This is a genomic window from Bacillus cereus (assembly GCF_015071065.1).
GTDB classification, from domain to species: domain Bacteria; phylum Bacillota; class Bacilli; order Bacillales; family Bacillaceae_G; genus Bacillus_A; species Bacillus_A cereus_BA.
The window spans coordinates 1-83053 of the sequence record NZ_VOVA01000017.1; the positions used below are offsets into that span (position 1 = coordinate 1).

Genomic DNA, 83053 nt, shown 5'->3' on the forward strand with positions numbered 1-83053 from the left:
CAGCCGTATTTCAGAAAAATACGTTCCAGCAACAACTTCTATTGGAAAAAGTCAAATACTCATGCGTGATTACACGATAGAGGAATTCCCGATCATCCTACTGGAACATATCGAGGAAGTTTGTTATCGAATGAGAAGACAAAACAAACTAGCTCAAACAATCCATTTTTCAATTGGTTACAGTAAAAATTACGCTGGCGGTTTCAGAAAAACTCACACTATGAACCGACCAACCAATTTAACAATGGATATATATAACGTTTGTACATACTTTTTACACGAATTTTATACTGGTGAACCAATTAGATCCATCAATGTTTCTTTAACCAACTTAATCAATGAAGGTGAAGAACAAATATCTCTTTTTGACAATGTAATTCAACGAGAAAAAGAAATGAAATTAACGAAGGTAATGGATGAAATACGTACTAAGTTTGGTAAGAACAGCATATTAAGAGGGATTTCTTATACGCATAGCGCTACAGCAAGATACAGAAACACATTATTAGGAGGCCATAAAGCATGATGAACTCTCGTATGCCAAAAGGACGGACTATGGTGAAATGGCAAGCGTTTGCTAGTTTACCTGAACAGTTTCATGGGATTAACCAAATCATTCAAGAGCAATCGAAAGTAGCAAAGCCAGTATTGGATGAACAACAAATAGAAGAAATAGGAAGAATTTTAACTAAAGCAATACATACAAAGCAAGAAGTGATTCTATGGTACTACAGAAATGGCTATATCCATCATGAAATCATGGACATCCAAAAAATTGATCTACATCAAAAAAAAATAATTACTACAGATGCATTTCGTTTCCAAAACAAGTTTTACCTGGACGATATAGTCGATTGTAAATTTAATAATTAATTTCAAAAAGGGGACATATAACATGAATGTTATTAACTTTGAGCAAGCAAAAAACAGAAAAATACGGGAACAACAAATGACGACAAAGATACGTATCGTTGAACGAATTTATAAAGTGGATGGAGGAGTAAAGTTTGATGTATCTGGTGAAAAGGAATTTCCTAAAACATTACTAGAAAAAGATATTCCTTTAGAATAGGCGTGTTAAATTTAAGTATTGATAAAATAACTGAACATTAGAGAAACCTTTTCATTTCGCGGTTTCTCTATTTTCTTGAATAGCTAAGATTGTCTTATGATTGAATCTTGTTCTCCAATTCTTGGATTCTCTTTTCTAATTTTTTGTTTTTTTCCATTTCTTGATAAACAAGTAAAAAAGATACACTCCCCATACATAAAGCAAGCCACTCCATATTCACACCCCCTACTTATACATTAATCATCTTCCAACCTTAAAAAAATAATAAATAATCATTTTACTTCATCTAACTTATCCATTTTTCTAAGTAACTTAGTTTTTGTTATATCTCTAGAAATAATAAATAAAACTAAATTAACCAAAATTAAAATTACATCTATACAAATAACCCAAAAATCACTTTTTATAAAGGAGTTAGTCAAAACCAATATTAATAAGCTAATTCCTGAAATTAAACCTACTTTGTTTTGTTCTATTTTTAACATAAAATCATCTCCTTCTAACTATATTATACCATTCTTAATACAATTAATTTAAATATTAAATAATTAAAATGTAATTAACTTTCGAAAATAAACTTTTAAATAGAAGTTTACTTTCAGTTTCGTCAATAAGAAAAACCACAGCAATCGCTGTGGTTTTGACCAAAACTATGTTGTAAATCCTCATCGTATTGTATGTTGGATTTCAATTATAAGTTCCTAAGTAAACTTTTACATATTAGTTTACTTTCAAATATTTATATTATTAATTTTTAATGAGATAATTAAAATACTTTAGGGGGTACAGCCCATACCCATCAAGCTAAGATTTTATAGTACCCCCAGAACGAAAATTTGTACTAACTTGTAACAAAAAAGCTTATTTTTTCGTTTTGGGGTATTTGCTTTTCTTAGCTTGATGGTGATGAGGGCGTATCCCTTTTGGCAAAATTTAATTGCTCTGCATGTATGGTAGCTTGTTTTTCTTCAGACAACGATTTTTGTTTTTTCTTTTGTTTCTTGATATGAACATTTGGTATATCATGCTGCCTCTTAATTCCTTGAATCATGAAATTTAAGACAAAAATTGAAATCGTAAAAAATACCAACGGAGCTAATATAATCCAAGGTGCTGTCATTAATTCAGTTTTATTCAATCCTATTAATCCAGACCATTCATTAGTAAGTGAAAATGTGAATTTTCTATTACTAACTGGATCATACGTTACATACCTACCACCAATCAGTATATTAAAAAAGCCCATATGTATTAGTAATGTAAATAATTGAACAGATTGTTGAAGAAAAAGAATAGAAAGGATTTCCTTTAAAGAAAGCCAGACATGCTTTCGAAATAAGTGAAACTTTTGGGCGCCTAGCACTATTGAACTTGTAATATATTCTTTTTTCATTAAGAGGTTTATTTCTTCAGTAATATAAAGGGTGACGGTTGGTAACATGATGAAGCAAATAATAAGGAATTGCTTCATAACAATAGAGAAAGCAAACCCAGTTGCTTCGCTCTCTAACATTAAGGGCAACATAAACAAGAAAACCCAGATAATTGTTGGTACATAGAAGTAAACCTTAAATACTTTTCGAATGAAATTTTGCAATTTTTCGGGAGTATACGCTAAGAGAGCGCCTAATAATGTTCCAAGTAATAGCTGAATTAAAGAAACCCCAAAAACAAACAAAATTGTAGATTTTGCACCAATGATCAGCTGATAAAATAAATTATACCCATTTCTATCTGATCCAAGCGGAGGCATCAGTAAGGGGTTAAACGGTGCACTATGGGATACAATACCGTCATTATTTTTTAATAACATTATTGAATTAGAGTATAGAGATTTACCATACCGTGTAAATAAGAAGCTAATTAATACAAGTCCACAAAAAAATGAAACTCCTATCCAAAAACGTTTCGAATACCATATACTATTTTTCATTTATAATCACCCCTGTAATACGATTTACTTGATAATGAATGATTGTAAAAAGTAGATAAAAAGGGATAAATAATAAGAATATCCACCATGCCATTGTTAAAGGAGTTAAAACCCCCGGTTGTGGTCTTAAAAGAAATGACATATATCCATGAATATTGAATGCGGCCTCTACCAAGAGGAGGCTTGAAATCATAAAAAGAAAAATAGATTGTAAATGATTAAGTAAATGATAAAGTACATTTCGGAATAAATGAACGAATAAGATGTATCTTCTGCTCAATCCCTTAGCATGAGCAAATTCTACATAAGGCTTATGCTGTTCATTTAGTAAAAATAGAACCATGATACGGAAAAAGTGAAGCGTAGGTATAACACACATAGCAAAAATGGGCAAAAAATATGCTTGTTTAGTGCCAAAAGCATAAATATTAACAATAGTTAATCCTGTTTGTTTATATACCCATACAAAGAAGATTTGTAGCATAAATATTAATAATAAATCAGGGGTGGACTCGATAAGGATTAAGCATTTCTCAATTATATTTTTTATTTTAGAGGACGAGAGTAAGTAACAAAATGAAAGGCAAGTGGCAAATAAAACAGTTAAACAAATAGATGCTAATAGAATAGTAATTGAATAGATATAGGGATCCCAAATCACTTTCCAAAAGGGTACCTGGTGTAGTAAAGCTAGAACTTCTGGATCTGGAGAGAATAAATTTTTAAAATATACAGAAAAACCCATAGTATATCTATTTAAAAAAGAGAACGGTAAATAACTAATAATAATAATTACAACAACGCAAATTGAAAATTCTGATATTTTATTTTTAAAAAATACATTCATTTTCAATCTCCTTTCATGAATAGTAAAAGATTTAGATAAAATTAAAGAAGATATAATTGTATAACTGGAAAAAACTCATTTAATTTAATTTTTTTCCATATTTAACTAAAGGTTTATTAGTATTAAAATGTAAGGTTAATGAAAGAGAAAGCTATTAAATGAAATATTTCCAATATTCTATTATTACAAGTAGCAAGGATGTTAATATATAGATGATTGAACCGATAAAAATAGGATTCATTTTAAATTCAAACTTTTCTTCCTCCTGCTTAATACCAGTTTGAGCTTGAATTTGAAGCCGTGCGCTATTACTAGAAAATCCTCCTTTACTACTGAAATAACCTATAATTAGAGTAATGCAGATTCCAGCAAAAAAGGTTGTATCAATAAATTTCCAATTGATAAATTTTGCAAATGTATATATAATTCCTCCTTCAATTATTAAAGTACCAAGTACTATTAATAGTTTTTTCATTTTATCAATCTCCCCCATATATATAAATATTAAAAGCTACTATTAATTATATTTCTACATACATTAATAACAATCCTGTACTCCACTTAGATTTAGTTAACATAAATTGTCATTAACGAAAATCACAAATGACTAAATGTCCCCTAATAATTTTCTTTTATTCCCTGTATATTCAATACATAGGGGTCACTATACATCTCCATCAAGCTAAAAAATTGTATCCATAAAACGAAAAAAACGCTATTCTTTTTGTAGAAATATACAGAAAGGATGGCGTTTTTGTATGAATCTATCGATTCAGGATGAGTTTCATTTGTTCGCTGAAGAGTTACAGCGATATCTATCTCCACATATTCTTCAACAACTCGCACAAGAGACAGGTTTTGTAAAACGTAAAAGTAAGTATGGCGCACGAGATTTGGCCGCTTTATGTATTTGGATTAGTCAACACGTAGCAAGTGATTCTCTCACTAAATTATGTAGTCAGCTTTATGCAAATACAGCTACACTCATAAGTCCAGAAGGAATGAATCAACGCTTTAATCCAGCAGCTGTAGCATTTCTTCGAGAAGTTTTTACTTCTCTTATCAAACAAAAACTCTGTTCAAATCACTCGCTTTCTGCACATATAATCTCTACTTTCAATCGTATCCGTATTCTAGATGCAACAGTGTTTCAACTGCCTGATCAATTCGCCACTGACTATCAAGGTTCAGGTGGGAGTAGTAATAAGGCAGGCGTGAAAATCCAATTGGAATATGATTTACTTAATGGTCAATTCCTTAACGTGCAGCTTGGACCAGGAAAAAATAATGATAAAACATATGGTACCATCTGTCTTGAAACCGTAGAAGCAGGCGATTTGTGTTTACGTGATCTTGGTTACTTCGATTTAGGAGACTTACAAACCATTCATGATAAAGAGGCTTACTATATCTCGCGGTTGAAGCTGAATACACGCATTTATATCAAGAACCCTGAACCAGAATACTTCAACAATGGTACGTTAAAAAAGCAAACAGAATACATCCAGCTTGATATGACACAAATGCTGTCTGGTCTAATCCCTGGTGAAACGATGGAAATCCCCGAGGCATACATTGGCCAAAATCAGAAACTTCCAGCACGTGTCATTATCCATCGTTTAACCGATGATCAAACACAAACACGTCTGAAAAACCAAGCGATACGCGAAAAGAAGAAAGGCATTGTCATGAAGGATAAAAGTAAACGTTTAATGGGCATGAATGTATATATCACGAATACGTCGCTAGAAGAAGTACCAACGAACTACGTGCATTCATTATATTCACTTCGTTGGCAGATTGAAATTTTGTTTAAAACGTGGAAGTCATTCTTTGAAATTGATGAATGTCAAAATATAAAAAGAGAACGCCTAGAGTGCCATTTATATGGACAACTGATCGGCATTCTCCTCTGTTCTTCTACGATGTTTCAAATGCGTCAGTTTCTGCTTGAAAAGAAAAAGCAGGAGCTGAGTGAATACAAAGCGATTTACATGATTAAAGATTACTTTCCGTTACTGTTTCAAGCGATAGCTGTTGGCACAGAAGAACTTTTAAAAATTCTGCATCGCCTTTATCAACTGCTCAAAAAGAATGGTCGTAAATGTCATAGACATAAGAAGATGACCGTCTTTGATATTCTAGGGATTGTGTATAAAACGACGGTGAAGCATAGACAAGCTGCCTAGCGAAAAAATCGCGTTTTAATAGGCTTCTTTAGCATGCCTAATTTTTTATCACTTGCTAGATTTGAAACAAGGATCATTTCGTATCTAGTAATTTACTTGGTTAGCTTGATGGGCATGTGACGGTACCCCATCACCATCAAGCTAAGAAAAGCAAATACCCCAAAACGAAATTTTTATCTCTTGACAGTTATTTATGTGAATTCAGATTATTTTTTCGTTTTGGGGATCAACCTATATTTTAAGTGGATGGGCATGTGGTGCTACCCCAAATTACAAAAAAATTGATAATAACTATAAAAAATAACTGCGTGTTTTTTGTGTTAAAATAGGACGATACATTATGATTTAATTTTGAGGTGCAAATGATGATAGTTAATCATATTTATGAAACAACAATCGAATACGGAAAAAGAGTAGGGAAAAATACCCGAAAGAAAATAGGGCAATTTTTCACTCCACCTGCTGTTGCAAGTTACATGGCAGGGTTAATGGAATACAGACAGCCAAGTGTTAGAATTTTAGATACAGGTGCAGGAACAGGGATACTGACGGGAGCATTATGCGAAAGTATTTTGGATAATGACATTATTACGAATGTACATATCGACCTGTATGAAAATGATGAAAATGTTCTACCCATTTTAAGAGAGAATATGGAGTTAATCCAAACAAAACTGGAACAGAATGAAAAAAAAGTTACTTATTCTATAATTGAACATAATTTTATTTTGTCAAATGACGACTTTTGGAATGATAGAGAAGAAAAATTAGAGGATGATTTATATGATGTGATTATCAGTAATCCTCCGTATAAGAAGATTGCAAAAGCTGAACCCGAATCCGTTGTGATGGATTCAGTGGTTCATGGTCAGCCAAATATTTATTTCTTATTTATGGCAATGTCAGTTAAGTTATTAAAGCCAAATGGAGAAATGATTTTTATTACGCCAAGAAGTTTTACAAGTGGTCTTTATTTTAGAAAGTTTAGAGAGTATTTTTTAAATACGGTCCGATTAACTAACGTACATCTTTTTAATTCCAGATTAGATGTATTTGATGGTGAAAAGGTATTACAGGAAGCAATTATATTGAGAGCAATTAAAACAACTCAAGTGACTGATTCTATTCTCATTTCAACAAGTCAAGATATGCACACTGGTGAGAGCTTTATCCATCAAGTCCCTTATCAAACTGTAGTAGATATGGATTCATATAATCTTTTTATTTTGATTCCAACCTCTGTAGAAGAAATTGAATTGCTTACCGTTATAAACTCATGGGATTATAATTTGATAAACTTAGGATTTAAATTAAAAACGGGTCCTGTCGTAGATTTTAGAGCATTGGAATTAATAAAAAAGGAACCAGAAGCAAACACTGTGCCCCTATTATGGGCTAACCATTTCAATAATAATCGAATCTCTTTCCCTGTTTCTGTTTCTAAAAATCCGCAATATATTATCAATACAGTCGAAAGTAAAAAAGTTTTACTTGATAGTAAAAATTACTTACTGGTTAAGCGATTTACGAGTAAGGAAGAACGAAGAAGAGTTCAATGCTCTCTATACTTTGCTGATGAATTTCCTATTAAAAAAGTTGGCATTGAGAATCACTTGAATTATGTCACTAAGCTTAATGGAGACATGACTAAGGAAGACATGTATGGATTATTTGTACTTTTTAATAGTAGCTTTATCGACACATACTATCGAATCTTAAACGGAAGTACACAGGTCAATGCAACGGAAGTAAATGCTATTCCTCTTCCTTCTTTGAATGATATTAAAAGGATGGGAAAACGATTGAAGGAAATGAACTCTATAACAACGGAATCTTGTGATACGATAATAAAAGCATTGTTTCTAAACAACTCAATACAAGAAAAAAATGCAGAATAAAAGGGAGATAACATAACAAATGGGGAAATTGGAAGAAGCAAAAGAAATATTAAAGAAATTAGGTATGCCCAAACAGCAGTACAATGACAGAAGTGGTTATGTATTATTGGCATTGGCAGGAGTAAGAGAAGATGATAGTTGGAATGACGCTTCTATTAATTCTTTGAGAATTGTTGATATGATGAATTTTATGGCCGAACACTATGAAAAGATATATAAACCTAATTCAAGAGAGACAATTAGAAAAGAATCTGTTCACCAATTTGTAGACGGAGCAATTGCGGTTAGTAACGATGATGATGACGAAAGAGCAACGAATAGCCCTAAATATTCTTATAGACTTGCTGATGAAACATTAGAAGTGATTCAAACATACGGTACGAAAGAATGGGAAGAAAAATTGGGGAAATGGCTCAAAAACCATGAAACCCTTGTTGAACAATATAGTCAGGTTCGAGAAATGGCCATGATTCCTGTGGTTGCTAATGGAAAAGAACTACATTTTAGTCCCGGGGTACATAATGAATTACAGAGAGCCATCATAGAAGAATTTGCTCCAAGATTTGCTCAAGGAGCAGAAGTTCTTTATGTTGGAGATACAAAAAAGAAAGACTTGATTAAAAATAAAGAGAAATTGCAAGAAATTGGTGTCCTTATTACAGACCATGATAAGTTACCTGATGTTGTCCTATACGTAGCAGAAAAGAACTGGCTGTACTTTGTGGAAGCTGTCACAAGTGTAGGGCCCATTTCCGTGAAGCGAGTAAACGAAATACAAGCCATGTTGGAAAATTGTGATTGTGGAATTATATACGTTACTGCCTTTTTAGATATGTCCAGTAAAAATGGATTTAAGAAATTTATAGACAAGATTGCGTGGGAAACAGAAGTTTGGATAGCCGATAATCCAGACCATATGCTCCACCTCAACGGAGATAGATTTTTCGGGCCCCGTTAAAATAGCCTTGATAAAGGTGGTGGTCAATTGATTAGTTTAAATCAGGGGTCACCATACGTTGGTTTGAAATAAAGATCGGATATTACATTATCATAATATCCGACCTTTTCTTATTATTGATTAACTGGATTTTTGCAATATTTCTTTGCAATTGCACTTGCTATATCAATTGCTCTTTGTAGAGTAACTTGTTTAGAACTAGAATCAAAATCTTCAAATCCAAATTCTTCATTAATTTCAAAGTCATTGCTTGTTACAAATCTATACTTTGAAGGGATAGATTCTCTATCTATTGTTAAATGAAAAGCATAATACTCATCAAAACACAATAATTCAACTTTAAACGTATTTAATGTACTAGCTTGACGAAATTGATAATACTCAACTGGATATAAATAATCGCCTGGATCATTGTAGTTAAAGTCTTTTGAAAAATTCATAATTAACACTACTTATGGATTTATTTGGAATTACCCTTATCATAACTCCATCTCAAGATAAAAGTACAGAATTTTTAGTTTTCATGGATAACTGTGTCGTTTACGTGTTTAAAAATTGCAATTATCTATAACTATAATTGCATATTGTTTTAATAAGTATGAACTGAATATAAATATATGTTATTAGGTAAGAATCCCCCATTCTTCTCTATTTACCTATAATTACATTTTCACTAATTAATTATATTGTAGATATTAATTTAAAGTTATTTATACAAAATAACTAAATGGATTTTTTAGGAAAAGAAAATGATAAACCATTCAGTTTTCTTAATTCACATAATTTTCAAAATTAAAATCTGTAGATGTTAATATTTGTTATATAATATACTTGTCAAAGCATTACCCCTGTAGTTTCTATGATGAATCTGTAAGATGGTTTTGTTTGTCCCGTATATTCACCTTAAACTAAAAAGAACTTGTAGGAATTCTACAAGTTCTTTTTGTTCTTCGGATTGACGGATAGTAAATGTTATTAGGGGTACCGCTGTAGCATTGAAATAAAGTTTGATTAAATTAACTCTATAAACCTTTATAAAATAGCCAATAGAAATAGCGTGTTTTGAAAAAAGATTGATCAAAACACGCTTTTAATATATTCAATTGAATCATTATTTTATAAAAAAGATTGATCATTTCTGTGATCCTTATTCCATTAAAGCGCCCAATTGTTGAAGAAGATTCATTCTATCCCCTTAAGTCCCCAATATTTTTTAGGGCAAATAATTATTTCGTCTACATAATTAAATAAGCGATTGGACTTTGGGATAATTCAACCTAAAATTCTATTCTATATTTTTTTCAGCTGCGTAATCACCATAAAAGTAAGTGTCACGTATATCATCATAATTAGGAGTAGCAATTACGGTATATTTACCATTTTCATCGACTTCAAACAAAGCCACGTTATTATATTCCCATCCAACAAAATGATCTGGATTTGAATCATCTACAAACATATCTATGTTGTATATCCCCTTTGTTAATACCCCACTTTTTTGGAAGTCCTCAATTAGATCTTTGGCCTTTGGAATAGGATGTTTATTTTTATTCATATCGAATCTAAATAGAAAATTCACCACACCTTCATGCCTGCTATTATATTTCTCACTTTTGGGATCACTTGGTATTAATGTAGGTAATAGTCCAGTAGTATCAATTTTTTGAGTCTTTTTAAAATCATCAAGTAGCTCTTGAGAATTATTTATATTAAACTCAATGTTGTCATAAGGAAATATACGAATAGGACCATTTTCTTCTGGGTCTGCTTTATCAGGATATTTTATTATCCCATATTTTTTTATGACTTGTTTCATCACTTGAACTACTTCTGGATGTTGCTCAATATATGCACCCTTGAATTGTTGGAGATAGATATCATCACTATGATCTTCTAAAATTTTCAAAGTATCTCTTTCAATCGTTAGGTACGGATAAGTACGATATGGCTTTTTCATTTCTACATAAGTATGATGGTCAATTCCATTAAACCAATTATTATCTGTCCGAATAACAGAAAACTCATCTTGTATTCCATAGTTTGTTTTTAAATATTCTTGTATTGGTTGATTCAGATCATCTTTAGAGAAATTAGAGAAACATCCACTAAGAATTAGGATTGGTGTACTTACTAAGATAACTTGAATCAATCTTTTAATACTATTCATTTTTCTCCCTACATTTCTAAAATTTTAATAATATTATAACATTATTAATTCAACTAAACTGCCACGTTGATTTAAGTACACTTCTTCACGATATTAACGAAACAATTAATAAAATCACTCCATAATCTGGCCCTTTTCTGGAATATCATTATGTTATTTTTACCATAAAAAGCCCTTTAGACAAATTACATCCAAAGGAGCAAAGCTTCGTAACTTTTTTATAAACGTCGTGACTTTATTTTAAACATCGCGACTTTGTTTTAAATCCACACTAGTAGTTCACTGTACAAATATTGTAACATATATTGGTATTTCTTTGGGTTTGTATATCTATGATGCTACTATAGATCAAATACGATTTAGTTAGCGAAAACGAGTAATAGCCTAAAATTCGAGGGGTTTCCCTTCCATCTTAGGCTATTCACTAAAAGACTAAGATTTTTCGGATTTCTTCTCTTTATATATAGTGGCAATTGTATCAAATATAACAAACGTAAGTAATGCTTCAGCAGAAACTTCAAGAATCGTTAAATCATCTTTAATCCCACTAAATTTCATACAATTCTTTAAAGAATATAAGCAAAGTAATACAAAATAAGTTAATATTCTACAATTTGATTGCCCCAAATACATTTTATATTTTCTTGCTAAACTTTCCTTATACTCAAGACTAAAATTATTCATTGTCCATTTAATCTGGTAATACAAAACTTTTGGAATGATTTTCGGGATAACATACGAAAATAATATTGAATCAATAACTAAAACTACGTATAGCCCTGGTAGGGAACTAGGCATTACCAGAAACCCTATAAGAGACAACAATGCTACTGTCGAAATAGTTATCGATACCGCCATAGCCTTATTTAGAAGTATCCCTGTCCACTCCATTAACTTTACCAAAAACATAAATGACTTTGGTAAATCTATATAATTCTTATTACGTTTTTCCAAAACATAATAAGACAATAATATAACTAAGAACAATATAATTACGAATAACGACGGTAAAAAAAACCAAATCACAATTCCACATCCTTTAATTCTAAATGACTTTTTAAGATAATGACTGTTTTTTTATTTAAAGTGGTCACACTAGGGATTAAATCCAATCATTACTTTTTTATTTACATCCTGGATATAAACACTAAACGTTTTATTACCCTGGACAAAATCATACTTTTTTCATTCCACCACCCCTTAAATTATCAAAAAAACTTAACTATTTTTCCGGGTATAATACATTCATTGCTTCAACAGTTAAAATCCACTCTCCACGCCTTTTCCACTCAGGTTTGTAATATTTCAATTTCCCCTCTTTTATTAATCCAGGAACTTTGTCACTATGTTTCAATTTCATCCGCAAAGATTCAAGTGTAATATCCCACCGATCACACGCTTCCCTCGGTGACATTACTTCTTCTAACATAAATAGCATTTCATACCACCTTCACACCCATCGTTACTTATAAGTAATAACTCTCTTGATCATGCATTACTTATAAGTAACACAGAAGTAAACTATACCATATTAACTATTTTATGTTAAATCAGTATTTTATAGGCGTTTTGTGCTAATAACATTAAAACTAAAACTCTATGATTCAAAAGGTACAAATAAGTCATAAGAAAAAGTTAAAGATATCACAATTAGGGTAATATTTTGCCTTAATAACCAATACATGTTAGATTAATTTTATAGAAATATAAAAATAGGAGGATAAACAAATATGGCTAAGAAAAAAGTTTTTGTAAGTTTTGACTATACAAATGATAAGCATTATAAATTCTTAATGCAGGCATGGGATGCAAATCCTGATTTTGAATTTGTCTTTAGTGATCATTCTTCTGGTGAAATAGACACTGATAGCGTTTCAGTAGTAAAAGCTGGATTAACTAGAAAAATAAACAATGCAACTCACACATTTGTCATAGTTGGTAAAGAAGCTAATAAACAACACAAAGATCACAAACTTATAGGTTTTAAAAACTGGATTAACTTTGAAGTAAGTAGAAGTAAAGATAATAAAAATAAATTAGTAGCTATAAAACTAGATAAAAGCAATGAATCTCCTGATGAATTATTAGGGGCTGGTGCTTCATGGGCAATGAGTTTTACTCAAAAAGCAATTCTTGATGCACTAAAAAAATTATAAAGATGCCTAATTTTTCGATCATATGAGTACAAATCAAGTTAATTCAGATGTGAAATTAGAAACTCTTTACGATCACTACAAGGATACCTTTGTATATCTCAGAGAATATCTGAAATTTAGAGATAAACTCTTTGTATATGTATTATTAGTTTTAACTGCAATGTTTCTGTTAATTGCAATCCCTAAAGATACAGTTGACGCAATATCTCAAATTATAAAAGAAAAGTTAAAACTAAAACTATCAATAAATAGTAACTTCATTGACAGTATGCTTTGGTTTGTTTTATTAACTTTAGTAGTTAGATATTATCAAACCTCTACTTTAATTGAGAGACAATACAAGTATATTCATAAAGTAGAAGAAAATCTTTGTAGTATCATTGGAGATGAACTGTTTTATCGTGAAGGTAAAGCTTACTTAAATAATTACCCTGCTTTTTCAACATGGACTTGGTTTTTATATACTATTTTTTTCCCAATACTTTTAATGATAGTAACAGTATATAAACTAATAATCGAGTACATATCATCTAAAATAGATCTCCATATTATTTTAGATGCCACTATTTGTTTAATGATTTTAATATCTACTATTCTTTATTTATATTTACTTCATTCAGAGAGTATAAAATCTGTACTAACAAATATAGTGAATTTAATGACAAGAATAAGACAATCATTGCCGTTTTAAACAAATTAACATAACACAACTTGTAAGTAGTAAAGTAAAAAAACACTGTCATTAAGCCAGTGTTTTTTGTTTTCTTCCTTCTTCATAAGATTATCATCTCTTAGCTCTAACCTCTTTTCTATCCTTTCTTCACGTTCCTTCCGATCTTTCATATCTTCTCTTATTAATTTATTTCTTTCTTTAATATCCTCTTCGATTAATTTATTCTTTTGATCTATACGATCACCTAGTCTCTTTTCCATTTCTAAAAGGTTTGCTTGCTGCACCTTATTAATTTCTTCTATCATAGCGCTATATTGTTGTTGGAATTGATACTGCATTTGATAAGGAACTGGATCTGATCCTTGGGATTCCTCTTTCTTATTATGGATTCCAAACTGCTGTGCAATCATTTTCGCAGCTTTTTCTAAAGTCATACCATCTTGCTTACTCAACTCTACTAACTGTTCAATAAGTACAACATCAAACTCTGTATATTCCCTTCTCCTTCGACTATTCTTTCTTACATCATACACTTCACGCTCAAGTACATCCGAATACTTTCTAAGTGTGCTGCCACTTACCCCTAAACGACTATAGACCTCATTGCTGGTATATACTATCTCCGCTTCTGACATAGCGCTACGCCACCTCCTATAAAGAAATTTCCATATCAAAGGGTCTAATACCTCTTAAATTCCATCGACGAAGCTCGCACAGTCTTTGCTATGTTTTGTCGGAATTTACACATCCACATAGCGCTATAACTTAGCATTATCTTTTATATCTGAATTAACTCCTTCGATCTCCTTAAACAAATACAAACACTCTTACTTCACCATATTTCTTCTATTATATAACGCATCAATCTTCTGTTATATTTTTAGGGAATAGGACATTCATTGCTTCAACTGTTAAAATCCAATCTCCCCTTTGTTTCCCTTCAGGTTTATAGTAATTCATTTTCCCCTCTTCAATCAATCTACCCACTAACCCCTCCTTTTTAGCTCTCCCTAATTTCATCTAGCATAAATAACATCCCAATCACCTTGTGACTTTACCCATAAAGTTGCCGCTAAAGGAAGCTTTATGGGTAAAGTCACAAAACAGAATAAAGAACCCTTTCTACATGAAGAGTTCTTTTTTTGATATTAAATTAATGGTTTATAGGACACGCATTACCATCTCCAATACAATTCCGGAACACAAATTAAAAATACTATGCGCTAATAGAGCCGAGAAAAAACCATACCTTAAAAAGAACCAAGCATATACAACCCCTGGTATGAAATAAAACGAGAAATTTAATACACTAGGCTCATGGATCATTGCAAACACAAAACTTGTAGACAATATCCATACCCAAACATACTTAGTGTTTTTTTCTACAAATAAATTTAAATACAATTTATTAAACACGTTAGAATGCTCTTTCGCACTATTAGCCCCCCATAATAGAGCCGCATAAGGTATATATCGGAATGAAAACTCTTCGTTGAAAGGTACGATGACACAAACCAAAATACGTTCTCCCATTTCACTTAAAGTTTCAGACGTAGTAAACTGTCCTGATCCAACTCCTATCATGTCACCACCCATCCACGTTGGAATAAAACGTACAAAATTAAACACTACTTGCATTCCTATCGCTACTAATATTGGCAGTCCAATTATTAAATATTTTTTGTCATTCAAAAAGAAATAATCTGTAAAATCCCTTCTCAATTTAGGTATAGTAATCAACAGAGCAAACAGTAATGTTAGTAGATATAGAGACATGACACCATCATTTAATCTCGAAAGACCAAATCCAAGAAACCTGTCGCCATAAATCAACAACGCAAACATAAATACCCAAACTATAACCAGTGTTGAACCTCTAAGTACCTTATCCATAAAGGACAAATAATCCCCTCCTATACAATAAAACTACACTTCCTTAAACAATATTCTATCGTAAAATCCAATCATTTTATAAAGAACACACGCCTCTTAGAATAAATCAACGAAGCTCGCACGGTCTTTGCTGTATTTTATCGGGATAGAGGTATCTTAAATTATTTTTCAATACAATATTTTTTTTAAAAACGATCCCCTTATAAAAATGATGATAATATTATAGAAAAGGAGGTTTACAATATGCAAAATTCAAAATGTGATAAATGTGGATCTACTAATCTTAAAGAAGGGAAGGTAGGATACGGTTTTCATGCGTATATTTATGAAAATATACATAGTACAATCTTCAAAGGTGGGAAACGTTCTAAACTATTAACTACATTTTGTCTTGATTGCGGAGAAGTAATTTCCTTTAGGGTTGAAGAACCAAGTGTATTTAAAAAATAATATATACTTTATATAATGAAGGCACTCAAACAAACTAATGAGTGCCTTCATTACCTTCATTATATAAAAATTATTCATTTGAATAACATTTTTGCTCCTATAACAAGATTATGCAAAAGAACAAAGAGAGAAAAACCAAAAATCGTATATTTGATTTCTGGTTTAACATCTAGTTTTAGGATTAATATAGATACACATATAATGATAAATGCGCTTAAAAAATACGTAACATAAGATGGTAGAGACATATTAGAGTATTTTAAAATTACATATCCACACAAAGATACTATTAAAAAAAATGCAATCATAAATGTAGTAACCTCCTAAATAAAAGAAAACAATGAATATACATTGTTTTCTTTTAAGATATTATTTTATCTACCTGAAATTTGCACAACATTTACTGGATTCCAGTTACTCAAATATATTTTTGTCCCTTTACTAGTCATTCTATAATCCACTTCGTTTCCTACCCACCAAAGACCCGCTGAAATTAATCCAGCCGCTAAAGCAGCTGCCGCAGCTTGAGGTACACCCATGGCCGCTACATAACCAGTGATAACAGCAACACCCGCTGCACCTGCTGCCCATTTATTACAGTTGTATACAAATGTCTTTGATTCGGAGTTACTTAAATAAAAGTTCCAACCATAAAAATCACTATTCCATGTCCAACTAGGAAGACTTGAATGATTTGAAGGAGCAACCGTTTCTAATGCCAATGAATTCGTATTTGCATTTACATTGACCTTCACGTTACCAGTTGCAACTGCTAGATTAATAGCTTCTACACCTTTTCTATACTGATTTAAATTTCCCTCAGTAGTTCCGAGTTGTTCCGCAGTTGCATTAAGTGCAAGTGTACCATCTACATTCTTCACAAAATATTTCTCTGCTTTTTGTGCAATATCATACATCTCTTGTTCATTGTTAAATTTAATTTCTGCACTTTTTTCGTTTTGAACCTCTTGAACAGAATTTGTTTTTTGTACTTGTTTTTCATTAACAGCCGCTAAAGATGGGGTAGCAGAAAGAACCAATAATGTCGATACAATAGTACCAGTTACAAATTTTTTACTTATCATTCGATTACCTCCTAGAAATATTTTACAAATACAAGAATATATTACCATATTTTTAAATATTTGTATTATTTATTAATTTGATAAATAATACACCGAATATTCTGTTTATCAATTATCTAGATACAAACAATAATATTTACAATTTAAAAACTTTGCGAATCCGCCCCTCAAAAACATTCAATGTTAAATAATATAAAAATACCAAATAGTATATACACCAAAAGGTATACCTTTTGATGTGGTGTAAAAACTATCAAAATAAAAACTTCAAAAGGTTTGAAATCTCTTTTTGAACTAGTTCAAAAACAACATATATCTTTTGATTCACTTTTGGTATAATTATAGATAAATAGATAGAATAGTATTAATGTTCTTGTTATAAGAAAGGTTGTTGTTTTATGAACACAAAAAAATTCGGATATGTTCGTGTTTCAAGTAAAGATCAGAACGAAGGACGACAAATAGTAAATATGAAAAATATCGGAATTGACGAACGAGATATTTTTATCGATAAAAAAACTGGAAGTAATATGGATAGAGAAAACTATCAAACGATGAAACGAATTGCTCGCACAGGAGATACAATTGTTTTTGATTCTTTAACAAGACTCGGAAGAACTATGAACAATATTCTTGAAGAATTCAAATATTATGAAGACCAAAAAATAAATTTACAGTTTTTAAACGAACCCTTTATAAATGTAACTTATACCGGAGATGACACGAATGATGTAATTCAAAGAGCTATCCAAAAAGCAACCACCACTATCCTATCAGCCTTTGCCGAAAAAGAGCGACAGGATATTAAACAACGTCAGGCTGAAGGAATTGCTTTAGCAAAAGCAAAAGGAAAGCACTTAGGTAGACCTCGCATTCCGATCACTCAGGAATTTATCGATGCTTATAATGAATGGAAAGAAGGGAAAATCACAGCTACAGCTGCTATGAAAAAGTGCAAAATTTCTAGTAGTGCTACATTCTATAGAATCGTCAAGCGCTATGAAAATAAAGAATTTGACACTATTTAAATACTGAGGATATAGATTAGAGAGGTGAATGAAAAATGTATGAGATAACAATATTGGATTCCTTACTATTAAAGGCCCTTCAAGATAGTTATGAGGATATAATAGAAGTCAAAAGAAATGATCCTTGTCCTTGTGGTTCTGGATTGAAATTCAAAAATTGTCATATAAAATCAGATGAAAAATGGGGGGGAAGTTTCGAATTTTATGACGGTAACTTCGGGTATGAAAACATAAGTCTAACTATAAAGCTATTGAACACTATCCAAGAAATTTTATTTAAACTAAAACCTCATAATTCTATAGATGAAGAGTTGGGTTTAGAACTCCTCGGAAAATTATATTCAGCATATGATCCAGCAATAGAACAATTACAAAAAAACGCCCCTTGCAAAAAGGGATGTATCGCCTGTTGCTTCCAAGAAGTTAATCTTCAAAAAATAGAGGCTCAAAGAATTAATATAAATATGAATAAAGAAATCAAAAAAGTTATTAAATATAATTTAAAAGAAACTAAAGCAAGAAGAAAAGTTCCTTCTTCCCTTAGGACTAACAGACAGAGTTCTCTTGAACCTTGTCCTTTTCTTGATATTACAAAAGGAGAATGTTCAATATATAATATTCGACCATTTAGCTGTAGATCGTACTTTGTCATAAGTAACCCGCATATGTGTAATGAAATAACAGGAAATGTCACTTGGTTTAATCAAGATATATATATCAAACTTACACGTACAATAATAGCTTTAATTAACCAACTCGTTTACAACGATGACCAACCTAAACTTTTAAAAGAATTTTATGAAGAACTTTCATTTAAAAAACAACTTAATCATTTTTTTAAACACCTGACTTCAAATAGTGACAACGTATGATTTATGAACAAATGATGATGACAGTGAAATTAACAATTTCTCCAAAGATATAATCCTAATATTATTAGAAGAAGTTAAAAAGACGAGAATAGATTCCATTCAAAATTCACTAAAATAGGTGGTTAAGAATATGTCTACTATAATACTAGAAAAAACAACACAACACTTTACTGATTACTTATTACAAAAAGGAAGAAAACCTTCAACAATCAAAAGATATACGTATGATGTAGGACACTTTTTATCCTGGTTAGAAAATACTGATCGGATCATTGATGAAGATATATGGGAATCCCTAAACAAAAGAGACTATAAAGTTTTTTTTCATTACCTAAAAGAAGAACGTCACTATTCAGATAAAACTATACACCGTATTTATATTGCTCTGAATCGACTTTATGAGTCATTAGATTTACCTAGTCCGATAGAAAGTGTAATACAAATAGATCAACCAGACCGTTCATTAAGAGATAAAGATTTTATATCTTCTAAAGAAGAAAAACGTTTAAAAAAAGTCGTTTCTTCTTTAGATGGGCTAACTGAAAAACAAAGAGCTACACGTCCAATGTTATTACAACGCAATATTTCTATCATTATCCTACTCTTAGATTATGGATTATCCTTACATGAAGTCGTATCCTTGCAAATGAAACATGTTCATTTCGAGAGTAACACGCTATCTATTCCTGAAGACTCAAAAATAAATCGTACAATTCATTTAAAAGAAGAAGATAAATTACATTTATATAACTATCTAAAAGTAATTCCTAAACCAATACGTCCACAATATCACACAGAAGAACCATTATTTGTTGCATTTGATTCCACTCGAGGCACATATCATTGGAGCTACGATAACGATGCCCCTAAAAACTTAACCGAAATATCTATACAAAAGATGATACGATTAGAAGTGAAACGTGCCAATCTTCGAAAGGGAATTTCTGCCCAGCATTTTCGGAACACATTTGTTTTAAAGGAAATCAAACAGAAAAACACACCTGAACAAATCATGAAGCAAATCGGATTTAAATCTGACTTATCATTAAAAAGATATTACGATTACTATAAGAAGACCAAAGTAAATACAGATTAGAAATACTTACTTAATGTATAATTTTTATATACCTACGGATTTTTGATTATTTAAAGGAGGAACAAAGGATTCACATGAGAAAAAGCGAGGAATCTTATTATATACACGAATATACCTTACGAGATCGAACAACCACTAAATCTATCAAAATTGAACCCTGGCGTTCTTTAAATGAAGAAATGCATGTCCTGGGAATTAAGTACAGTGACATCTTTCAAATTCAAATGATAAAAGTAGATCCTAACAAAAAATAACATAGCGCTATACTGCTGTTGGTTTGAAACAAAGATTGATAAAAATAAAGTTACAAAAATTTATTTAACAGTAAATACAAAAACTCCATTTTGAAAAAGTATTAATCAAAATGGAGTTACTCATTTTAGCTAAGTATGAGGTTTTCCTAAAAATTTACTTTATATAGGAAAATACGTTAGTAATTTAAAAATCACAAATACCACAATACCTCTTTGTAGGTTTCTTAAACCATCATTGTAGTTTTCAAATTTCTCTTTGGTGATTAATGAATTGATGTAGGCTTGTGACTGAATATCATTAAGTTGCTGCTCTTCCGATTGATTAAAGGTGTTTTTAAACGTAGCATAATCCTTCAATGCTATCGTCCCCCAAAATATAGAAGAATTTGTCTCCAAACCAGATTGTTTATAAAGCTCTGGATCTATTCTTCCTTTTAGAGCTTTCATCAACTGGTAAACAGATTTTGCAATAAAGTAAATTGATATTACAAATAAAATTGTTGCTATTAAAGATAAAATCATTTTAAAGTCACTAAAACTCATTTTACTTATAGTATTGATATAATTTTGAATTGATTTCGTGATTGAATCACTAGCAAATATAAAGCCTAAAAATACTCCAGTGAAGCTAACAATAAATGAAACCTTTGCATCTACGTTTGCAATCCAGAAATTCGCCTTTTCTAAAATTCCGCTTGCCTTTTCTTGTTTCTGTGATGAATTCATAGCAACTTCCCCTTTCGTTATTTTTTAATTGTTAGAAATTTAGTTAGATGATACGCTATTGGTAAATATATCATGAAAAGAGGAAGTAATAAATGCAGACAAATTTGAAGACCTACAAATTTGAAGACAGTCGAAACCGAATCGATGAAATTTTAGACTCTAGCAGTAATTTCGACGAAAAAGATGAAATACCCAAAAGAGATGATTTGACTTATACGAATGGCTTCAATGTAAAGTGTTGTGCCTTATTTGTTGATTTAAGAGATTCTTCCACCCTTCCAGAAGTTCACCAAAAGAAAGTACTTGCCAAAATATATCGGTCTTATATTAGTGAAATTGTTGCTATTCTCAATGGTTATTCAAATTGTAAAGAGATTAACATCGTTGGGGATTGTGTATCGGCTACTTTTGGTGGTCAATACATATCTCAGGTTAATGAGACCTTCGAGGCTGCTGCAAAGATAAACAGCTTGATACAAGTTTTAAACTATAAATTAGAAAAAAAGGGATATACAGCGATTAAAGCTGGTATCGGTCTTTCGTGGGGAAGAGTCTTAATGATTAAGGCAGGGTACAACGGATCAGGAATAAACGATGTTGTGTATATGGGAGATGCAGTTAATAAAGCATCTAAGATGTGTTCTAAAGCAATGAAAGAGGTGCAAAAACCAATTGTCGCTACACAAGATTTTTATAATATTCTAAAAAAAGATTATAAAGAATTATTCAGCGCTTCTTCTATTTATAATCCCTATTATTCAAGCAAAGCAGTAAATGTTCCGATGAACGATTGGTTAGTGGAACAAGAAGAAAAAGATGCTAAGAAAAAAAAGAGTAATTCAATATGGTAATATCTTTTGAAATTAACAGTATTTATTTACTAAGTAAACTGTTATCTTTGAAATAATTCTATTTTCTCCAAGACTTAAGTTGCACATAAAAAAGCGACATATCGCTATGTCGCTTTTTGCATCATCTAACTATCAATCTACACTTGTAACATTTGATTAATTAAAGCCGCTGCCTCTCCACGAGTTGCTGTTCCTTTTGGCAGAAATTGATTATTCCCATTCCCTTTTACAACTCCTAATCCATATAGGCGCTGTACCGCTTGTTTATCATATGCATGATTTAGATCTGAGAATGGCGTATCCACAACTTGCCCTACAATCTGTTTATATCGCAAGGCATTATCTATCATAATTGCTGCTTCATCACGTTTAATAGGGCTATTGGGATCAAACATACCATTCCCTCTACCTTTAACGATACCTGCACTTCCTGTACGCTTAATTCCCTCCCACAAGGTAGGATGTGCCTCATTCAAATCATAGAAACCTGCATTCCCCGGTGGTAATTTCAGGGCATTAGAAATTAAAGTCGCAAATTCTGCTCTTGTTACTAAACGATCTGGCCAGTACGTCCCATTCCCATCTCCAACCATGATTCCCTTCTTATTCAATTCACGAATATGACTTTCATACCATCCACCTGTTATATCATCTTTCTTCATTTCATCTCTTGGGAAGTACTTAGAAATCCCATCTGCCGTTAATGCCATTAACCTTCTTTGGTATGCGGGATCAGAAAGTAAACGGTCTTCTGTAGGATTTGACATGAATCCTATTTCAAGTAATACTACTGGCGTTTTTGACCAGTTGAATCCAGTCATGTCGCTACGCTTAAAGATTCCGTTGCCATGAATATTTATGCCACCATTCCTTACGTTATTTAATATTGTCTGTGAAGCTCTTAAACTATCTTGATAAATCCCTCTTGTGTCCTGTGTGTTTTCAGGCGTTAAAATAGAAAATCCTTTTACACTCGAATTATCATCACTTCCATCAGCATGTACTCGTACCGTAAGGCTCGCATTTGCATTATTAGCCATTTGCGCTCTTTGAATATTACTGATATTCACATCATTTGATGTACGAGTCATCATAACGTGGAAACCTCGTTTTTCTAGTTCCTCTTTTAAAATCAAACTAGTTTCCAAAGTTAATTGATACTCAGGTTTTTTCGTTGCGACACCCGATGCTCCATAAGTCACTTTATATTTCGTTTCATTAGAAGATGGTGATACTCGCTCTTTAGATAAATCCCCTTTTCTTTGATGCCCTGGATCAATAAAAATTGTCCTTTTCCCAACTGGCGCATCTGTATTTGTGTTTGTAGAAGAGCCTGTTTTTTCCACATAAGCCCCACTCACATATCCTGTTTGCCCCTTGAAATTAATCTTGTACCATCCATTTGCTTCCTGACCAATTACCGATAGAGTTTGATCTTTATATACAAATCCTAAGCTTTTTGTACTTGGACTCGCTCCACTTCGAACATTTAACGAAGAAGCTGTCACTCTGTATGTTTCACTATCAGCATACACAACGTTTGAGCTTACCAAAGGAGCTTTAACACTAAAAATCCCTGCACCTAGTACCGCTACTGTCGCCATTGCCATAAAGGGTTTCTTCCATTTATTCTGTTTTTTCACTTGATTAAATTGTTTTTGTTTCATTGCTGTGTCCCCTTCCATATTTACAATCAAAATAAAAAATATGATTCAAATTGCCTTTTGAAATTCTTCTCTAGATGTATAAATCATGTTATCAATATGATACTGAGTACCCATTTCCCCACTCTTTAAAGTTGAACACTATAGCCTTAACTCATTATCACTTGGCTATAGCGTAGGTTGAAAAACAATATATTTCTTTTAATCTAAAAGTCCGTGTTCTACCGCACAATCATCACAAGATTCGTTATTGTATAATCCCTCTTCACTAAATCCAGCACCACAATATTCACATGCATACTCATAATCTTCCATGATAAATCCTCCTTGAAATTACAGTATCCAATTACATCCATAACTTGATTCTAAACCACCCACAACCTATAGTAAAGTATAAAGTTATAAAATTATAAAGTTATAATTTTATACTTTTATAAACATAAAAAAAGCGTCATATCGCTATGTCACTTTAATTACCTTAATATATTTTTCTAGTCTCTTGCTGTAACGCCATACTAATTTACTAGAAAGTTTGTCACCAAAAATACAAATAAGTTATATAGGATATGCGCGAACATCGGTACTTTCAAACTTTCTGTCTTTTCATAACTCCATGCATATAAACACCCATTCACAAAGTAAGGGAAGAAGAACCAATCCAAATGAACAAAGGCAAATAATCCATTGGCAAAGAGAATTGCTTCTATTCTGTTCAATCTCTTGTTGAATAGATTGGTTAATTTCTTACGAAATATCCACTCTTCTACTATAGGAGCAATTAACAAAGGCACTAACACATGTAAAGGATTAACCTCAATCCTTTGATTCGTGGCTGCTACGTTGCCAACTCCAATCGATAACAACTCTTTTATATAAGAAAAAAACAGGCTAGACAAAACTGCAAGTCCAGCCACAAGTACGATCCATTTAACCTTTTGAAAAATACCATTTGTTTTCAATACCGATTTTTTCTCTTTCCCAAACAACCCAAACTGGTTATTTCTTAGCAAATTCAAGTTCAATCCTCCCACTTTGCGAAAGTTTAAGATACGCATCAAACGGCTTCTCTTTCTTCCCTACCATACCTTTGATAAGTCCTGTCTTCTTTCCTTCTAATAATTTTTTAGCGTTCGTCTCACTTATTTTCTTTCCTAAAAACTCACCTGGAAGCGAAAACTTACAACCTTCTTTATATCCGCTGCAACCATAAAACGTTTTACGATTCACAATTTCTTTTCCACATTTCGGGCATTTCCCTACAGAATCTTTTTCTTTCATCTCCTGGATCTTGCTGTCTACTTGAAGCTGATCTAATGATTTTGTAGCATTTTCAATTAATTGTTTCGTAAATTCCCCAATCTTCGCTAAAAATACATCTTTAGAACCTTGTTTCTTCCCTATCTTTCGCAAGTACCCTTCCCATTGTGCCGTCATATCGGGTTTCGCCAACAGAGTTCCTCGCACAGCTTGGCAAAGGATTTCTCCTTTTGGTGTAACAGATACTTTGTTCCGTTTTACTTCTATATACTCCTGTTTTTTCAGCGTTTCTATGATTCCACTACGAGTTGCTTCCGTCCCCAAGCCTTCTACTTCTTTGAGAATATTTTTGCTTTCTGCATCATCTACAGACGATCCGCACGTTTTCATCATCGTAATTAATTGTCCTTCTGTATAAGGCTTTGGCGGTGTCGTCATGCCTTCTTTTGTTTTTAATTGACCCTGGACAAACTCCCCTTGTTTCACCACAGGTAAAAGGGATTCCTGTTCTTCCTTGTCTTCTTCCTCTATCTTATCTGTAACATAAAGTTCTTTCCATCCTAATGCTTTTTCTGCCTTCCCTTTAGTTGTGAAAAGCAATCCATTCATATCTGTTGTGATAATTGTTTCTTCATATTCATAAGGCGCATGGAACATACCTAATACGCTTTTCAATACTTCCATATATAAGTTACGTTGCTTTTCAGGTAATTGCTCTATTTTTTCCTTAGAAGGAACATTCTTCGTCAACACAATCGCATAATGCTCCTGGACTTTCTTATTATCAACATAGCGTTTATTGGGATCTAGGGAACGAGGTTGAAAATTCACTCCTGCAATCGATTGATAACCAACTAAATTGTTCTTTAAGTACTCAAATTCTCCCTCTGTAATATAAGGACAGTCTGTACGTGGATATGTTACCAATTTCGCTTCATACAATTCCTGAATCCCTTTTAAAATATCAGCTGGTGAATACTTATATTTTTTGTTGGCCAGTGCTTGTAAGGAAGAAAGAGAAAATAATTTTGGTGATTCTTGTTCTTTCGGTTTCACTTCTACTGACTTAACAGCCCCTTGCTTACTTCCACTTTCCGAAAGTTGGTGTTGCTTTAATAACATCGTTAATTCGTCTTTTGTTTTGAATCTATCTTTATATCGTCCTTTATACGTACCATTCATCGCCTTGAATTGTGCTTCCAACTCAAAAAACGGTTCTGGTTTGAAGTTCTTAATGTCTTGTTGTCGTTGGTTAATTAGACATAATACTACCGTTTGTACACGTCCCACGCTATAAGTCCCCTGGACACCTTTCTGACGTAATAAAAGTGAATATAACCGACTAGCATTCAAGCCTACAAGCCAATCGGAAATTTGACGTGTCTCTGCCTCTTCATACATAAGCAAATCTTTTTCATTTGATTGTAAATTATTAAATCCATTCTTGATTTCTTCTATTTCAAGAGAATTAATCCATAATCTTTTTATCACTTTGTTTTTCACACCAGTCATATGATAGATGGAATAAAAGATATTAGAACCCTCTCGATCTATATCACAGGCGTTAACCAACATATCTGCTTCTTTAAATAACTTTTTAACTGCATCAAATTGTGCCTTTTTCTCTTTATTCACCTTGAATTCAAATTCACTTGGTATGATTGGTAAATTTTTTAACTCCCAATACTCCCATTCTTTTTTATATTCACCAGGCATTTTCAAAGAGACCAGGTGTCCAATACCCCATGTGACTATCGCCCCTTGAGGAAACGTACTACATGCTTTTAGGTACACATGCGTTTTCTCTCTTTTTTCTACCTCGAAGGCACTTATATAAGCTTTTGCTTGTGACGGTTTCTCTGATAAGATAACTACGGACATATTATTACTTCCTCTCATTTTTAAGTTTTCTATACAAAAAGGAGTAGCATGTCGTTATGCTACTCCCTCAAAAAAACAATATATACATCTATCAATTAAGCCAAATTTCACTTTATTCTTTAACTTCTTGTGTAAAATAAGAACAATTACTTTCTACAGGATAGTTGTCACTTATATCAAACTGATCTATATTATTTTTCATAATGTCCATAAATTCTTCTGTTGATATGCATTGACCATCAATAAACACATCTCCTAATCCCTTTGTATAACCATATATTTCCCACTGCACTATATAACCACTTTTCTCTAATAATGAGACATTAGGCTTGAATCTGAATATATTATTTCTATCAAAATAGCATTGAACAAAATTTGTTAAATAGCATGTTTCTCCATTTTCTAAACAAATGATTTGTTCGTTTAATTGATCTGATTCGAATAATACTTCATCTCCGTTCTTGTCGTAAACTTTAAAAAGTACATCCAAGGACATGCCACCAATCAATTCATTTTTATAGGTAAATGCTTTCTTCACATGAAAATTGTAATCATGGCCTAATCTATATTTCGTTCCCTTGTAATTAAATATGGTACTGATATTTGTTTCTAATAGTTCATCTTTATAATCACTAAAACTATTACATAAAGTATCTTTTAAAGAATTTGCTACTAATGGAACGTATTTTTCGGCAATCTCAATTATTTCTCTTAATAAATAATTCCCACCATTTTGATCAAGTTCAATTAATTTAGAAATCGAAAATACAGATACTTGTTCTCCATTCAGCTCCATCTCTAAAGAGGTTTCCCTTTCATGTACCATGTAGTCAAAAATCCGTTTATACTCCGACTTATACTTTAAAGTAAATTGGCGATATATTTCATTTTTATTTTCATCTTTTAATTTCATCATAAGTTACTCCCTCTTTTCTTTATTTTATATTTCAAGGCTACCTCTCATGCCCCATTTGGCGCATATATGCCATTCTTCTTGCTCGCTCTCTTTGTATATCTTGTTCTTCTTGTTTGTCCTGCACCTTTTGTTTACTTTTCTCTTTTGGTTTCTCCTGCTCTTTTATCACACCAAGCTCTTTATGGTAATTTTGCAAAGTACTAAATTGATACAAAGGATCTCGCCTTTTTTCCGGTCTACGTATACTTTCCTTGTAATCTTTTTTGTACCCTTTTATATATCCCTTTAGCATTTTATCAAGTTCATCAATATTCTCATTGATTTTTGCCTTCTGCACAGTTGGGATTGCAACCCTTTCTTTCTGCAAAACACTTAAATAACTCTCATTATTTATTATTAAAGTTTTAGTTAAGTCTAAACAGGCATTCGGTCTCGTTTCTGAAGGTATGGAAAAAGTACCATGCTCTACTACACGATTATTATTTGGTGCTTTTGTACGAAAAGGAACACAAGCATTTAATTGGTCCGAAATTTTTATTACCACCCCAATATACATTCTGCGCTCTTCTTTATTGTACAATTTCTCTTTTAAATTCGGATTATCGTTAAAATATCGATCACTAATTTTTACATAATCACCTGTTTCCATAGTTGTCTCCCTTACAAATAAAAAAGGCACTTACAAATGTAAGTGCCTTAGGATAAAAAACCTATACCGTATAACCTGCTATATTACAATATTGAATCTCACTATATCGAACTAATTCAAACAAAAAAGCACTTACATCAAAGTAAGTGCTTTTAAAATCCATCATTATCGGTTTTTTATTTAGCCGAGCGCATTCCGAAAAACCGCTCCGTGTCTTGTATCGGTTTATTTATTTAGCCGAGCGTACTCCGAAAAACTGCTCCATGTCTTTCATACTTAGATTATACATAATATCGCTAAATGATTCAACATTAACATCGAATTATTTTTATAAAAGTATAATATTATACTTTTCCACTTTTATAATTTTATAATTTTATAATTTTATAATTTTATAATTTTATCTTTCCATTCCACGTTGTTGCAAATAGGCTTGTCTTCCTTGTTCTCGCTGTTTATCTACACGTTTACATTCATCATTCCAATCCCATTTTTGTTCCTCAGAAGGCGATTTAGGATATTCAGGTTTAAATGCAACAATGCTTCCATCATTCTTTTCATAGCGGAAATGGATTAACCTCTCTACAAAGGCTTTTCCTGCTTTATCATTGTCTACACACAATGACAGGCTATCAGGAACATCACCAATTCTTTCACTACTCTTCATATAGTAATTGAATACAACCTGTGGTTTTAGTCCTTCCATGCTAACTAAGTGTGTGTCTTTTAAAGCGTTCTTATGCAAAGAAGCATAACTCAATAGATCTACAGATGATTCAAAGAATTTCAGGTTTCTTGGTTCACCATTTAAAACATTGAAACCATAGTTAGGAGTGGAATTCTTTTGGGTATTTTTCCACGTTCCACGCTTGTATTTATCTGATTGTACAACACCTTGTTCCGAACAACCCATTACCTCTCCATTTTCACGATCTTTCCAAAGGAATAAGACATTATTATACTTATCTTGCTTAATAATACCTCGTTCATGCAATGCATCTACAATTTGAGGATCAATTTTTCTATCCTGAACTAAATAATCCTTTGCTCTATCAAAACGTGGGACTTCTTTTTCAGGAGAATATTCATATGGCTCAACAACAAATGTGACTTCTGATGCTTTTTCATAATCTTTTTCTCCATCCAATAACCGCTGCATCGCTCCTGGGAACGAAGCACCTTCTACTTCCTGTACAAAATTAATAACATTGCCGTTAACCCCTCTACTGTTCCAGTAGAACTGATTTTTCTTTCTATCAATAATAAGGCTATCATGATCCGCTAGGCGGTAATAACGCTCACTGTCGCACTTTACAGGAATATCGTTTTGCATACAGTAATCAACAATATCTAAAGCCGCTGCCTTCTCTATCTCTTCTTTTGAATAGGTTCTTGTTTTCGGTGTTTTCTCTTCCACAATAAGCCCTCCAATACAAAAAGGACTGTGTATGTATACACAGTCCTCTTCTTATTTTTTTGGATCATTTCAAATTTTGTATAAAACTATTTATTGTGTCTAAAACTACAGATAAGATATTTTCGTTAGGAATTTGTAAATGATTCATACCGAACCATTTCATTTCAAACCCTATAGTAAGCACACTAATAAGAAATACCCCCATCTCAGCCCATCCACCGGTACGATAGGAGATAACATGGAATCCACTTTGGTAACGCTTTTTAGAAAATGGAAGTAACCACTTTACCCCACTCACAGAAAAACTGTCCTCAATTATATGAAGACAGTACCCAAAAACAACACATAATGCTGTTATAAATGAAAGCGGAGTTACACTGGTCACTAAAAGCATCAAAATCGATGTAAATGCTATTCCTACAAGAGAATGTGTCATTCCTCTATGGTCAAATACTGCATGAATCAGGTCCGATACACCCCTAGTTCTTTGGCCAATAAAAGAATTTGGTTCATCTATATCAGGTAGTAAAGCACCTAAACCTACAGCGGCAATGTTAATCAAAGTCAATGTATCTGTAAAAGCCAAGACAGGTAATGCTACCACCATACTTGTTGTTAAATGCGTTCTATATTGCATGTTCTACACTACTTTCCACATGAATTAATAATCTCGCCCAGACATTTGTTGCATCATATATCGTTTCCTAGCTTGTTCCCTTTCTTTCTCTATCCCTTGATCCGCCTGCCTATTTTCTTTCGAATATACTTTGTCAGTCCCTACATATCTTTTATCAACATCTGCTGTATTTTTATCCTCTTTCACCACATTTGTTCCTCCACTTCTTTCAGTTTCTATTGTTCTTGCATCTCCCATTCGATACACGTCTTCCTTATTGCTTCCACTTGATGGAACATGAACAAGTCCTGCATCTTCAAGTTGTTTCTCTATAACTTTAATCGGCTCGTAGCCTTCTTTTTTCATTTCTTTATATATTTCTATCTCTTTCTCTTTGAAGTTAAAGTCTTTTTGCTCTACTTTTTCAACTAACTTGCCATATCGTTCCCCTTCTACAAGATCATTTAAACTCATAACGGCATTCTCTTGATGTATAACAAACGATTGATTCCCTTTTCCCTCAAAAATAGAGTCTTGCACTTTTTCATATAAATCAGGTTTTAAAACAGTATCTAGATAGACAGTATCTCTTTCACCGTCTTTTTCCATCGGGGCAATATATAAATCATCACGATTCGTTTCGTCAACATGCCATACTGCCAAATTATAAAATTCTTTCGTTTTTGCATCTAACATGTGTATTGTAGCTACTTCTTCATTCACTATATCTTTATTTAACACCTCAATTGTCACTAGATGCTTATTTTCCCCTGGTACATTCTCAATGTGATTACTCATACTTTCAACTTCATTCCCCTCTATATTTTTAGATACAAAAAGATCAACCTCATCCTGTTTCTCTTTACTGTTCACAGAAAATTCCGCTGTTACCAGTTTTTCAGGATAAGATTGATCTCTTATTTGTTCACTATTGATATTTATTTCTTGCTGCAATATTACTTCCTTGTGCGATTCCATAATAGAATGATTTATACTCTCAATCGCCTCAAATACTGAATGATTAAAGTCAAAACTATTATGATTATCTTTCACATATTCAGAAACACACTCTACTTTCATATTCTGCTGCTGATCCACTGAAACTTTTGCAATCGGTGTATCATAAAATTCTATTTTATTAAGATCTGCTTCATAATATGGTTCAAGTGTGTTTGCAATGCTTTCTAATTCCTGTCGTTCTTCTTCCGTCCCAAACTTATTAACAACGGTATATAATTCCCCTAGACTCAAGCGCATTTCAGGACGAATATCTTCTATAACTCGAAGGTCTTCAGATAATTGAATTTCATATCCCTCCCAATGTATTTCTAAATCAAGTCCTAATTTCTCATGAATCTCCTGGGCAGTTTTTTGCTGAATGTCTGTTAGTAATTCAAAGTTATCCATTATTTTCTCTTCTCCTTATCGATTATAAATTCTAAATAAATAGAGCATCGGTTAAGGTGTACTTTTTATCTTTCCATTTGTTGCATATATGCCATATGTGCCATTCTTCTTGCTTCCTGCTTATCTACAGTAGTTTCCCCCTCATGCATTTCTGTTTCTTTAGATGAAAAACGGTCAACCTCATCCTGCTGTTTCTCACCAATTACAGTACGATCTACTGCTCTTAGTTTTTCAGGATTAGATTGACCTCTTGTTTGTTCGTTATAACTATTTATTTCTTGCTGCAATGTTTGTTTTACTTCATCCGATAAATGTCTTTTCTCATCTAATATTTGCTCATACGGAGACTTATAACCTCCATCTCCTAAATCTAACCGATCCATCGTAATGACTTCCATTCGATTAAAATCTGTATCCATTTCTTTTGGTAGAATTACATGATAGCGAGTTTTTTCATAAGGGACATATTCACCTTTCTCTTCTGCTTTTTTAGATTCAACATCTATTTCCGCAATTCGTTCACTCATCATTGCATTCGCTTCACCAAAAGGAATTGCTTTATTTGTTTCCAAATCAGCTTCAGACCATTGGATAACAACCATAGGTTTCTTAATTTCATTATGATCTAATGCAATACAATTTACTTGATTGCCTTTATTGAACTCTTCAATATACTCTTTATCATTTAGAGTATTAGCATTTTCTACATCATTATAAGATTTATCTCTACCTGCTCTTTCACGTAATTCACGCACAGTTACAATTTCCTCTTCAGTACTTGTTAAAGCGCCATAGCGCACTAAATACACATCCTCTATTTCTCCTTTGCTTTGCTCCATATTCTTTTGCATCTCCCTTTGTAATTCAGAAATCTTCTGGTCAATATTATTAATAAAGCCGCTTGCTGTTTCATGGACACGCATAATAGATTTATCTTTCTCTTCTATGTTCTGTCCATTTTCCGTCCATAGCGCTATATAAGGAACGGCTGCCTCGCTTGTATCCATACCGTAATGCTTACACACAATATAAGACGTTAACTCCGCTTCAAATTCCTTAGTAGGCTTATGTTCTAAAGGATCTATCTTGTTACCATGTAACTTCGCATGAGCTAATTCATGTATAGCAACAGACAATTCATTCGTCTCAGTGTTCCTTGTATTCATCACGATTTGAGAATAGGATGAATCCAAAACTTGAACATATGCGCCATGTACATTCCCTAATTCTTTCACCAATGCACCTTGTCCCATTGTTTTAATTTTGATATTTTCTTTCTCAGCTAATGCCTGGATACCAACCTTTAATAGTTCTTTATTTTCTTCATTCACTTCAAAGTTGAACTGACGATTCGGGAATATTTTCGGTAAATCCTCAGGTTTGGCATTTGTCTGTGAAATATCAAACGCTGTAGCTTTCAAGTAATAGCTTGTTTGCTTTTCTACTTTCAGCTCACCATTTTTTACTTGTTTCTTTTGTTCTGCCGTTAACTTGCCTAATGGAATTGCTAATTTTGTTTTTGGATCTCTCACGTATTCTTTTACATAAGGATGAAAAACTTTCATTGCTTTTTCACCCTTATTCACATGAAATCCAGCATCTTTAAAAGCTTTAAAATTCGCACATGCATAAGCACTTTCAAATTGAGATCTAACTAACTGCATGTTTTTAGGAGAATAATTACTAAACTTCGCCATAAAATCCGCTAACTCTAACATATCCTCAGGGGACTTATAATACTTAGTGATATCGGTAAGAACCTTGTCCATAATTTCTTGAGTTTCTTCTTTTATTTGTTCTTTTGTCTTAGGTGTGAAGTTTTTCTTGTTGTAAGCCATTATCCAATCACACCTCGTTCTTCATCATATTCAACAAATGGTAAGCTCTCATTTACTGATGTTTCCTCCAATAACCCTTCATACATTGCTGCATCTTCTTCTGAAACGATAACTACAACTTTTTTACTGAATAGAGTTTTTTCTATTAGAACAGTATTTTTTGTACGATCCACCTGTAGAATCATATATAAACTTTTTTGAGACATTTTCTACACTACCTTTCTCTTATTAAAGTGCACGTTGTACATATGTTTTTTCATAAGTTCTCTCACCCTTGATCCAGGACAAGTTCCAATCATCTAATGAACCTGCATAAGATTCTTTACATTTAATGATAGGCTTGTCCGTTGATCCCTCAATAGTGATACCAAAACCAATGTTATAAATGGATTCTTCCTCATGCTTTTTCCATAATTCAAATTCAGTGATTTTATATTTTTTAACGTATTCAATTACTTTTTCCAGTAACCAGTTCTCATCAACTTCTTCAGTTATATCCTTTTCATAATCGACCTCGAAACACTCTCCATAATCATCAGAACGAGTAAGGAAATTAAGTTCGCCTTTCTTTATACAATCTGTAATTACTTTTCTATTTTCTTCATTACGACTAAATCTCACGCTTGAAACGATTGAATAATAAACTTTGTTACTCATTTAAAAACCCCCTATTATAGTTTAGTATTTTATTACTTCATGTATAAATACAGCATAGTTACTGCCCCAACCAATCTGATCAAGGTATTTATTAAACTTTTTCGATTTAAACCATCCCTCATTTGGATTCGGCTTCAACGATTTCATAGAACACCATTCATAATAAAGATTTTTCACTGCATAATAACGTGCTTTTGCTAATCCTTCAAAAAATGATTTATTATTATATCCGCTTTCTTTTTCAACATCATAAAGTAGATAATAAACCTCATATCCAGTCGCTTCACCTAATAATTCCCCTGTTTCTTTATACTTTAAAAGAAACGTTTCTGATATACAAGCCGTCTTTGCATTAGGGAAACATTCATTGATTTCTTGTTTTAGCTTTTCACTAATTTCGCTTTGAAAAACCACCCACTTCTCTCTATTCAAAATCATACTCCACTTCAAAGGAGTGACTAGTAATATATTTTCTGTTTGAATCATATTCTTTTCCATCGCTATCACCTCAACTGTTTTTTGTAAAACTAAAAAAGGCTAGATTACATTTAAGTATCTAAACTCTCTAAAACACTTTACTTATTTAATCTGAAGACATTTAATCTCCCTTCTATCTCTTTATCCTTTTCTCTATAATGTATTTTGCTTTCCTCAATCCATTTCTTTGCATTCGGATCACAAAGTTGATTGACTTTATCAAGTTTATAAATAAGTTTTTCTGTTTCCTTTATTGGCAACATAATCTCTATATCCGAAGAAACAAAATCATGATCGAAAGCGATAGCTAAAACCGTATCATTGTTCCCCCAGCCACCAATAAGCACTAAATATGGAAACCATTCTATAACAGATAACAAAGTCAATAAATAATATTTATCAACAGCGTTTCCATTCCACAACGCAAAACTTGTGCATTCTGATTTTAAAAGGGCATCCATAACGATCCGCTGCCCCTCATTTATATTCATGTCTTTTCTATTTTTAAGGTACTCTAAACGCTCTTCTAAATCCGATACAATTACATTCCGGTTTTTAATATTTTCCTTTTTCACACCTGTTTTTTCAAACATTTCATCAAAATCTATTTTCCCTTCTAAATATAATTCTAGATTTTCAGCTGAGAACACTTCACTATATACACCCTCACAAAAACTCTCCCCTTCAATTATTCTTTCATTAGAATACAAAAGATATCTCGGCTTATCACTTACACTCAAATCCATATTTAATTCTCTAACTACTTTTACAAAATTCATGAGTAATCTCTCCTTCATTTATTTTTCAACAAATAAAAAGCTAGATGAATTCACATCATCTAGCTTTTAAAAGTTAATTAATATCCGAGTTCTTGCTCTCTCGCTATTCGTTCTTGTACACGTTCATAATCTCTTTCTGCACGCCATTTGCGTAAATCATCATCTATTATTTTTTCTATATTTCGGATATCCTTCTTATTTAAAATAGGAGGTTTATATTTTGAATACCTCTGACTTTCATTGTCTCCTTGTCTCTTTTCATTTTCATATTTCTTCTTTATCTGCTCATTTTTCTGTTGGAATCGATACAAAGGGTTTTCTTCATATGGTTTCTTTTTCTTCAATTCTTTCAATAAAGAATTACCCATACGTTTATACATATCTTTTATTTGATTCTTTTCATAGTCTTTATTGTCTCGTGTCGTATCACCATATAGACCTTTTTGAAATTCAGATTCTTTCTGTACTGCTTCTTTATATTCCTTAAAAACAGGATTATCTTTCATTAATAGACTTGTTAATTGATCAATTTTATTTCTTGTTTCTTCAGGTATTCGTTTACTTCCATAAGCCCAATCTTTTTTATTACTCGGCAATCCTGCATAAATTTCACGTAGCAAAACAACATCTTTCGGTTGTTTTTTCTCTCGTGATTCTTTTAATTCTCCTTTTATTTCTTCTACCAAGTCATTTCTTAAAGTAGAAATTCTGCTTAACTCATTCGTACGATCCACTAAAGAATGAGCAAACGTTGACTTCATATTATCTAATGTTTTTTGTTTTCGTTTTCCTTTTGGTTCGTAGTAAACAGCACCATCTATTTCAGTTGTAACCAATTGTCTTCTATTCTCATGTTCGACTGTACCGAAGTGAATATGAATATGTTTTGTATTACGATGAATGGAAGCGAACCAAAACCCATTATTCTCTTCAATGTGTTCATCTTTAAACAATTGTTCCATCATTTTACGACTTGCATTTTGAATTCGATTTTCATCTAAAGTGTCAGTATGCGGATCATACAACTTGTTTTGAATTAAAAAGTCTGTATCAAATGAAACAACATCTTGATAATAAACTGAACCATTTTTTTGTGCTTCTCCTACTATTTCTTTGATACCAGACAAATCTTTTTGTGTAATAATAGATTTGTTTTTTGAGAAAACACCTGCAAGAATTTCATTCTTACCATCCTCTATTTTTTTATCAGGAGCAAGATCTGTCATATGTTTTTCTAACAAATCCAATTCTTCTTTTTCACTTATTGAGATTTTTTGTTTACTTTTTAATGCATAGCTTCTTCCCATATATGAAACGTATTTTTCAAAGTCCTGAGAGGATTGAAACAATTCAGGGGAAGACAAAATCACTTTTGCTTCCCCTTCTTTATCTGATATTTTTTTGTTTTTTACGGAAGAATACACGCCTCCAGCTTCCATATCTAAATGATGCTTAGCTTCTTGTACTCGATGTAATTCTCTTAATTCAGTTGATGTTAATTCTCCTTCTGTTTTTAAAAGTGCTTTTTCTCTTGTACAGTAATCAATATAAGTCGTGAAACTTTTTGCCTTTGGTATCGTATATTGAGAAGTTAAAATTATCCCTGGTGATTTAGCCATTACTCAATCCCTCACATTTTACGACAAGTATTTATGCCAATTCAGACATCCTATGCTCAGGTATTTGATCCCAAGATATTTCATCAAAGTATTCTCTACCATCAATCCATACACTTTTATGTGGAATCCCATTTCGTAATGTAATCTTATCTTCATCTGAAATGAGTGGTATACTTCCCTTCGATTCAGTGGGAATAGAATTAAAAACTTCTTCCTCTTTATTTGCCTTAATCGTTAATTTATCCTCAAAATGATTCTCTACTTGTTCTTGCTTTTTTGTTTTAACATTACGAACTTCTGACTTTTTTGTAACAGCTGAACCAATACGATCTCGAATTTCTTGTTCTGCATCATCCCATGTTAAATTACTTCCTGAACGAGAAACTAATTCTAAAATCAAAAGTATTAACACATCCATTTGCATCCTGGATTTGTTCTCTGCTTTTTCTAATAAAGCCACCTTTTTTATTAAAACAGACAAATCATCTTGTCCATCCTGCTTCCTCATATTTTCATCTAATAGTACAATTGCATGACGAAGAACATCAGCTTCCTTTGAAAACTGAGGAAACTTTTTGTGATATTCCTTCACAATATCAGAGTGTACCTTATTCCCTCTAAACTGAAATAACTCTTCATAACGGTCTCTTGCCAATTCCAGTAACCTCCTTTTATTTTTCTGCTAATACTTGAATTAATTCATTGTTTGAATCTATATACTCTTGCAACATATTTGTTTGTCTTTCCAAACTTATACTTAGATTTTTAACAGCTGTATCGAACTGATCTTGTTTAAATGCAAACAAAGAACGTTCTACTTCATTTTGAATTAAGTTTCTTAAATATTCTTGACGGGAATAATTTCTATTTAACTTGGTACTAATTAATTCACATCTTCTATCAATCTCTTTAATGTAAGATGGATCAATACCTCTCACTAAAACATCCATACTTTTTGACTCCCCCATTCACAATTAAAGAGCTTAATTCGTTAATGAATTAAGCTCTTTAATTGCTCTCCAATATGATTTAATGGCTGCCATTGCATCTTCTTCAGTTGATAAATTTGTTACCCTAATATAATCTTTCTCCTTATATTTTCTTAAATCATGTTTCGTGAATACTTCATCATAAGACCCTTCTTCTTTCATTGACTCAATTTCTTCGTTACTTAACTCTCTCCACAAAAGAAAGTTATTTCCACCAATATGATCTATTAAATAATTAGATGGTTTTACTTTGCATCCTTTAAATTCCTCTTCAGGTGGAATTATAACTTTGTCAAAATACTCATCCTCACAATATTCTATTTCATTCCATCTATCATTAAATATCTGATTAAGTTTCTTCATATCTTCTAACAATCCATCTTTATTAAAATGCGTAAGTTCTTTTATTTGATCCCAATACTTACAAACAACAAGTTCCCAATTCCAAAACAAATGCACATCCGTAAGCTCCTCAAAACTATCATCTGTTTCTATAGGATGTGCATTATATTCAACTGCTGAAAAGTATTTGCATAGCAAGTATGCTATATCACTTTCACTAATTCCCCAACCTTCTTCTATATCAAAAGTAAGCCTTTGAAGATAAGCAATCACTACATTTAACTTAAAAGTATCTAATGGAATTTTCACGAAAGTCGGTTCATTATTTGCATCCTTAGGATCATCATTGAAAGAAATCTTATATAAGCGCATTTCACCATTCGGCAAATATATATTTTGTTTATCTTTAATCATTTTAATTTTACGTCTTACGTTCCACTCGGCGATTCTATATATGTTATTATGTTTTAAACTTACTTCTATACGGTGATTATCTACCTCTTCATTAGGCATTCTTTGAATATCTCCCCACTCGTATTCAAAGAATGAAGTTCCACATAGCCCTACAATATGTAAATGATTATGTTCTTTTAAATAATCCTTGCAAAGAATATACTTCCCTTCATTTTCCCCTTCATGAAAATAGAAATAATCATTTAGATCTACTTCATTAATACTTTCTAATGCATATTGTGCAGTCGAAAGTGCTTCTTTCTCGTCCTTTGCTACTACATACGCAAAGCAACGATGAACATATATTTCATATAATTTATTCACTTGATCATCAACTACCTCTCCTATTTCTAGTTACTCTAGAGAGCTTTTATCTTCTGTCAAACAGATAAAAGCTCTGTCAAAAGCAAAGAATAAAAAAAGAGCATAAGGAAACCCGATATCACATTGTGGTCAATGTGATGAAATAGGCTGTGCCTATTGGGTTTCTTTATAAATTCATGTGATATCTCCGATATTACATTTGTATTCGTTCTGTATGCGTTTAAAGATGATTTGTATGTGTTTTGTATGTGCGTGTATGCGCCCTGTATGCGTTTTGAATGCACCTTTTTACTTTTTATCTACAGTTTTTTTCTTTTCATTTAACAGATTAATCTTCTTTTCTTTCAACTTAATGTCTTCTTTTAACGTTTCAATTTCCTTTTTGTTTGTATTTATTGTCGTTTCATTTGCTTTCATTTCGTTTCCTGTTATTCCTTTTTCAGCATCTGTTTGAAAATCCATTTCAGTTTTTAACTTCTCATTATTCTTACCTACTTGTTTATTGGCTGAGGTTTTTAACTCAACTTTCTTCTCTAATTCTTTAATTTCTTTGTTCAAAATATCTTGTGCTCGTTCAATATATTCCTCTTCATACATAGTAATAGATTGAAGTTTTAAGTTCTCATTCATCATTTTTTGACTTTCTTTAATGTATGTTTTCATACCTTTTTCTTTTAAATCATTTGGATCATTCTCTAATTCTGGGTGTATATATTCAGGCTTAACCGTAGAAGCGATTACACCAAAATCTTCAGGTACATTCGTACTAATGACGACTAAATAATCATCACTTGGCCGAAATACTTTTGTTTTCACATCATTTGTTTCTTGCTTAATGTATCGATTATCTACTTTATAATTTATGTTACTTAACGACTTTGAGTTGTTACTATCTGACTTAAATGCATAATCAATTCGTAGTGTTTTATTTTCTGGATTGTATTCTTTCTTAACAATCGCAGCCTTTACATCGTTCGTTAACAATTGGTAATCATTTATTTTCCGTTCCTCAAATTCATAATTCACACCACGTAACAAAGGAGAAATACAAATAAAAAATAACACTGTGAAGAAACTACACAGTGTTATCCCATACATATTTCGAATCGCATTGGGCGATTTCCGTTTATCTTTTTTCTCTTTATTTTTCAGAAGCATAGACCTTATCCTTTCTTTGTTTCGCCTTTTCCACAATTTTCACTTCTTCTTGTATATTATCTAATTTGTAATTTGTATACTTCGGAACCTCACATTTCGGATTGTATTGGCGTACTAATAACCATTTGAAATTTGTTCCGCTATTGTAATCAAACCAATCACAAATCACTTTTTCATAAATGCCTTTCTTCTTTTGCAACATTAAAATTAAATACACACCGTCTTCCGAATAATCATGTTTGGCTTTTAAATGACTTAATTTCTCTTCATTTACACGCATGATTCATATCTCGTTTCCTTTCTATATAAAGTTTTATTTGATTGGATAAATACTTACATCCACTACTTTTATTGTGTTATCTTTCTTCTCTAACGTCACCTTCATAAAGTTATGAACATCCGTCTTTCCGTTTTCTAATGCTTCAATTGTGTATTTTACATCTACTAATACAGAACATTTTTGATTCATATCATTTGTATTATCAATGAACATTACTGTTTCATTTACTTTCGATTTAAAACCAGGATCACCACCATCTTCCATATTTGGTGCAACACGATCAACTAGCGATTGCTCTGTCATCTTTAATAAATTGTTTCTTCTTTCATCCTTATTTTTCACAGAAAAATCGAGGTATGCATGTATAAATTGATTCGTTATATCTTTATATTGCTTTTCAAGATTTACAGGTGCTTGTTTTTCTTCTTCTGTTTTGGGTTTATTTTCATCAGCCATTTTTCTTTTCGCTTGATCTAATTTAGTTTCTAATGTTTGTATCGTTTTCTCTTTCTCTTCAGCTTGCGTTTTCAATTTCACATTAAAATTATCCATTTCTTTTTTTGTTTCGATACCAAAATACACGTTATAAGCGATGGAAACGACTAGTAATCCAATGACAATTTTCGTAAAGTTATTCATTTTATTCACTCCAATTTTTAATTTTGTTATTGCACTCTTCTAATACCTGCAAAGTGCTGCATCCAATATGCGCTACTCCATGTGTGATAGCCAATCCCACTACTGTTGGAATCATACATCGTATTTGGATCAATATAGATTCCAACATGACTCACATGATCTGGTCCACCATATGTCCCTCTAAAGAAAATTAAATCTCCTGGTCTAGCATCTTTTAATTCTACTGGCTTTGTAAAATCGTATTGTGTCGTTGCAGACATCGGAATGTTAATTCCCATTGTTTTATATGACCAAAATGTTAAACCGCTGCAATCAAATCCTTGCGATGCACTTTTACCACCCCATACATACGGATTACCATTGTATTTTACAGCTTCATTCATAAGCCCTTTAAAGAAATCTGAACCTTCAGGAATACTTCCTCCTGCACTAAAACTTAGGTACTGTTTTACCATTTCAGCATAGTAAAAGTTACCGCCATTGATGTAACGATAACCACCGTTATATGCAAATGCTACAGGTTGATTGTATCCAATTGTTGTGCCATTACTATTACCACCAGCAGGTGCAACAACTGTTAAAGAATAATTATCAGCAGTTTCTAAGGAATGTGTTTTATTGTTTGCAGCTAACCAATGTACATAATTACGTCCAAAGTTATATGTCTGTACAATAGCTAGTAAATCATTAATTCCCAACAATTTCGCATCGTCAAATGCGCCCTTTAAATGCATAACCCCATAATAAATGGAATCTTTCGGGTTAGAAATTGTATTCATCTTCCATCCTTGCGATTCACTTGACTGCATAATATCAGGTAGTTTTTCCGAAATACCATTACTTTCTACCATAATAATTGCTAACACATAAGGAACTAACTCAGGTACACCTTGTGCAGCACATTCTTTTTCAACCATGTCTTTCCACCTCATCACTTCTGGTGGCAAGTTCGTAGTTGATGCAACTCCATCTGTGGAAACTGATCCACCACCAGTTGAACTTTGATTCGTACTAGAAATAACTCCAATTAACATGACCAAAAAAAAGATAGCTCCTAGAACTAAAAGTCCCGAAGAGCTACTTAAAATTGCTAATATTTTTTTCTTACGCCGTGCTTTTTTTAGTTTTTCTTTCCTTTCTTGTATTAATTCCGCAGTAGTGCTCATATTATTGACCACCTCTAAATCGTTCTAATTGTTCTTTATCAGGATCAAACATAACGTTATATGTCTCACTACCACTAATTTGAACGATCCCATTACCTTGCTCTAATGTAGGCATTTTTTCATAATCAGATTCAGTAAATGTCGTTCCAATTGCTTTACGTAATACATTTAACACTGAACTATCCATATTCAAAAAGATTTTATATTGAGTTAACTCGAAAATAGATTTTAATGTAGCCGAAGTTAATTGCACTCCTTCCGGAGGCAACATATCACCTGGTGATTGTGTCGCAAAAAAGATACCTGCTTTAAACTTACGCATCTCTCTTTGGAACTCTAAAACATATTTATTCGCAAACTCATTTTCTGAATTGATTATGTTATGACACTCGTCTAAAATAACCATGAAGTATCGAAGATCTTCAATCGATGCCTTCTTTACTTCATCTAAATACTTCATTCGGCGCCCATTTTTTAATGCATGACTCCAAATAAACGTTAACGTCGTAAACAACTGACAATGAAAAACAGGCTTATCATATTTTGAAATCCCATCAATATCAAAGAATACAATTTGTTCATCTTCAAAATTATTAAATGTCGTATGCCCATTAAACATTTCTCCATAAGCAACCGGATCAATCATTTCCTCCACTTGAATCTTGATTCTCTCAAAATCACGCATACGTTCAGGAGTTGCATCAGCATCTAACTGAACTGTTTGTAAATAACGATAAAATTCTTCCATAATTGGATAGGATTTTGGATCTAACCCAGTAATCTTTCTCCCTTTTGCTGGCGTTAAATTACACTTAGCATAAAATGCCCTTAGATGTTTACGAAACTCTGTAATGGCTGTGTCTGTCAGCTCTTTATTTAAAAAGCGCAACATATTGGATACTTTAGACAAATGGTTTTGAAAAGATTTACTCTCAAGTACTTTCGTACCTTCTTTATTTGTTATCGTTGCAAATATCTCTAGTGGATTAATTAATCCTGTTTCAATCTCTTCACCAAGTCTTACATCACCTTCTTCAAATTCTGCTTCCCCACCACTTAAGTCAATATATCTTCCACCTTGCTCTTTCACGATTTCGTAGTAATCCCCTGCTTTATCAAACCCTCTAATAAAACAATCTTTCGCAACTAGGCCCTCTAATAATTGCTTTAATAGTGTAGATTTTCCGAAACCCATTTTCCCTAATACAAACCCATTAAAAAACTTTCTTGTTGACGTTGAAAAGAACGGATCTAATATAAAGGCTCCCCCCGTTGAAGTTTGTCCAAAATAAATCCCACGTGGATCTTTTAAAGCTTGATGATGAAAAGGAACACCATAACCAATATTTTCAGAAGGAACAGGATTACCAACTGACACATTAAAATATTCCCGTTGTACATCGTAACTCGCAAACAATGAAACCCAATCTTCCTTTTGCTTGAAGACAAAAACTTGAGATTTATAGTTGTTTCCTGCAAGCTCTTTCTTAATATCTTGTATTCTCTTCTCTAATTGTTCTAATACGGAATCATAGAAAAAGATTCTTGTTTTTACTAACTTTACAACCTCACCTTTTTGTGAAATAGAACGAGCGAAATTAACTAAATTATCTAATTCCCAATACGCATCATCGCGGTCTGTCGATTTTCGTTCTGACTCTCCTCGATCTTTCAACTCACCGATAGAACGGTTAATATCTTTTAATACCTCTTCCTTGCTCGCTGTCGCTACATCCATAGAAGAGACTGTATTCTTATGATTTAATAACTGCGTTAACCATAACGGACTAATATCTTCCGCTAAAGAATACACATATAAACAAGCTACATAACAATCACCTGTAGCGATATAGCGCTCATTAAACTTAATTCCCCCTTGCGGCTGCACCCTCGCAATAAAGTTCAAATCATAACCTTCCGCTTTATACTTTTCTTGCTCTTTTTTCGATAACCTAACCATGTTGTCTTTCGCTCCTTTCTTCCGCTTGTAGTTTTATAGATTGTTGTTTAATCATTTTTCTCATCCTTTCTTTATTACATCTCCGATTCCATATTGTGTAACTTGTATATTAATTCTTCTGTTTCTTTGATACTTAATCTCTTCAAATCTAACTCTCTACCACCATAGCGGATCATATCTGCGATATTCTTCAGAATTTCTCTTTCATTTTTCCCATAGACCACAAAGAAGAAAGAGAATTCTTCCAAATTCTTTTCTACCCAAATAACACGCATTAAATTCTCATTAGCCAATTTATAACGGCATCTAAGAATCCGTATTTGTTCTTCTGTTAAATTCCCTGTATTCATTCTCGAACGATAGCGTAACGCCATACGCTTCCAATACGCCTGTTGTTCCGTTGTTTCGGACAAATATGTCATCCCTATAATTTTAAAAGGTTCATGATAGACTCTAGATAAACTTGTTAATCGGCTCATGACTCTTGTTAAATCAGCCTCATGCATGGATAACAAATCTGACGTTTTCACCTTCAAAAATGCTTGATATTGATCTCTAATATCAATAGCTGCACCTGTTTTCCGATCCATCCTTTTATATTGAATGGCATCTAGTACAGAGGTTGTTGCTTTTCTTACTGGTGAAAGAAACGGTAACATCGTAAAAATAAAATTTTCTTTGCTTTCTTTCTTTTCTTTTTTCTTTACCGTACCATTCTGCATATTCATCTTCCCTTTCTATAAAAAAAGAGCAGGAATTTATCCTACTCTTTTTCGACTTCTACTATTTTGTTGGGTAATACTATTGAATTCTTTCATTTCTATTGCATCGAATTTTCTTCTATCCATTTTAAACATATCGATTATAACTTTCCTATTACGATTGGTAGGACTACTAAAAGGCTTTATACATAAAAAGACACCTAAAGCTGCCGCCACAATATACAATGAAAATTTAGCCACAGCACCGAGTAAAAGAATTTTTGACAAATACGATGCAAGCATTACTACGCCTGCGAGCACTCCCAAATCAATTAAGTAGAAAAACGTTAACTTAATTTCTTGTTTCGTATTTTTAGGATTCCGTTTCATTTTCTACATTCACCTCACTTGAATACCTATCTTTGTAACTTTATATCTTTTAATCTCTACAGATAATTTAACATCTTCTCTCTCTTATGCTTTCAACTCACCTACTACCATTAATCGCTTTTTACCATCTGCATTACATGTAATTAAAGTAACCAGGTTCTTTCCCTCTTTATCTTCAATAACATCAACTTCTCTCGCATCAATAATTCTTTTTTCTACAACAACATACTCATACGTTTCTTGACCATTTGATAAATAAAGAGAAGTCCCTTTTTTCACACGATCTAAGGGGCTAAATAATAATTTTGGGTTATTCATATGGTGCGATGCCATCGCATAGTTTCCTTTTCCTATTTGTTGATTCGGCTTTAATGTGCCAGCTCCAACCGACATAGCGCTATTTGATACACCTTCCATGATAGGTAGTTTTATTTTCACACTAGGTATTTTAATCGTTGCTACGACAGACATTTTCTTGTTCGCAGCCTTTACAATATCCTTCATTGTGATTGGCGTTACATCTTCAAAATTATATGTTATTTTATTTTTTCCTTGTTCTTGCTGTAAATCTTTTTCTTTCTTTGCTTCTTCGCTTACAGCTTGACCATCTTTTGATTGGGGAATCTTGCGATTCCCCTGGGATTCCTGATGATCTGCCTGTATTTCTTTTATCTTACTTTCCGCTATATAACTAACAAGGCTATCCTTCATAAAAGGATAGCCCAGACTCATAATACCTGCTCCTACAAGAAGAACCGATAAATACTTATATATTTTTTTCTGTTTCTTCTTTTTACGAATGACTAGCCCACTCATTTTCTAACACCACCTGTCCTTCTTAATCATTTAATTGATCAAAACGGCTCTTTGCTGTTCCTCTCTGCTTAAATGTTGGTACACCAGATCGTTGTGACGTTGTATTTTCATGAACTTGTTCTTTTACTTGAACATCTCTGTGAACCGTTTGTGATGAGCCTCTAATTGGAGCATCTATCGTCCCACCATCATTTACATTATTCTTCACTTCTACGTCTCTGTGAACCGTTTGTGATGTGCCTCTAATTGGAGCATCTATCATCCCACCATCATTTACATTATTCTTCACTTCTACATCTCTATGAACCGTTTGCGATGCACCTCTAACTGGCGAATCTACCGTTTCACCATTTTTTACATTATTCTTCACTTCTACGTCTCTATGAACCGTTTGCGATGTGCCTCTAACTGGCGAATCTACTGTTTCACCATTTTTCACATTATTCTTCACTTCTACGTCTCTATGAACCGTTTGCGATGTGCCTCTAACTGGCGAATCTACTGTTCCTCCGTCTTTCACATTATTTTTCACTTCTACATCTCGATTAATCGTTTGACTTGTACCATTTGCAGCATTTCCATTACTAACCGCAGGTCCTTCATTTTTCACATGATCTCGTACATTCACTTCTTTTTGTACATCTTGTGATTGCACCCTCACATCTGAACCGGAAGGATTCGCAGTTCCATTACTTCTCAACTGTTCTTGCAAAGTTATATCTTTCTGAATTTGCTCTGTTCCGCCTTTATTTTCTGAGCCTGGTATATTTGCTTTTCCACTGTTATTTAACTTCTCTTGTAGCGCTATGTCTTTCTGAACTTGCTCTGTACCAACTCTATTCTCTGTTCCTGGAACATTCGCTTTCCCACTATTATTTAACTTCTCTTGTAGCGCTATATCTTTCTGAACTTGCTCTGTACCAGTTCTATTCTCTGTTCCTGGGACATTCGCTTGTCCGCTGTTATTTAACTTCTCTTGTAGTGCTATGTCTCTTTGCATTTGTTCTGTACCTGGTTTCATTTCTTTTCCTGGCGCTTCAGTAGAACCTGTGCTGATCACTTTCTCTTGTAGCGCTATATCTCTTTGCATTTGCTCTGTACCTGGTTTACCTTTTAATTCAGATCCATTTGCATCCGTTCCACCCATTTTGCTTGTATTTGGGTTCGCATTTTGAATATTGGCAGCTTTATCATTTCCTTGATTTGCATTTTGCATAACATCTTTACCAACTTGATTCAATGTATCACGATCAGCATGTTGTTGAGCAGTTTGACGACCTTGATTCTGTCCCTCTTTAAAGTCACTTACTGTTCCTTTCACATTATCTTTTACATTATTCGCAGCCTCAGATACTTTTGATTTACCTGATTCAAGCATATCATTCGCACCACTCATCGCTGCATTACCAACATCTTTCATCATGCCTCCTGCTCCACGATTCTTTGCATACCCTGTTGCTGACCCTAAACGTCTTGCAATACCACTTCGACTCGGAGTAGTCGCTGCCGCTTCTCCTGAAGCTGTACCATCACCTTCTGAACGTTTTGGCGTTTCCTCTCCAGACTGTTGATCACCTTGTAATTTTTCCTTCGCATTACGTCCTAAGTTCATTGCACCTTTTCCTAATGCTTGTGCACCTTTCATGGCTGCCCATGCACCAAGCATATGATTCTTACCATCTTTTAGTCCAACGTCTACACCAAAGTACCTTAAAATCGATTCAGAACCTTTTATCAATAACGTAGTAAGTGCTATCATCGATATGATGTAAAGAACCATACCTAAATCAGCATTTCCTACATAAGTAACTAGAATAATATATACTCGCATTGATATTCCTGTAAAAGCGATTAACAAGAATCCTTTGAATATATCCTCCAATACCATTTTCGTTTTTTGTCCACTTTCTATATCTGTCATAAAAACAAGTGGCGCAACCACCTTTTTCATGACAAGTTCAAAGATTGTTATTACGAATACAAACAATGTAAAAGCATAGGCAATCCCTAAAGAAAGCAACGCACAAATAATCGACAAGGAATTCATCGGATATCGTTTGTATCCTGTATCTGTTATGGATTTAAAGACATTAAAAGAACTTTTTTCTATTTCTTCAAGGGTTTCAGTTTTCCCATCATTCGTTAATTTGTATTTTAAAAATTTCGTTTCTTCTGGACCACCATCTTTTTTAATTTTTTCATCAATTTTCTTTACAACCTCTGGTGTTACCAAATCACCTAAACTCGATTTTAAAAACATGTCTTTTGTTAAAGCATTCTTTTCAGTTTTTAATGTATCTTTTGATTTAATTGGATCAAAACTGTTTTGGCTTAAATACACAATATCCGCTGTATTATCTTTTACTAGCTTCCATGCTAAACCATCCTCATGTTTTTGGCCTTCAGTTGCTGCATTATAAAAATCCACTGATAATTTTTGCATTTGCGCCATAATCTCATTTAACCCACCTACAAGCACAATCATCATAATCACATTCAATACGACGGACTTTAATTTGGGTGGTTTATGCATGAGTATGGTACGAATCCCTAACCATGTGATTATCAAAGTAAAGATTCCAACAAACAATCCTTTAATCATAGATTGTGTAAATTGATTTAACCCCACATCATTTAAGACATCAAACAATGAAAATGTCTTCGGAATCAACCCCTCCAACATACCTACGATTACCAATAACCCTTTAATAAAAGACCCTACCATCGACTGCCATATGGCACCTAATACCGTTGAATACACAATCCAGTCATTATTCAAAAATTTCATGGCTTGTTTCGTCTCTTCGTCATCTAGTCCCCAATCAAATAAATCTTTCCATTGCCACGCATAGGTTGGAGAGGCAATAACAAAGGAACTAATGAAAATAAATCCCAATAGCATGACTCCAAACAGCCATTTATGTTTTGGTTTCCACTTTTGTATTCTCGACTTCAATTCGCATACTCTCCTTTCTATAATTTCCTTACTAATGCTTGTAATTGCTTTTTCATTTCCTCACTAGAGGTGTGTTCCATTACATATTGAACATCATCTTTTTTAGGCATTTTGTCGTCATTCCTAAACACCTTTAACATCATAGCTAGACGTTTCCGAACCTCTAATGAATCATTTTTATTATTCTTATTTTTAATCTGAAGAATTAATGTACTTATAATCTCTTCGAGACTTTCTTCCTGTTCTTCTTGTTTATCAACTTGTTGTCTTCCTATATCTTTTGCAAGTCTCTTTTTATATTCACGAAGAGCTGAATCATTCACTATGAAATTTGTGAAATCTAAATACAAGGTAGTTAAATCTAACCTCGTGTGTTTAGATGGAATATCAATCTCGTTTAAGTCATTGGATGTATCAAATAAACTCGTTAAGAATTGCCAACGATACGGCATAATCGTTCCTTGTGTATTAAAAATCGGATAGGGCCGGACTTTTTTTCTTTGTAAATCTTGTCGCTGTAATGCTCGAATGACTAATATCTCCCCTTCAATCAATTGTCTCAATCGATCAATAGAGATAATGCGTTCTTGATCCGCACTTTTTGTCACTTTATTATCGATTTCAAAGTGTCCCTCGTTCGAAGATTTTCCCATAGTCGTTTTATTCCCTGCACGTTTCGAAAGCTCTTCTATGGTCTCCTCATCTGTAGACATGATATAAATATGATTTTGACAGTTTTGCTTAATCGCTTTTGCTTGCTTTCCATACAACTCTTCGATCTGTGAATAGGACTGAAGAACTAAATTAAATAACATATTTCGTCCTGCACAAACGGTTAGCACACCACTCATATCATCAATCGGAGGCATATTTCCAAATTCATCCAATAAAAAATGAACTCTTCTGAAACACTTCTTCTCTTTCGTGTCATTACAGTTCATGGATAACTCTGTATACAGTTGTTTAATGAAGATACTCGCTAAAGCATGGTTTGACTTATCATAATCGGGAATAATCATAAAGACCGCTGTTGGCTTATCTGAGTACATTAATTTCGCTCTTGGTTTTTGAGGAAAACTATTTGCTTTCATGACAAGGTTGACCTCTCGTTTCAACTCTACCTTGTCCTCGCAACCTTCTTTTTTTTGATACACCACATTCCCCTGTTCATCAGTTTGTGTTTCAAATTTCAATTCGTACAACACACGATATTTTGTATCTTTTTCTTGGAAACGAATGAGTAATAAATCTCCATTTTCCAATTTGTCATCAAAATTTAAATTACACATTCCCAATGCTTTAACTTTCATCCTATAGCTTCCAATTTCAGTCTTTTGTTCATTATTCTTATGAAATGAAACGGTTACTCGATTATTTAATAGGCTGTCGTCTAATTGGAAAAATAGATTTTTTGGGAAACCGAGCTGTTTTAAATCCAAACTAGATTTCGAAGTCATTTTTGCAAACATTTCATCCGCAAACATCTGTAAACCATCATTGGCTGTTGCTAAGATAGATCCTTTTGCTTTCTCCCCTGCAAAATTCGTCGAACCATACTGCATTTTTGCAACGTTACCTTGCGGTAAACTTTTAAAGAACTCATCTAATGCATTTTTTTCCACAAAATCTTTTTCTGGATCTTCCTTATAATTAAATGCACCTAACTCATTCAACATTTGTAATACATTTGGCATGGTAATTTTTTCGATACAATTATGCTTCACACAATAATCTAGAAGGGCTAATGTAATACCGTTCACAGCTTTCTGTGCTGAAGAATTGAAAAAGGCGTTATCTCCCGCATTTGGATCATTGTATAAGGAGAATGTTAATGTATTTACTCGCTTAACAGCTTCTTGTATATCTCCATTTACCCAGGCATCAATTGCTAATTGTAAAGGATTATAAGACATTCCCTGAAGGGGGTCTAAAATATTTAATACCTCAACATCATAACCACGTTTTTCTAACGTTACCTTTGATGCACTATACAATTATGTATAGCATCCCTATTCAGTTTGAGTAGGGGTAGCTATTACCCATTCCGGGTGCGATAGGTAAGGATTTGATATTATCTCCAACTTTTCCCCCGCCTCACACCGTACGTGACAGTTTCCCATCATACGGCGTTCCATCGACAAATTTTCATATAATATATAGTATTTTTTACTGAATAATGTCTAAATTAGCCATAAATCTTAGTCTATTAAGCTTTTTAATTTGTTTCGAATCCAAATTAAAGTCATTAAGATAAGTAGCAATTGTTTCTTCATTTATAGCGTGGATCAGTTTATGAATATCTTTATGAACAAGACATAAATTATGATATTCATCCGTACCACCTTGATTTCTAGGTAGTTTATGATGACAATGTACTTCATTTGGATGAAGGATTTCACCAGTCACATAACATTTTCCATTAGTAGCAACGTATAGTGTTAATCTGTTATCTACAAATTCAACATTGTCTTTAGTATATCGAGCTTTGTTAACCATGTACTGTACATATTCGTTTGGAACAATTTTAGGCTTGGATGTTTCTAACTTAGCACGCCCACCTTTTGTATAAGGTGTAATATCCTGCTGAAAATTCATTGGATTTCTATGATGAACAGCGTTGATTACGTGGAGTGGAACTCCACCAACTACTGATATTTTTGTTTGTTGCTTCAAGCCAACATTTCGTTGTTTGTATATTGTGTTTTGTTCCTTATACGTTTGAATAGTACGTCTTTCCCTTAACCTAACTTTCATGGTGCGGGATAAGGATAACCCAACTTTATCTAAGTCAATATATACATGCGTTGCATATCGATAATAGTTTTTGATACCCATTACCATTGTGTTGTAATTCATAGATGATTTACTACTATATGAACTGTGTTGTATTTTCTTTACGCCATCTCGTAGTTTTTCTTGAATTCTCTTACGAGATTTTTCGGAGATATTTGTTTGAGCAACATACCCGTTTTTCGTACTCCCTTTAGGTATAGCTTTAATACTAAAACCTAGGAAATCCGCATGCTTTTGTTTCAAGTTCGTAATGCTAGATTTGTTTGTATTAACCTCTAACCTCAATCTTTTATCGAGAAATTCAACTACAGCGTGATAAAATCTAACAGCGTGATTGTATGACCGACACATGATTTTAAAATCATCAGCATATCTGACCATATAACCGCTTTTTAAGTTAGTTCGTTTAGCAGTACCATTATGGAAGCTGTGAATATTTTTACTTTTAATAGGGAAGCTTTCCCATTGAGATTCAACCCAACGATCTAACTCGGTTAGGTAAATATTCGCTAATAATGGAGATAGTACACCACCTTGTGGAAGTCCTTTATCCATAACTCCTACACCGACTACTTCTGTTCTTAACATGCAATTGATTATTGATAGTAATCTTTTATCACGAATGCCAAAGCTCCAAAGTGATTTACTCAATTTCGCATGATTCACATTATCGAAGAACCCTTTAATATCAACGTCAACACAGTAGTACATTTTCCCACGATTGATTAAGCTAACCGTACGGCTTAATGCGTGCATAGCGTTTCTATTAGGACGGAAACCATAACTATGTTTATAGAACTTGGCTTCACATACGGGTTCTAATACCTGTAAGATACATTGCTGAATGACCCTATCTTCAAGTGTTCCAATACCCAATGGTCTTGTTGAGCCATCTTGTTTTGGGATTAGTACACGTCTTGTTTTATCCGGTTTAAACCAAGATAAACGTTTTTGAATTTTTGCTACAAATTCAGATACATTTGTTACTTTAACATCTTCAATGGTTACACCATCCACACCCTCTGTATGAGCGCCATTGTTACTTTTAATTTGATGATAAGCTAGTAGAATATTACTTTCGCTCGTGATTATATCCATCAACTTATAGAAATTATCACCGTTTTTACTATTAGCATAAAGTTCATCAAACGTGGATGTTAAACCATATCGCTTAATATTTTTAATTTTTTCAGTCATACTGTTTTTACTCCCCCACTATAAGTGTTTTAGTAACTTTATTATTCTTAATCGAATCAGTATATTAAATATCTACATATAAAATCTTTTTATCGACTTGAGGTCTTCCCTCCACTACTTATTATCATAGTTTCACAAGTACTACACCTCTACTGCCACGACATTTAATGTATGTTATGAATTTCATACAAACGGGTCATAGTGACCATTCACTCACCGTATATCGCTTCCCACGTTCCGATTAACCTATCATAGTGTTTTACTTAGATGTCTCCTATAAGCCTGTTACCTTGAATACGCCTATAACGTATTATGGACTTTCATAAAGGACGCGTCTTATTCATCCACAGTAACCGTCAAAACATTGACGCTTGATACTTTCGTTATCAAGTCCCATATAGACCCGTACAATTCGGAGATTCGTCAAGACTAAATCTATTCTCATCATATAAAACGACTCCCGACCTATTAGCCTCCATATTCCTCGTGGAACTTAGGATACATTCAGCCGACTTCACCGAGCTTCTTACAATCTATTAAATGGTTAACATCATGCAAGTCGGAGTATCAGAGGGTAAGTTTCAAGGCGTTACCCTATCGTTCCTTACCTCGGTTAATCAGTTCACAATTGCTATTTTTTTCATGCAACCATGCCATAGCTTTTCACTATGGAACGTGGCGCACCCCCCTTAGGATCGTTTGTTACCATACTCGATTGATTTTCCGCACGACTTAAATTATCAATCATAGGTACAACAATCATTTCCCCTTTACCAGAACGAGAAACCCCTAGAATAGCTGTATTCACTGTACTTGTATCAATAAAGTATTGATCTTGATAATGCGAGACTGGAACGCCACCATATCCTTTAAAAGAATCCTGTTTTTCTGGAATCGCTATATATTGTTGTTGAAGTTCCTTAATCGTTGTAAAACGACTATCCCCTTTTTGATTCCAAACTACATTTTTATCATTTTTATAGTTAAATTTGGAATAGGCTAATAGACTAATAGCCACCAGTGGCACAAATAAAAACAAATAAACCTGTTTTGACAGTGCTGGATGTAAGGCTTGCTGTAGAGAAACGTATTCTACCCAATCTGCATCCAATATGTGAGTTATCTTGACCTTCTCTCCTTGCTTGGAAAGTCCGGTTACAATCGTTTGATACAAACTCACCATAAAATTGACAGCAAATAAGGGAACCACTACCACTAGAAAGGAAATAAATAAGGCATTCTTATTTATTTTTGCTTTTTCACCTGGTAATTTTTCCCCTTCAATTTTGTAATCATGTCTTAAATACTTTTTTCTTTTAAAAATGTTCTTTGAAAATCCAAAAGCCATCATCTATCACCAACTTACGAGTTAAATTTGTTTTGGCCACAATACATTAATGCTTACGCATTAATTAAATAACCAGCCCCTAAAACCTTTTCTTTTCTTTTCAACTGGTTGTGTTCCCATTTCTACTGGAACTTGTTGTACGGGCACATGCATATTCTGTTGGGATGGATGATACATCGGTTGTTGATACATTGGATAGAACCCCATATTCGATTGCATTTTCATCTCTAACTCTTCTAGCTTTCGATTGCTTTTTTTCAATCTTTCTTGAAGATCTGCAATTTGCATTTCTTTTTCAGTTACAGTTCCTTTTGACTTCTCCAAAAATTTCTTTTCTTCTAACGAAAGCTCTTTTTGTTTAATTTGTAGTTCTTTCTCATGCAATTTCGCTTCTTTTTCATCTTTAATTTCTTGGAGCCAGTTAGGTGTTTGTTCCTTGATATTTACCTCTATCTCTTTTAATGCTTGTTGCTGTAATCCAAATGCTTCATTCATTAAAGATTCAATTATATTTGCATGCTGAGATAAAATGGCATTTCGCTTATCAACTAGATCTGTTTGTGTATTTCGTTTCAATTCATATACTTTATCAAACAACGCTTTTTTCTTTTGTAACTCCATATCTTTCTGTAAAACGTCCTTTTTTGCCTGAACAAGTGTATGTTTACGCTCCTCTAATTGAGACCCAAATGCTTGATAACTCGTTTCCTGCTCTAATTTGAATGTTTCTAGATCTAGGTTTTGTTTCTCTTTGAATGCAGCTTGTTTCTGTTGTACCTCTTTTTCTTCACTTTCTTTATACTGGCTCGCTTCAATCACCATTTTCTGTATCAGAGATTTAAATACAGGCTGTAGTTCTTCTTCCGCTTCTTTCTCAAAATCTCTTAAAATGGCTTTCTTATATTCTTGTTCTAAGAATATACGCTGTTCATCTGTTGCATTTTCTAACTCTTGATAATACTGATCTTGAATCAATATGAATTTTTTACTATTTAAGATTTGTTTTGCATATTGTACTTGGCACAGTTTTAAATGCGTCATTTCTGTTTCTTTTCCTAACCCCAATAAACTCAACAAATACTCTTCTGTAAAACGACCATCATAACGTGCTTTTTTCTTTCCGACTTCTTGTAGACTTAAATATTGGTTATAGTCCATAAAATTTATTTCTGAATGAGTAACCTGTTTTTCCAATTTTGTTTTTTCTATTCTCGTTTCTTCAGGAATAGCATCTCGAGACTCTTCATTTTTTTGAATACCAAAAGGAAGATTTTCTTCTGTTTCCTCATATTCTTCCTCATCTTCCTCTTCCGATACTTCCTCATCCGATACTTCATCAATCTCTTTATCAAGAGCATCTAACTCATTATCAATAATCTGATCGTCAAACTTTGTTTGCTCATCAAAATCATCTAAAGTAGCCGTTGTGGCAGCTACTTCAAACTCATCAGATGCAACTGAAGACTCTTCTTGTTTCTTTTTCCCTGAACCAAATAGCTTTTGAAAGAAACCTGTTTTTTGAGGAGGATTCTGCTCCATTTGATAAGTTTGGTCCAATCCGCTTCGAATCATTACCGCTCTATCTGATTCCCCCTCTTTCTCCAACACTTCCTCAAACGCCTCTAATAAAGAAAACGGCTGATCTTCTTCTACACGTAGACTAAAATCATATGTGTACTCAAGTTCTTCAGAATCAATCGTTACAACGACTACACCAGACATATTATGTTCGTTATGGAAACGCTGGATCACTCTTTCCGCTTCCAATAATGATAACTCTTTACCTGGTCGGGCTTTATTTTTCTTCAAAAACTGAACTATATCAGTGAATGGTTGCTTTTTTGTAAATTGAATTTGATACATTTCGTTCATCCTTTCTCACCTATAAAATAAAAAGAGCAGATTTCCATCTGCTCTTTTTGAATGATATTTCGGTTTAGAATCCGCCTTTTGATACACCTTGTACTGTTTGGACGATTTCCGCTGCACCCCATACAATAATACAACCTGCAACAATATAAATAAGCCACTTCTTAGCTGTACGGCTCGGTCCTTCTCCGAAAATAAACATTATGCCTGTAACAATTACGCAAAATCCTGCAATCCAAATAGTAATAGTTTGCAATCTACCACTCCAAGCTTTAAAAATGTTTCCAACTGAATCAAAAATGTCATTGTAAGCTAAATGTTGTAAGATGCTAAAGTAAAAGTAATCTAGAAATTCCATAATCTATTTTCCCCTCTCTTAATTCCCTTGTGTTTTTACGTCACTTTGTACGTGACTATTGGTTGATTTTTCTTGAGCTTGTTTTCTTTTTTCAATATCAGCTGCAATCATTTCAATGGATGCTTGTTCTAGCATTTTGTTTCTCCATTCAACGTTTTCACCCGCTAAAACAGAAACACAAATACCATTTACAATTTCCCTTTCCCACTCTTCATAGGTACGACCTTTCTTTTCCAAAATAAAAGAAACCGCCTCATTATATAGCGGTTTCTCATTTTTACCTCTTGGTTTAGCCATCAATATGCCTCCTTTTTTCTCTCTTTGTTGTATATATTTTTTATTGATTCATGCGTCTTTTACGATCAATTAGATATAAACCAACACCCATAAGGATGAAGAACGCTGCCAATACATATGGAATAAATGTTGTCTCTTCATTCGTTTGTGGTAATACTTTTTGCTTAGGCTGTTCTTTCTTTGGTTGTTCTTTTGGTTCCTCAGGCTTTACTGGTTCTTGTTTTGGTTCTTCTGGTTTTGGTGGCTCTGGTTGTTTTTCTGTTGGCGGTACTACATATACTTCATTTGAAGCCAATGGCTTATCGCCACCGATGTGTAATTCACCTGTATTTGGCACGCCATCTTTCTCTAAGAATGGCGCTAATTCTTCAGTTTTTACACCATCTTTAATCTTTGCATCGATCTTCAATGTGTACGTTTGACCCGCTAAATATAAGTAGCTGTCATCTTTCTTATCAAAGACAAATTCAACTTTGTTCCCTTCAATATTCAACTTACCTGTTGTTACTTCTTTTCCTTCAGCGTCAACTAGCTTCGCTCCTTTTACTTCCAGGACACTTACTAGCTCGTCTGTTAGACGTGCTTCTTTCCATGTTCCTGTACTGTTACCCATCTTGTATGTCACATCATATACAAATGCTTCATTTTGAGCTTTTAAAGTCGCTTTTTCTACCAACTTTTCATCGCTGTCCGATACTTTCTTTGTTACTTTCGGTTCTTCTGTTGGTGGTACTACGTATACTTCATTTGAAACCAATGGTTTATCTCCACCAATGTGTAATTCACCTGTATTTGGCACACCATCTTTTACTAGATATTTTGCTAAATCTTCATCTTTTACATCTTCTTTGATGATCGCATCAATTTTTAACGTGTACGTTTGACCCGCTAAATACAAGTAGCTGTTATCCTTTTTATCGAAAACAAATTCTACTTTGTTCCCTTTAATATCCATCTTACCTGTTTTTACTTCCTTACCTTGTGAATCTACTAGCTTCGCTCCTTTTACTTCCAGGACATTTACTAGCTCGTCTGTTAGACGGGCTTCTTTCCATGTTCCTGTACCGTTACCCATTTTATATTCCACATCATATACAAATGCTTCATTTTGAGCTTTTAAAGTCGCTTTTTCTACTAGCTTTTCATCGCTGTCCGATACTTTTTTCGTTACTTTTGGTTTTTCTGTTGGTGGTACTACATATACCTCATTTGAAACCAATGGTTTATCGCCACCAATGTGTAACTGACCTGTATTCGGCACACCATCTTTTACTAGATATTTTGCTAAATCTTCAGCTTTTACATCATCTTTGATTTTCGCATCAATTTTTAACGTGTACGTTTGACCCGCTAAATACAAGTAGCTGTTATCCTTTTTATCGAAAACAAATTCTACTTTGTTCCCTTTAATATCCATCTTACCTGTTTTTACTTCCTTACCTTGTGAATCTACTAGCTTCGCTCCTTTTACTTCCAGGACATTTACTAGCTCGTCTGTTAGACGGGCTTCTTTCCATGTTCCTGTACCGTTACCCATTTTATATTCCACATCATATACAAATGCTTCATTTTGAGCTTTTAAAGTCGCTTTTTCTACTAGCTTTTCATCGCTGTCCGATACTTTTTTCGTTACTTTTGGTTTTTCTGTTGGTGGTACTACATATACCTCATTTGAAACCAATGGTTTATCGCCACCAATGTGTAACTGACCTGTATTCGGCACACCATCTTTTACTAGATATTTTGCTAAATCTTCAGCTTTTACATCATCTTTGATTTTCGCATCAATTTTTAACGTGTACGTTTGACCCGCTAAATACAAGTAGCTGTTATCCTTTTTATCGAAAACAAATTCTACTTTGTTCCCTTTAATATCCATCTTACCTGTTTTTACTTCCTTACCTTGTGAATCTACTAGCTTCGCTCCTTTTACTTCCAGGACATTTACTAGCTCGTCTGTTAGACGGGCTTCTTTCCATGTTCCTGTACCGTTACCCATTTTATATTCCACATCATATACAAATGCTTCATTTTGAGCTTTTAAAGTCGCTTTTTCTACTAGCTTTTCATCGCTGTCCGATACTTTTTTCGTTACTTTTGGTTTTTCTGTTGGTGGTACTACATATACCTCATTTGAAACCAATGGTTTATCGCCACCAATGTGTAACTGACCTGTATTCGGCACACCATCTTTTACTAGATATTTTGCTAAATCTTCAGCTTTTACATCATCTTTGATTTTCGCATCAATTTTTAACGTGTACGTTTGACCCGCTAAATACAAGTAGCTGTTATCCTTTTTATCGAAAACAAATTCTACTTTGTTCCCTTTAATATCCATCTTACCTGTTTTTACTTCCTTACCTTGTGAATCTACTAGCTTCGCTCCTTTTACTTCCAGGACATTTACTAGCTCGTCTGTTAGACGGGCTTCTTTCCATGTTCCTGTACCGTTACCCATTTTATATTCCACATCATATACAAATGCTTCATTTTGAGCTTTTAAAGTCGCTTTTTCTACTAGCTTTTCATCGCTGTCCGATACTTTTTTCGTTACTTTTGGTTTTTCTGTTGGTGGTACTACATATACCTCATTTGAAACCAATGGTTTATCGCCACCAATGTGTAACTGACCTGTATTCGGCACACCATCTTTTACTAGATATTTTGCTAAATCTTCAGCTTTTACATCATCTTTGATTTTCGCATCAATTTTTAACGTGTACGTTTGACCCGCTAAATACAAGTAGCTGTTATCCTTTTTATCGAAAACAAATTCTACTTTGTTCCCTTTAATATCCATCTTACCTGTTTTTACTTCCTTACCTTGTGAATCTACTAGCTTCGCTCCTTTTACTTCCAGGACATTTACTAGCTCGTCTGTTAGACGGGCTTCTTTCCATGTTCCTGTACCGTTACCCATTTTATATTCCACATCATATACAAATGCTTCATTTTGAGCTTTTAAAGTCGCTTTTTCTACTAGCTTTTCATCGCTGTCCGATACTTTTTTCGTTACTTTTGGTTTTTCTGTTGGTGGTACTACATATACCTCATTTGAAACCAATGGTTTATCGCCACCAATGTGTAACTGACCTGTATTCGGCACACCATCTTTTACTAGATATTTTGCTAAATCTTCAGCTTTTACATCATCTTTGATTTTCGCATCAATTTTTAACGTGTACGTTTGACCCGCTAAATACAAGTAGCTGTTATCCTTTTTATCGAAAACAAATTCTACTTTGTTCCCTTTAATATCCATCTTACCTGTTTTTACTTCCTTACCTTGTGAATCTACTAGCTTCGCTCCTTTTACTTCCAGGACATTTACTAGCTCGTCTGTTAGACGGGCTTCTTTCCATGTTCCTGTACCGTTACCCATTTTATATTCCACATCATATACAAATGCTTCATTTTGAGCTTTTAAAGTCGCTTTTTCTACTAGCTTTTCATCACTATCAGATACTTTCTTACTTATTTTTGGTTGTTCTGTTGGTGGTGTGACTTTTGGAACATTTGAAACATAAGGTTTATCGTCAATGTTTAATGTCGCTGTGTTTGGTACACCGCCATCTTTAATGAATTTTGCTAATTCAACTTCATTGGCTTTTTCTGCAATTTTCGCATCAATCACTAATGTATAAGATTTATCCGTTAAATGAGCAACTGAACCATCTTGTTGTGCAAATTCAAAAGTTACCTTTTGACCATCTATTTTTGCTGTACCTAATGAAGAAACATCTTTCCCATCTCCATCCACTAACTTCACAGCTGTTGGCTCTAATACGTTTTCTAATGTATCATGAATACTCGATTGTTTTGATTTTTGCATATCTTTAAAACTTACATTCACTTTATATTGAAATGGCTCTTTTCGTTCTTTTAGTGTAGCAAGATCCATTTTATCTTTTTCATCACTATCAGAAACCGTCTTATTAATAGCTGGTTTACAAATTTGAGATGGTGTCACTTCTACCTCTACATTTTTAACCGCTGTATCTTGGTCCATGATTCTTGCTGCGCCTTCCGCAATAAGTTCTTTTGCTTTAGCTGAATCTTTCGCTTTAACCTTATATGAAAGTTCAAAATCACCTTGAACTTTAGATAAATCCCAGTGTATTTTATTTTCTTCCTGGCTCACTTTGTCAGGCTGTATTGTTCCACCAAAACTATCTGGAACAATTTCAAAATTTTCATTTACTCGATCTTCCATGAAGTCACCCATTCCTTTACGTACAGAACGAATAACATTTCGAATCGCTTCTCCTAAATCCGCAACATTACCTGTATTCACATCAAAAAACAAATTGTTAGTAGTTGTTTGTCTAATACGCTCATTAAACAACGGAACAAGAGAATCTTTTCTATCATCTAACACTCTAGTAAAATAACTATCGTCTTCCCAATAAACTGTAGCAAATTCATATCCTTTATCTTTGACCTGTTGCGCTTTAGAAACCATGTCAGCTGTTGAGGTTTCCCAATCGTTGAAATAGTCAGCTTGATGCTTTCCTTTCATCGTTTCGTTCAGATGCATAATTCCATCTTCTCGAACGTTCTGCGCCCCATCCGTCACAAGCATAAATACCGTTTGACGATCGTTCGTATCCCCTTTTGCTTGTTCATATTGATTCAAAGCTTCTGTAAGCCCATGCCCAGTTGGAGTCGTTCCACCAACCGGCATATTATTAATGGCTTGAATTGCTGAATCAACATTACCTGTTAATGGTTGGTGTAATGGTGTTTCTAAATCCACACCAGCGGTTGCTGCTTCAGATCCGTCTGGATTTACAATCCCACGATCTCCACGGAACCCTGATACCTGAATGCGATCCATGTCAGGCCGTAACTCAGTCACTGAACTTGCGACAAATGATTTTACATCATTCCAAATCCCTTTGAATGACCCGGATTGATCTTGCACTAAAACCAAATCTAGTTTATCTTTTCCCAAAACCTTATTCCCTTTTAAAGTCACCTGATATTCATTTGCACAAGGATGACCCGTTTGGGATACATCACGATCAATCTCAGCCAATGCTCCTAAGGGATTCATCAACATAGTTGTTGTCATTGCTGATGCAACAATTTTTTTAAAACGAGATGAATGTCTCTTTGACATTTTCTCCCTCCTTATTTTATATTTTTGATTCTTAAAAGCGAAGAAACAAACAAACCAATGTTGGACTTCTTGCCTTGATATTCATATAAGACCTCCTTAAATCGTTTTTAATATAGAAAAAAGCCCACCACATAATGTGATAGGCTTTGAATTTTCCTTATGTACGTACTGAATAGATGTACATAGGAATAGAGGTAACAGAAAGTTTTAATATTATTAATGGTGGAATGGGGGATATCCCATCGTTACCTCTATTCATATAGACAACTTGTCCAACAAAAAAAGAGCATCTAGAAATAGATGCTCTTTTCAAGAATTTACCTTTGTATATTTCAAAGTCGCACGATCCGCAATACTTTTTAAAAACTCTTCTTTATCTTTTGCTTCCTCATAATCTTTCTTAAAATCTCTACCTTTGTCATAACCTTTCTTAAGATATTCCCAATCGTTTGAATCAAGTCGATTGACACGTCCTACCTTAAACAATGAGAACCCACTATCATTCATATCAAACACAAAATATTCTCCTGTTTGTACAACCCAAGGATCTTGTTCACTATGTTTATTTGGCTTCATAACTTTTAACACTTTATATTTTCCTGCTTTATATTCCGTTTCCTTGACATCATATACAGCCGACTTCCCATTGTTTTCATCTGTGTATTGCCATTTATCATCACTTATAATTTCAATTGAACTTTCACCCTTTTTCACATTATACTTACTTTTCTCTTCCAAAAATTTATCACCTTTTTTAAATTGTGATGAATCCCCACACCCTACAAGAAAAGCACTTAATAATACAAATAATATCGGTAACCTCTTTATTTTTTTCAACATTGTCCCAGCTCCCATTCTATTACCAATTACCTTCGTATATCATAACATATGGTAATACGAGACTACTTTAAAAACTTTCTACTTTTCTATAAAATTCAAATTTGATTAAATTACCCCTCACTAATGTACAGACAATCAATTCCTCTTCAGAAATTACTCCGCTTGACGACTTATTCTATTTCTTTGACAGCAGCTATATCTGTCCATTCAATACATAACTCTCCTATATTAGACGGTTCAAAAACAGTAATAAATAAATCCTCCATAGTTTTATCATCTACATAACACTTACATTTAAAATACTCATTGTTCCTTTCAATGAATGTTTCTATTTCGTATTTCTTACCTATTTCAAATAGGTTCATAATCAGTTCTGATCTACCTTTACGTTCTAAATCATGATATTTTTCACGCAGATCAAAAGCTATTTTTACATCAGTTTGATAACGTGTTCCTTCAACCATTACCCATAACATACTAAGCATAAACTTATCTAAATGGTCTTTATTTCTCGCCCTATGTGCATTTGATGCAAGTTCAATCATTCGTTCCTCTTTTGTCTCTTTAGCCAAGTAAAATCACTCCTTATATACAAAATTCAAATTTGATGAAACTCTACAGCAAGAACGGAATGAGTAAAACTTTTTTCAATACGAATCCCTTTTTCTTCGATCAGCTGCAACAACACTTCTTTTGCGAAAGGTTCATATTAACTCTCCTTTCAATCCGTTTTCACTTTCCATAAAAAACTACAAGTAATACAGCCTACTAAATAAATCATCATAAATTTGATAAAAAGATCGATAATAATATCATTCATTCCCCATTTACCTCCCCTAGTGCTTGTAAAATACAAGCTATGATTATAAGAAGGATCAATAACAATAAACTTCCTATATCTCGACATTTCCTAAACATCGACATCCACTCCTGGCGTTACAGGTGGCGCAAAGTCTTTATATTTATTTGTATCTATCGTATATTTCACAAACTTAGTTCGAATGTTCATATCTCCCCTACCCCTCTACATCTATTTTCAAATGCTCTTGTAGTTTTCTCTGTTTTCGCTTCTTCTTTTCTCGTTTCATATCTTCTATTAACCTTTGAATCTTCACCGCACTTGATTTTCCTTCAGTAGATACATTGAATATTAAACGCTCATTCTTATTATTCCCAGTCACTATAAGTTCCCCCTAACTTTGTTTAACGTACATAAAGGTAGAGGCAACAGGGTTATATACTAGGACTATAGGGTAAATAGAGGGAGGAATATAACCATTGCCTCCACCTTTATATGCATTAAAAGTCAATTTTAAGCTCCTTTCCTCAATTTTTTATTTTTATACCGCAATTGATATCCAATACTAACCATTACAGCAATCATAAAGTTTATAACGATAACTTTTAATACCATGTCCTCACCCTATCAAACTTTTTTTGACTAATACTTTAAAATCACAATCACAATTGCTATCCATAATGGTAGCACCATAAAAAGTGCATTCTTACAACCTCTTACAAATGCAAAATCATCACTTACATTCTGTTTACCATTTAATTGCTTCAAACAAAAACACTCCTTTCAAGATACAAAAAAGGAACAGAATCAAATCATGATTCTGTTCCTTTTTTGAACTTACATATACTCTTCATTACTTTAAAAATACGATCCAATGCATTTGTCTCATCAAAATCACATCACTCACAGTAAAACTTCGATTCAACACCGAAATTTCTTTACCTAATCCATACGATTCATTTAAGTCAAATAAACCGACATTTATTTGCTTTGTCCTTAAAATCTTTTCATTTTTTTTAGTCACTATCATGCAATTCAACCCTCTCTTGCCCCTCATTTCGTAAACCGAATACTGTTTGCTCTTTATCATAACGATATAGCTCTGAATACATTTCATCAGAAGGATTCATTTTAACCATATAGCGTGTTAATCCCACCATATGTACCATCGGGTGAGCTGCACTCACTACAATTTCAATACCTACAGCCTGACAACCAATTAAAATTTTAACAGCATCCATAACACGTTGATCTAACCGATCAAATGATTCCATCACTAAAATTCTTTTTATTTCATTCTTATGCTTTTTTAATTCTTTTCTAGCTTTTTTCAAGATATCAATACAATTATCTTCATCTGCACATGTATTAAAATTCAAATAATGTGTCATGATTCCTTCTTTTTCAAGTCCAATTTTTATATCTTGTAAAATACTTGTGCATGTTTTTAAGTCACCTACTACAAGATAACCTCTTGCATTTCTAACAGGTTTCCTCATAACATCTACAAGCGCATTTATATAATTATTATAATTATCCCATTTCATATTGCATTCTCCTCCACATCAAACTTCTATACGTATGAAAAAGCATAAAAAAGAAGCCAATTATCCCGAATGGCTTCTTTTTTACGATTATTAGCACGTTGCTTCTTTTTTAGCTGTACAAACTACTGTAAAACTGGCATAAAGTAGATGTACATAAGGATAGAGGTAACCATAGATATTTTTAAAGAGTAAGTGATCGACTAGCAGGACGGATTGTTACCTCTATCCGTACGTACACCTTTATTCAATTACTTCCTAGTACGTACGATATTTTTCATTTTGTGTACTTTCTTTGCACTTTCATTGGTTGTTTTTTCTCTCTATCTTCTAAAATCTTCTTGTTTCTGTGTTGAATTTCTTCAATTCTATAATAATTTCTTACTGACTCTTCCCAATATGTACACATTAGATGTACACCCCCATTAATCCTAATAAATCTAACCTCATTACACTGATACCTATACTAGATCAACCTCTCTTGTAATGTATGAAGTGTTTTGTGCAGGATAATTATCACTTACATCAAACAAATCAATGTGAGTCTTCATAATATCCATGAATTCTTCCTCTGAAATCATTTCAGGTTCAAAAATACCTTTATCCAGATCCTTTGTATAATCAACAATTTCCATTTTACTGACGCATAGCCAGTTTCTTTTAATAAATGAACATCTGGTACAATTTTAAGTATGGTATCTCTATCAAAGGAACAATCAATTAAATGCGATACATAGCATGTGTCACCATTCTTCTTATTAAGAGTTTGTACTTCTAATTCTTCTAAATCAAATAACTTTTCATCACCTTTATCATCAAAAATTTTAAACAAAATACAAATACTCGTTGAACCAATTAAATCTCCTTTATAAGAAAATGATTCACTTGTTAAGAACACACGATCAAAACCTAATCGATACTTCTTTTTTGCTCCTGTATTACTTTCAGCTGTTTGAATTCCCATCATACATTCTCCTTATCAGGTATTTTATTATCATTTATCACTAAAAAATAAACTCTTTCATGTTTGATCAATTTAATTCTGCATAAAATCTATTACATAACCTTTTGTTTATAAATTACTTTCTAAAAATTAATAAACGGTCTATTAATTCTACGATTACCAATGCGAGAAGGAGATTCTCCATTCATAAAAGTGGCGTTTTGCTTCGCTACGCCCTCGCGTTAAAGGAATGCATATACCGCTATGCGCTCAAGATACATTCTTTACATATCTGTCATGGCGCTATAATCCAATGTATAGCCCTTTAAATAGTCTGTAGCCCTTAAACTCACAATCCTTCTTGGTTCAAAGAATCTTTTGGGTAATTACTGGCATTCAGATTCCCTACAAAGAACTGCAAGTCGTATGACTTACAAATAGACCACCACTAGTGCTTTATTTCAAGCTGCTATCTTTCAAGCGGTACATTTGACCCTCAGGGTTTATTCGTGTAAAACTTCTCCCATCTTCCCACGAAATGGAGTGGCAAACAGTGGACGTGGCACTCCCCCAGCAACTATATCTAATTTTCAAAGAACGCTAGAAACCCAAATCCATAAATTGATAAATCATTAGAACTTCAATTGTTTTGATTGATATTTGAACTGCTCTAACTCTTTATTTACCCTATCAATTCATTAGATTTAGTTTTCACCTTTGTGCAGTTGTATTTCATGCACAATTAAACTGATCAAATTGTTCGTTATTTCCTTGCATATTTCACATGATTTAAGCTGCTACGAGTATTACTTTTCTTCGCAATCACTACTCCATAGCTATTCTTTACAGCTCTTATGTACCTAAAGACTTTAAATACAGGTATTTCTCGTTTCTTTTCCTGATCATACAAATTACCATTGTCTAAAACGATGTAATGTTCATCCTTAAACGTAATGACTGAATGGCCATATTTCACTAAGGTTGGTATATCCATCTCATTCAAAGGTATTATCTTATGTGTCCGATTACTAAACTCTGCTACTTTCATAATCATTTACCCCTTTCACATCACTACAAGAATGTTCTTCTTACAATCCTTGTTTCTCGTTTTTAACAAGTTTTTCAATACGAGCCACAGATCTAAACAATCAAAATAACAAAAACTTAACTATAGTGAGCAATATTAGATTTTTAACGTAAGATGATTATTTTGCATAAGCATAGAAAAAAGGCGTAGACCGTTGTTCAGTCTACGCCTTTTCTTCTTTATCCGAAGAACCACTTTAGAATTATAACAAATATGATACCAACAGCCTCAATAATTGGTATTATTTACACATCTATTGTGTATAATAATTCCTTGTTTTCATATCGAAAAACAGTTATTATTAAAGTTGTTGCATATATATTATGCAACCTAAAGTGGGCAGCCTTTCTAAACGGTTCTGTCGTTTATCGAGGTCGGAATTAATAAGAGCTCCAACTCTTATTATTCCCAGCCCATCTATGTAATTGTAAAGTGGTACGCTTGATGCAATCTAATACATCTTACTACAAACAATGGTAAATCACGGATATCGAGAAGTCAACCACAATCTAAAAAAACAGATTCACAGTACAATCAAAAATATAAGCAATACTCGATAAATCCTCATTTTCACTGACCTGAAAGTGGGGATTTATTTATTTATGGATTTTTTAGGGAACTACAATGACAAACACGTATAATCTTACTTATTCATCACTCTAAATTCACCTCGTCCCGAACGATTAGCGAATTGAGTTTAACACATACGTAGTTATATCCGAACATCATACATGAACCTCCTGAATCGAACTTACGTTCTTATTTTAACACGCTCACATCTCTTTGTTAACATAAAAACGGAAATATATTGAAATACTAATATAATTATTTTATATTTACTGCTCAAAACACCTTAGTTTGTGAATCTTTCACAAACATTTCTCGAATAGCAAAAACAAAATTTGGGAAATCTCCCTAAAAACCACGAATGCGACTGCCTCATTCGAGACAATCGCATTTAAAATTCAAAAATCAATATATTAAATTATCCAATTCCGCCACCTGGATCAGTCATTTTTGCCAGTAAATGTTGCGAATCAGTTTTTACGATTTGGCTCTCTTGTTCCTTACCATCAGTCGAAACTATTAGAAAACCAACAATCATAGCTATTCCAGTAATTATCTTTATTGTCTTTTTCATACTACATCACCCCTTACATTATACCCAATTTTATTAAATTCTTCCAACACTTTTTTAGGGAATTTGCTATAAAATCGATTTCCTGCACTCTCAAACAGCTCAATAGATTTCTCAACTAACCTTTTATTATTCGTAGCTAACCCTAAATAACAGTATTGCATAGGCGTTAAAAAACCTTGATCTCTTTCCAATTGATACAGTATATTTCTAGCCTTTTCTTTATTCCCTTTAAGAAACTCCAAAAAAGATTCTTCAGCTGGATGAAATGCTCTAATATCGTCTAAATCACATTGATTCATCATTTTAATAAAAGCATATGTGTTTAAAATGTATTTTTCTCTTTGCTTTGCTCTTTCAAAATATGATGTTTTTACCAATTCCAAAGCCTTTTTTATATAATTTGATGCCGTTTTATAACACTCAAAAGTATAGGACTCAGCAAGATATACTAATGCTGATGTTTTTAAAAGAGAATAACACCCTTCTTGATCTTTCAAATCTAATATATCCTGACATAACCTTCTAGACTCTTCGATGTTATCTCGCATTAAGTAAGCACAAGCAAGTGATTCTTTCATTCTGACTCCATAAATTGTTCTAATAAAGTCATCTGATATATTATCCACTTTTTGTTCTAATACCGCAGCATATTCAAAAAACGTATTGAATTTCTCTAAATCATACATGGTATAGCAAGTTAAAATGTCAAATAAACCATTCATTTCATTGGTTTTTATCACTTTACTTTTCTTATGTGTCTCTAATTTATCAAGTAATTCTGTATTTTGAATTGCACCGGTCCCTCGTAACCATACCAATTCATATACATAAGCCCACTCTCGATTCATTGCAAGTGATGAATGTTTCTCCCGATCAATAACTTGTTTTAAAAGTTTTAGATCACCTGTAGCATTTGCATATTCCATAGCAATCCGCAAATTTTTCTTGCTTGTTGTAACAGCACAAAACCTATGAAGTATTTTCTGCTTCTTCGCTATGTTATCCTCATATAAAATGTTAAGTAGCTTAATTAAATTCCAAAATCCAAACTGTGTTTTTCCAGTTAAGTTTTTTGAGAATGTTCCCCCAACAACTCCAATTTCTTTAGCTAATTCTTCTTGAATTCTCCTTTGGTAATCGATCTCATCAATGAGTAACTTCAAAAAGCTTAATAATTCTTTTTTCTTCTCTTCTTGTTTTCTCTCAGATATTTGATTCATAGTTATTACCCCTCATGGAAACAGAACAAGAGTGTAGCGACCACTCCTTTTATACAAAATATACCCTTATGCTACCTACATTACGAAGCATAATCCCCAGAGCTTTTTTAAAAATTATATTATGCTCATATACATAAGTATTTTAGCACAAAGATATCATGATATTTACAACTGTAGAACAATTGGTCCGAAAGAGAACAAATAATCATCATGAACTACGGCATATCAACGTTCCATCACTATATGTAATTCTGCATAACATTTAATATGTATATAAAGAAAGTTAATTGTATTTATCATTTTCCGACAGAAGACACCTTCCTCAATTTGCGTGAAGGTGCGATAGCACCAGCAAATAGGTGGGAGATGAATATGGGGTACAGCCGAGATACGTGTAAAAACAGGTCATAGCCTTACTTTTATTTCCAAATCGGTTTGAAATCGGGGTTTTCTCTATTATTTTTGAACTTATTGTCATACACCCTAATCATACAATTGAAACGAAGTGTTTTAAGTAGCTAACTAATAGATGATTAGGGTTAAGCCATAATAGACAAAGTGTAGCTTTAAAATAAAGTCATGATGTTTTTAAGAAAGGCGCGAAATTTTGAAAAAAAGTTGCGGCGTTTCTTAAAGGTTGTTGTTTTATAATTAAAAACAGAATCCGGAACGTACGTTTGTTAATTTGGGATTTTCTGTTATAATTATATTAAATTAGCTTAGAAAAGAGGGGAAAAATTGAGTGAGATAAAAAACATAATTAATAATTTTAGTCATTATTCATCTTGGTTAAGCACTTTAGAAGAAATCAATGAAACATTATGGTCTAAACCGATAGCCGAGGGTAAATGGTCTGTAAGTGAGATAATAGCCCATATTATGAATTGGGACAATTATCTATTAACAGAAATCTTCCCATCTGTTCAAAATGAAAAGGGAATGGAGTTTCCAGATTTTGATACATATAATAAACAAGCATCAAACTACGTAAAATCAGGCGTATCACAATCAAAACTTCTTGAAAAAGCAAAAGATACAAGGGGATTACTTGTAAAAGAACTTAACGAATTGCCAACCGAAAAGTTAAAAAATCCATTAACAGCAAACGGTGTAACGCATTGTCCGCATACTGGAACCCCTTATTCACTTATATACATTGTTAAGGAATTTACAGATCATGATAACCACCACAAAAAACAAATTATACAATTCTTAAGGGAAAACAACTTGGACTAATTCAATCACGGGTTTTGATCATATTGCACATTTCTAATTTCAAAAACGGGCGCATAAGTAACATATGAATCATAGAAATAATCAAACTTTTTTATAAAATTTAGTAGTATAGAATAACTAATCCCAATTATTTTGATTAATTTTTCTTCAAAATAATTGGGATTCTTTTATGATAAAATCAGTTTTTTTAGCTAGTTTTAATTAAACCTTATTCCAAATCTACACAAAGACAAACTTTTTAATGCAAATAGACGAAATGATATCTATAAGCTCAATAAGTTTTGTCTGGAAATAAAAGTAAGCCTATGACCTGTTTTTACACGTATCTCGGCTGTACCCCAATATCGGTTGGCGTAAGACAAAATGTTTGTTACCATATACTTGTACAGATTGCTCTTTGAAAACTGAAGATATGAGGTTGGTTGCAGAAAAATCGTTGCAACCGTAAAATTTTCAACGTTCAATCACCCCACGCTTGCCAAAGTTGCGAAAACCAAGCTAAAGTAGGAAGCGTGGTGAGTCAACGTGCAAGATACTTATGTTCTCACCGTAGGAACTGCGGACAGAGCCTGCTAAGATAACTGGTGATTACATCGGTGTTCGCAGGAATCTCCCACTTCAAACAGACCGCAGGGTCGTTAAGTGGGGGTAGTTCAAGAAAAAAGCTTGCTTAAGATTTCCCTTGTTCATAAATCAATTCATCATGAACTCCCTGGTTATATAACCAGGGAGTTCATCTATACACAACTTAAATTTTTTCCTACATGTTATTCATTTCCGTTTTACATCAAAAAGATCGAAGACGCAAATTTCCAACTAAAAACTACTCATTATCCGAATTTCTCAATGCTTTTTTTAACCGTTTATTTTGCAAATACAAAGTCGGTTTAGTATCAAATACCCCATGTTTTATATATGCATATGACTCCTTAAACACTGTTACCTGACTACCTTTCTTCTCATCAATCATTAATAAAAACCAATACTTTTCCTCATCAAGAACAACTCCTGATAATTCTTTCCCACTCTCAAATACAACACTGATTGAATCCCCCACTGAAAATGTAAATTCTGTAGGTTTAGCGTATCCCTGATCTTTCATCTCAACTGTATAAAAGTCATTCACTAATAATACCGGTTCAACCTTTTTATGCCTCACATATGAAATCGCACTTTTCATAACAGTAAAATACGAACCTTTTTCTGTTTCAACATAAAAATAAAAAGCTCCTTCAGATAACAAGGTACCCTTAATCCCCTTACCATCTTTAAAATAACAAGCAATTGTTTCTCCTACATAGAACGCAAAGCTTGTACTACTATCAATATCCTTGCTAGATCGCTCTTCCACAGTTGGTAATTTATCATGCTTTATATATTTAATCTCAGGAAGATTCACTGTTACCTGATACTTTTCATCCTTCTCTTCCACATCAATTACCAAATAATATTTTTCAATACTGGAAACTATCCCCTTTATCAATGAATCTACTCCAAAGACCTTAACAGACACTGCACATCCCCTCATAAATGCAAAAGAATGTCTATAACGTCCATTTTTATCTCGTTCTATAGAATAATTCTTATTCATAAATTACACTCCTTAAATGTAAATTTGTATTGTAGTCTATTTTTTTTTTGTAAATAACTTAAGATGGTTATGTAATAAGCTAAATTAATACATAAATTCCCTTGTAAAAATAGATACTTTCTGTAAATTTCACGTACCATAGTAAATACAAATCCCCCATATAAACACCAATAAAGATTAAGTATATAACATAACGCCATAGCCTTACTGAACAGGACAAGTATCATAGATATATTATGTATTGGCAGAGTGGACAATTAAAGTTTAACCAGCTGGCAACCCTTCAAAGATGCTGTAAGACTCTTGTGTTTCCGCTATAGCGCTATTGTTTTTGATTTCTGATATGATACTGCCCAATTGAGGGTATAATTTTTCGAGATATGATATGTAATTTGTTCTTTTTTTGCTTTTTTCTCGTAATGCAAATGAGATTAACATGCCGATTGTTGAAAGACCAGTTTTTGCATATTTCCCTTTGCCTTCTACCGTCTTAAAAATCTTCTTGCTGTTCTTCAGAACTGTATTAAGCGTGCTTCTAGCGATGGAAAGTTCCTGGCATAGTTCATTTTGTGAAAAGTATAGTACCGGTTTGTTCTTAGAATGCATTGATAAGAAAGTAATAATATCCGATTCCCACTCATGCCAATGAGAGCGCACACGATCGTCACGCTTTTTCTTATGTTTTCTCCAAAGTACAGATGGTACTTTTTCTGAATTCATTGCTTTTGTGTTTGTATATGTTTCTAATAATCGATTGATGTAATCACTATGAGCTGCATGGTACTTTCCTGAATAAGCAGACATAACACTTCCTCTTACCTCACAATGATCTAAAGGCATATCCAGGTTACTATTAAATTGATCCATCATGTTTAAAGTATCTTGGATTTTCACTTTACTTTGGAAGCAAGCTAAAGAAAGGGTGAAAATAGCATTGTTTCGCCCTGCTCTTGTTTGTTTTGGCATGATGTTTGTACAATTCATTACTTGCTTAAACCAAAATTCATCAATTTGTTTTGGTTGTTCTACAGGTTCATTTTTAGAAAAGGGAGTTTCAAGTACATTGTTTTCTCCTGGACCCACAATAAAGTCTTTCCCTTTATTGTCGTCTTGTCTTTTGCTCCACTCCTGTAACTGTCTGAAAGAATGCACATTCTCCTCAAAAAACATAACGATATTTTTTTCTGAAGGCATTCTGAAGAAACCCAAGTGATTGCATGTTAAATCAACTTTTGGTAAATGTTCAGCGAACATTTCTCTTAAATTTTGAGAGATTCTTTTCGCTGATTTGATCGCAATATAATTTTTGTTTTTACTTACATATACTGCTTGTTCCAACACATAATACACTTGATAACCTTTTGTTGTTTCAAGAATCATAGTAGGTACACCGATGCCATTATTTAATGCTACATCATTAATAGCAGCCACAGGGAATGATTTAGAATCAATATCAATGACAAAGCAATTAATTTGTTGCAGGTTTTTCTCACTATGGCCTGTAATTGTACGCAGTCCACTCTTGCTATATGTACCAAAGTTGTATACATTCGGTGTCCAATGAGAGGCTTGTCCCACATGATCCAGTACAGCTTCTTCAGAAGTTAATACAACACCACGAGTACCAAAATCAGCACTTAAATCTTCTTTTTTACGAGTTATGAAGATTGAACCACGCTTGTTTTTCTTACCATTTACGATTCTTTCTTCAAATTTTTCAATTCCTTTTAAAGCTACTAAACTAGCTTTAGAATTCTTTGCTTTATATTTTCGTACGCCATTATGTAGTATTAATTCAATCGCTTTTTCTACTGTATTCATGTGAAACCTCCTCTCTTTACTAGATTTTGAACAACCAAAAAAGGTGAGCAGTATTTACACTGCTCACCTTAAATAAATAAACCACCCGAATTTGTATAGAAAGCCAGAAAAAACCATACTTAAATATGCTTGAGAATGCACTTAAATAAAGGTTTCTGTCTTTACAAAACAGAACTAATTAACTATACTAAAAAGAGATATTTTTTATCTCTAATAGAATAGTTAACTAGAACGGAGGGAAGTTTACATACTGGTTGTGACAGTGTGTAAATGGAATATAAGATGTATCCAGCAACTTATATTCACCTGAGTAAAGTCATTTTCATGATAACTTTACTCAATCTGTCAAATTGAGACCTGAGAAATCTCAACTAGACAGCCGTTCTTATTTTTTATGTAATTTTGTATTGTTTAATCTATGTAAGTATCGATTTAAAATTTATTTTTAATTAATATATAATCGAACTAAATCGTATTGTGTTGAAAAACTTGTTGTATATACCGTACAACAAGTTTTTTTGTTTGTAAATAACTATATAACTCGTAAGATCTCTCTCTATTAAAAAATAATACCCTTTTTTTATAATTTTATACTTTTATAATAGTATAAAAATCTCATTTTTAAAATATATATATTATATTTTTTTATGAAATTATAATTTTATAAAATTATAATTTCATATTATTATAGAAAAAACAAATAACAAACCCTATTATTAAAGGGTTTGTTAAAATGATTCCCTTTGTACATTATTAAATTTATAACGAAAAGAAAACTTTTATAAATTTATAAAAGTATAAATTTATACTGTACTATTGTCTAATTGTGGTATAAAATAAAAGTATAAACTTATAAAAGTATAAAAAAACTTTTTTTACGAGGTGACGGAAAATGTGCAAAGTAATCACTACTGGGAACTTTAAAGGCGGAGTTGGAAAAACTACAAACGCTGTAATGTTAGCTTATACATTCGCGAATCAAGGGAAGAAAACTTTATTAGTAGATTTAGATCCACAAGCAAACGCTACTGATCTATTACTCAATACAATGAAGAAAGTATATTCAACAGAGCCGGAATTCAAAAAAACATTAGCAACGGCTCTTATAGATGAAAACTTACAAAGCGCATTAATTCATGTTTTACCTAACTTAGATTTACTTCCTTCTTACGAAGACTTACAAACATACGAAAAATTCCTCTTCAAAAATTTTGAAGACGACTATTCTCAAGATACTTATTTCGCAAAACAACTAAATACAATTAAAAAAAATTACGATTATATTTTCATTGATGTTCCACCACAATTGAATAAATTCGCAGACAGCGCTCTGGTTGCAAGTGATAATGTAATGGTTATTTTACAAACACAAGAAAGATCACTGAAGGGCGCTCAAAAATACATCGAACATGTACTTTCACTAGCAGATGATTATAATTTACCTTTAGAAATCATTGGAGCATTACCAGTCTTAATGCAAAACGGTAATGAAATCGACAAAGACATACTTCAAGAAGCTGAAGAAATTTTCGGGAAAGCAAATGTCTTTAATACTACCGTCAAACAAATGGCACGTTTGAAAAGGTTTGACAGAACAGGAATTACTTATAATATGAAAGATATACATGATAAAAACGTTCACGTTGTATATAAGAATATAGCAAATGAAGTTGAAGAAAGAATTCATATATTGGAAGGAATGAAGTAATCAAATGAACATAAATAAAGATGAGATAGGTTTCAGAAGAGAAAAGAAAACAGAGGGATCTGAAACATTTACACCCGAGAACAAAGAAAATCAAGATCGCACTTTCCCTGAAGATGGAAAACTCTTTGAAAAGCCTAAAAGAAAGCTCACTACTAAAGAATTACCAAAATCTTTCCGTGTCTCATTAGAAACACACACAGCAATATCTACACTTGCTACAATCGAGGATATGAAAATTTATGAAGTCATAAATATGTTAATAGAAGAAAAAGTTGCCTCATTACCAACCCCAAAACAAAAGCTAGTGAAAAGCGCTGTAAGACAAGTACTTGAAACAAAGAAAAAAGCAAACAAGGTATAAAGGTAAAACTTTATACCTTTCCAAATAGACCTATTTATAATTTTATAAAATTATAAAATAACGTATAGAACTCGAACACTTACATATGTTTCCCTTGCAAATGGATCGAAGAAATTAGATTAGGTGAATTGAAAAAATTATAAAACTACAACTACATTTATAATTTTATAAAATTATAAATGTATAAATATATAAAATTATAAAAAGGAGTGGTACCATGAGAACCCTCGGTATTATAGGGTTAGTTGTTATAGGATTAGTATTTTTTAATGTGATTTCTCTACATACAATTGGGACATTGTCTCTCATAATTGGATTTATAATAGCAACAGGAATAGGTGCATATGTCCTATATTATTTCGCTCTCCGTTTCCTTGTACTATTCACTACTATTGTTGGGATTATTATAGTTATTAGCTTAACTGCTTATGTCGCTGAAATTCTAATATAATTCAAACTTCAAGCTGGAGGATTCAATATGGATCTTACTAAGGAATTAGAGACTATTTTAAGATATAATCACTTAAAAACACATATATAAAAGGAGAAATGCAAAATGAACTATAAAAAATCAAATATATCTATCGAAAATATTGAAATGTTAAAAACGTTATCTCACCCAATTCGTGTTGAAATTATAACAATTCTTATGCAGCATAACACATTGAATGTTTCAGAACTCGTTAATAAACTACATATACCACAATCAACAGTTTCACAGCATCTTTCTAAAATGAAAGGGAAGATATTAAGATGCGATAGAAGAGGTTTAGAGGTGTATTACTACATAAGCAATCCGAAAATCCCACAGATCATTGAAATTTTAGCATCTACTAATAAATAATCTTATTCTAAAAGGAGCATTGAAATATGAATGTTGCAAAAGAAAATAACAACCCTATTTCTTTCTTTGATAATTTTTTCGAAAATCACCCTGTCAAAAATGATGTATTTGTAATTGAAGCGAACGACAGATACTTCTTTTTCGAATACGACACTATAATTGATATGATAAAAAAATTCACCCCAAAACAGCAAGACTATATCAGAAGACAACTGAAATTTTATAATTACTTAAATCAGGATTTAACAATCTGCTTAATGCAAATCGCATCTGATTATATAAGAAGACTTGTAGGAGAGCATAATAAAATAGAGTGCAAGATCCTACCCTTACACTCTATCTATAAAAACTAAGCGAAAGGAAGTATTACCCTTTGCAAAACACCAAACCCATTATACTATTTAAAGAGATATTTGTACAAAAAAAGTAGATTTAAAACAAGTTATAAAAAAAACACACTCCAGAGAGTGTGTTTCTTTTATAATGGTAACCCTGCCATTATGCCAAAAGTAGAAAGTAAAATCAAAAATTTACCTGCTACTTCTACTATTTTACTTTCTTCTAGTAAGCAAACGCTTCCTATGAAAATTGATAATAACATATTTTCACCTCCTAAATTGAGCTCCTAAATTGAGAGCTTGCTTGTTTGGAATCTTAAACCCCTATCTCAATTTAGTCAGATGGCTATTCACATGTCTCTTATCCATAAAATAGTATATAAATATGATATCAGAAATTAATACATCCCTCAACTACTTCAACCGTCTAGCAATCTCATAGATTACGGAATACTAACAGAATTCCCCGCCTGGCGGTGCAACTTTGCATTTTATTTTTTCACTTCAGTCCATTTAAAATTAAATTCTCCACCAAAATCATTCGTAACAATACCTTTGATAGAAGAACGTTGTAAATATGACCGACCCAGTTGATAGAAAGGAGCTACCACACCATCTTCTAACAAGATTTTTTCCGCTTGTATCATCGCTTCCCAACGTGCTTTTTCATCACCAGCTAAATCAAATTTCACCTTATGAATTAGTTCATCATATTGCTTATTTGAATACTTATCAAAGTTATATGTACTATCTGTCGTGAATAAATCTAAAAATGTAATAGGATCAGGAATATCGGGAGCCCATACATCTACAGCTATGTCATAATCACTACTTAACAGTAATTTTATTTGTTGTTGACGTGGCTGCGCCTTTATATTCACTGTTAATCCTTCTAAATTCTTTTCTAATTCACCTTTTAGATATTCTGCATTTTTCTTTGCTATTGCATTATCACTCGTAAGCAATTCTAGTGTTACTTGGTCTTTTCCTAATTCCTGTTTTGCTTTTTCCCAATTCTCTTGTGCTGTTTTCACATCATCCTTTACTAGACTTCCATTCTCTTCACGGAAATCCTTGCCGTCTGGACTCAATGCAAATTTTTCAGGAATCAAACCGTAAGCTGGACTAGATCCATTATTTAATAACGTATCTACAAACGCTTTTTTGTTCATCGCTTCACTAATTGCCAATCGTGTATATTTATTATTCAAGACTTCATTCTTTTGATTTAAGCGTAAGAATTGAACTGCCACTTCACCTCTACTATGAAAATCCTTACTGTCTCTATATTTATCAACAAATTCACCTGTTAATCCTACACGGTCAATTTGACCCGATTCATATAAATTTACTTCTGTTGATTTATCTTTCACAATATCAAAATTAATTTCATCTAATTTAACTGTTTTAGCATCCCAATAAGTAGGATTCTTTTTTAGTTGGAAACTTTGTTCATGTTTCCATTTATCTAGCTTAAACGCACCATTATAAATCATATAATTTGTTTCTAAACCATATTGTTTTCCCTGTTCTTCAAAATACCTTTGATTGATTGGTAAAAATGTAGGGAATGCTGTTAAACTCACAAAATAAGGAACAGGACGCTCCAATTGTACTTCTAGCGTTTGTTTATCTATCGCTTTTACACCTAATTCATCTACAGATAATCCTTCAGCATTAATTTTCTCTGCATTTTTTATATCAAAGAATAAAAATCCATATTCCGCTGCCGCATTAGGATTCACCGCACGTTTCCAAGAAAACACAAAATCGTCAGCTGTAACAGGCGTTCCATTTGACCACTTCGCATCTTCTCTCAAATGAAATATATACGTTTGCTTATCATCGCTAACATCATACGTTTTCGCTACACCTGAAACTAGCTTGTTCCCCTCACCTAGCGTATATAATCCCTCAAATACGTTACGCATAACATTCATAGATTCTCCATCTGTCGCTTTCGTAACATCCATGGTTGGAATTTCTGCAATGAACGGCAAATTAATAGATTGTTTCTCTGAAGCCTTGTCATTCGCTTTCGCCTTATTTTCCTTATCCTTTTCCCCACTACAAGCTGTTAGTAATAAACTAGCACTTATAATTGTTGTAATAACCGTTGTAGTTTTCCCTCTCATTTGTTCTCCTCCTATATATATAAGATATTCCCTATTATATATATTACTATATTTAACAATATAAATAATTATTGATAATAGTTTATGTTTTAATTATGGTACGTGAAATTAATATAATCGACCACTAAAATATGGATTATTATCTAGCAAAAGAAAAGGATTCATTTTAATTAAAGTTTAATCAAAATGAATCCTTTTTTCTATTAATTTATTATGATTTATAAAAAAGTTCAGCTGAATTCTATTTAAGAACGAATAACTTAAAAACATTTCTATTAGTAAACTCTTGAAAAATCATCCTTTGTGATAACCATTAGCAATATAAATATATATCATACCAATAGGGGCAATTAATGGACTAAACATATAAAGAACCATTATTTTGAATAATTTCCACATTAACATAAAGGGTAAAGCTAAAATAATAAAATGACCACCCATAATGGTATTAATTAAATCGTCCCACACTACTGTTGCAAAAGGGAATAAAAGCCCTGCTAACAAAAAATATACTGTCGTCATGAATGAACTACTATGTCCATCTGTAAAATTCATATATAGAAAAAAACCTGTTACAACAATTGAAATAATATATGATTTTACTAGATATTGAGTATTAATCCCTGATAATAATCTTTTAAAAATATCTATGATTTTAGACAAAACAACTTCTCCCTCTATATGGAAATTTCTTAACTTCTTCACATTACCATATTTTACCCATCATGTCCAAGTCAACTAATATTTCAAGCGGTAACGCTAGCATTTCGGAAAAAAACCACGCCAGGATAGGGATGTATAAAAAAATGAATATAGTCATAGAAAAAGAAAAAGACAGATCCCCACTCTCACAAGGAATCCGCCTTTTTCTTGCTACCGATAATGAGACGTTATGTTAACCTTACATGAATACGGTATACATACAAAAATACAAGAAAATTGCTTATTTTAAATGATACAATAAGAAATAGGTGGTGAGTGAAATATGACAAAAAAAACGGGTTGGACTAGTCTAATAGGATTAGTCTGGTTAGCAACCATTGCATTACTTTGGACAAACTTTGCTAAGTTGATTCCAAATAAAGTTGCTTCTCTAAGCATCTTTATTATTATGATTGTCATTGCAGCAGGAGCTAGTCTGACAGGACTTTACCGACTTAAAAAGAAAAAATATTGAGAACGGATCGTACCTCTCTCCAAATGGGGAGGGGTTTGCTCTAATATTAAAAATCAGCTTCCAATAACGATAATTATGTAAATAAGCTGTCCATATGGGCGGCTTATTTTATTTTTTGCTTAGCGTGGGGTTTTTCCGAAATGCTAACGTTACCACTTCAATACTTAATTTGAAATACAGATTAGACTTTTATAATATCATTTCCAAAATTTCCACCAGGATTTCTCCTTCCCTTTAGCGGCTGCCACTTCCTCCTGGGCCGATATAATAACCCTTTTAGTTTCCTGCATTTCTCTAATGACTTTCATCAGATTTTGGTCTCTTTGCTCTAACCTTTTCTCTATCCTTTCCTCTCGTTCTCTTTGTTCCTGCATTCCTTCTTCAATCTGTTTATTCCTTTGATCTATGCGATCCCCTAGTCTCCGCTCCATCTCTAGTAAATTCTTTTGTTGTTCCTGGTTTATCTGTTCTATCATAGCGCTATATTGTTGTTGAAACTGGTACTGGATTTGATAAGGAATTGGATCTACACTCTTTAATTCTTCCTTCTTATCAGCGATTCCAAATTGCTTCGCAATCAGTTTAGCGGCTTTTTCTAAGGTCATGCCATCCTGCTTACTCAACTCTACTAACTGTTCAATAAGCAAAACATCAAACTCTGTATACTCTCTTCTTCCTCGACTACTCTTTTTCACATCATACCCTTCACGTTCAAGAACATCTGAGTACTTTCTAAGCGTGCTGCCACTCACTCCTAAACGTTTATAAACCTCATTAGCGGTGTATACTATCTCCGTTTCTGCCATAGCGCTACGCCACCTCCTACAAGAAAAATTCAATGAATGAGGACTAATACCTTTAATAATCAATCGACGAAGCTCGTACTGTCTTTGCAATGTTTTGTCGAACCTACAATGCTAAATTACACCCACTTAATTTTAATTTACTTATAGTCAAATTATATTTCCGAAACCCCTTATAAAAGAACGTAAGTTCGTATATAATAAGAACGAACGTTCTTTTACTTTAGGGAGGGATCACAGTGTATGACTATTCAATATTACCGAATAGAATCATCTTATGTGTTGATTTACGAAGCTTTTACGCTTCAGTTAGTTGCATCAAAATGGGGTTAGACCCCCTTCATACAAAATTAGCTGTAGTCGGTGATGTTAATAGAAATGGCTCAATTGTCTTAGCTGCAACTCCACCATTAAAAGCAATGGGTGTGAAGAAGATGGCAAGACTATACGAGATCCCTCGGCAAAAAGATATTCTTGTTGTGAATCCAATTATGGGAACTTATATAAAATGCTCCAATTACATAACGAAATTAGCTCTACAATACGTTCCCATTGAGGATTTCCACCAATATTCCATCGATGAATTCTTCATGGATATTACGGATAGTATTCATTTGTTTGCAAATGATCCATATGAATTTGCGTTAAAGTTCAAACGTGAGATTTATGAGAAAACACGCATAGAATGCACAATAGGAATCGGTCCTAACCCATTGATGAGTAAAATCGCATTAGATGTGGAAGCAAAGAAAACAAAAGACTGCATTACATATTGGAAATACGAAGATGTACCCACAAAATTATGGTCGATACGACCACTCAATAAGTTTTGGGGGATTTCGGGTAAAACAGAAGCAAAGTTAAATCGAAAAGGAATATATTCGATTGGGGACTTAGCACAATACCCTCTCAAGTACTTAAAGCAAAGCTTCGGGATCATTGGCGTAGAAATGCACTTACATAGCAATGGCATAGATTT

Annotated in this window: 77 protein-coding genes and 8 pseudogenes; 22 read left to right on the forward strand and 63 right to left on the reverse strand. The window is 33.0% G+C overall.

Going from position 1 to position 83053, the window contains the following annotated elements:
* The 3 genes and pseudogenes from FT637_RS24275 to FT637_RS24285 form a co-directional block, all read left to right on the forward strand.
* Positions 1 to 526: pseudogene (locus FT637_RS24275) on the forward strand (DNA repair protein); the annotation flags it as partial.
* The gene (locus FT637_RS24280) at positions 523 to 873 is read left to right on the forward strand and encodes a YolD-like family protein (RefSeq protein ID WP_193648466.1); all 351 of its coding nucleotides are present in this window, start codon (positions 523 to 525) and stop codon (positions 871 to 873) included. The pseudogene FT637_RS24275 and the gene FT637_RS24280, both read left to right, overlap by 4 nt.
* Before the next feature lie 22 nt (positions 874 to 895).
* Positions 896 to 1072: a hypothetical protein gene (locus FT637_RS24285; RefSeq protein WP_193648467.1), complete on the forward strand. Its 177-nt coding sequence runs from the start codon at positions 896 to 898 to the stop codon at positions 1070 to 1072.
* 272 nt (positions 1073 to 1344) lie between these two features.
* On the opposite strand, the gene FT637_RS24290 is transcribed toward FT637_RS24285, so the two are convergent.
* The 4 genes from FT637_RS24290 to FT637_RS24305 form a co-directional block, all read right to left on the reverse strand.
* Positions 1345 to 1557: a hypothetical protein gene (locus tag FT637_RS24290; RefSeq protein WP_193648468.1), complete on the reverse strand. Its 213-nt coding sequence runs from the start codon at positions 1555 to 1557 to the stop codon at positions 1345 to 1347.
* Positions 1558 to 1964: 407 nt separating this feature from the next.
* On the reverse strand, positions 1965 to 2885 hold the full coding sequence (locus FT637_RS24295) for an ABC transporter permease subunit (protein ID WP_193648469.1): 921 nt from the start codon (positions 2883 to 2885) through the stop codon (positions 1965 to 1967).
* 109 nt (positions 2886 to 2994) lie between these two features.
* On the reverse strand, positions 2995 to 3852 hold the full coding sequence (locus tag FT637_RS24300) for an ABC transporter permease subunit (RefSeq protein WP_193648470.1): 858 nt from the start codon (positions 3850 to 3852) through the stop codon (positions 2995 to 2997).
* 154 nt (positions 3853 to 4006) lie between these two features.
* Complete coding sequence (locus tag FT637_RS24305) at positions 4007 to 4327, reverse strand: hypothetical protein (protein ID WP_193648471.1); 321 nt, start codon at positions 4325 to 4327, stop codon at positions 4007 to 4009.
* A gap of 283 nt (positions 4328 to 4610) precedes the next feature.
* Here FT637_RS24305 and FT637_RS24310 point away from each other — a divergent pair, with 283 nt between their 5' ends.
* From FT637_RS24310 to FT637_RS24320, 3 genes are all read left to right on the forward strand, one after another.
* Positions 4611 to 6041, forward strand: a complete 1431-nt coding sequence (locus FT637_RS24310; protein WP_193648472.1) for an IS4 family transposase — start codon at positions 4611 to 4613, stop codon at positions 6039 to 6041.
* Between the two features lie 365 nt (positions 6042 to 6406).
* Positions 6407 to 7939 (forward strand): Eco57I restriction-modification methylase domain-containing protein, encoded by a 1533-nt coding sequence (locus FT637_RS24315; RefSeq protein WP_193648473.1) that lies wholly within the window; start codon positions 6407 to 6409, stop codon positions 7937 to 7939.
* 19 nt (positions 7940 to 7958) lie between these two features.
* Positions 7959 to 8897 (forward strand): BsuBI/PstI family type II restriction endonuclease, encoded by a 939-nt coding sequence (locus FT637_RS24320; protein WP_098179502.1) that lies wholly within the window; start codon positions 7959 to 7961, stop codon positions 8895 to 8897.
* 113 nt (positions 8898 to 9010) lie between these two features.
* Here the strand turns inward: FT637_RS24320 and FT637_RS24325 are convergent, their stop codons facing one another.
* The 4 genes from FT637_RS24325 to FT637_RS24335 form a co-directional block, all read right to left on the reverse strand.
* Positions 9011 to 9337 (reverse strand): hypothetical protein, encoded by a 327-nt coding sequence (locus tag FT637_RS24325; protein ID WP_193648474.1) that lies wholly within the window; start codon positions 9335 to 9337, stop codon positions 9011 to 9013.
* Positions 9338 to 10182: 845 nt separating this feature from the next.
* Complete coding sequence (locus tag FT637_RS24330; protein ID WP_193648475.1) at positions 10183 to 11064, reverse strand: hypothetical protein; 882 nt, start codon at positions 11062 to 11064, stop codon at positions 10183 to 10185.
* Positions 11065 to 11496: 432 nt separating this feature from the next.
* Positions 11497 to 11622 (reverse strand): hypothetical protein, encoded by a 126-nt coding sequence (locus tag FT637_RS30355; RefSeq protein ID WP_264675743.1) that lies wholly within the window; start codon positions 11620 to 11622, stop codon positions 11497 to 11499.
* A gap of 664 nt (positions 11623 to 12286) precedes the next feature.
* Positions 12287 to 12502: a MarR family transcriptional regulator gene (locus tag FT637_RS24335; protein WP_193648476.1), complete on the reverse strand. Its 216-nt coding sequence runs from the start codon at positions 12500 to 12502 to the stop codon at positions 12287 to 12289.
* Positions 12503 to 12794: 292 nt separating this feature from the next.
* Between FT637_RS24335 and FT637_RS24340 the strand changes: the two genes are divergently transcribed.
* Both FT637_RS24340 and FT637_RS24345 read left to right on the forward strand, forming a co-directional pair.
* Complete coding sequence (locus tag FT637_RS24340; RefSeq protein WP_154712070.1) at positions 12795 to 13220, forward strand: TIR domain-containing protein; 426 nt, start codon at positions 12795 to 12797, stop codon at positions 13218 to 13220.
* A gap of 22 nt (positions 13221 to 13242) precedes the next feature.
* Positions 13243 to 13911, forward strand: coding sequence for a hypothetical protein (locus tag FT637_RS24345; protein ID WP_193648477.1), 669 nt, complete (start codon positions 13243 to 13245; stop codon positions 13909 to 13911).
* A 5-nt stretch (positions 13912 to 13916) separates the two neighbouring features.
* Here FT637_RS24345 and FT637_RS24350 read toward each other — a convergent pair whose 3' ends face one another.
* From FT637_RS24350 to FT637_RS24360, 3 genes and pseudogenes are all read right to left on the reverse strand, one after another.
* On the reverse strand, positions 13917 to 14528 hold the full coding sequence (locus FT637_RS24350) for a MerR family transcriptional regulator (RefSeq protein WP_319805966.1): 612 nt from the start codon (positions 14526 to 14528) through the stop codon (positions 13917 to 13919).
* Between the two features lie 226 nt (positions 14529 to 14754).
* A pseudogene (locus FT637_RS24355) lies at positions 14755 to 14913 on the reverse strand (MarR family transcriptional regulator); the annotation flags it as partial.
* A gap of 141 nt (positions 14914 to 15054) precedes the next feature.
* A complete protein-coding gene (locus tag FT637_RS24360) occupies positions 15055 to 15786 on the reverse strand; it encodes a CPBP family intramembrane glutamic endopeptidase (protein WP_227493943.1) in 732 nt (243 codons plus the stop codon).
* 243 nt (positions 15787 to 16029) lie between these two features.
* Between FT637_RS24360 and FT637_RS24365 the strand changes: the two genes are divergently transcribed.
* Complete coding sequence (locus tag FT637_RS24365; RefSeq protein WP_193648479.1) at positions 16030 to 16236, forward strand: hypothetical protein; 207 nt, start codon at positions 16030 to 16032, stop codon at positions 16234 to 16236.
* Between the two features lie 374 nt (positions 16237 to 16610).
* Here the strand turns inward: FT637_RS24365 and FT637_RS24370 are convergent, their stop codons facing one another.
* Entirely contained in the window at positions 16611 to 17321 is a 711-nt protein-coding gene (locus FT637_RS24370) for a hypothetical protein (protein WP_193648480.1), read from the reverse strand.
* A 398-nt stretch (positions 17322 to 17719) separates the two neighbouring features.
* On the opposite strand from FT637_RS24370, the gene FT637_RS24375 reads away from it, so the two are divergent.
* From FT637_RS24375 to FT637_RS30080, 4 genes are all read left to right on the forward strand, one after another.
* Complete coding sequence (locus tag FT637_RS24375; RefSeq protein WP_193648481.1) at positions 17720 to 18349, forward strand: recombinase family protein; 630 nt, start codon at positions 17720 to 17722, stop codon at positions 18347 to 18349.
* 35 nt (positions 18350 to 18384) lie between these two features.
* Positions 18385 to 19221 (forward strand): SEC-C metal-binding domain-containing protein, encoded by an 837-nt coding sequence (locus FT637_RS24380; protein WP_193648482.1) that lies wholly within the window; start codon positions 18385 to 18387, stop codon positions 19219 to 19221.
* 130 nt (positions 19222 to 19351) lie between these two features.
* Positions 19352 to 20317, forward strand: coding sequence for a tyrosine-type recombinase/integrase (locus tag FT637_RS24385; protein WP_193648483.1), 966 nt, complete (start codon positions 19352 to 19354; stop codon positions 20315 to 20317).
* 74 nt (positions 20318 to 20391) lie between these two features.
* Entirely contained in the window at positions 20392 to 20571 is a 180-nt protein-coding gene (locus FT637_RS30080) for a hypothetical protein (RefSeq protein WP_227493937.1), read from the forward strand.
* 159 nt (positions 20572 to 20730) lie between these two features.
* On the opposite strand, the gene FT637_RS24390 is transcribed toward FT637_RS30080, so the two are convergent.
* A complete protein-coding gene (locus FT637_RS24390) occupies positions 20731 to 21297 on the reverse strand; it encodes a hypothetical protein (protein WP_193648484.1) in 567 nt (188 codons plus the stop codon).
* A 92-nt stretch (positions 21298 to 21389) separates the two neighbouring features.
* Here FT637_RS24390 and FT637_RS24395 point away from each other — a divergent pair, with 92 nt between their 5' ends.
* Positions 21390 to 22148 carry an adenylate/guanylate cyclase domain-containing protein gene (locus tag FT637_RS24395; protein ID WP_193648485.1) on the forward strand — a complete coding sequence of 253 codons (759 nt, stop codon included), beginning with the start codon at positions 21390 to 21392 and terminating at the stop codon, positions 22146 to 22148.
* A 137-nt stretch (positions 22149 to 22285) separates the two neighbouring features.
* Here FT637_RS24395 and FT637_RS30505 read toward each other — a convergent pair.
* From FT637_RS30505 to FT637_RS24605, 44 genes and pseudogenes are all read right to left on the reverse strand, one after another.
* A pseudogene (locus FT637_RS30505) lies at positions 22286 to 22816 on the reverse strand (S-layer homology domain-containing protein); the annotation flags it as partial.
* Positions 22817 to 22843: 27 nt separating this feature from the next.
* Positions 22844 to 23833, reverse strand: a pseudogene (locus FT637_RS30510) (N-acetylmuramoyl-L-alanine amidase); the annotation flags it as partial.
* Positions 23834 to 24327: 494 nt separating this feature from the next.
* Positions 24328 to 24771, reverse strand: coding sequence for a CPBP family intramembrane glutamic endopeptidase (locus tag FT637_RS24405; protein ID WP_413773246.1), 444 nt, complete (start codon positions 24769 to 24771; stop codon positions 24328 to 24330).
* A 37-nt stretch (positions 24772 to 24808) separates the two neighbouring features.
* A complete protein-coding gene (locus FT637_RS24410) occupies positions 24809 to 26950 on the reverse strand; it encodes a type IA DNA topoisomerase (protein ID WP_193648488.1) in 2142 nt (713 codons plus the stop codon).
* Between the two features lie 112 nt (positions 26951 to 27062).
* Positions 27063 to 27866 carry a hypothetical protein gene (locus FT637_RS24415; RefSeq protein ID WP_227493939.1) on the reverse strand — a complete coding sequence of 268 codons (804 nt, stop codon included), beginning with the start codon at positions 27864 to 27866 and terminating at the stop codon, positions 27063 to 27065.
* Between the two features lie 37 nt (positions 27867 to 27903).
* Positions 27904 to 28515, reverse strand: a complete 612-nt coding sequence (locus FT637_RS24420; protein WP_193648490.1) for a hypothetical protein — start codon at positions 28513 to 28515, stop codon at positions 27904 to 27906.
* Positions 28516 to 28915: 400 nt separating this feature from the next.
* On the reverse strand, positions 28916 to 29932 hold the full coding sequence (locus FT637_RS24425) for a DUF3991 domain-containing protein (protein ID WP_193648491.1): 1017 nt from the start codon (positions 29930 to 29932) through the stop codon (positions 28916 to 28918).
* Between the two features lie 64 nt (positions 29933 to 29996).
* Positions 29997 to 30569: a metal-dependent hydrolase gene (locus FT637_RS24430; protein ID WP_193648492.1), complete on the reverse strand. Its 573-nt coding sequence runs from the start codon at positions 30567 to 30569 to the stop codon at positions 29997 to 29999.
* 933 nt (positions 30570 to 31502) lie between these two features.
* Positions 31503 to 31955: pseudogene (locus FT637_RS30090) on the reverse strand (hypothetical protein); the annotation flags it as partial.
* A gap of 65 nt (positions 31956 to 32020) precedes the next feature.
* Positions 32021 to 33793 carry an LPD25 domain-containing protein gene (locus FT637_RS24440; protein WP_193648494.1) on the reverse strand — a complete coding sequence of 591 codons (1773 nt, stop codon included), beginning with the start codon at positions 33791 to 33793 and terminating at the stop codon, positions 32021 to 32023.
* Complete coding sequence (locus FT637_RS24445; protein ID WP_193648495.1) at positions 33793 to 33999, reverse strand: DUF5511 family protein; 207 nt, start codon at positions 33997 to 33999, stop codon at positions 33793 to 33795. Before FT637_RS24445 ends, FT637_RS24440 begins: the two co-directional genes overlap by 1 nt.
* Positions 34000 to 34021: 22 nt before the next feature.
* Positions 34022 to 34450, reverse strand: coding sequence for a DUF5514 family protein (locus FT637_RS24450; protein WP_193648496.1), 429 nt, complete (start codon positions 34448 to 34450; stop codon positions 34022 to 34024).
* A 21-nt stretch (positions 34451 to 34471) separates the two neighbouring features.
* The gene (locus FT637_RS24455) at positions 34472 to 34948 is read right to left on the reverse strand and encodes a hypothetical protein (RefSeq protein WP_193648497.1); all 477 of its coding nucleotides are present in this window, start codon (positions 34946 to 34948) and stop codon (positions 34472 to 34474) included.
* Between the two features lie 77 nt (positions 34949 to 35025).
* Positions 35026 to 35706 (reverse strand): hypothetical protein, encoded by a 681-nt coding sequence (locus tag FT637_RS24460; protein ID WP_227493940.1) that lies wholly within the window; start codon positions 35704 to 35706, stop codon positions 35026 to 35028.
* A gap of 77 nt (positions 35707 to 35783) precedes the next feature.
* A complete protein-coding gene (mobP2, locus tag FT637_RS24465) occupies positions 35784 to 37325 on the reverse strand; it encodes a MobP2 family relaxase (protein ID WP_193648498.1) in 1542 nt (513 codons plus the stop codon).
* A 31-nt stretch (positions 37326 to 37356) separates the two neighbouring features.
* The gene (locus tag FT637_RS24470) at positions 37357 to 37980 is read right to left on the reverse strand and encodes a hypothetical protein (protein ID WP_193648499.1); all 624 of its coding nucleotides are present in this window, start codon (positions 37978 to 37980) and stop codon (positions 37357 to 37359) included.
* Positions 37981 to 37996: 16 nt separating this feature from the next.
* A complete protein-coding gene (locus tag FT637_RS24475) occupies positions 37997 to 38275 on the reverse strand; it encodes a hypothetical protein (protein ID WP_193648500.1) in 279 nt (92 codons plus the stop codon).
* A gap of 33 nt (positions 38276 to 38308) precedes the next feature.
* The gene (locus FT637_RS30095) at positions 38309 to 39433 is read right to left on the reverse strand and encodes a hypothetical protein (protein ID WP_227493941.1); all 1125 of its coding nucleotides are present in this window, start codon (positions 39431 to 39433) and stop codon (positions 38309 to 38311) included.
* Positions 39434 to 39721: 288 nt separating this feature from the next.
* The gene (locus FT637_RS24485; protein WP_193648501.1) at positions 39722 to 40591 is read right to left on the reverse strand and encodes a hypothetical protein; all 870 of its coding nucleotides are present in this window, start codon (positions 40589 to 40591) and stop codon (positions 39722 to 39724) included.
* The gene (locus tag FT637_RS24490) at positions 40575 to 40871 is read right to left on the reverse strand and encodes a DUF5513 family protein (protein ID WP_193648502.1); all 297 of its coding nucleotides are present in this window, start codon (positions 40869 to 40871) and stop codon (positions 40575 to 40577) included. Before FT637_RS24490 ends, FT637_RS24485 begins: the two co-directional genes overlap by 17 nt.
* A 33-nt stretch (positions 40872 to 40904) precedes the next feature.
* Positions 40905 to 41510 carry a hypothetical protein gene (locus FT637_RS24495; RefSeq protein WP_193648503.1) on the reverse strand — a complete coding sequence of 202 codons (606 nt, stop codon included), beginning with the start codon at positions 41508 to 41510 and terminating at the stop codon, positions 40905 to 40907.
* A 26-nt stretch (positions 41511 to 41536) separates the two neighbouring features.
* Complete coding sequence (locus FT637_RS24500; RefSeq protein ID WP_193648504.1) at positions 41537 to 42676, reverse strand: lysozyme family protein; 1140 nt, start codon at positions 42674 to 42676, stop codon at positions 41537 to 41539.
* Position 42677: 1 nt separating this feature from the next.
* Complete coding sequence (locus tag FT637_RS24505; RefSeq protein ID WP_193648505.1) at positions 42678 to 44636, reverse strand: VirB4 family type IV secretion system protein; 1959 nt, start codon at positions 44634 to 44636, stop codon at positions 42678 to 42680.
* 74 nt (positions 44637 to 44710) lie between these two features.
* A complete protein-coding gene (locus FT637_RS24510; protein WP_193648506.1) occupies positions 44711 to 45358 on the reverse strand; it encodes a hypothetical protein in 648 nt (215 codons plus the stop codon).
* A gap of 36 nt (positions 45359 to 45394) precedes the next feature.
* Complete coding sequence (locus FT637_RS24515; protein WP_193648507.1) at positions 45395 to 45727, reverse strand: DUF5592 family protein; 333 nt, start codon at positions 45725 to 45727, stop codon at positions 45395 to 45397.
* A gap of 84 nt (positions 45728 to 45811) precedes the next feature.
* Positions 45812 to 46543, reverse strand: a complete 732-nt coding sequence (locus tag FT637_RS24520) for a class A sortase (RefSeq protein WP_193648508.1) — start codon at positions 46541 to 46543, stop codon at positions 45812 to 45814.
* Between the two features lie 22 nt (positions 46544 to 46565).
* On the reverse strand, positions 46566 to 49499 hold the full coding sequence (locus FT637_RS24525; RefSeq protein WP_193648509.1) for a pLS20_p028 family conjugation system transmembrane protein: 2934 nt from the start codon (positions 49497 to 49499) through the stop codon (positions 46566 to 46568).
* Between the two features lie 17 nt (positions 49500 to 49516).
* Positions 49517 to 51493 (reverse strand): annotated as a pseudogene (locus tag FT637_RS24530) (VirD4-like conjugal transfer protein, CD1115 family); the annotation flags it as partial.
* Between the two features lie 172 nt (positions 51494 to 51665).
* Positions 51666 to 53489: a group II intron reverse transcriptase/maturase gene (gene ltrA, locus FT637_RS24535; protein WP_193648511.1), complete on the reverse strand. Its 1824-nt coding sequence runs from the start codon at positions 53487 to 53489 to the stop codon at positions 51666 to 51668.
* A 685-nt stretch (positions 53490 to 54174) separates the two neighbouring features.
* Positions 54175 to 54837, reverse strand: a pseudogene (locus tag FT637_RS24540) (type IV secretory system conjugative DNA transfer family protein); the annotation flags it as partial.
* 60 nt (positions 54838 to 54897) lie between these two features.
* Positions 54898 to 56709, reverse strand: a complete 1812-nt coding sequence (locus tag FT637_RS24545) for a hypothetical protein (protein WP_193648513.1) — start codon at positions 56707 to 56709, stop codon at positions 54898 to 54900.
* A gap of 64 nt (positions 56710 to 56773) precedes the next feature.
* A complete protein-coding gene (locus tag FT637_RS24550; RefSeq protein WP_193648514.1) occupies positions 56774 to 57064 on the reverse strand; it encodes a TrbC/VirB2 family protein in 291 nt (96 codons plus the stop codon).
* Between the two features lie 18 nt (positions 57065 to 57082).
* Complete coding sequence (locus FT637_RS24555) at positions 57083 to 57361, reverse strand: hypothetical protein (RefSeq protein ID WP_193648515.1); 279 nt, start codon at positions 57359 to 57361, stop codon at positions 57083 to 57085.
* A 40-nt stretch (positions 57362 to 57401) separates the two neighbouring features.
* Positions 57402 to 62486, reverse strand: a complete 5085-nt coding sequence (locus FT637_RS24560) for an isopeptide-forming domain-containing fimbrial protein (protein ID WP_227493942.1) — start codon at positions 62484 to 62486, stop codon at positions 57402 to 57404.
* A 309-nt stretch (positions 62487 to 62795) separates the two neighbouring features.
* Positions 62796 to 63326 (reverse strand): DUF5512 family protein, encoded by a 531-nt coding sequence (locus FT637_RS24565; protein ID WP_193648516.1) that lies wholly within the window; start codon positions 63324 to 63326, stop codon positions 62796 to 62798.
* Between the two features lie 170 nt (positions 63327 to 63496).
* A complete protein-coding gene (locus tag FT637_RS24570) occupies positions 63497 to 63898 on the reverse strand; it encodes a hypothetical protein (RefSeq protein ID WP_193648517.1) in 402 nt (133 codons plus the stop codon).
* Between the two features lie 444 nt (positions 63899 to 64342).
* On the reverse strand, positions 64343 to 64507 hold the full coding sequence (locus tag FT637_RS24575) for a hypothetical protein (protein ID WP_193648518.1): 165 nt from the start codon (positions 64505 to 64507) through the stop codon (positions 64343 to 64345).
* A 260-nt stretch (positions 64508 to 64767) separates the two neighbouring features.
* Positions 64768 to 64893 carry a hypothetical protein gene (locus FT637_RS30360; protein WP_264675744.1) on the reverse strand — a complete coding sequence of 42 codons (126 nt, stop codon included), beginning with the start codon at positions 64891 to 64893 and terminating at the stop codon, positions 64768 to 64770.
* An 85-nt stretch (positions 64894 to 64978) separates the two neighbouring features.
* Positions 64979 to 65155: a hypothetical protein gene (locus FT637_RS24580; protein WP_193648519.1), complete on the reverse strand. Its 177-nt coding sequence runs from the start codon at positions 65153 to 65155 to the stop codon at positions 64979 to 64981.
* Positions 65142 to 65672: a hypothetical protein gene (locus FT637_RS24585; protein WP_193648520.1), complete on the reverse strand. Its 531-nt coding sequence runs from the start codon at positions 65670 to 65672 to the stop codon at positions 65142 to 65144. The genes FT637_RS24580 and FT637_RS24585 overlap by 14 nt, the downstream gene beginning before the upstream one ends.
* A 574-nt stretch (positions 65673 to 66246) precedes the next feature.
* Positions 66247 to 66633 (reverse strand): hypothetical protein, encoded by a 387-nt coding sequence (locus FT637_RS24590; protein WP_193648521.1) that lies wholly within the window; start codon positions 66631 to 66633, stop codon positions 66247 to 66249.
* Between the two features lie 742 nt (positions 66634 to 67375).
* Positions 67376 to 67660, reverse strand: a complete 285-nt coding sequence (locus FT637_RS24595) for a hypothetical protein (RefSeq protein WP_193648522.1) — start codon at positions 67658 to 67660, stop codon at positions 67376 to 67378.
* Between the two features lie 1024 nt (positions 67661 to 68684).
* Positions 68685 to 68840 carry a hypothetical protein gene (locus tag FT637_RS24600; RefSeq protein WP_193648536.1) on the reverse strand — a complete coding sequence of 52 codons (156 nt, stop codon included), beginning with the start codon at positions 68838 to 68840 and terminating at the stop codon, positions 68685 to 68687.
* Positions 68837 to 70060 (reverse strand): AimR family lysis-lysogeny pheromone receptor, encoded by a 1224-nt coding sequence (locus tag FT637_RS24605; protein ID WP_193648523.1) that lies wholly within the window; start codon positions 70058 to 70060, stop codon positions 68837 to 68839. The genes FT637_RS24600 and FT637_RS24605 overlap by 4 nt, the downstream gene beginning before the upstream one ends.
* Positions 70061 to 70798: 738 nt before the next feature.
* Here FT637_RS24605 and FT637_RS24610 point away from each other — a divergent pair.
* Positions 70799 to 71296 (forward strand): DinB family protein, encoded by a 498-nt coding sequence (locus FT637_RS24610; RefSeq protein ID WP_193648524.1) that lies wholly within the window; start codon positions 70799 to 70801, stop codon positions 71294 to 71296.
* Between the two features lie 823 nt (positions 71297 to 72119).
* Here the strand turns inward: FT637_RS24610 and FT637_RS24615 are convergent.
* Both FT637_RS24615 and FT637_RS24620 read right to left on the reverse strand, forming a co-directional pair.
* Positions 72120 to 72887 carry a hypothetical protein gene (locus tag FT637_RS24615; RefSeq protein WP_193648525.1) on the reverse strand — a complete coding sequence of 256 codons (768 nt, stop codon included), beginning with the start codon at positions 72885 to 72887 and terminating at the stop codon, positions 72120 to 72122.
* 264 nt (positions 72888 to 73151) lie between these two features.
* Positions 73152 to 74708 carry a primase C-terminal domain-containing protein gene (locus tag FT637_RS24620; RefSeq protein ID WP_193648526.1) on the reverse strand — a complete coding sequence of 519 codons (1557 nt, stop codon included), beginning with the start codon at positions 74706 to 74708 and terminating at the stop codon, positions 73152 to 73154.
* Between the two features lie 892 nt (positions 74709 to 75600).
* Between FT637_RS24620 and FT637_RS24625 the strand changes: the two genes are divergently transcribed.
* The 5 genes from FT637_RS24625 to FT637_RS24645 all read left to right on the forward strand — a co-directional run bounded on the left by FT637_RS24625 (position 75601) and on the right by FT637_RS24645 (position 77974).
* The gene (locus tag FT637_RS24625) at positions 75601 to 76416 is read left to right on the forward strand and encodes a ParA family protein (RefSeq protein WP_193648527.1); all 816 of its coding nucleotides are present in this window, start codon (positions 75601 to 75603) and stop codon (positions 76414 to 76416) included.
* Between the two features lie 4 nt (positions 76417 to 76420).
* Positions 76421 to 76777 (forward strand): hypothetical protein, encoded by a 357-nt coding sequence (locus tag FT637_RS24630; protein WP_193648528.1) that lies wholly within the window; start codon positions 76421 to 76423, stop codon positions 76775 to 76777.
* Positions 76778 to 76994: 217 nt separating this feature from the next.
* Positions 76995 to 77228: a hypothetical protein gene (locus tag FT637_RS24635; protein ID WP_193648529.1), complete on the forward strand. Its 234-nt coding sequence runs from the start codon at positions 76995 to 76997 to the stop codon at positions 77226 to 77228.
* A gap of 105 nt (positions 77229 to 77333) precedes the next feature.
* On the forward strand, positions 77334 to 77621 hold the full coding sequence (locus FT637_RS24640) for an ArsR/SmtB family transcription factor (protein ID WP_193648530.1): 288 nt from the start codon (positions 77334 to 77336) through the stop codon (positions 77619 to 77621).
* A gap of 26 nt (positions 77622 to 77647) precedes the next feature.
* A complete protein-coding gene (locus tag FT637_RS24645) occupies positions 77648 to 77974 on the forward strand; it encodes a hypothetical protein (RefSeq protein ID WP_098362195.1) in 327 nt (108 codons plus the stop codon).
* 125 nt (positions 77975 to 78099) lie between these two features.
* Here the strand turns inward: FT637_RS24645 and FT637_RS30365 are convergent, their stop codons facing one another.
* The 3 genes from FT637_RS30365 to FT637_RS24655 all read right to left on the reverse strand — a co-directional run bounded on the left by FT637_RS30365 (position 78100) and on the right by FT637_RS24655 (position 80757).
* Positions 78100 to 78222: a hypothetical protein gene (locus tag FT637_RS30365; protein WP_255262133.1), complete on the reverse strand. Its 123-nt coding sequence runs from the start codon at positions 78220 to 78222 to the stop codon at positions 78100 to 78102.
* Between the two features lie 228 nt (positions 78223 to 78450).
* Positions 78451 to 80094, reverse strand: coding sequence for a peptide ABC transporter substrate-binding protein (locus FT637_RS24650; protein WP_193648531.1), 1644 nt, complete (start codon positions 80092 to 80094; stop codon positions 78451 to 78453).
* Positions 80095 to 80388: 294 nt separating this feature from the next.
* A complete protein-coding gene (locus FT637_RS24655; protein ID WP_193648532.1) occupies positions 80389 to 80757 on the reverse strand; it encodes a hypothetical protein in 369 nt (122 codons plus the stop codon).
* Positions 80758 to 81079: 322 nt separating this feature from the next.
* Between FT637_RS24655 and FT637_RS24660 the strand changes: the two genes are divergently transcribed.
* Positions 81080 to 81271, forward strand: a complete 192-nt coding sequence (locus FT637_RS24660; protein ID WP_002162179.1) for a hypothetical protein — start codon at positions 81080 to 81082, stop codon at positions 81269 to 81271.
* A gap of 197 nt (positions 81272 to 81468) precedes the next feature.
* Here the strand turns inward: FT637_RS24660 and FT637_RS24665 are convergent, their stop codons facing one another.
* The gene (locus FT637_RS24665) at positions 81469 to 82077 is read right to left on the reverse strand and encodes a DUF3967 domain-containing protein (protein ID WP_193648533.1); all 609 of its coding nucleotides are present in this window, start codon (positions 82075 to 82077) and stop codon (positions 81469 to 81471) included.
* Positions 82078 to 82313: 236 nt separating this feature from the next.
* On the opposite strand from FT637_RS24665, the pseudogene FT637_RS24670 reads away from it, so the two are divergent.
* Positions 82314 to 83053 (forward strand): annotated as a pseudogene (locus FT637_RS24670) (DNA repair protein); the annotation flags it as partial.

Coding starts and splice junctions, on each gene's coding strand:
- FT637_RS24280 (WP_193648466.1), top strand. CDS start 523: ATGATGAACTCTCGTATGCCAAAAGGACGGACTATGGTGAAATGGCAA.
- FT637_RS24285 (WP_193648467.1), top strand. CDS start 896: ATGAATGTTATTAACTTTGAGCAAGCAAAAAACAGAAAAATACGGGAA.
- FT637_RS24290 (WP_193648468.1), bottom strand. CDS start 1,557: ATGTTAAAAATAGAACAAAACAAAGTAGGTTTAATTTCAGGAATTAGC.
- FT637_RS24295 (WP_193648469.1), bottom strand. CDS start 2,885: ATGTTATTAAAAAATAATGACGGTATTGTATCCCATAGTGCACCGTTT.
- FT637_RS24300 (WP_193648470.1), bottom strand. CDS start 3,852: ATGAATGTATTTTTTAAAAATAAAATATCAGAATTTTCAATTTGCGTT.
- FT637_RS24305 (WP_193648471.1), bottom strand. CDS start 4,327: ATGAAAAAACTATTAATAGTACTTGGTACTTTAATAATTGAAGGAGGA.
- FT637_RS24310 (WP_193648472.1), top strand. CDS start 4,611: ATGAATCTATCGATTCAGGATGAGTTTCATTTGTTCGCTGAAGAGTTA.
- FT637_RS24315 (WP_193648473.1), top strand. CDS start 6,407: ATGATAGTTAATCATATTTATGAAACAACAATCGAATACGGAAAAAGA.
- FT637_RS24320 (WP_098179502.1), top strand. CDS start 7,959: ATGGGGAAATTGGAAGAAGCAAAAGAAATATTAAAGAAATTAGGTATG.
- FT637_RS24325 (WP_193648474.1), bottom strand. CDS start 9,337: ATGAATTTTTCAAAAGACTTTAACTACAATGATCCAGGCGATTATTTA.
- FT637_RS24330 (WP_193648475.1), bottom strand. CDS start 11,064: ATGAATAGTATTAAAAGATTGATTCAAGTTATCTTAGTAAGTACACCA.
- FT637_RS30355 (WP_264675743.1), bottom strand. CDS start 11,622: ATGAAATTTAGTGGGATTAAAGATGATTTAACGATTCTTGAAGTTTCT.
- FT637_RS24335 (WP_193648476.1), bottom strand. CDS start 12,502: ATGCTATTTATGTTAGAAGAAGTAATGTCACCGAGGGAAGCGTGTGAT.
- FT637_RS24340 (WP_154712070.1), top strand. CDS start 12,795: ATGGCTAAGAAAAAAGTTTTTGTAAGTTTTGACTATACAAATGATAAG.
- FT637_RS24345 (WP_193648477.1), top strand. CDS start 13,243: ATGAGTACAAATCAAGTTAATTCAGATGTGAAATTAGAAACTCTTTAC.
- FT637_RS24350 (WP_319805966.1), bottom strand. CDS start 14,528: ATGTCAGAAGCGGAGATAGTATATACCAGCAATGAGGTCTATAGTCGT.
- FT637_RS24360 (WP_227493943.1), bottom strand. CDS start 15,786: ATGGATAAGGTACTTAGAGGTTCAACACTGGTTATAGTTTGGGTATTT.
- FT637_RS24365 (WP_193648479.1), top strand. CDS start 16,030: ATGCAAAATTCAAAATGTGATAAATGTGGATCTACTAATCTTAAAGAA.
- FT637_RS24370 (WP_193648480.1), bottom strand. CDS start 17,321: ATGATAAGTAAAAAATTTGTAACTGGTACTATTGTATCGACATTATTG.
- FT637_RS24375 (WP_193648481.1), top strand. CDS start 17,720: ATGAACACAAAAAAATTCGGATATGTTCGTGTTTCAAGTAAAGATCAG.
- FT637_RS24380 (WP_193648482.1), top strand. CDS start 18,385: ATGTATGAGATAACAATATTGGATTCCTTACTATTAAAGGCCCTTCAA.
- FT637_RS24385 (WP_193648483.1), top strand. CDS start 19,352: ATGTCTACTATAATACTAGAAAAAACAACACAACACTTTACTGATTAC.
- FT637_RS30080 (WP_227493937.1), top strand. CDS start 20,392: ATGAGAAAAAGCGAGGAATCTTATTATATACACGAATATACCTTACGA.
- FT637_RS24390 (WP_193648484.1), bottom strand. CDS start 21,297: ATGAATTCATCACAGAAACAAGAAAAGGCAAGCGGAATTTTAGAAAAG.
- FT637_RS24395 (WP_193648485.1), top strand. CDS start 21,390: ATGCAGACAAATTTGAAGACCTACAAATTTGAAGACAGTCGAAACCGA.
- FT637_RS24410 (WP_193648488.1), bottom strand. CDS start 26,950: ATGTCCGTAGTTATCTTATCAGAGAAACCGTCACAAGCAAAAGCTTAT.
- FT637_RS24415 (WP_227493939.1), bottom strand. CDS start 27,866: ATGATGAAATTAAAAGATGAAAATAAAAATGAAATATATCGCCAATTT.
- FT637_RS24420 (WP_193648490.1), bottom strand. CDS start 28,515: ATGGAAACAGGTGATTATGTAAAAATTAGTGATCGATATTTTAACGAT.
- FT637_RS24430 (WP_193648492.1), bottom strand. CDS start 30,569: ATGCAATATAGAACGCATTTAACAACAAGTATGGTGGTAGCATTACCT.
- FT637_RS24440 (WP_193648494.1), bottom strand. CDS start 33,793: ATGGCTTACAACAAGAAAAACTTCACACCTAAGACAAAAGAACAAATA.
- FT637_RS24445 (WP_193648495.1), bottom strand. CDS start 33,999: ATGTCTCAAAAAAGTTTATATATGATTCTACAGGTGGATCGTACAAAA.
- FT637_RS24450 (WP_193648496.1), bottom strand. CDS start 34,450: ATGAGTAACAAAGTTTATTATTCAATCGTTTCAAGCGTGAGATTTAGT.
- FT637_RS24455 (WP_193648497.1), bottom strand. CDS start 34,948: ATGGAAAAGAATATGATTCAAACAGAAAATATATTACTAGTCACTCCT.
- FT637_RS24460 (WP_227493940.1), bottom strand. CDS start 35,706: ATGAATTTTGTAAAAGTAGTTAGAGAATTAAATATGGATTTGAGTGTA.
- mobP2 (WP_193648498.1), bottom strand. CDS start 37,325: ATGGCTAAATCACCAGGGATAATTTTAACTTCTCAATATACGATACCA.
- FT637_RS24475 (WP_193648500.1), bottom strand. CDS start 38,275: ATGGATGTTTTAGTGAGAGGTATTGATCCATCTTACATTAAAGAGATT.
- FT637_RS24485 (WP_193648501.1), bottom strand. CDS start 40,591: ATGCTTCTGAAAAATAAAGAGAAAAAAGATAAACGGAAATCGCCCAAT.
- FT637_RS24490 (WP_193648502.1), bottom strand. CDS start 40,871: ATGCGTGTAAATGAAGAGAAATTAAGTCATTTAAAAGCCAAACATGAT.
- FT637_RS24495 (WP_193648503.1), bottom strand. CDS start 41,510: ATGAATAACTTTACGAAAATTGTCATTGGATTACTAGTCGTTTCCATC.
- FT637_RS24500 (WP_193648504.1), bottom strand. CDS start 42,676: ATGAGCACTACTGCGGAATTAATACAAGAAAGGAAAGAAAAACTAAAA.
- FT637_RS24505 (WP_193648505.1), bottom strand. CDS start 44,636: ATGGTTAGGTTATCGAAAAAAGAGCAAGAAAAGTATAAAGCGGAAGGT.
- FT637_RS24510 (WP_193648506.1), bottom strand. CDS start 45,358: ATGCAGAATGGTACGGTAAAGAAAAAAGAAAAGAAAGAAAGCAAAGAA.
- FT637_RS24515 (WP_193648507.1), bottom strand. CDS start 45,727: ATGAAACGGAATCCTAAAAATACGAAACAAGAAATTAAGTTAACGTTT.
- FT637_RS24520 (WP_193648508.1), bottom strand. CDS start 46,543: ATGAGTGGGCTAGTCATTCGTAAAAAGAAGAAACAGAAAAAAATATAT.
- ltrA (WP_193648511.1), bottom strand. CDS start 53,489: ATGACTGAAAAAATTAAAAATATTAAGCGATATGGTTTAACATCCACG.
- FT637_RS24545 (WP_193648513.1), bottom strand. CDS start 56,709: ATGAACGAAATGTATCAAATTCAATTTACAAAAAAGCAACCATTCACT.
- FT637_RS24550 (WP_193648514.1), bottom strand. CDS start 57,064: ATGGAATTTCTAGATTACTTTTACTTTAGCATCTTACAACATTTAGCT.
- FT637_RS24555 (WP_193648515.1), bottom strand. CDS start 57,361: ATGGCTAAACCAAGAGGTAAAAATGAGAAACCGCTATATAATGAGGCG.
- FT637_RS24560 (WP_227493942.1), bottom strand. CDS start 62,486: ATGTCAAAGAGACATTCATCTCGTTTTAAAAAAATTGTTGCATCAGCA.
- FT637_RS24565 (WP_193648516.1), bottom strand. CDS start 63,326: ATGTTGAAAAAAATAAAGAGGTTACCGATATTATTTGTATTATTAAGT.
- FT637_RS24580 (WP_193648519.1), bottom strand. CDS start 65,155: ATGATAGTGACTAAAAAAAATGAAAAGATTTTAAGGACAAAGCAAATA.
- FT637_RS24585 (WP_193648520.1), bottom strand. CDS start 65,672: ATGAAATGGGATAATTATAATAATTATATAAATGCGCTTGTAGATGTT.
- FT637_RS24590 (WP_193648521.1), bottom strand. CDS start 66,633: ATGGGAATTCAAACAGCTGAAAGTAATACAGGAGCAAAAAAGAAGTAT.
- FT637_RS24595 (WP_193648522.1), bottom strand. CDS start 67,660: ATGAAAGTAGCAGAGTTTAGTAATCGGACACATAAGATAATACCTTTG.
- FT637_RS24600 (WP_193648536.1), bottom strand. CDS start 68,840: ATGAAAAAGACAATAAAGATAATTACTGGAATAGCTATGATTGTTGGT.
- FT637_RS24605 (WP_193648523.1), bottom strand. CDS start 70,060: ATGAATCAAATATCTGAGAGAAAACAAGAAGAGAAGAAAAAAGAATTA.
- FT637_RS24615 (WP_193648525.1), bottom strand. CDS start 72,887: ATGAATAAGAATTATTCTATAGAACGAGATAAAAATGGACGTTATAGA.
- FT637_RS24620 (WP_193648526.1), bottom strand. CDS start 74,708: ATGAATACAGTAGAAAAAGCGATTGAATTAATACTACATAATGGCGTA.
- FT637_RS24625 (WP_193648527.1), top strand. CDS start 75,601: ATGTGCAAAGTAATCACTACTGGGAACTTTAAAGGCGGAGTTGGAAAA.
- FT637_RS24630 (WP_193648528.1), top strand. CDS start 76,421: ATGAACATAAATAAAGATGAGATAGGTTTCAGAAGAGAAAAGAAAACA.
- FT637_RS24635 (WP_193648529.1), top strand. CDS start 76,995: ATGAGAACCCTCGGTATTATAGGGTTAGTTGTTATAGGATTAGTATTT.
- FT637_RS24640 (WP_193648530.1), top strand. CDS start 77,334: ATGAACTATAAAAAATCAAATATATCTATCGAAAATATTGAAATGTTA.
- FT637_RS24645 (WP_098362195.1), top strand. CDS start 77,648: ATGAATGTTGCAAAAGAAAATAACAACCCTATTTCTTTCTTTGATAAT.
- FT637_RS30365 (WP_255262133.1), bottom strand. CDS start 78,222: ATGTTATTATCAATTTTCATAGGAAGCGTTTGCTTACTAGAAGAAAGT.
- FT637_RS24650 (WP_193648531.1), bottom strand. CDS start 80,094: ATGAGAGGGAAAACTACAACGGTTATTACAACAATTATAAGTGCTAGT.
- FT637_RS24660 (WP_002162179.1), top strand. CDS start 81,080: ATGACAAAAAAAACGGGTTGGACTAGTCTAATAGGATTAGTCTGGTTA.
- FT637_RS24665 (WP_193648533.1), bottom strand. CDS start 82,077: ATGGCAGAAACGGAGATAGTATACACCGCTAATGAGGTTTATAAACGT.